We start from the raw sequence: 85413 nt of genomic DNA, 5'->3' as shown, positions 1-85413 counted from the left end.
CGGGCTGCAGCTGCAGCCGGTGGGCGTCGGCGGGGCCGAGAAGCTGGCGGGCGAGGACCGCCCGGCGCAGCTGGAGGTGGGCGTCGTGCTCCCAGGTGAAGCCGATGCCGCCGAGGATTTGGATGGCGTCCTTGGCGCAGGTGTACGCGGCCTCCGGGGCGGTGGCGGCGGCGAGCGCGGCGGCGAGCGCACGCGCCTCGGCCCCGGCCGCCTCGCCCGCGGTCCCCTCGTCCGCGGCGCGGGCCGCGTCCCAGGTGAGGGCGCGGGCCTGTTCGAGGCGGATGAGCATGTCGGCGCAGAGGTGTTTGACCGCCTGGAACGCCCCGACGGGCCGCCCGAACTGTTCCCGTACGGCGGCGTGGGCGACGGCGGTGTCCAGGCTCCGGGCCGCGGTGCCGCAGGCGTCGGCGGCGAGGAGGACGGCGGCCAGGTCCCGGGCGAGCCCCGGGTCGGCGACCGGCACGGCCCGGTGCGCCGGCACGGAGACGGCGTCGGCCCGCACCTCGGCTGTCGGCCGGGTCGGATCGACGCTGCGGTGCGGGCGCACGGTGAGCCCCTCGGCCCCGGCGTCCACGAGGAACCAGCGCTCGCCGTCGGGTGTGACGGCGGGCAGCAGGAGCAGGTCGGCCGCACCGGCGCCGAGGACGGGCGGGGCGGTGCCGTCGAGGCGGTGGCCGGTCGCGGCGGGGGTGACGGTGAGGGTGCCGGGGCCGAGGGCGAGGGCGGCGGTGCGGTCCCCCGCGGCCAGCTCCCGCAGCGGCCCGCACAGGGCCTCGACCCCGACCGGCGCCCCGGCGGCCACCCCCTGGTGCAGCACGGCGGAGGTGAGCGTCGTCGCAAGGTACGGGCCGGGGAGCGAGGCGTACGCGGCTTCCTCCAGGACGACGGCGAGGTCGAGGAGCCCCCCGCCGCCACCTCCGTACCCCTCGGGGAGATGGATACCGGTGAGCCCCTGAGCGACGAGCGCCTTCCAGTGCGCGGGGCGCACACCGGGGGCGGCCGGGCTCCCCGCGTCGAGGAGTTCCCGCACCTCACCCGGGGGCGCGGCGCGGGCCAGCCACCCCCGTACGGAGTGCGCCAGAGCGCGGTGCTCCTCGGTGATCCCGATGCCGGTACCGATCGCCCTGCCCCTGACCGTGCTCCTGCCCATGCGCGTCTCCACCGGTCGCAGCCACTGGAACGGCGCAAGAGTAGAACACGTTCCAATCTGACGGAAGGTCAGGAGACTGCCGGATCCGGGCCGGAATAGAAGCGCCGTCCGGAAGCGTTCACCCTGCACGCACTTGGGGGGAGCCCGGGTGACCGAAGGCTGCCCGGGAGGCCCCACGCATGCGACGGACGCGACGGACACGGCACATACAGGAGCTTCCCGAGCCGCCGAAAGCGCGGCGTTCCGGCGGCATCGTGCCCGTCCTCGCCTTCGCGGGGATCACCGTCGCGGTCATGCAGACCCTGCTCGTCCCGGTCATCAAGGATCTGCCGGTCCTGCTGGACACCGCCCCGGCCAACGCCACGTGGGTGATGACCGCCACCCTGCTCGCGGGCGCCGTCTCGACCCCGATCATGGGCCGCCTCGGCGATCTCCACGGCAAGCGGCGGATGCTGCTCGCCTCGCTGGCCGTGATGGTGATCGGCTCGCTGATCTGCGCCTCCACCGACGACCTGATCGTGATGATCACCGGCCGCGCGCTCCAGGGCTTCGCCATGGGCGCCATCCCGCTCGGCATCGGCATCATGCGCGACGAGCTGCCGCGCGAGAAGCTCGGCTCGGCGATGGCGCTGATGAGTTCCTCCATCGGCGTCGGCGGCGGACTCGCGCTGCCCGTCGCCGCGCTGGTCGCCCAGCACGCGGACTGGCACGCCCTGTTCCTCGGGTCTGCCGGGCTCGGCCTGCTCGCGATGGCGCTCACGTACGCGCTCGTCCCCGAACCCCCGCTGCGCGCGCCCGGCTCCTTCGACCTTCTCGGCGCCCTCGGACTCTCGCTCGGCCTGGTCCTTCTTCTCCTGCCGGTCACCAAGGGCAGCGACTGGGGCTGGAGCTCCGCGCCGACCCTCGGACTGCTCGCCGCGTCCGTGGCCACGCTGGTGCTGTGGGGGCTGTTCGAACTGCGCACCCCGGCGCCACTGGTCGATCTGCGCACCACCGCCCGCCGCGAGGTACTGCTCACCAACCTCGCCTCGATCATGGTCGGGGTCGCCTTCTACGCGGTCTCCCTGGTCCTGCCGCAACTGCTCCAGCTGCCCACGTCGACCGGTTACGGCCTCGGCCAGTCCATGGTCGTCGCCGGGCTCTGCGTGGCCCCGCTGGGCGTGACGATGATGTTCGTCGCCCCGCTGTACGCCCGGATCTCGGCCCGCCGCGGCCCCAAGACCACGCTGATGCTCGGCATGCTGGTCATCGCGATCGGTTACGGGGCCGGGCTCGGCCTGCTCTCCGCCGCCTGGCAGACCGTGCTGATCGCGGTGGTGCTCGGCGCGGGCATCGGCCTCGCCTACTCCTCGCTGCCCGCCCTGATCATCGGCGCCGTCGACCCGTCGGAGACCGGCGCGGCCAACGGCCTCAACACCCTGATGCGGTCCATCGGCACCTCGGTGTCGAGCGCCGTCATCGGCATGGTGCTGGCCAACACCTCCGTGACCATGGGCTCGGTCGAGGTGCCGTCCATGGAGGGGTTCCGGATCTCGTTCCTGATCGCCACGGGCGCGGTGCTGATCGGCCTCGTACTGGCGGCGTTCCTGCCCTCGCAGCGGCCCTCCGCGCACCCGGTGCTCCTGGCGAGCAGCGCGGACGCCGAACCCGCTCCGGTCGCCTCGGTGCTGGCGGCCCCCGCTGCGGCGGCCGTCCGGACCGTACGGCACGATAGGGCGCCGTCGTCAGCAGAACCGCCCCCACCTGGAGGAACCCCGTGACCGCCGCCACCCCCTCCCCGTCCCCGGACGTGCTCGCCGCGTTCGAGGCCGCCAAGGGCTTCATGCCGGTCCACGAGGGCCTCGCCCTGTACGCCGCCGCCACCGAGGCCGGTGCGCTCGGGCTGCCGCTGCTGGAGGTGGGCACGTACTGCGGGCGCTCCGCGATCCTGCTGGCGGACGCGGCGCGGGGCGCCGGGGTGACCGCGCTCACCGTGGACCACCACCGGGGCAGCGAGGAGCAGCAGCCGGGCTGGGAGTACCACGACCCGAGCGTGGTGGACCCGGAGGTCGGGCTGATGGACACGCTGCCGACCTTCCGACGCACCCTGCGCCGGGCCGGCCTGGAGGACCACGTGGTGGCGCTCGTCGGGCGTTCCCCGCAGGTCGCCGCCGTGTGGAGCGGACCGCTGGGGCTCGTCTTCATCGACGGCGGGCACACCGACGAGCACGCGAACGCCGACTACGAGGGCTGGTCCCCGCATGTCGTGGAGGGCGGGCTGCTGGTGATCCACGACGTGTTCCCGGACCCGGCCGACGGCGGGCAGGCCCCGTACCGGATCTACCGGCGGGCGCTGGCCTCCGGGGCGTTCATGGAGGTGTCCGCGACGGACTCGCTGCGCGTGCTGCGCCGCACGGACGCCGGGATCTGAGCAGCCCGGGACGGCCGGATGGGTAGCATCGCCGCGTGCCGTACGACGACAGCCCTCCCCCCACCCGCCGCGCCCGGCCCCTGTCCGTGGCCGCCGCGCTGGCCGCCGTATGTCTGACCGCCGCCGGATGCGGCGGCGGTCAGGAAACCGGCGACGCCGGTGCGGCCCCGCCCCGGCCCGGCGCGGACGCCGCCACCTCGGCGGCCCCGGCTCCGACCGGGACGCAGCCGCCGAAGGGCCCGCTGACCGGCCGGACCGTGGTGATCGACCCCGGCCACCATCCGGGTAACCGCGATCACACCCGGGAGATCGACAAACAGGTCGACATCGGCACCGGCCGCAAGGAGTGCGATACGACCGGAACGGCCACCAACGACGGTTACGCGGAGGCCCGGTTCACCCTCGACGTCTCCCACCGGCTGCGCGCGCTGCTGGAGGCCGAGGGCGCCCGGGTCCGGCTGACGCACGACGCGGACCGGCCGTTCGGGCCGTGCATCGACGAGCGGGCCCGGATCGGGAACGAGGCGAAGGCCGACGCGGTGGTTTCGGTGCACGCCGACGGATCCGCGGTGGGCAACCGCGGCTTCCATGTGATCCTGCCCGCCGGGGTCAAAGGCGGCGGGGCCGACACCTCGAAGATCGTGAAGAGTTCCGCCGATCTCGGCGCGAGGATCGCGGGACACTTCGCCCGCACGACCGGAAGCGCGCCTTCCAATTACATCGGCGGAAATACCGGCCTCGACACCCGCGATGATCTCGGTGGACTGAATCTGTCGACCGTGCCCAAAGTCTTCGTCGAATGCGGCAATATGCGTGATCCGAAGGACGCCGCGCTGCTCACCGCCGCGAGTTGGCGGCAGAAGGCGGCCCAAGGACTGGCCGACGGCATTGCCGGCTACCTGAAGAGGTAGTTCTGCGGTGATATTGGGGGGATAACCGCTCATGATCCGGGCTCGGGGGCAACCCGCCCGGGCAGACGATAGATTCATCCGTACGATGGGGAGCCGCTCCCGAGCTTCGAGCCGCACCGGCGGCAGCGACGACCGCCCCGACGAGACGACCGACTAAGGACCTTCACGTGAATATCCGATCCCTCACACGAGGCGACGGCGTGGTGATCGGAGCAGCGGTCGTGCTGTTCATCGCCTCTTTCCTCGACTTCTCCAGCTACGACTGCCCGCAGGGCGTCGACTGCTCCCGGTTCGACAGCCCTAACGCCTGGGACGCGCTCGGCATCCTGATGAGCGTCTACCTCGCCGGCGTCATCGCGGCGGCGCTGGTGATCATCGGCCGCGCGATGCCGGGCCGCAAGGTCGTCGGGCTGGACCTCGGCCAGTTCGGCGTGGCGCTCACCGTCTTCGCCCTGTGGACCGCCTTCTGGACGATCCTCGACATCAGCAACGCCGGGGCCGGCCTGATCCTCGGCCTGCTCGCCACCATCGTGCTCGCCGGTGGCGCGGTCGCCGGACCGTTGGTGCCCTTCCTCAAGGCCCCGCTCCTCAGCCCGGCCGGCCCGGCGCAGGGCCTGCAGGGCGGCCAGCAGCCGTACGGTGCGCAGCCCGGCCAGGGCTACGGCTACCCGGGCGGCCAGCAGCAGGCGCCGTACGGCGCGCAGCCGAGCCAGGGTTACGGCTACCCGGGCGCGCCCCAGCAGGGCCAGCCCGCCCCGGCCGACCAGGCGCCGCAGGCCCAGGCCCAGGCCCAGCAGCCCCCGCAGGGCGGCGGGGCCCCGGCGGGTGACTTCACCCCGTTCTGGTTCGCCGTTCCGGTGGCGCGTCCGCTGTACGGCGAGGACGGTTCGCCGAACCCGATCGCCGAGCTGGCGCCGGGCACCTGGTACCTCGCGGTGGAGCAGCGCGGCCAGAGCCTGATCGCCCAGACGCAGGACGGCCGTCGTGGCGTCCTCCAGGACACCACGGGCATCCAGCGCGGCTGACCCCGAGGCGTGCACCGCGGCCCCTCGCCCTTCCGGGCGGGGGGCCGTTGTCGTACAGTCCACCCCGCACCCAACGCTTCTGACGCATCGTCAGTAAAGGCTGGAGGGAACGGTATGCGGCTCGGACTCGCGCTCGGCTACTGGGGCCGCGGCCCGGACCCCGGCCAACTCGGCCTGGTCCAGGAGGCGGAGCGGCTCGGCTACGACTCGGTGTGGACGGCGGAGGCCTGGGGCTCGGACGCCTTCACACCGCTGACCTGGATCGCCGCCCGCACCTCGCGGATCCGACTGGGGACCGGCATCGTCCAGATGGCGGCCCGCACCCCCACCGCGACGGCCATGCACGCGCTGACCCTGGACCATCTCTCCGGCGGCCGGATGCTGCTGGGCCTGGGCTTGTCGGGGCCGCAGGTGGTCGAGGGGTGGTACGGGCGGCCGTTCCCGAAGAGCCCGCTGACGGCGACCCGGGAGTACGTCGAGGTGATCCGGCAGGTGCTGGCCCGGCAGGGGCCGGTCGAGCTGGCGGGCCGTTTCCACTCCCATCCGTACGCCGGTCCGGACGCCACCGGGCTCGGCAAGCCGCTGAAGCCGATCACGCATCCGCTGCGGGCCTCGCTTCCGGTCCTGCTGGGGGCGGAGGGCCCGAAGAACATCGCGCAGACGGTGGAGATCGCGGACGGCTGGCTGCCGCTGTACTGGTCACCGCTGCGCACCGACGTCTACGAGACCTCCCTGGCCGGGCTCCGGGGCGGTTTCATGGTGGCGCCGATGGCCCGCGCGCACGTCTGCGACGACGTGGCCGAGGGGCTGTGGCCGGTGAAGGCGATGCTCGGCTTCTACATCGGCGGGATGGGGCACGCGGCCCGCAACTTCCACGCCGATCTGATGGCCCGCATGGGGTTCGAGGAGGAGGCCCGGCGGATCCAGGAGCTGTTCCTCCTGGGCCGGAAGGAGGAGGCGGTGCGGGCGGTGCCGGACGCGTTCGCCGATGAGATCTCGCTGATCGGGCCGCGTGCCCGCATCGCGGAGCGGCTGGAGTTGTGGCGCACGGGCCCGGTGACGGATCTGCTGGTCACCGCGCCGGACCCGCACACGCTGCGGGTCCTGGCGGAACTCAACTCCTAGGCGGGACAGCTGAGCAGGGTGCTCAGCCGAACGAGGACCGGTCCAGCCAGAAGTCCAGCAGCGCCGCGTCGCCGAGCACCTCGACCCGTGAACTGGCGGGCTCCAGGCGGCGGTTGAAGACGAGCATCAGATCGGTGAGCGTGCCGCGCAGGGCGACCGTGGCCTTGTCGTGCGCGCGCCGCCAGGTGAAACGGTCGTCGCCGAACTCGATCAGCCACTCCGCGCCGGGCACGTCGGTGGCGTGCAGATGCAACGAGCGCCCTCCGCCGCGCAGTTCCGCCGCCTCCGGGTCGCCTTTCTCCTGGGCCAGGGCGACGATGCCGAGCCACTCCTCGATGGTGTCGGCGGCCACCTCTGCGTCGACCTCGTACGGGGCGCGGGCGGCGAGCGCCGCGTCCGCCCGGTGCACGGCCGTCTCGTGCGTCATGCGGCGCGCCCAGAAGGCCGTACGCTGCTCGGTCACCCACGTCCACACCTCGGCGTCCGGCCCGGCTTCCCGCAGCGCGGCGACGGTGGCGGCCGCGCCTTCGGCGAGCCAGGCGTCCAGTGCGGCCGGGTCCTCGCCGTCCGGCCCCTCGAAGCCGGGCACCTTGTCCTCCGGGAACTCCTCGGAGGCCCGGGTACGGACGATCTCGCCGACCCACCGGTGCGCGCCGCCGACGTGCACCGCGAGCTCGCGGAGGGTCCAGTCGGGGCAGCTGGGAACGGTCACGGTGAGATCGGCACCGGTCAGCACCGCACGCAGGGCGTCGGTCTGGGCCAGGATCTCGTGGCAGTAGCGGTCGTGGGAGAGAGACGTCATGCGGCACCTTAACCGGCGGGACCCGGCATGATCATCCTGATATCCGCCGGTCGCCCCGCCCGCCGACGGGACAATGACACCACCATCTCGAAGAAGGGGTACGTGACCCACTGATGCGCTTCTCTCCCGACGACGTCGTCTGCCGCGTCGCCTGCAATCTGGAGCGGGTGCACACCGCCGAGGCGGCGATGCGTGCCTGGCTGCCGCTGGTCTCCGAGCTCCAGCCGGTCGCGGCGGCGTTCGAGGCGGCCCCTCCGGACGGCCTGCGCCGTGGCTTCCTGGCCGATCTCCTCGTGGTGCTCCCCCTCCCGAAGGACGGAACCACGGGGGCCGGGAACACCCGGAGCCGGCTTCTGACCGCGGTGGGTGCGCTCGCCGCACGGCTCGGCCTGGACCCGGCGGACTGCGCGATCGACGAGGACGGCACCGGCGGGGCACTGAACGCGAAGGGCGGAACCGACGGCTCGCCCTACGGGGCCCATCTGATCCTCGCTCTGACGGCCCTGTCCTCCCGAAGCTGCCGCGAAGTGACAAGTAGCGCTCTGTGATCAGAGTGCCGCTCGGTCAGGGGTAGCGGGGCGAGGCTCAGAGACCGTCGCGGTCCGGCTGGCGGCGAAGTCGGCGTGGGCCTGCTCGACGGCTTCGGGGTACGCCTCGCGCTTAGCGTGCTCGGCGAGGGCCCGGTAGACGCTGGCCACCGAAGGGTTGTGGCCCTTGCGCTTGCCGGTGGGGATGAACAGGTCGGGCTGGATCTGCTCGACGGACTCGCCGCCCGCGCGGCGCCGGAGGACAGTGTGGAGCATGTCGTCGGTGATGACCGGGGGCCGGCCGCCGTGCTTGCCCCTGCGGGCGGCGGTGTCGAGCCCTTCCAGGGTGGACTCGCGGATGTTCTCCCGCTCGGTCTCCGCCATCGCAGCGAAGAACGCGAACAGCAGCTTGCCCGGCCCAGTGGGGTCGTAGAGGCCGGGCAAGGTTCCGGCGAGCATCTCCAGGATGAGGCCGTGGGCGGTGAGGTGGTCGGCGAGCGCGGTGAGTTCGGCGGCGTCGCGGCCGAGCCGCTTCATCTCGTACACGGTGAAGATGACCCGGCAGTGCGGGGCGTGCGCCTTGACCTCCCGCGCGGTCCGCAGCGCCTCCTCGAACCGGGGGCGGACCCGGACGCGGGTGCTGATCTTCTCACTGAAGATCTTGTCCCGGGGGATGCCGTGTCCGGCGAGCGCGTCGAGCTGGGAGTCGAGTTCCTGGCCCAGGGTCGAGCATCGGGCGTAGCCGATGCGGATGTCCGCGCCCGGCAGGTCCGGATCGACCGGGGCCGGGGGCGGAGTGCCCGGACGCCACGGCCGGCCGGGTCCGCGGTCGGCCGGGGTGGCCACGCGCAGCGCCTTCTTCAGCCGGGGCACGAGGGTGAAGCGGCGGGTGTGGTAGGCGGAGGCGACCGCGCCGCCGCGCGAGCGGCAGGGTGATCCGGGCTGGGCATCGCACTTCGGACAGGCGTGCGCTTCGACGTCGTCCGCGTCCGACCGGCCGGTCTGCGGGGGCTGCTGAGGGTCCGTCATGAGCCCGAATCTTCGCACAATGCAAGTCTCAGAAGGGGGTCCGTGTCACTTTCGAGTGAGAACGGGTTCTGAGAACGGAACCGGGTCCGGCGGCAGTCCGGCAGCCCGTTTCCGATCTTGCTCGGGCAAAGGACCGTTTGTGAGAGCGGGGTTCGTGCGTGCAGCGCATGGCCTTTAGCTCGCATGTGAGCCGCCAGCGATCTGCGTCACGGTCCGGAACCGCTCAAGATCAGGCTCGTTCTGCCGGGGCTTCGCTATCGACGGGCTTGCGAGCCGCCTGGGCGGGGTGCGTCACGGGTGCTGCGGCAAGTCGTCGTCCGCGAGCAGTCGACGCGTCGCTCCCGCCGCGAAGTCGGACACGGTCGTCAGATCGTCGCCCTGGTCGATTCTGCGGATGCACGCATCGACAACTGCCTGGACCACCGCCACGGTCAGCTCGGGCTGTGGCTGTCCCAGTTCGCGCACGACCCGGGCGAGCGCCTCATGTAGCGAGATGTGCAGATTCCTCACCCGCTCCCGCGCCGACGGCGAGAGCGAGCCGCGCGAGAGCGCGGCCCGCCAGCCGTGGGTGCCGCGAGCCGCCTGTTCGAGGTTGGCCCTGACGTAGGCGGCGGCCTGGGCGGCGGGCGTGGTCTCGCTCGCGATCGCCTGCTCCACCGCGTCGATCCAGGCGGGGAATTCGCGGGTGACGACGAGTTCGAGCAGGTCGTCGATGGAGTTGAAGTAGCGGTAGATGCTGTTGCGGGCGATCCCGGCTCGCGCGGCAACCGCTCCGGCTGTGAGAGCTTCGGCGCCGCCCTCTTCCAGGAGCTCCTCGGCCGCATCGATCAGCCGCGCGAGCCGCTGGGCCCGGTGCTCCCGGACGCTGTCGGCTTCAATCTTGGGCATTTTCTCCGCTTCACCTCGGGCACTGTGCCGTCTCCCGCCAACCTACCCCCACGGCCGGGAGGCCGAGAGAGCGTGTTAGCTTGACACAACTTAGAGACACCCTGTCGCTAAGTTTTGTCCGTGCTTCCTGTCGAAGGCTGCCCGATGCAACCGATGAACTCCCCCGCTCTGCTCCGATGTCTCCTGGGATCGAAGAAACGCGCCGCCGTGGTGGTGGCCTTCTGGGTTCTGATCGCGGGCCTCCTCGCCGGGGTCGCCCCGGCCCTGGAATCCGTCGAGGACAACGCGTCCGCCAACCTGCCGCCCGCCGCCTCGGACTCGATGAAGGCCCGTGATCTCGTCCGCGCCCAGCTTCCGGGCCAGGACGCGACGCCAGCGATCATCGTGGTCCGCGGCAAGGGCACCGACGCCGCGGCGAGCGCCACACAGGCGGTCGCCGCCATCACCTCGGCCCTTTCCGGAACCAGCCGACCCGACCATGTCGTGAGCGTGGTCTCCACGGTGACCGCTCCCGACGCCGCGGCCGAGCTGATCTCGCAGGACCGCGGTGCCCAGCTGGTCATCGTGCCCATGAAGGGAAGCCCCTCGGACGAGTCCTTCCAGAACGCGGTCGACAAGGTGCGTGACCTCGCGTCCGACCGGGCCGGGCCCGCTGACGTCGCGGTGACTGGCCCCGCCGGGATCGCCACCGACACTGTGAAGGTCTTCAGCGGCGGTGACAAAATCCTGCTACTGGCTACCATCGTGCTCGTCCTGATCATCCTGCTGGCGATCTACCGCTCGCCCCTGATGGCGCTCGTACCGCTTCTTGCCGTGGGCGTGGCTATGCGCGTGGCGGAGACGCTCGGCGCGATTCTCGCGGACGCCGGAGTCATCACGGTCAGCTCCCAGACCGCCTCGATCATGACCGTGCTGCTGTTCGGGGTGGGCACGGACTACGCGCTGATCATCACCGCCCGCTACCGCGAGACCCTGCTCGACGAGCCAGACCGCGCCCGCGCGATGCAGACCGCCGTGCGCCGCACCGCCGAGTCCGTCCTCGCCAGCGCCTCAACCATCGTGCTCGCCATGTTCGCCCTGCTCGTGGCCGTCTCCCCGGCGCTTCATGGCTTCGGACCGTACCTCGCCCTGGGCGTGGCCGTCATGGCGCTGGTGGCGTTCACCTTCATCCCCGCCCTGGTCCTCCTTCTGGGCAGGGGCGTGTTCTGGCCCGGGGGCGTGGACAAGGCCGCCGAACGCAGTCGCGGCGCAGGCATCTGGCACCGCATCGCCGCCCTGGTCGCACGGGCCCCCGTCAAGGTGGCCTCGGCCGTGATCGCACTCCTCGTGGTGCTGAGCGCGGGACTGCTCGGCTACCAGGAGAGCTTCAACACCCTCAGCGGCTTCCGCACCGCAACCGAGTCGGAGCACGGGCAGCACCTCATCCAGGAGGAATTCGGGCCCGGCGAGATCGCCCCTAGTACCGTCGTCGTCCATTCCCGGGACAACCTGCGCTCCAGCCCCGCACCCGCCGACATCGCCACCGCGCTCACCGACGCCGATCACGTCAGCCGTGTCGCAGACCCCCGCATGGGCAAGGACGGCAAGACCGTCTTCTACGACGTCGTCCTCGACCTCGACCCCTACAGCTCCAAGGCACTCGACGCGATCGGTCCCCTCAAGCAGGCCACACAATCCGCGGCCCAGGCCGCCGGAGTCCAGGACGCCACGGTGCTCATCGGCGGCGAGACCGCACAGAACGCCGACATCCGCTCCGCCCTCGACCGCGACACGACCTTCATCGTGCTCCTGGTCCTGGCCATCGTCACCGCGGTCCTCGTCCTGCTGCTCCGCTCGCTCCTTGCCCCGCTCTACCTGGTCGCGACCCTGATCCTGTCGTTCCTGGCCACCCTGGGCGCCACCACCTTCTTCACCGTGACCGTCCTCGGTGACGACGGCATCGGCAACCGCGTCACCGCGTACATCTTCGTCTTCCTCGTCGCGCTCGGCGTCGACTACAACATCTTCATCATGAGCCGGTTCAAGCAAGAACTGCGCACCCAGCCCCCAGCGAAGGCGATCACCGCCGCCCTGACACGAACCGGCGGCGTCGTCTCCTCCGCAGGCCTCATCCTCGCGGCGACCTTCGCCGTCCTGATGACCCAGCCGATCCGCGAACTGTTCCAGTTCGGCTTCGCCATGGCCTTCGGTATCCTGCTGGACACCTTCCTCATCCGCCCGCTCCTGGTCCCCGCCATCGTCCGCCTGCTCGGCGACCGCGCCCTGTGGCCCGCACGCCCCGGCACCCCGCAGACGCCTTCCACGCCCACCTCCGAACCGCCTTCCGCCGACGTGCCGGCCGCACGGGCCACCGAAACCGGCTCCAGCCGTCTGCTGCGCGCGTTCACCTGGATCGCGGTCATCGAAGCGTGCACGTGGGCAGGCCTGCTGGTCGGGATGTACCTCAAGTACATCCCCGAAACCACCGAACTCGGCGTACGGATCTTCGGCACCCTCCACGGCGCCGCCTTCATCGTCTACGTGGCCCTGACCATCCTGGTCGCGATCCGGCTGAAGTGGCGACTGGGCCGGACCACGATCTTCGCCCTCCTGGCCGCCGTACCCCCGTTCATGACTGTCGCGTTCGAAATCTGGGCCCGCCGCACAGGCAGGCTCCCTCAGCCGGCCGCGGCCCCGAGCCCAACTCCAGCCCTCTAACCGCACCACGCAGAGGGACTCGATCGGACACGCGGTGCACATCATCGCCATCGCCGTGCGGGCCTCGGCCGGGCGGGACAGCCACCGACATCACGCCAACAACCGAAAGAAAATGATCACTGCCGTCACCGAGTTCAGCGTCGCCGCGCACGCCGACCCCACCCACTCGCTCGCCGACGACAACCGCGTCACGGTCTTCGATGCGGTCACACAGGTCTGACATTTCTGGTCCCGCGGGTGCCGGAATAGCTCGCGCGGCCGAGCCGCGCGGGATGACGCAGACCGGTGCCTCCTGACCGCACCGCGGCAGCTGTGACCGCCGAGTAGAGCGAGGGCGGTCCCGCAAGAAACTGCTGGCCCCGGACCCGGCGCCTCACCCTAAAGAACGATTTAATCGCTCCCTGGACAACGCCGGGCGTACGGGCCGTCAGGATGCCGACCCGGCTGCACCCTGCGCCGCCAGTCCGGGAACCCGCGTATCGGACACGGCACGGGGCCCGGGGACCATAGACGTCGCGGCGGTGAGGTCAAGGTGGGAATTCATGTCCAGCTCGAACCGGCCGTAGGGGTTCACATGAGTCCAGAACAGCGGTGACAAGGCCCGCCGGTCGGCGTCGGTGAGCCGCTTCTGCCACTTCTCCTCGCCCAGGATGTCCTGGAGGAGCAGGGTGTTGACGTGCACCAACGCGGACTGGAGCAGGTGCAGGGCGAGCATGGACACCTCCTGGGACTCCTTGTCCGAGCCGGTCAGGTCGCCGTCCTTGCCGTAGAAAAGGTCGTGGTTGGCGGAGTTCCAGTTCTCCACGACCTGGAGCCCGTCGTTGATCTCGCGCCGCAGGTCCACGTCGGCAAGATAGTCGCAGATGAACGCCGTGCGCACCGCCCGCCCGAGTTCCTCAATCGCGCGGTAGGTGGGGTGCTTGGGCCCGCCGCGGGTGAAGCGTCGCAGGACCTGCTCGGCCTCGGCGGTGCCCAGGCGCAGGGCGGTGGTGTACTTCACGATCTGGTCGTACTGCTGGCGGATCAGGTCCCAGTCGATCGTCTTGGTCGACAGCACCGGCGCCAGGTGCGGCCACTTCTCGTCCTCCCCGGCCGCCGGCCGGTACAGCCGCGCCGAGCCGACGTTCTTCAACCTGGGGAGCAGGTTGAAGCCGAGCATGTGGGCGAAGGCGAACCCGACGATCGAGGCGCCGTGGGTGTCGGTGTACTGGCGGTCGATCTCCACGTCCGTGCAGTGCCGCAGCACGCCCTCGATCATCGCCGCGACCTCGGACGCGGAGCAGGACTTGAGCTGGGAGTAGACGCACAGCGACTTCTTCTCGACGTGCCAGTAGATCATCACGCCGGGGCCGCGGTAGCGCTGGTGCCACTCGGTCATGAAGTTGCTGGACCAGGACCCGAACTTCTTCGAGTCCGACGCGCAGGCAGTGCCCTCGCCCCACCACGCCTGATCGCGGGCGGCGAAGGTGGCGTTGACGAGGCGGACCAGGGCGGCGCGCAGGTTGGTGCGGTTGACGAACAGGTGCCGCACCCGGCGCAGGACGGCCTCGCTCTCGCCGTGCTTGCCAGTGACCGCGACCCGCTTGATGCCCATGTTCGTGCCCAGCGCGAACAGCACCAGCAGCAGCCGGCGCCGCAGCACCGCCTTCGGGACCGCCTCCCTGGTGGCGACCGAGGCGAACTCCGAGGTGAACCCGGTGGCGAACTCGGCTTCTTTGAGGATGTCGATCAGGTCGATGGTGCCCCACCGGCGTTCGATCTCCGCCTTCAGCGCCACCAGGTTCTCCGGCTCCACCTGCTTGCCCAGCGGCGAGACCTTGATCCACGGCTCGCCGTGCTTGCGGACGATGTCCACGCCGCCCGTCGTGCCCAGCTCCAGCGCGGTGTCGAACCGGGTCAGGGCTTCCCGCAGCCGCTTCTGCAACGCCCCGATGAACTCCCCCGGGTCCTGTGGCTGGCGGATCGCGTCGTAGTGCACGTCGCGGTTGTCCTCGAAGTCCGGCGGCAGGTCGTCCTCCGGGTTCTGCCACCGGCCCGCGCCCGGCACCCAGATCTCCCGGCGCCGCAGCGCGTCCCGCAGCGACACCAGCACGCACAGCTCGTACGGGATGCGCTCGACGCGGCCGCGCTCGTCCACCACCGCCTTGCGCCACTCCTCGCGAACCACCCCGGCCAGCGGGATCCGCTCCGACTCGTCGAAGAACGCGCCCTCCTTAGCGATGGGCTGGTCCAGGTACCGCTTCAGCAGATCGATGGCGTCCATCACCGGCCGGTAGGCGGTGTTGTTGCACTTCAGCTCCAATGCCCCGAGCAGTGGGGAAAGCATCCGCCGCCAGTGCCCCGAGTACGACGACCGCAGCACTGTACGCACCCGGGCCCGGTAGCGTGCCTCGTTCGCCGCGGCCTCCGCGGCCAGGGCCTTCAGCGTGGACTCCCCGGCCACCGGGAAGATCACCCGGCGCACCGTGCCGCCCGGCTCCGCGACCGCGGCCTCCGCCAACCTGAGCAGGATGCCCTCCTTGCCGCGGACCCGCTTAAGGTCCTTGGTGAACTCGCCCTCGACCTTCTTCTCCGCCCGCGTGTTGATCCGCTGCACCAGCTGGATGAACAGCTCCACCAGCGAGTCGGTGATCTCCGTCTGCCGCACGTGACACAGCGCGGCCAGCAGCGTGTACCGCACCGGCGGCGCCGCCGCCCGCAGGTCCGAGGGGTACTCCTTCGACGCCCGCGCCCGCCACGCCGCCACCAACTTCTCCGACACGTCCCCGAATAGCTCCGGAGCCAGCTCCAGCGCACGCACCCGCTGGAGCTTGTTCACCTCCGCCAGCAGACTGTCCAGGCCCAGCGCGCCCGGGTCCGCCTTCAGCTCGGAGAAGAACGACACACCGCCGCCCGCCGACTCCTCACCGCCGGCGTCCTCGGCCACCAGGTCGTCCAGCCGGGACCGGGTCGCCGCCAACAGTCGGCCCACCGTGGCCGTACAGAACCGTTCCTCGAAGGTGCTGACCGCCGACCCGACCAGGCGGGCGATACGTCCCGGCGTCGGCGGCTCCATCCGGTCGCCCCGGCAGCGCACCACCACGGCCTCCGCCAGCCGGTCCCGGTTCAGCTCCACCCCGCACAGCTCCGCCGCCAGCCACTCGGCGAGCTGGGCCTGGTACTCCGCGGTGCACTCCCGGAACCCGAACGCGCCCCGGATCTCCACCCGGTGCCGCTTGATCGCCCGCCCCGACCAGTCGTACGCGGCCCACTCCCCGGCCGGCACCTTCACCTGCTGGGCCACGTACGACACCGCGGGCACCGGGATCTCCCCGGGATCCTCCGGGAACCGGGCCTCCACCTCGAAGAACTTCAGCAACAACGCGAAACCCAGACGGTTCGCCCCCGACTTGTTCCGCAGCCGCTCCTGGTCCTCCTCCAACAGCGTCCAAACCTCGATCAAGTCCTCCGGCTCCCAGTCCTGCCGCACCCCGCGCTCCCTCCGGTCGTCGTGACCAGACCAACCTCGCGGAACCGCTCGCTCGGCGACCCCAGAAGATCGAAAACCCGGACAAGCGCACCCCCGCCTTGCTACAGAGAGCTACTTGTCACTTCGCGGCAGCTTCGGGAGGACAGGGCCCTGACCGGTGCGGACCCGCTGGACCCCGACGGCGGGGAGAGGGCCTACGAAGACACGGGTGACGACCTGTTCTGAACCTCTCGTGTCGCTATCCGGTCAGCTGGGAGGTGGAGGGAACCTTGTCCTTCACCTCGGCGCCCGCGTCCTTGCCCGCGTTCTTGATGCTCTCGATGACGCTCTCGAACGCCCCCACGTCACCCTCCCCCGCCTCGCCCTTGCGGAGCTTGGTCCCCAGCCCCTTGAGCGACTCGATCCCGGCGGTGAGCGGGGCGACGGCCTTCGACAGCAGCGGGTCCCCCTTGGCGTTCTTGGCCGCGGCCTGGAGCCGGTTGTAGGCGAACCCGCCCGCCAGGCCCGCCTTCACGAGGGCGAGCCTCCGGCCCTCGGCCCCCTTCCTGAACGTCCCGGCGCGGTACGGCTTCACGATCCACTGGTACGTCGCCCCCGCCGCCAGCCCCGCGTTGGCGACGAACCGGGTCTTGGCGAGCCGCTGCTTCTCGGCCGAGGCGGAGACGGAGACGGAGACGGAAGGGCTGGCTACGGCAGAGGCGCTCGCGGTGTTGCCGCCCGAGGTGTCACCCGAGTCGCCGCACGCGGTGCCGCCCGCCACCAGGGCGCAGGACAGCAGCAGGGCGGCCAGGGTGCGGCGGAGCGGTAGGGAACGGGGCACGGCGGGGCCTCCTGACCGAGAGTGACGCATCTCGACACGCCCGCCCAGACTCACCCGTTCCTCAGGGGGCGGCCACCCGGCATGGGCCGTCCGGGTTTCACCCTGCGTAAAGCGGCAACCAGAGTTCCATGTCTCCCAGAACCCGTTCAGGAAGCAGCTCAGCGGCACGCGTCATCGCCGTCGTGGCCGACATCTTGGCCTTCATCATCATCCTCTGGATCCTGATGTACCTGCTGGACGCCAACCGCGGCAACGACTTCGTGCAGTGGGTGCACGACTCGGCCCGCTGGCTGGCCGGCTGGTCGTACGACCTGTTCACGTTCGACCGGACATGGGCGAACGTCATCGCCGGTTACGGTCTCGCGGCGGCGGTCTACCTCTTCATCGGGCACGCCGTGGCGGGCCGGCTCCGTCGCTGAACCGGCGCCGCCCGAAGCGGTGTTCAGCGGCAGCAGTCCGGCTCCAGGCCGACCGGCAGCCGCTCGCCGCCGAAGACCGCGGTGGTCGCCTCGTCCCCCCCGAGCGCGGCCACCGCGAGCAGCAGGGAGCCCGCCGTCCAGGTGGTCAGCTCCTCGGGCCACACGGCCTTGTTGCCCTCGAAGACGTACCCCGTCCAGTACAGCCCGCCCTCGGCGCGCAGGTGCTGGATCGACTGGAGGATCTCCAGGGCCCGGTCCGACTCCCCCGTCACCCAGAGGGCCAGGGCGAGTTCACAGCTCTCGCCGCCGGTCACCCAGGGGTTGGGCAGCACGCAGCGCACCCCGAGGCCGGGGACGACGAAGCGGTCCCAGCCCTCCTGGATGCGGGCGGTGGCCTCGGCCCCGGTGACCGCGCCGCCGAGGACCGGGTAGTACCAGTCCATCGAGTAGCGGTGCTTGTCGAGGAACCGCTCGGGGTGGCTGCGGATCGCGTGGGCCAGCGCCCCGGTGGCCAACTCCCAGTCGGGCTGCGGCTCCTCGCGACGTTCGGCGATGGCCAGCGCGCAGCGCAGCGCCTGGTGGATCGAGGAGGACCCGGTCAGCAGCGCGTCGTTCACCGGGGTGCCGTCGGGCTCCCGCTTCCAGCCGATCTGGCCGCCGGGCTGCTGGAGCCGGAGCACGAACTCGACCGCCGCGTAGACCGTGGGCCACATCCGGTCGACGAACGCGTCGTCGCCGGTGGCGAGGTAGTGGTGCCAGACGCCGACGGCCACGTACGCGCAGAAGTTGCTCTCCAGGCTCCGGTCCGTCGGCCGGAGCGGATCGCCGTCGTGGTAGGCGGCGTACCAGGAGCCGTCGCCGTTCTGGTTCCGGGCGAGCCACTCGTAGGCGCCGGCGGCCGCCTCGTGCTCGCCGGCCGCGTCCAGGGCCATCGCGGCCTCGGTGTGGTCCCACGGGTCGAGGTGGTGCCCCCGGAACCAGGGCAGCGCCCCGTCCTCCCGCTGCACGGCGGCGATCGCGGCGACCGTCTCGGCGGCCTGGGACGCCGTCAGGACACCGGGCAGAACGAGGTGTTCGGTCTGTTCGGGGGTGCTCACGCCTCGGCCTTCGGAAGGTGCGGCTTGGTGGCGTACGCGACGAAGCTCTTGCCGACGACCGGGTTGAGGAGCTGCTCGGCGACCCGGGTCGCGAGCGGCTTCTTCATGATGTCCCAGACCAGCAGCTTGTGGTACGCCCGCACCGGCAGGGCCTTGTCGTTGTCGACGCCGAAGGCGCACTTGAGCCACCAGTACGGCGAGTGCAGGGCGTGCGCGTGGTGGGTGCCGTACGGCTTGAGCCCGGCCTCGCGGATCCGGGCGAGGAGCTGGTCGGCCTTGTAGATGCGGATGTGGCCGCCCTCGACCTCGTGGTACGCGTCGGAGAGCGTCCAGCAGATCTTCTCGGGGCCGTAGCGCGGGACGGTGATCGCTATCCGGCCGCCCGGCTTGAGCACCCGGACCATCTCGGCGAGGACGCCCTTGTCGTCCGGGATGTGCTCCATGACCTCGGAGATGATCACGACGTCGAAGGAGTCGTCGGGGAACGGCAGGTTGAGGGCGTCGCCCTCCATCGCGGTGGCGGTGGCGCCCTCGGGGGCCTCACCGGCCTCCTTCATCGCGGCGAACCACTTGGCGACCTCGCGGATCTCCTCGCCGTTCTGGTCGAGGGCGACGACCCGCGCTCCGCGCCGGTAACACTCGAAGGCATGCCGGCCGGCACCGCAGCCCAGGTCGAGCACTCGGTCGCCGGCGGCGAGCGGGAAGCGGGTGAAGTCGACGGTCAGCACGAGGGCCTGCCTTCGAGGTCGGAGGTACGGGTGGTGACGAGCGGGTCCACGGTCGCCCGGGGGCGCGCGGCCACCCGGGAGTCCGCGGTCACCTGCGGACTCCGCGGGCGGTGATCGCCTGACGGTACAGCTCGGCCGTTCCGGCGGCCGCCCGGGCCCAGGTGAAGTTGGCCAGCACCCGTTCGCGGCCCGCCGCGCCGAGCCGGGCGCGCAGCTCCGGGTCGGCCAGCAGCCGGGCCAGCGCACCGGCCAGCGCGTCCGCGTCGCCGGGCTCCACCGCGAGGCAGGTCTCCCCGTCGCGGCCGGAGACCTCGGGGATCGCGCCGCCGGTGGTGGCGACGAGCGGGGTGCCGGTGGCCATGGCCTCGGCGGCGGGCAGTGAGAAACCCTCGTACAGCGAGGGCACACAGGAGACCTGGGCGCTGCGCACCAGGTCGACCAGCTCGGCGTCGCTGATGCCCTTGACGAACTCGACGGCGTCCGCGAGCCCGTGCCGCTCGATCGCGCGGGCGACCGGCCCGTCCTCGGCGCGCTTGCCGACGACGATGAGGTGGGCGGCGGGGTTCTCGGTGCGGAGCTTGGCGAGCGCGTCGACGAGGTGGACGAGGCCCTTGAGGGGGACGTCGGCGCTGGAGGTGGTGACGATGCGGCCCGAGACCTCGGGGACGGAGGGGTCGGGCGACCACAGGTCGGTGTCGGCGCCGATGTGGACGACGCTGATCCGGTCCTTGCGTACGCCGAGGTCCTCGACGATCTCGTCGCGGGAGGAGCCGGAGACGGTGAGGACGGTGTCCAGCTTGCGGGCGACCCGCTTCTGCATGCGGGTGAAGGCGTACCAGCGGCGTACGGAGGCGCGTCGGCGGCGGCTGGTCGCGGCGGCCAGGTCGAGCCTGCGGTCCACGGTGATGGGGTGGTGGATCGTCGTCACCAGCGGGGCCCCGAGGTCGCCGAGGAGTCCGTAACCGAGGGTCTGGTTGTCGTGGACGACGTCGAACTCGCCGCGCCGGGAGAGCAGATGGCGGCGGGCGCGCAGGCTGAAGGTGAGCGGCTCGGGGAAGCCGCCGGTCCACATGGTGGCGACCTCGGCGAGGTCGATCCAGTCGCGGTACTCGCCGCGCTTCGGGGTGCGGAAGGGGTCGGGCTGCCGGTAGAGGTCGAGGCTGGGCAGCTCGGTCAGCGGGACGCCCTCGTCGAGCACCGGGTAGGGCTGGGCGCCGATCACCTCGACGCTGTGGCCGAGGCGGGCCAGCTCGCGCCCGAGGTGGCGGACGTAGACGCCCTGGCCACCGCAGAACGGATTGCCCTTGTAGGTGAGGAGTGCGATGCGCAACGGCCGGTCGCCGGTGCCGGCGATGCTGCCGTCGCCCGTGCGGGGGCCTGTCTCCACGGCCTCAGCGGTCACACTCGGCCCCCTTCTGACTGCGTGTTCGCCGGAGCGTAACCGGTCGCGCTAATCTAGAACAAGTTTCAGACTTGGCTGAACAAGTTTCATACTTGATCGCTCGACGTGCATCGAATCTACCGGCAGGTAGCGTCGGTGGAACGGCCGGATCAGGTGATTCGCGCCACCACGGACGCCCCTGGCATGCTGTGCGCGCCCGGACGGCCCGCTTCGCCCGTTCGGGTGGATCAAGCCATGGATCGTGGATCGTGGAACGGGGACAGCATGACCGCGGACGCCAGACCGGCAGCGCCTGCGCTGACCGAGCGCCAGGAGGCCCGTCGCCGCCGCATCCTGCACGCCAGCGCCCAGCTGGCCAGCCGCGGCGGGTTCGAGGCGGTGCAGATGCGGGAGGTGGCCGAGGCCGCCGGAGTCGCCCTGGGCACGCTCTACCGCTACTTCCCGTCCAAGATCCATCTGCTGGTCGCGACCATGCAGGACCAGCTCCAGCACCTGCACACCACGCTCCGCAAGCGCCCGCCGGCCGGCGAGGACGCGGCCCAGCGGGTGGCCGAGACGCTGATGCGCGCCTTTCGCGCCCTCCAGCGCGAACCGCACCTCGCGGACGCCATGGTCCGCGCCCTCACCTTCGCCGACCGCAGTGTGAGCCCCGAGGTGGACACCGTCTCCCGGCTCACCACGGCGATCATCCTGGACGCGATGGGCCTGGAGCACCCGACCCCGGAACAGCTCTCGGCGGTCCGGGTGATCGAGCACACCTGGCACTCGGCGCTGATCACCTGGCTGTCGGGGCGGGCGTCGATCGCCCAGGTGAAGATCGACATCGAGACGGTCTGCCGCCTCATCGACCTGACGGCGGAGCCTGACCGAGGCTGAGCGACGGCACGGGGGCCCCGGCGACTCCGTCCGCTCCGGCGAGGGCCACCACGGCCGCGCGGAACCGGTCCGTCCACACGGTCAGCGGGACGTCGTCCCGCCCGGCCTTGAACAGCGCCTCCCGCCGGACCCACAACCGCAGCAGCGCCGGACCGGGATCCGGCTCGGCGCAGGCGGCGTCCACCTCGTCGTGCGGCAGCAGCCGCCTCAGTACGGAGGCGGGCCCCGGCCGACGCGTCAGGGGCTCCACATCGATACCGACCGGGCCCGGCCCGACCACCGCCGCGGCCAGACCGTCGGCATGGCTGAAACTGGCGCCGAGCCCGGGACGGTCCGAAAGGTACGGACGGCCGTGCCCGTCCCGCCCGCACCCGGGGCAGCGCTGGGCCGGAGTGACGTCCCGGGGCGGCAGCCCGGTGACCCGGGAGGCGCACAGCCGCAGCAGCAGCCGGGCCGCCACCACGTCGTCGCGCCGGGCGGGGACCCGGATGCCTGCGAGCCGGCGCCGCTCCCACGGGGCGAGCAGGCGCTCGTCCAGCTCCGGGTGGGCCAGCACCTCGGCGGTGGTGGCAACGCACGCGACGGCGGCCGCGCCCACCCCGCCGGGATCTGAACTCACCCGGCCGGGACCTCCGCGTGGTCGGCGGGGTCGAGGAAGCGCTCCTTGACGCGGGCCAGGGTGCGGAAGTCGTCGATGGTGACCTCTTGCAGATCGATGCTGCTGCCCGAGATCTCCTCCAGGAGATCGATGAACTCCAGGAAGTCCATCGAGTCGATGAGGCGGGCTTCGATGAGGTCCTCGTCCACGCCGATCGGGCCGTCGAGGCCGGGGTTCTTCTCGTGGAGCCACGCTGAGACCTGGTCCATGGGGGAAACGCTCCTCTTGCTGTTCTGGTGACCGAACCGTTCCGGCGGCCGGGGGGACGTCAGGATCCGGTCACGTTCCGGAGCCGCTCCAACGCCTGCTCGGCCGTGCCGTGGGCGAGGATCATCGCGTGCACCCAGCGCTCGACGCCGAAGGCGACGCAGGAGCTGTATGCCGGCCCGTGCGAGCCGGCCCGGATGCCGAGCCGCTCACCGAAGAAGTTGCGGTGCCGGTTGACGGAGGCGATGGCCGTGCCGTCGGGGGCGCTGTACTCGTACTTGACCGGATCCAGTGCCATCAGGCGGGCCCGGGACCCCCCGTTGTCGTAGAACGGGTCGTCGGCCGCCGCCCGAGTCAGGGTCAGCCCGAGCCGTCCGGCCACCTCCTGGACGAACTCACCGCCACACGCCTGGTGTTCGGTGGCCCCTTCCTTGGTGCCGAGGTAGAGCACCTCACGCATATGGAACCCCCACAGGCGGCGCAGGCCGTCGTAGTGGGTCTCGTTGCGGAAGCAGCGGCCGACCGCCGAGAGCCGCAGCCCGTTCTCGCGGACGTCCTCGCCCTCCAGGGAGAGCAGCAGGCCGTAGCAGGTCGCGGACGGCAGCACATGGCCGGTCGGATGGAGCGGGAGATCCTGGGGCGAGCCGCCGGAGGCCAGCCCGTCGAGCGCGTCCGGGCCGAACCGGCCTGCGGATACGCCGAGATGAGGGAAGTTGCGGAAGAAGTCCAGCCGCGCCAGCCCGTCGGCGGAGAGCAGGGGCGGCCCGACGACCTCGGGGGCGGAGAGCTGCGCGGCCAGACCGGTCAGCAGGTCGTCCAGGCCCCGCAGCAGGGCGGTGCGGACCGGGTCCAGCGTGATCAGCCCGGCGCCGGGGCTCTTCAGCTCGATGTCCGGCAGGGCGGTGATGCTGGGTGTGTTCATGGAACCGCGTCTTTCTGGAAAAGCGGGTTGACAGGTCGTCACGAACCCGACCACACCCTTGGACACTAGGCCCGCCGCTCGCCTGTTGTCTAGACCAAAGATACCGAACGGCAGGTATCGGTTCCATGGCCAACGGGCATAGGTCGGCATGCCATATCCCCATATGTACGCGGCACTTGACAGTCCGGGCGGTCTGGACCAATCCTGCTGATCGACGTGGTCACGGCTCCTCGCACCACGGCACTGCCATCCGTCCCGCCGACCGTGGCGACCCCGCTCCCCCGGGGTCGCCACGCGGCCGGCCGAGGAGAAGAACCTGCCATGAACCTCATGACGACCCCCACCCCCCGCCGCCGGCCCCGCCTGCACCGCGCGGCCTCGGACATCCCGTACTTCAGCGCGGACGGCGAGGCCTACCTCGCACAGACAGCCCTGCGGGAACTCGAAAAGTCGCGTCCGCTCCGGGTGCTGTCCGAGGAGGACTTCGCCCACTGGCAGACGTACGGCTACGTCATCGTCCGCGAGGCGATACCGGCGGCGACGGCCCGCCGACTGCTCGACTTCACCTGGGAGTTCCAGGGCCTGGACCCGGATCGTCCGGAGAGCTGGTACGAGGACCGGCCGCTGCGCTCCGAGCTGGACCAGCAACTGCACATCTACGGCTTCGTGGAGGCGTACCACCACCAACTCCTCTGGGACAACCGGCAGTCGCAGCGGGTGTACGACGCCTTCGTCGACGTGTGGGACTGCGAGGAGCTGTGGGTCACCCTGGACCGGCTCAACCTCAACCCGCCCAACCGGGGCAACCGCGACCGCGCGCTGATCGAGGCGACGGACCGGGGCTTCGACATCGAGCTGCACTGGGACATCGACACCACGCTCGCGGTGCCGCCGCAGCGGGTGCAGGGCATCATCGCGCTCAACGACACCCGGCCGGAGACGGGTGGTTTCCAGTGCTGCCCGGAGCTGTTCCGGCAGTTCGACGCCTGGAAGGTCGCCCAGCCCGCGGACCGGGATCCGTTGCGCCCGGCCATCGACCGGGACGAACTCCCTGTCGTACGACCGGATCTGCGCCCCGGTGACCTGCTGATCTGGAACGGTCTGCTGGCCCACGGGGTGGCCCGCAACCTCTCCGAGAACGGGGTGCGGGCCGTGCAGTACCTGTCGATGATGCCCGCCCTGGAGGAGCACGAGCGGCTGCGCACGTCCCGGGTGGAGTCCTGGCGCCATCTGCGCACCCCGCGCTGGAACCGCACCCTGGTCGGAGACCCGGTGCTGCACGAGTCCAAGCGCTACCCGACGGCCGAGCTGAACCCGCTGGGCAGCCGGCTGCTGGGGCTGGCCTCCTGGCAGGACCCGGTCGAGGATGCCGGGAGCACCGCACCCGCCGTGCGGAGCGGGGAGCCCTCGTGCGCCGCGTCTGCCTGACCCTGCCCACGCACCGGGCGTGCACCGGCACGATTGCGGCGATCGGCGAGGAAGCAACGTACGGGGCAAGGGAGTTCGGCGTCGAGGTTCACCTCCTGATCCTCGACTCCTCCCCCGCGCAGGTGCTCGCCGAGCACCGGCAGGCGGTGGCCGCGCTACCGGCGTCGCCCGGGGTGACCGTCCACCACCTCGACGAGGACGAGCAGCGGGCTTTCCTGCGCGAGGTGACGGTCCGGTCCGGCGCGGCCCGACCGGACCGACTGCTGGATCTGATGCTGCCGTCCTCCGTTTCCTACGGGGCCTGCACCAACCGGGCGTTCCTCATCGCCCAGGCCCTGGGCTGCACGTCCGTCCACCGCCGGGACTCCGACAGCCGCTACCAGCACGTCGACGGCGAGCCGGTCTTCCCCCTCCACCAGGAACTCACCTACCTGGGCCAACGGGCGGACGAAGTGAGGGAGTCGGCGACGAGGAGCAAGCTGCCACCGGGCTCGGGCGACCGCCGGGTGGCGGTCGCGGGCGGCTCGTTCGTGGGCGAGATGTCGGTGGACGTCGCGGAGATCCGCGACCTCGACCCGGACACGTACGGCGAACTGGTCGGCCTGTCGCTGCCCGAGGGCTCCCCGGAGATCTGGCGCAACCACCTGATCGACGCGTCGTTCCGGGGCGCGGGGAACGGGACGTTCGACGGCGACCACGCCACGCTCGCCCCGATCAGCCCGATGCGCGTGGACATGTGCAACGTGGCGCTGGACCGCGAGGTCTACCGCCGGGTGCCGATGCCGCCCGCCACGGACACCATCGGCACCGACTACTTCCTGCTCCACCTCACCCACGACGCCCGGTTGCCCGGCCTCCAGCACAACCGGCACATCGTGAACTTCCATACGGAGGAGCGGCGTACGGACGCCGGGTTCCTGGCGTACCAGGTCCGGTTCGCGAAGTTCCTTCTGGCGAAGGCGCATCTGAACACGGTGTACGCGAGGACGACGGCGGCCGGTGACGCGCTGCTCGACGCGGAGGGCCGCATCCGGGCGTCCGTGGTGGCCGGCTTCGTCAAAGACAGCGTGGACCTCGACCGTACGGACGTGACCCGCCGCCTGGACGTCATCAACCAGGCGTACGGCCGGCTCGGCGGCCGCTACACGACGGTCGCGGACACGCTCACGGACGGCCGCTCCCGCCTCCTGGACGAGGCCCGTGACGACATGGCCGACTTCGCCCACCTGATGGACCACTGGGAGGCCCTGACCGGTGCGAGCGCCGAAGCGGGCCTGGCCGTGACCCGATGACCCCCGCCGTCGGCAAGGACACCATGCACCGGAATCCCCAGCCCCTCACCACGACCACGGTCACCGTCGCCTACGCCGGCGGTGACGAGCGCCGGGGCCCTCTCACCATGGGCCAGGCCAACATGATCCGCTGCATCCTGCGGGACGACCCCACCCACATCAACATCCACGATGTGTGGCCGGTCCCCGAAGGCACCACCTCGGAGGCCGTCACCGACGCCCTGCGCGCCCTGGCCGTGCGGCACGAGGGGCTGCGCACCACCTTCCCGCACCCGCCGGGGGCCGCACCGGCCGACCAGGTCGTGGCGGCGGAGGGCACGTTCGCGGTGACCGTCCTCGACCATGCCGAACTCCCCGCTGATCCGGCGGGGTACGCGGAGTCGGTGGCGCGGGCGGCCCGGGCCGGGCGCTTCGCCCTGGAGCGGGAGTTCCCGCTGCGGATCACCCTGCTCACCGTGGCCGGACAACCGGCCTACGTGGCACTGGCGTTCAGCCACGCGGTGGCGGACGCCAGCGCGATGGCCATCCTGCGCGAGGAGTTCGCCGAACTGCTGGCGGGCAAGGAGCTGCCGGGGCTCACGTCCCTGCCCCCGGTCGACCTGGCCGCCGTGGAGGCGTCCCCGGCCGGGCTGCGGAAGTCGGAGGCTTCCCTGCGGTACTGGGAGCGGATCCTCCGCACCGGGCCGCAGGAGATGTTCGCGGAGCCGCGCGGCAGGAGGCCGGGCATCGAGGAGGAGGCCCGGCAGCTGACGCTCCGCTCGCGCCGGGGCGCCGGGGCGCTCGCCGGGGCGGCCCGCCGCACCGGGCACCCCGAGGCCACCGTGCTGATGGCCGCCTGGTGCGCCCTGGTGGCCCACCGGGCGGGCCAGGACAGCTGTGTCACCGCCGTCCCGAGCGCCAACCGGTTCCACGCCCGGGTCGCCCGTTCGGTGACCACCACGTCCCAGGACGCGCTGCTCCACCTCGACGTCCGGGTGCCGACGTTCGACGCCCTGGTCGCCCGGACGTGGGGCGCGGTGCTCGACGCCTACCGGCACAGCCGGTTCGACTCCGTACGGCTGTGGGAGATGATCGACCGGGTCACCGCCGAGCGCGGCAGCCACTTCGGCCGGGACGTGGTGTTCAACGACGTGAGCGCCCTGCCCGCCCCGCTCCTGGGCACCGACGCGCAGGACGGCGCCGACGCCGGGCCGGAGCTGACCTGGGGGCCGCCCCAGACGCTGCCGACCCGGCTGCTCGCCTTCACGTACCGGACGGCACCTCAGCTCCACATCTCCCTGTGGGCCGCCCCTTCGGTGTTCACCCCCGAGGAGGCGGAGGGGTTCCTCTCCGGGCTGGTCCTGCTCCTGGAAGCGGCCGCCGCCGGGGACGTGCCGATGGAGGCGCTGGCCGAGGTGACGGGAGTACGTCCCGCCGAACGCGGACCCGACTGGCACCGGGTCGACGGCTGCTGGGTCTCGCCCGACGCGGTGCGCGACACCCTCGGCCGGGCGGTGGGCGGACTGCCGGTGCGGGTGCAGGTGACCGAGGCGGCCGGCGCGGACCCGCGCCTGACGGCGTACATCGCCCTCGGCGACACCTCGTTGACACCCACCGAGGCCCACCGGGCGCTGACCGCCCTCATCCCGGCGGCCGGTTCAGGGGTCCTGGCACCCCACCGCTACGTACTCGTCGAGAACCCGCCCGCCGAGCCGGACCGGAGCGACGCGTGGCGTCGACTGAACACCATCGATGAAGGGACCGGCAGAAGCCGGCAGGTGTGACATGAGCGTTGACGACACGACCCTCCCGCAGCAGCCGTCCACGCTGCCGAGCCCTTGGCGGTCGCACCGGTTCCGGCTGTTCTTCACGGCCCGCAGCGCGTCGTTGCTGGCCGACGGCATGCTGATGGTCTCGCTGACCACGGCGGTGCTGGGGGCGGGCCACGGTGCGAGCGGCGTCGGGTACGCGCTGGCGGCGTGGATGACCCCGATCGTTCTGCTGGTGCTGTTCGGCGGAGTGCTGGCCGACCGGTTCACGCCGCAGCTGATGATGATCTGCGCGGACGTGGCGCGCATGCTGGCCATGCTCACGCTGGCCGCTCTGCTCTTCTCCTCCGACAGCGTCCCGCTGTGGCAGATCATGGGGCTGATGGCGCTGAGCGGGGCCGCGACGGCGATGTTCCAGCCCGGAATGGCGAGCATGGTGCCCCGGGTCGCGGAGGACATCCAGAAGGCCAACGCGCTGCTGCGGATCTCCGAGGCGCTGAGCACCCTGCTGGGCCCGGGCCTGGCGGGCATCCTCGTCGCGTACTGGCAGGTGTCGGGCTCGTACATCGTCATCGCGGCGGCGTACGCGCTCAGCGCCTTCGTCCTCCTCCCCCTGCGCAAGCTGCACACGGAACGCGACGAGGGCGACGCCCCGATGTGGCGCAGGCTGGCGACGGGCTGGCAGGAGTTCCGGTCCCGCCAGTGGCTGTGGGGCGTGATCGCGGTCTGGTCCGTGTACGGCCTGTTCGTGTTCGGCCCGGCGCTGCCGCTGGGCGCGGCGCTGATGATCGAGCAGCACGGGGCGAGCGGGTACGGCTGGATCGCCTCGGCGGACGGCGCTGGCACGATCATCGGCGGCCTGATCGGCATGCGCGTCCGCCCTCGCCGCCCTCTGGTGGCGGGCGCCCTGGCGATGCTCTGCTTCGCGCTCAACCCGTTGGCCCCGGCCCTGGAATGGTCTTTCGCGGCCACGGCGATCGCCCACGTGATCGCGGGCTACGGCTTCGCGTTCTGGGGCGTGATGTGGGCGACGAGCGTCCAGTCGCACATCCCCCTTACGGTCCTGAGCCGCGTCTCGGCGTACGACGTCGCGGGCTCCATCATGGTCATCCCCCTGGGCCGCGCCCTGGCGGGCCCGGCGGCGGACGCGTTCGGCGCGAACGAGGTGCTGATCTTCTCGTCGGTGATGTCGTGCGCGCTGCTGGCGGTGATGCTGAGCGTCCCGGCGATCCGGGCACTGCGGCGGGCGCCGGGGGGCGTGCTCCGGCCGAAGGCGGAGGGCGAACCGGCGGTCTGACCTCGTGCTGACCCTCGTGCGATCAGACCCGCACAACCGTCACGTCGTACTGCGGGATCCAGGCGTTGCGCGTGACGAGAGCCAGCCGATGGGCCTGCGCCTGAGCGACGAGCAGCCGGTCGAAGGGGTCCTCGTGAACCATCGGCAGCCGCCCGGCGCCCTCAGCTACGCCCGCGACGCGGCCGGTCGGCTCACCACCCGCACGAATGCCCTTGGCCAGACCATCCGCTACGAGCTGGACCGTATCGTCCGCAAGGACGCATCGGGCGCCGTCACCACCTTCGCCTACGATCTCACTGGCCAACTCGCGGAAGCGGTCAACGCGGACGCGACTGTCACCTGGCTCCGCGACCAGTACGGCCGCCTCAAGTCGGAGACGGTCAACGGCAGAACCCTGTCGTACATCTACGACGAACTGGGCCGCCGAACCGGCCGTACAACACCCAGTGGAGCCGTCAGCACCTGGACCTACGATGCGGCAGGACGCCGGACCTCTCTGACGACGTCAGGCCGCACTCTCACCTTCGAGCACGACGCAGCAGGCCAGGAAGTCACCCGCCGCCTGGGCGAACACATCACCATCGCCTCACAGTTCGACGCCAGGGGACGCCTCACCACCCAACAGATCGCGGGGGCAGGCAGAAGCATTCAGCGTCGGGACTACACCTACCGCGCCGATGGCCACCTCGTCGGCCTCACCGACCAGCTCTCCGGAACGAAGACATTCGACGTCGACATGGCGGGCCGCGTAACTGCTGTCCACGCCGCGAACTGGACAGAGCGGTACGCGTACGACGCGGCGGGCAACCAGACGGACGCTTCCTGGCCCAATTCCCACCCCGGCCAGGAAGCCGTCGGACCCCGCTCCTACACCGGCACGACCATCACCCGCGCTGGCAACGTCCGCTACGAACACGACGCACTGGGTCGGATCACCCTGCGCCAGAAAACCCGCCTCTCGCGTAAGCCGGATACCTGGCGATACGAGTGGGACGCCGAGGACCAGGTGCGCTCGGTCACCACACCGGACGGGGCTGTGTGGCTCTACCGGTATGACGCATTGGGACGTCGTGTTTCGAAGCAATGTTCTGACAGAATCAGCAAACCTGCCTCAGAATCAACATTTTTCACTTGGGATGGACTTGCACTCTGCGAACAGTCCAGCAATTCGACGGAGCTGAGCAACCCTGTCTCCTTGACCTGGGACTATCAGGGCAGATTCCCAGTTACTCAAACAGAGCGTGTAACAGCGGGTGACCCATCCGGGCCCCAGATCGCTCAGCGCTTCTTCAGCATTGTCACCGACCTGATCGGCGCCCCTGCAGAACTTATCGACGAAGAGGGCAATGTCGCCTGGCGCACCCGCACTACCCTGTGGGGTGCCACCACGTGGAATTCGGATGCCGGAACGTATACCCCACTACGCTTCCCAGGGCAGTACCGTGACCCAGAATCAGGATTTCACTACAACGTACACCGATACTACGACCCTGAAGCCGCCCGATATTCCTCGACAGATCCACTGGGCCTGCAAGCATCCCCCAATGCGGTAGCCTACGTCGAAAACCCCATCACACAGTATGACCCTCTGAGCCTCTCACCGTACGACTTGCAAGATATGGGTGGCGGTTGGTTCAGGAGTCAAGGGGGGTTGGACTACGGCCCCGGCCACAACGGCGAGCATCGAATCACCCATGTAATGCAGCACGCGAGAGAGGACTTGAGCAAACCAAATCACGGGATTTTCGACACTGGAAGTAAAGGAATTCTGGAAACCGTCGACGAAGCTTGGAATCGGAAAGACTTGGCCGTCAAAATAAACGATCAAGGTGCACGACAAACCTACATAATTCCCATGGGTCGCCAGGTTGGCTTCAATCCGGGAGAGAATTTCATATCTATCACAGTTGAGCATGGAAACGAAGTAATTACCGCATTTCCCAGGAGCTTCAATTGAACAAAAAAATCCTCTGCAGTCATTGCGAGCAGGACTGGCTCGAACTCTTCATGACCCGAATCTCCAAGGAACCCTTTCATATGTGTCCAGAGTGTGAATCAATCTGGCTGGAAGGTCAGGACGTCCACGACGACACGGAGATGTATCTAGGTGAATTTCTCGAGTCCAGAGGGATCTCCTGGGACGGGATCACAAAGTGCACCACCTGATTGGTCTCAATTTACTCACCCCCCTGCCCCATCTTCGCACCTAGGGAGAGTCACCCGATTTCCAGGCACGCACTGCGCCCATATATTGCACCACCCGAGGAGGGGTCCGAGTGGTGGAGTGGGGGGCGCATGCCCCCCACTCCACCAAGCCGCCTGCAAATTATCCCAACTCCGGCTCTTCCTGCCAAGCGCATGCGGAAGCACAGCAGGACTGAAAGCTCCTCGAGGTCGCGATGGTGGAATTCCCTCTGATGGCCCCACATTGGATCTACCTGGTAAGAAACTCAGACGTCCTCGGCACTCTGTACTCCGATGTTCCACCGCTGGAGTCGGTGCGCCTGAGGTCCTTCCATCTCGACTGGCGGGGCCCCGCTCTGACGCTGCGGGTCGACCTCCCCACTTACCCGGACCCGGACCGCGTACCGCTCGAGTGGTCTGAGCGTGGCCACGACAATCTGCAGCTACAGGTGCAGTTCGTGGCCGTGGAAGATCTGACCGTGCGCGGATGGATTCCGACCGTCCCGGTCGATATCAGCCTTGCTGCGCTGCCCTGTCGAAGGATCCTCGTTCGCATCGCCGAAGTCGGCTTCGAGTTCTCCTTCACCGCCAGTGATTCCCTCACCATCGGCCACATCAGTTCATACCGTATGACCGAAACCAGGTCGGACGAGGTTCCTCATAGCTTCGTGAGCCGCCTCGATACGCGCCTGTTCACCTCACCCCCCGGAACACATGAGAGCACCTTCTATCAATGAGCGGGTCTGATTGGGCTCGTCTTCTCGACGACCCGCTATCCATCCAGAGCTTGTACGACGAAGAGCCGGACCTCAACCAGTGCGACCTGTTCCATGTGCTGGCGGACGAGCGAGGAGACAGCATCACGCTGGGATTCAAGACCGCGCACACCCCCGTGCGCAGCAGGCCCGAGTGGGAAGGGAAGGTGTACAACTCCTTCACCTTCTACCTCGTCTTTTCCCGGGTTGAACAACTCAGCGTCCAGGGATGGGCGGCTCCGGCATGCAAGACGGTGTCCATCCGGCGTGACCCCGACGAGAAGCTGTCGGTCGCCATCACGTCGGAGGAGGCGTCCCTCCTCTTTCGCGCCCGTTCCGTCGTCCTGTCCGCAGCGCGCGTGGGGTTGGTGTCGTCATCCGTATAACCGGTGTGGGACAAGGCCCCTCGCGATGGGACTGGCAGGCCTGTGGTTTGGAGGTGGCGGAAGGCGCCGAGGTGCCCACCGCGGCGCCTTCCGCCACCAAGGCTATTCACATGGTCGCCGGTATCGACGTGGAACCGGCCCTGATGATCGATGCAGCGATGCCCGGTGCCCTGGAGCAGCTCGATCTCCAGTGGCACGAAAAGGCGTGGCCCGTGCTCGCCGGCCCGGGGTCCGGGACGTTCCTCATTCTGCCGCCAGGGGGCGGTGGCGCTGCCGTCGGATGGGCCCCCGTAGAGGACATCGCGGCCCCGGGCTTGCCGTCTCGCATTGCTGCGGCGACCGGGACTCCCGAGTTTGTGGCGTTGTCCGCCGATGGGACGCACCTGTGCGCGGCAACGGAGGAAGAGTACGAGTACTGGATCATCGTGCGTTCGCTCGGCTGAGCCGGGCGGTCACGCTCCCCCTCACTCCTCCGGCGGAAAAACCACCTCCCCCGACCCCGCCAGCGTCAGCGTGATCGCCTCCACCGGGCAGCCCTCCGCCGCCGCCAGGACGTGTTCGCCCGCGTCGCGGTCCTCCGTCGTCGGGTGGGACTGGCGGGCAGAGTCCAGGTGGAAGGCGTCGCCCGCGTGGTTGACGCACATGCCGGAGCCGATGCAGACCGAGCGGTCGACCTCCACGTGCCAGCGGTCGCCCATCACGCCTCCCGGTAGCCGGCGGGCAGGTGGATCATCTTGTGCTCGAAGAACTCGCCGTAGCCCTCGGGGCCGAACTCGCGGCCCAGGCCGGAGTTCTTGTAGCCGCCGAACGGGCCGAGCATGTCGAGGCTGAAGGTGTTCACGCTGTACGTGCCCGTGCGGATGCGGCGGGCGATGTCGATGCCGCGTTCCGTGTCCGCCGTCCAGACGCTGCCGCTGAGGCCGTACGGGGAGTCGTCGGCGATGCGGACCGCCTCGGCCTCGTCTCCGTACGGGATCAGGCAGATCACGGGGCCGAAGATCTCCTCGCGGGCGACGCGCATGGAGTTGTCGACCGAGCCGAAGAGGGTGGGTTCGACGTACCAGCCGCGTTCCTGGGAGGCCGGCACGTTGCCTCCTGTGAGGATCTTGGCGCCTTCCTCCTGGCCCAACCTGATGTAGTCCAGGGAGCGTTGCTGCTGGCGTCGGGCCACCAGCGGGCCCAGTTCCGTTGTCGGGTCCAGGGGGTCGCCCACTCGCAGTGCTCCCGCCGCTGCCGCGAACGCCTCCGCTATTTCCTCGTACCGGGAGCGCGGAGCCAGGATGCGGGTCTGCGCCACGCACGCCTGGCCGTTGATCATCCAGGCGAACGGGACGATGCCCGCCACCGCCGCCTCCAGGTCCGCGTCCGGCAGGATCACCGCCGCCGACTTGCCGCCCAACTCCAGGGTGACGCGGGTCAGGTTGCGCGAGGCCACCTCCATCACCCGGCGGCCGGCCGCCACCGAGCCGGTGAAGGAGACCTTGTCCACGTCCGGGTGGCCCACCAGGTACTCGCTGACCTCCCGGTCGGCCGGGAGGATGGAGAGGACTCCGGGCGGCAGGCCCGCCTCCTCGACTATCTCCGCCAACACATAAGCGTCCAGCGGGGTTTCCGGGGAGACCTTCAACACCGCCGTGCAACCCGCCAGCAGCGCCGGGGCCAGCTTCGCCGCCGCCGTGAACTGCGGGACGTTCCAGGGGACGACCGCCGCCACCACGCCCACCGGTTCGCGGCGGAGCAGCAGCGGGCCGAGGACGCCGTCGCGCCGTTCCTCGTAAGGGAACGTCCGCGCCACCGTGATCGCCGAGTCCCAGACCATCATCGCGGCCAGCGCCTGCACCATGACGCTCGCGCTGTACGGGGTGCCGTTCTGCGCACTGATCAGGCGCGCGAACTCCTCGTGGCGTACGGCGAAGGCATCCTTGATCCGCGTGATCACCGCGATCCGGTCATCCAGCGGCATGCGTGGCCAGGGGCCCTCGTCGAAGGCCTGGCGGGCCGCCGCGACCGCCCGGTCCACGTCGGCCTTCGAAGCGTGCGGCACCCGGCCGATGACCTGTTCGGTGTGCGGGGAGATCACCTCGATGACCTCGGTGGAGAGCGGATCGGTGAACTCCCCGCCGATGAAGAGGCGTCCGTGCTCCACCAGCTCCGTACGTTCCGTCATGGCCTTCGCCTCCCGTGAACCCGTACGCCAGTACATCCTCAGCTGACTGTTCGTCAGAACTGATACCAGTTCTTGTTTCAGTAGTCCACGGGGGACGCGGCGTCAATGACCCCCGCCCTCCTCCGACTTGGTAGGCCCGGGCTACCACTGGAACGAGTTCTCGTTACAGTGGAGGCCGAAGCGGAGAAGGGGAGCCCATGGCGCAGGTGACTCACGGGACCGGGACGCAGGTGGCCGATCACGGCGGGGGTGTCCACAGCATCAGGGTGCCCATCCCGGACAATCCCCTCGGGCACACCCTGGTCCACCTCGTCGACACCGACCGGGGGCCCGTCCTCATCGATACCGGCTGGGACGACCCCGCCTCCTGGGACGCCCTGGTCGCCGGGCTCTCCGCCCTCGGCACCGCCGTCACCGACATCCACGGCGTCGTCATCACCCACCACCACCCCGACCACCACGGCCTCTCCGGCCAGGTCCGCGAGGCGTCCGGGGCATGGATCGCGATGCACGAGGCCGACACCGCGATCGTCCGGCGTACCCGGGACGCCGAGCCCGGCACCTGGATCGACTACCTCACCCGCAAGCTCGCCGCCGTCGGCGCGCCAGACGACCACCTCGCCCCGCTGCGCGCCGCCCGCAGCGGAGGGCGGCTGCGGACCCTGCCCGGGCTGCGCGCCGCCCTGCCGGACAGGGAGATCGCCCCCGGTGAGCTGCTCGACCTCGCCGGGCGGCGGCTCCGTGCCGTCTGGACCCCCGGGCACACCCCGGGCCACGTCTGCCTCCACCTGGAGGAGCGGCATCCCGCCGGGCTGGCCGGGAACGGGCGGCTGTTCTCCGGCGATCACCTGCTGCCGGGGATCAGTCCGCACATCGGGCTGTACGAGGACCCGGACGACACCGCCGTCACCGATCCGCTGGGCGACTACCTCGCCTCGCTGGAGCGGATCGACCGGCTCGGGGTGGCGGAGGTGCTGCCCGCGCACCAGCACGCCTTCACCGATGCGGGCGGGCGCGTGCGGGAGCTGCTGGACCACCACGAGGAGCGGCTGACCGGGCTCCTCGCCCTGCTCGCCACGCCCCTCACCCCGTGGCAGCTCGCCGAGCGGATGGAGTGGAACCGGCCCTGGGAGCAGATCCCGCACGGTTCGCGGTCCATCGCCGTGTCGGAGGCCGAGTCCCACCTGCGGCGGCTCGTGAAGCTCGGCCGCGCGGAGGCCGTCCCTGGCGGGACCCCGGTGACGTACATCGCCGTGTGACGTCCCGCCCCGGCGTGGCCCGCGCCCCGGTGACGTACGTCGCCGTCCGAGCCCCGCCGTGCCCAGGCCTCGGTGACGTACATCGCCACGTGCGGCCCCCGGCCCCTCCCCTACGGACCGGTAGAGTGGGCAGGTCGTCATCATGCCCGTACAGGGGGACGCCGGAGACCGTCCGGCGCAGCGCCCCAGCCGTGACCCGTCCGTCCGACGGCAGCCGGACCGCCCTCCGCGGAGCGTGACCGGCTCGGGCCACCGGAACCCCGGTGGCCGGCACCGTCGAGGCATACGGGGCCGGAGCCCGGTGCCCTCGTGCGCCCGGGGAGTCCGGCCCTCGCAGGAGAGGCCCAGCCAGCCATGACCGTACGCCGCAGCGCAGCCGCGCTCGCGACCACCGCCGTGCTCCTGGGCGTCGCCGCCCCCGTGGCGGTCGCCCCTGTGGCGGTAGCCGCACCGAGTCCCTCTCCGTCGGCGGATCTGCCGGCCGGGCTCTACGGCACCACGGACCCCACCTACGACGGGGTGTGGCGGCAGTCGCTCGCCTTCCTCGCGCAGAAGATCGAGTACGTCACGCCGTCGACGCAGGCGGTCGACTGGCTGGTGGGCCAGCAGTGCGACAGCGGGGCGTTCACCTCGTACCGGGACGCCTCCAAGCCCTGCGACGCGTCGACGGTGATGGACACCAACGCCACCGCCGTCGCCGTCCAGGCCCTCGTCGAGATCAACCAGCACCGCGAGGACGCCAACAACGGCGCCGACTGGCTGAAGTCCGTGCAGAACGAGGACGGCGGCTGGGGCTACAACCCGGGCAGCCCGTCCGACGCGAACTCCACCTCCATCGTCATCGGCGCACTCGCCCGCACCGGTGTTCCGGTCAACGAGCTCACCACCAAGAACGGCAGCACCCCCTACACCGCGCTCCAGTCCCTGGCGATCGCCTGCGGCGAGAAGGACGGCGGCGCGTTCGCCTACCAGCCGGGCAAGAAGGGCGAGCTGACCGCCAACATGGACGCCACCGCGGCCTCCGTGCTCGGCCTGATGGGCAAGGGCATCGCCTCCGGCACGTCCAACGCGGTCAAGGACCCCTCCTGCACGAAGGGCGACGACCTCAGCCCGGAGCAGACCGCCCAGAACGGCGCCTCCTTCCTCGCGGACACGCTGAAGAAGCAGCCGTATCTGGAGCAGGCCCCGATGCCGGGCGCCGAGGAATCCGCCCCGCAGCCCGACTTCGGCAACACCGCGGACGCCGTCGTCGCGCTCGCCGCCTCCGGGCACGCGGACAAGGCCAAGGCATCGGTGGCCTGGCTGCAGAAGAACGCCACGGGCTGGGCGAAGCAGGGCGGTCCGGCCGCCACCGGACAGCTGATCCTCGCCGCGCACGCCACCGGCGCCGACGCGCGCAGCTTCGGCGGCGTCGACCTCGTCAAGCAGCTCAACTCGATGGGGCCCTCCCCGGCCGCCACCGCCCTCCCCTCGCCGACGCCGACCGGTCCGCAGCCCTCCAGCGGCACCGACAGCGACGACGGCGGGCTGAGCCTGGGATGGCTGATCGGCATCGGGCTGCTCGCCGGCACCGGCATCGGCTTCCTGCTCAGCATGCGCCGGAAGAAGCAGCAGCCGTGAGCCCTGCACAGGCCACCGCCCGGCTGCGCGTTCCCCTCGTCGCCCTGCTGGCCGCCCTCGTCGCCGTCTCCGCCGTGCTCCTCGGCGCGGGAAGCGCCCAGGCCGCCGGCTACCGCTACTGGTCCTTCTGGGAGGGCAACGGCAAGAACTGGGAGTACGCCACCCAGGGGCCGTCCCTCCTGCGCCCCGACGACGGTACGGTCCAGGGCTTCCGGTTCGCCGTCAGCGAGGACTCGGGCGACGCCGACCAGCCGCGCCGCGCCCCCGACTTCGGGGCGATCTGCGCGGACACCCCGGCACAGGACGGGAAGAAGCGGGTGGCGCTGGTGATCGACTCGGGGACGACCACGGACGCTCCGGACGGGGAGAAGCCGCCCGCCCTGCGTACGGTCTGCGCCCAGGTCGCGCCGGACGCCAGCAGCGCGGAGGCGCTCGCGGCGGTGGCGAAGCCGCTGCGGTACGACGACAGCGCCATGCTCTGCGCGATCTCCGGCTATCCGAAGACGGGCTGCGGCGAGCAGGTGTCCGGCGACAGCGGCAGCGCGAAGCCGTCCGAGCCCGCGAAGACCACCGACGACCAGGACAAGGGCGAGGAAAGTGACGGCGGCGGTCCGTCCGTCGGGCTTCTCGTCGGCATCGGCGCCGTCCTGCTGCTCGGCATCGCCGCCGTCGCCCAGGCCCGCCGCCGCCGGTGACCGCCGCCCCGGCCCGGCTGCTGCGCCGCGCCCTGCACGCCCCCGAGGCGGACCGCGCCAACGCGCTGCCCGCCGGGGCGTGGTGGCTGTGGGCTCTGGGGCTCGCCACCGCCGCGTCCCGGACCACCAACCCGCTGCTGCTCGGGCTGCTGGTCGCTGTGGCCGGGTACGTGGTGGCGGCCCGGCGTACGGACGCGCCGTGGGCCCGTTCGTACGGGGCGTTCATCAAGCTCGGGCTCTTCGTCGTGGCGCTGCGCCTGGTCTTCTCCGTCTTCCTCGGCTCGCAGATCCCCGGCACGCACACCGTGTTCACTCTCCCCGAACTGCCGCTGCCCGACTGGGCACAGGGCGTGCGGATCGGCGGCCGGGTCACCGCCGAGCAGCTCGTCTTCTCGCTCTACGACGGGATGAAGCTGGCCACCCTGCTGATCTGCGTCGGCGCCGCGAACGCGCTGGCCAACCCGGCGCGGCTGCTGAAGTCGCTGCCCGGTGCGCTGTACGAGGCCGGGGTCGCCGTCGTGGTCGCGATGACGTTCGCGCCGAACATGGTGGCCGACGTGATCCGGCTGCGCACCGCGCGCCGGCTGCGCGGGCGGCCGACCGGCGGGGTGCGGGCGGTGGCGCAGATCGGGCTGCCGGTGCTGGAGGGCGCGCTGGAGCGGTCGGTGGCGGTGGCCGCGTCGATGGACGCGCGGGGGTACGGGCGTACCGCCCAGGTCCCGGCGGCCGTCCGGCACACCACGAACGTCTTCACCCTGGGCGGCCTGCTCGGGGTGTGCGCCGGTACGTACGGGCTGCTGGCCGCGCAGGGGGCGGTGTACGGGCTGCCGTTGCTGCTGGCCGGACTGGTCACCGCGATGGCCGGGCTGCGGCTCGGCGGGCGGCGCTCGGTGCGCACCCGCTATCGCCCGGACCGGTGGGGTGTGCGGGCCTGGCTGGTGGCGTGCTCGGGTGCGGCGGTCGCGGCGGCGATGATCTGGGCGGGCGCGGTGGATCCGGAGGCGCTGCGCCCCGGTGTCGTACCGCTGACCGCGCCGGTGCTGCCGCTGTGGCCCGCGGCGGCGGTGCTGATCGGGCTGCTGCCCGCGCTGGTCGCCCCCGTACCGCCGTCGAACCGGGCAGCCGACAGACCAGCGCGACGCGGCAAGGAGCAGGCGTGATCAGGTTCGAGCGGGTCTCCGTGCGGTACGAGGGCGCGGAGCGTCCCACGCTGTCCGGGGTCGACCTCACGGTCCCCGAGGGCGAACTCGTGCTGCTCGTCGGCCCCTCCGGTGTCGGTAAGTCGACTTTGCTGGGTACGGTCTCGGGGCTCGTCCCGCACTTCACGGGCGGTCTGCTGTCGGGCCGCGTCACGGTGGACGGCCGCGACACCCGTACGCACAAGCCGCGTGAGCTGGCCGATCTGGTCGGGACGGTGGGCCAGGACCCCCTGGCGCACTTCGTCACGGACACCGTCGAGGACGAACTCGCGTACGGCATGGAGTCGCTGGGTCTCGCCCCGGACGTGATGCGCCGCCGGGTCGAGGAGACCCTCGATCTGCTGGGCCTGGCCGAGCTGCGCGACCGGCCGATCGCGACCCTGTCGGGCGGCCAGCAGCAGCGGGTGGCGATCGGTTCGGTGCTCACGCCGCACCCGAAGGTGCTGGTGCTGGACGAGCCGACCTCGGCGCTGGACCCGGCGGCGGCCGAGGAGGTCCTCGCGGTGCTCCAGCGGCTGGTGCACGACCTGGGCACGACCGTGCTGATGGCCGAACACCGGCTGGAGCGGGTCGTGCAGTACGCGGACCAGGTCGTCCTGCTGCCCGCCCCGGGGGCGTCCCCGGTGATGGGGCCGCCCGCCGAGATCATGAAGGTGTCGCCGGTCCGGCCGCCGGTGGCCGAGCTGGGCCTGCTGGCGGGCTGGGACCCGCTGCCCCTGTCGGTACGGGACGCCCGGCGCGGCGCGGGCGGGCTGCGGGAGCGGCTGGCGGGGGCCGCGGTGCCCGTGCGGGCGGACGTTGCCCCGACGTCGGGGCCGGTGCCCGCACCGGTGCCGGTGGTCGCCGCGGAGCGCTCGCTCCCCGGCCGCCTCGCCCGGCTGCTGGGACGAGGCCCCGCCGCCCCGGTCACCCCGGCCGCCGCCGATCCGGTCACCCGCGTCGATGGGCTCGGCGTGCGGCGCGGCCGGGTCGAGGCGCTGCGGCGGGTGACGCTCACCGTGGCCCCGGGCGAGACGGTGGCCCTGATGGGGCGCAACGGGGCCGGCAAGTCCACCCTGCTGGGCGCGCTCGTCGGCATGATCGAGCCCACGGCGGGCTCCGTGCGCGTCGGCGGCCTGGCCCCGGCCCGGACGGACCCGCGGGCGATGGTGCGCCGGGTCGGCCTCGTACCGCAGGAGCCGCGCGATCTGCTGTACGCGGACACGGTGGCCGCCGAGTGCGCCGCCGCCGACCGGGACGCGGGCGCGGCGGAGGGCACCTGCCGGGCGCTGGTGTCGGAGCTGCTGCCGGGGGTCGGGGACGACACCCACCCCCGGGATCTGTCCGAGGGGCAGCGCCTCGCGCTCGCCCTGGCGCTGGTGCTGACGGGCCGCCCGCCGTTGTTGCTGCTGGACGAGCCGACGCGCGGCCTGGACTACGCGGCGAAGGCCCGGCTCGTCGGCGTACTGCGCGGGCTCGCGGCCGAGGGGCACGCGATCGTCCTGGCGACCCACGACGTGGAACTGGCGGCGGAGCTGGCGCACCGGGTGGTGATCCTCGCGGACGGGGAGGTCGTCGCGGACGGCCCGACCGGTCAGGTGGTGGTCTCCTCCCCCGCGTTCGCCCCGCAGACGGCGAAGATCCTCGCCCCGCAGGAGTGGCTGACCGTGTCCCAGGTGCGCGGGGCGCTGGAGGCGGGAGCGTGAAGGCGATGACGGACGTCACCGAACGGGCTCCCCGGCCCGTGCGGCTCGGACCGAAGTCGGTGGCCGTGCTGCTGCTGACCGGGGCCGTCGGTGTGGTCGCCTTCGGGTGGCCGCTGCTGGCGGACGCCGAGTCCGGGCTCGCGCACGCGAAGGACGCGCCCTGGCTGTTCGCGGTGCTCCTGCCGCTGCTCGTCGCGGTGGTGGTGGCGACGATCTCCGAGTCCGGGATGGACGCGAAGGCCGTCGCGATGCTCGGCGTGCTGGCGGCGGTCGGGGCGGCCTTGCGCCCGCTCGGTGCCGGGACGGCGGGGCTGGAGCCGATGTTCTTCCTGATGGTGCTGAGCGGCCGGGTGCTCGGACCCGGGTTCGGCTTCGTGCTCGGCTCGGTGACCATGTTCGCCTCGGCGCTGCTGACGGGCGGGGTCGGGCCGTGGATGCCGTTCCAGATGCTGTCGATGGGCTGGTTCACGATGGGCGCGGGCCTGCTGCCGGGGCCCGACCGGCTGCGCGGGCGGGCGGAGCTGGCGATGCTCGCGGTGTACGGGTGCGTGGCGGCGTTCGCGTACGGCACGGTGATGAATCTGCAGGGGTGGGTGATCCTCACCGAGCTGGGTTCGGGGATCTCGTTCGTCCCGGGCGACCCGCTGCACGAGAACCTGGTGCGGTTCCTCGCCTACTGCGCGGCGACCTCGCTGGGCTGGGACCTGGGGCGGGCGGTGCTGACGGTGGTCCTGACCCTCGCGCTCGGCCCGACGCTGCTGAAGGCGCTGCGCCGGGCCACCCGCCGCGCCGCGTTCGACGCGCGGGCAGCGTTCGGGGAGCCGGAGAAGCAGCCCGAGGGGACGGCCCCGGGCTCATCGTGAAGGGCCGTGAGGGGTCACAGCCGCTGGATGATCGTCCCCGTCGCCAGCGCTCCTCCCGCGCACATCGTGATCAGCGCGAACTCCTTGTCGCGCCGTTCCAGTTCGTGCAGGGCCGTGGTGATCAGCCGGGCGCCCGTCGCGCCGACCGGGTGTCCCAGAGCGATCGCGCCGCCGTTGACGTTGACCTTCTCCAGGCCGTCGAGATCCGCCTCGAACTGCTGCGCCCAGCTGAGGACCACGGACGCGAACGCCTCGTTGATCTCGACGAGGTCGATGTCCCGCAGCGACATCCCGGCCTTGCCGAGCACCGCCCGGGTCGCGTCGATCGGACCGTCGAGGTGGAAGTGCGGGTCCGAGCCGACGAGGGCCTGGGCCACGATCCGGGCCCGGGGCCTGAGCTTCAGGGCTCGCGCCATGCGCTTGGAGGACCACAGGATGGCCGCGGCGCCGTCGGATATCTGCGAGGAGTTGCCCGCCGTGTGGATCGCGCTCGGCATCACGGCCTTCAGCCCGGCGAGCGCCTCCATCGAGGTGTCGCGCAGCCCCTCGTCCCGGTCGACGAGCCGCCACATGCCTTGCCCGGCCGCCTGCTCCTCCTCGGTGGTCGGGACCTGGACGGCGTACGTCTCGCGTTTGAAGCGCTCCTCGGCCCAGGCGGCCGCCGCCCGCTGCTGGGAGAGCAGGCCGAGGGCGTCGACCCGCTCCCGGGTCAGACCGCGTTTGCGGGCGATGCGCTCGGCGGCCTCGAACTGGTTGGGCAGGTCGACGTTCCACTCGTCGGGCCAGGGCTTTCCCGGGCCGTGCTTGGAGCCGCTGCCCAGCGGCACCCGGGACATCGCCTCGACGCCGCAGCTGATGCCGACGTCGATGACCCCGGCGGCCACCATGTTGGCGACCATGTGGGAGGCCTGCTGCGAGGAGCCGCACTGGCAGTCCACGGTGGTGGCGGCGGTCTCGTAGGGCAGGCCGACGGTCAGCCAGGCGGTGCGGGCCGGGTTCATCGACTGCTCGCCGGCGTGGGTGACGGTGCCGCCGACGATCTGTTCGACGCAGTCGGCCTGGATGCCGGTGCGGCCGAGAAGTTCACGGTAGGTCTCGCCCAGCAGATAGGCGGGGTGCAGATTGGCGAGTGCGCCTCCGCGCTTGCCGATGGGGGTGCGTACGGCTTCGACGATGACGGGTTCCGCGGCCATGAGCTCGTCCTCTCCTCGCGCTTCCGCAGGGGGCGTCCCGGCGCCCGCGGAAGGAACTAGTACGCGTTCTAGTTCTGCCCAGCAGTCTCGTGACGGCGGCCCGGCTGCGCAAGGGGCGTGCATGCGCCGCCCGTCGCACGCCCCCAACGGATCCGGCCACGGCTCTTGCCACTTGCAGAACTCGTCACTACCTTGCGGGCAACTCCTGATGGGTCGTCAGAACCAGAGTGGCGCGCCCATCGGACTCGGACGGTTCGCGATCAGATCCGGAGTGGAGAGGTGCCCATGCGCTGCCCCCATCTACCCGACGGGTTCGACTTCACCGATCCCGATCTCCTCCAAGACCGCGTACCGCACCCGGAGTTCGCCCTGATGCGGGAGACCGCACCGGTCTGGTGGTGCACCCAGCCGCCCAACATCTCCGGGTTCGGCGACGAGGGCTACTGGGTCGTCACCCGGCACGCGGACGTCAAGTACGTCTCCACGCACCCGGAGTTGTTCTCCTCGAACACCAACACCGCCGTCATCCGCTTCAACGAGACGATCAGCCGCGACCAGATCGACGTCCAGAAACTGATCATGCTGAACATGGACCCGCCGGAGCACACCCGGGTCCGCCAGATCGTCCAGCGCGGCTTCACCCCGCGCGCGGTGCGCTCGCTGGAGGCGGCCCTGCGCTCCCGGGCCCGTTCCATCGTCGAGACGGCCCTCGCGTCGGCGGACGCGGAAGGCTCCTTCGACTTCGTGACGAACATCGCGGTGGAGCTGCCGCTCCAGGCCATCGCCGAACTCATCGGCGTACCGCAGGACGACCGGTCCAAGATCTTCGACTGGTCCAACAAGATGGCCGCGTACGACGATCCGGAGTACGCGATCACCGAGGAGGTCGGCGCCGAGGCGGCGATGGAGATCGTGGCGTACTCGATGAACCTGGCGGCGGCCCGCAAGGAGTGCCCGGCCCAGGACATCGTCACGCAGCTGGTCGCGGCGGAGGGCGAAGGGAACCTGTCCTCCGACGAGTTCGGGTTCTTCGTGATCCTGCTCGCGGTGGCCGGCAACGAGACGACCCGTAACGCGATCAGCCACGGCATGCACGCCTTCCTCACCCATCCCGAGCAGTGGGAGCTGTACAAGCGGGAGCGCCCGAAGACCACGGCCGAGGAGATCGTGCGCTGGGCGACGCCGGTCGTCTCCTTCCAGCGGACCGCCACCCAGGATGTGGAGCTGGGCGGTCAGCTGATCAGGAAGGGCGATCGGGTGGGTCTCTTCTACTCCTCGGCCAACAACGACCCGGAGGTGTTCGAGGCCCCGGAGACCTTCGACATCACCCGCGACCCCAACCCGCACCTCGGGTTCGGGGGCGGCGGCCCGCACTTCTGCCTGGGCAAGTCGCTGGCCGTGATGGAGATCGACCTGATCTTCAGCGCCGTCGCCGATGTGCTGCCGGACCTGCGGCTGCTGGAGGAGCCGCGGCGGCTGCGGTCGGCCTGGCTCAACGGGATCAAGCAGCTCCAGGTGACCACGGCGGCGGAAGCCTGACACCGGTCCCGAGTGGCGGGGCGGGCACGACGGGCGGACCATGTAAGGACGCGGCGATCCACGCCGAAGGGGTGCCGGGACGGCGAACGTCGTCCCGGCACCCCTTCGGCCTGCTCACCCGCTGTGTGCCGCCTCCTGCTTCCTGGCCGGTACGGGCTCCGCCTGCTCGGCCGCCGGTTCCGCGGGCGGCGGCTCGACGGGTTCCACCGCCGCACCCCGCTCCTCGTCGACCAGCTTCCGCGGCCCCGACAGCACGTACGTCAGCCCGAAGCCCGCCGCCACGACGAGCGCGCCGCCGACCGCGTCGAGCACCCAGTGGTTGGCGGTGGCCACGATCGCGGCGATGGTGAAGAGCGGGTGCAGCAGGCCGAGCGCCTTCATCCACAGCTTCGGGGCCAGCATCACGATGACCACACCGCACCACAGTGACCAGCCGAAGTGCAGCGACGGCATCGCCGCGTACTGGTTGGTGACGGTGGTCAGCGTCCCGTAGTCGGGCTTCGCGAAGTCCTGCACCCCGTGGACGGTGTCGATGAAGCCGAGGCCGGGCATGAGCCGGGGCGGGGCCAGGGGGTAGAGCCAGAAGCCGACGAGCGCGAGGAGCGTGGCGAAGCCGATGGAGGAGCGGACCCAGCGGTAGTCGGCGGGGCGGCGGACGTACAGCACGCCGAGGATCGTCAGCGGGACGATGAAGTGGAACGTGGAGTAGTAGTAGTCGAAGAACTCCCGCAGCCAGTCGATCTTGACGACGGCGTGGTTGACCCAGTGCTCGATGTCGATGTGCAGCCACTGCTCGATGGCGTGGATCTGCCGGCCGTGCTCCTCGGCGAGCGGGCGGCCCGCCCGGGCGGCGAGGCGCACCTGGGCGTAGGCGTCGTAGACGACCCGGATGAGCAGGAGTTCCAGCAGCAGGTTGGGGCGGGTGAAGACCCGGCGCCAGAACGGCAGGAGCGGCACGCGTCTCCAGCGCGCCGCGACCGGTTTCGCGTAGTCGGTGGGGACCGGGTGCTGCCAGTACGGCGAGGTGCGGGGCAGGAACGGGGCGAGGCAGGCCGCGCCGAGCGCCGTGAGGAGCAGGATGTTGTCGCGCACGGGGAAGAGCGGCTCGATGTTCGGCAGGAGCATCGTGCCCGGCAGGGTGACGGCGAGCACCACCACGGACGGCCAGACCAGCCGGTCGGAGGCCCTCTTGCCGACCTTGCCGACGACCGCGAGGAGCACCCAGAGCAGCTGGTGCTGCCAGGCGGTCGGTGAGACGGCGACGACGACGCAGCCGGTAACGGCCACCGCGAGGAGCAGTTGGCCGTCCTCGGCGTACCGCACCGCGCGCCGCAGCCCCAGCACCACGACGGCGGCGGAGAGCACCAGGAACAGGGCGATCTCCGCGGGGCCTTCGAGGCCGAGCCGGAGCAGCGCCCCGTGCAGGGACTGGTTGGCGAGGCTGTCCGGCCGCTCCCCCAGTCCGGCGCCCGCGAGATGGTGCACCCAGTACGTCCACGAGTCCCTCGGTGCCGCGGCCCAGGCGACGGCCGTGGCGAGGGCGAAGGTCGCGCCCGCGCTCACCGACGCCTGTCGCCTGCCGGTCAGCCAGAGCAGGGCGGCGAAGAGGACCAGCACCGGCTGGAAGGCGGCGGCGATGCCGACGAGGACGCCCGCCGCCCGGTTCTCCCGGACGACGAACCAGGCCAGGAGCACCAGCAGGACGGGCAGGATGCTCGTCTGGCCCAGGTGCAGGGCGTTGCGGACCGGCAGCGACAGCATGAACAGGCTGATCGCGACGGGGGCCGCGAGCAGGGCCGTCCGGCGGCCCACCGGCCCGGGGAGCGCCTTGGCCGCGACGAGGCCGAGGGCGACGACGAGCAGCAGGGACCCGAACGTCCAGGCCACGCCCAGGGTCTGCTGGGCCGTGGCGGTGAGCGGTTTCAGGACGAGCCCGGCGAAGGGCGTCCCGGTGAACCGGCCGCTGTCGTACAGCGAGCCCGTCATGTGCAGGACGCCGTTCTCCCCGATCCAGGTCTCCAGATCGAGGAGCCGTTCCCCCGGTGGCTGCCGGAGCACCACCGCCACCTGCCGTACCGCGAGCACGGCCACGACCAGCCAGAGCAGGGCCCTGGTCAGCCCCGCCCCCGCTCCCGTGTCCGCCGCCGCGTCACCGCGCACACTGTGATCCGCATTCACCACGCTGCGCCGACCCTCCCACCCGTTCCGTGCATCGCCCTTGGAAGTGGGGGCCATGCAGGATGAAGCCTCGCATTGCCCTACGAGGTAGACCCAATCAACCCCCTCTTTGCCTGGCTGTCATCCTGCTTTGGTCCGGAAGATTTCCTCCGTGGGGATGACGGGGGCGCCGGAATGCCTCGGGCGGGCGCGGGGAGGCCTCAGGCGTCCGGGCCGGCGGGGGCGTCCGCCTGCCAGGCGGTGAACAGGGGTACGTCGTCGGCTCCGGCCAGCACGACCATGCCGAAGGGCCGGTCGAAGGCGATGTGGTGCACCCGCTGCGGCCGGGGCGCGGCGCCCGCCGGCGCCATGGCGACCACCGTCACGGCGGCGGCCTCCACGCCCTCTTCGGCGATCTTCAGGACGGCCTCCTGGATCACGTCGGAGACGAGGAGGCGTTCGGGCGAGAGGCCGGAGAAGTCGGCGTCGTCGGAGGTGGCGAGCCGTACGCCGAGGGCGGGCAGCTGCTCGGTGACGGCCACCCGGGTCCGCAGGGCGAGCCGCGGCAGCCCGACGGTCACCCGGTCGGCGTCCAGCGGGGTGCCCGCGGTCCGGGGCGCCCAGGCCACGGGCAGCACACGTTCCGGGCCGGCCCCCGGCTCGCCCAGGACGAGACGGACCCGGGCCCCGGGGGCGCCGTCGGGCTCCCGCGCGCAGCGCAGTTCGACGACGTAGGCCCCGCCGGCCGTCCAGGCGTCGGCCATCGGCACGTCCTTGGACATGGTCGGCACCGGGCGGACCGTCCCCGCCGCGTCGGTGAACGGCAGGTCCCGGGTGCGCCACCCCTCGAACGGCTTCTCCCAGCGGGCCTTCAGCGCCAGGACGTTGACCAGGGCGAGCAGGGTGTCGTCGGTGAGCTCCAGCGGCAGCCGCTCGATCAGCCCGCCGGTGGCCTCGCGCACCCAGGCGTCGACGGCCGCCGGGTCCATCGGGTCGAAGCGGACGTCCGGCAGCGCCTCCCGGTACGCGCGCAGCACGGGCACCCGGCTCCAGACCCGGGTGGCCACGCCCAGCGCCCCGGTCGCCGCCAGCTCCCGGGCCACCTCCGTGGCGACCGGGGCGGCCTCCCGGTCGGCGGTGCCTAGGAGGGCCCGCAGCTCGGCCGCGGTCCCGCCGCGGGCGCCCGCGGCGACGGCGGCCAGGGCGAGCCACAGCCCGGCGGGCGAACAGACGAAGCCGGCGGCCGGCACGGCAGGGTCCCGGCGCCACCACCGCCCTCGGCCCTGGCCGGCTGATCCGGCTGTTGTGCCGGCGGCCATGCCGTCCTGTATCCAGCGTTCGGCGAGATGCTGGATCGCCCGGGTGGTGGATATCTGCGATGTCGCGGACACGTCGGTCACTGCTGCCCCCTGCACAGGTAATTGCGTCGTCGTCAGGCCGTACGGCAGCAAGAATGCCTGACATGACCTGGACCGTGGCCGCCGAACGATTCGACTCCCCCGACGCGAGCGCGTTGCGCCGTGACTACTACGACGAGGTCGCGAGCCGCTACTGGAACCGGCCCGCGACCGCCGAGGAGATCGCCGACGGGCTCGACGACGACGGGGCCGACCTGCTCGTACCGCCGACCGGTCAGTTCGTCGTCGGCCGGTACGGCAGCGAGGCGGCGAGCTGTGCCGGGCTGGTGCTCACGGAAGAGGCCGGGCCGGGTACGGCGGAGCTGACGCGGGTGTACGTGCGCCCGGCGTTCCGGGGCACGGGCGGCGGCGGGCTGCTGCTGGCCGCGGTGGAGAAGGAGGCGAGGGCGTCCGGCGTACGGCTGCTGCGGCTGGACACCCGCAACGATCTGGTCGAGGCGCGCGGTCTGTACACGAAGCACGGGTACCGGGAGGTGCCGGCGTTCCACCGCCGCAACCCGTACGCGGAGCACTGGTTCGCCAAGGAGCTGTGACCCGGCTCCGCGCGCGTGAACCGTTCGGGCTCAGGCGGGCGGGTGCGGGTGGCCGTGGTCGTCCCGGTCGTCGAGGGCCCGGTCGTGGGCCTCGCGCTCGTCGCGGCGCAGGTGGGCCTCGTGGTCGCGGGGAGGCGTCGGTGAGTGGGGCCGTTCCCTGGTCGAGCCGCTGACCTCGGCGGTCAGTTCATGGACGAGTTTGACCAGGTCGGTGGGGCGCTCGGGCCCCCACCAGTCGCCGAGGAGTTCGGCGAGCGAGTCCTCGCGGGCCTGCGAGAGCCGGACGACGGCCTCGGCCCCGGAGTCGGTGAGGATCATCTGCAGGCCCTCCCGGCGGGCCAGTCCGCGTTCCTCGATCTGGCGGGCAGCGTCGGTGATCACGTGCAGCGGTACGGGAGCCGTCTCGGCGAGCCGGGCGGGTTCGACCATGCCGTGCCGCTTGATCCGCAGGAGCAGCCAGCCGGCCGCGGGCAGCAGGTCGTACCCCGCCCGCGCGGTGATCTTCTCGTAGATCTCGCGGCGGCCCTCCCGGGTGGCGAGCACGGACAGGGCGCGGGCGCACTCGTCGTACGAGGAGCGCTCGACGGGGTTGGAGGCGAGGGTCTGGCTCGTGTCCGGGGCGGTCACCGAGCCCCGGAGCTTGTCCTCGCGGAGGAACCAGGCGAGGACGAAGGCCAGGAGGACGACCGGGGCGGCGTACAGGAAGACGTCCGTGATGGAGGTCGAGTACGCGCCGAGGACCGAGGGCCGCAGGTCGGCGGGGAGCTGCCCGATGGCCCGGGGGTCGGCGGAGAGGCTCCCCGCGTCGATGCCCGGGGGCAGCGGCTGCCCGGCGAGGGCGTCCGTCAGCTGGCCGGTCAGCCGGTTGGTGAAGATGGTCCCGAAGACGGCCACGCCGAACGCCGCGCCGATGGACCGGAAGAACGTCGCGCCGGAGGTGGCGACCCCGAGGTCCTGGTAGGAGACGGAGTTCTGGGCGACCAGGACGAGGACCTGCATCACCAGGCCGAGACCGGCGCCGAAGACGAAGAAGTAGGCGCTCATCAGCCAGGTGGAGCTGGACTCGTCGAGGCGGTGGAGCAGCAGGAGGCCGACGGTGGTGAGGGCCGTGCCGAGGACCGGGAAGACCTTCCAGCGGCCGGTGCGGCTGACGATCTGGCCGGAGGCGGTCGAGGTGATCAGCAGGCCGAACACCATCGGCAGCATGTGCACGCCGGACATCGTCGGGGTGATGTCGTGGACCACCTGGAGGAACGTCGGCAGGTAGGTCATCGCGCCGAACATGGCGAAGCCGATGACGAAGCTGATCACGGCGACGAGGGTGAAGGTGCGGATCCGGAACAGCTTCAGCGGCAGCACGGGCTCGACGGCACGCCGTTCGGCGGCGATGAAGGCCACGAGCAGGACGACGGCGAGCACCGCGAGCGCGATGATCTGCGGGGAGCTCCAGGCCCAGGTCGTCCCGCCGAGGGAGGCGATGAGCACCAGGCTGGTCGCGACGGCCGCGATGAGGAAGGTGCCGAGGTAGTCGATGGTGTGCTTCTCGCGGCGGACCGGGATGTGCAGGACGGCCGCGATGACGCCCAGCGCGACGACGCCGATCGGCAGGTTGATGTAGAAGACCCAGCGCCAGCTGAGGTGTTCGGTGAAGAAGCCGCCGAGGAGCGGTCCGAGGACGCTCGTCACGCCGAAGACGGCACCGAAGAGCCCTTGGTACTTGCCGCGTTCGCGCGGGGTGACGAGGTCGCCGACGATCGCCATGGACAGCACCATGAGCCCACCGCCGCCGAGTCCCTGGAGAGCCCGGAATCCGATCAGCTGGGGCATGTTCTGGGCGACTCCGCAGAGCGCTGAGCCGATCAGGAAGATCACGATCGCGGTCTGGAAGAGCTTCTTGCGGCCGTACTGGTCGCCGAGTTTGCCCCACAGCGGGGTCGCCGCGGTGGCCGCCAGCAGATAGGCGGTCACCACCCAGGAGAGATGGTCGAGCCCGCCGAGTTCGCTGACGATCGTCGGGAGCGCCGTGGAGACGATGGTCTGGTCGAGTGCCGCGAGCAGCATGCCGAGGAGCAGCGCTCCGATCGCCACCAGGACGCTCCGGTGGGAGTGTCCCTCACCGGGGACCGCGGCCGGGGGCTGCGGGCTCAGCTGCTGGGACATGGGCGTCTCCTCTGCTGGGCCATGGCGTCTCCTCGATCCGCTGCGTCCGCTGATCCACTACACCCCCATCCTGGACGTTTCGCCCCGTTATGGCCTGCCGAAGGCGGGCGGAGCCCCCTGCGGGCCGTTGGGCTTCCCCGGAGCGGGCTGCATAATCGCAGGCAGTTCAAGGGGAGGGGACCCACGATGACCGGACACGCATGCCCGGAGTGCGGTAGACGGACGGCCGGGGAGCCCGGCACGGAGCACCGGGTGCCGTGCCGGTGCGGCGCGGGCGCGGCCCCGCTCACGGAGGACGAGCAGCGTGCCGCCCGTACGGCGGAGATCGCCGCGGCCGAGGACTTCGACCCGCTGCGCATCCGGCCGTACGTGACGCTGACCGACCGGGCGGGTGCGCCCTCCGGTATGTCTGAGGGCACGCGGACCGGCACGCGGGCCGACGTTCCGGGGGCGGCGGCCACCACGATGCCGCTGTTCCTGGGCGGCGACGGCCCGGACGTCGGTACGGGTACGGGGACGGGTGCAGGCCCGGGCGCGGGCGCCGCGACCGGCGCGTACGCCGCACCCGCCGGCAGCGGAGACCGCCGCCGCAGGCGTACTGCTTCCGCAAGCCCCGCCTTCGCCCCCGACCCCGTGCAGCCGCGCCGCAGGCGGCCCTTCGGCGCGCTCGCCGTGGGGGCGGCCGTGGCCGCGGTGGTCGGCACGGCGGCCTTCGCCGGTGGACTCTTCGGCGGCGACGGCAGCGGGGACGAGGCGCTGCCGGAGGCGACCACGAGCGTCCCGGACACGGAGGACGAACCGGCCGCGTCGGTGGCCCCGTCCCCCTCCGCGTCGGCAGCTCCGTCCCGTACGCCGTCCCGCTCGGCCACGCCGTCGGCCTCGCCGTCCGCGTCGGCATCGCCGACGAAGAGCCGGGAGCCGTCGCCGACCGCCAGCGCGTCCGCGTCACCGACGGCGAGCGCGTCGCCCACCCCGGAGGACGGCGGCGCGCCCACGGCCTCGCCGTCCGCCGCCCCGCCCGCGGGGTTCGCCGCCCCCTCGCTGCGGCCGGGGGACCGCGGCCCGGAGGTCGGGGTGCTGCAGAACCGGCTCCGGGAGGTGTGGCTCTACTCGGGGCCGTCCGACCAGAACTACAACGAGCGGGTGGAGAACGGGGTGGCGATCTACCAGTCGTACATGAACATCCAGGGCGATCCGATGGGCGTGTACGGGCCGAACACCCGGCGTGCGCTGGAGGCGGAGACGACCGGACGCGGACACCGCTGAGCCCCGGCGGCGGGAGCAGGCGTGCGGCGAGCGAGGTGATTGGCGTTCCGGCTCCGGTTTTTGTATCGTGATGGAACAAAGTAGCTCCCGCCCGCACTCCCTGACCGGCGGGCGGGGGTTGCTCTGGTACCGCCCTGCGGCACGCACGCCCGGGCCGTTCGTACACCTCCCCGCGTTTCTGGAGCAGCCGATGCCGGCCACCGTCCTCACCGCTCACGCCCTCCTGCTCGACATGGACGGCACCCTCGTGAACTCCGACGCGGTGGTGGAGCGCTGCTGGCGGCGCTGGGCGATCGAGCACGGGCTGGACCCCGAGGCCGCGCTCAAGGTGGTGCACGGCCGTCAGGGGTACGCCACGATGGCCGTCCTGCTCCCGGACCGCCCGATGGAGGAGAACTACGCGGACAACCGGGTGATGCTCGCCGAGGAGACCGCCGACGTCGAGGGCGTCGTGCCGATCGGCGGGGCGCCCGCGTTCATGGCCGCGATCGCCGAGCTGCCGCACGCACTGGTGACCTCCGCCGACAGCGCGCTCGCGACGGCCCGGATGGGTGCGGCCGCGCTGCCGATGCCCGCCGTCCGCGTCACCGCCGAGCAGGTCGGCGCCAGCAAGCCGGACCCCGAGGGCTTCCTCAAGGGCGCGGCGGAGCTGGGCTTCGACGCGGCGGACTGCATCGTGTTCGAGGACTCCGAGGCGGGTGTCGCGGCGGGCCGGGCGGCGGGCATGCGCGTCGTGGGCGTCGGCCCGCGCGCCGCGGCCCTGGCGCCGGACGCCCATGTGGCGGACCTGACGCAGGTGCGGGTGGAGGCGGCCGAGGACGGCTCGATCCGCCTGCACATCGACGAGGCCTGAGCCCCCGACCGGCGACTCAGTCGCGGTACAGCAGCCCGCGCGCGACCAGCTCCAGGACCGTAGCGACGGCCACCACCTGGACCGCCCTCAGCGCCACCAGGACGAACAGCTGCACGGCGCCCGCCTCCACGGGTGAGGCGCCGCCCAGCAGCATGCCCACCAACGCCCCCGGCAGGGTGACGAGCCCGACCGTCCGGGCCTGATCGAGCCCGGGGAGCAACGCGTCCGGCGCCGCCGGCCGGACGATCTCCAGCCGGGCGTCCCGGTCGATCAGCCCGAGGGCGTGTCCGCCTCCACCTCCCCGTGCCGGGCGGCGAGTTCGTCCAGGGCCCGCCGCCCGCCGAGTACGGTCGCGGCGAGCGCCCCGCCGATGAGGATGCCCGCCACCGGGACGAGCGCCAAGCGCCGGACCGGCACGAGCCCCGTGAGCAGCAGCGCCCCGACGACGGGCAGCACACCCGCTCCGATCGGCACGGCCGCCCAGCGCCAGGTGCGGTCGCCGGTGATGCGACGGGCGGCGGGAGGCGGTCCGTACGGCCACGGCGAACATCAGCGCCACGAACCCGAGAAGCGGTGCCACCGAGCTGACGACCCAGCCGATGAGCAGGGAGAAGGCGGCGAGTCGGGCCACCGCCCGCACCCCGGCGACGAGGATCTCGCGTGACCGGCCCAGGGAGGCCCACGCGGCGACGGCGGCCGCGAAGACCAGCAGGACGGCCAGGACGACGCCGAGGGTGACGGAGACCGGAAGCAGCACGCGGCAACGATGGAGCCGTCCCCGGTTTCACCGAACTCCCCGATACCCCGGGCCGCCCGGCGGAGCGCGCCGCACGGTCCGCATCCGGTGGGGGCGCGACCGGAACCCCGAGCGCCCCCACCCCTCCGGCAGGGCGCCCAACACCACCCGTACAGCCCCTCCGTGACGGACCGACGCGCCCCCGCGATCCGTCACTCCCCTTGCACACCCCTTGATGTGACGTGCACATGTCGCCACTCTGTTACCTGACGCCCACCCCACAGAAACCTGGCGTCGCCACGATGGCCGGGATCCGCCTGAAGCCCGATCGTCGCCCACCCACGCACCCCCCACATCAAGGGAGTTCGCATGTCCGGTGTCTACGCGCGTCGCCTCTCCGTCGTCGCCGCAACCGCAGCACTCGCCGCCACGTCCGCCCTGTTCACCGCCCCCAGCGCCCAGGCCGCCATGCCCACCCCGGTCAGCGCGGCGACCGCGCGGACCTACCTCGGCCAGTTCACCGTCGGCGCGGAGGGCTCGTCCAGCGGCTACAGCCGTGACAAGTTCCCGCACTGGATCACCCAGTCGGGAGCCTGCAACACCCGCGAGGTCGTCCTCAAGCGCGACGGCACGAACGTCCAGCAGGACTCCTCCTGCGCCGCGGTCAGCGGCAGTTGGTACTCGCCCTACGACGGCGCCACCTGGAGTGCCGCCTCCGACGTGGACATCGACCACATGGTCCCGCTGGCCGAGGCCTGGCGCTCCGGCGCGAGCGGCTGGACCACCGCCCAGCGCCAGTCGTTCGCCAACGACCTGACCCGCCCCCAGCTCATCGCGGTCACCGACAACGTGAACCAGTCCAAGGGCGACAAGGACCCGGCCGAGTGGATGCCGCCGCGCTCCTCGTACAAGTGCATCTACGTCCGCGCCTGGGTCCACGTCAAGAAGCAGTACAACCTGAGCGTCGACTCCGCCGAGAAGAGCGCCCTGCAGTCGGCCCTGAACGGCTGCTGATCCCGGTGCGGGTCCCCTGACGCTCCCGCCGGGGCCCGTGCGCAGCCCCTCGGCGTTCTGTACGTTACGGAGCCGATCCGTTCCGGCGTCGCGAGGAGGCACCACATGGCCGGGCTGCGCCTGGGACCACTGCTGCGGTACGTCGACTGGGAGACCGGGTCCACCGCGACCGTCTGGGTCGAGGCGAGCCGTCCGTGCACCGTGGAAGTCCGGTGCGCGGACGGCGCTTCGGGGGCGTCGCCCACCTTCTCGGTGGCCGGGCACCACTACGCCCTGGTCGTGGTCGAGGGGCTGACGCCCGGCTCCACGACGGCGTACGAGGTGCTGATCGGCTCCCGGCGCGTCTGGCCGCCGGACGGCGCCCGTCTCCCGCCGAGCACCATCACCACTCCGTCGGTGGCGACGCCGTCAGGACCGGGGAAGGGCGCGGCGGAGGGCGCCGGGGCGACCTCGGACGGCGTGCGGATCTCGTTCGGGTCGTGCCGCTGGGCGGCCGCCCCGGACGGCGGGCACGATCCCGTGGGGCCGGACGCCCTGGTCACCCTGGCCACCCACCTCGCAGCGGATCCGGCGGCCGCTCGGCCCGACGTCCTGCTGCTCCTGGGCGACCAGGTGTACGCGGACGAGACCTCCGCCCCGACCCGGCGCAGGCTCGCCGCCCGCCGGGACCTGACGGAGCCGCCCGGCGCGGAGATCGCGGACTACGAGGAGTACACCTACCTCTACGACGAATCGTGGCGCGACCCGGAGGTCCGCTGGCTGCTCTCCACGGTTCCCAGCTGCATGATCTTCGACGACCACGACGTCATCGACGACTGGAACACCAGCGCCGCCTGGCAGCGGGACATACGCGCCACGCCCTGGTGGCACGAACGGATCGTCAGCGGGCTGATGTCGTACTGGGTCCACCAGCACCTGGGCAACCTCTCCCCCGCCGAGCTGGCCGCCGACCCCGTGTACGCGGCGGTCAGGGCCTCCCCCGACGGCACGGAGGCGCTGCGCCGCTTCGCCGCCGAGTCCGACGCGGACCCGGCCCGGACCCGGTGGAGCTATCGGCGCGTTTTCGGCCGAGTACGGCTGGTGATGGTCGACACCCGCGCGGCCCGCGTCCTGGCCGAGGATCAGCGGGCGATGCTCGACCCCGAGGAGGCCGACTGGCTGCGGGGAGCGGTCCTGGACGACCCCGCTTCGTATGACCATCTGCTCATCGGCAGCTCCCTGCCGTGGCTGCTGCCTCCGCTCGTCCACGACGCGGAGCGCTGGAACGCCTCCCTGTGCGCCGGCGTACGCGGGGCCCGCTGGGCCCGCTGGGGCGAGAAGGTGCGCCGCGCCGGTGACCTGGAGCATTGGGCCGCCTTCCCGGAATCCTTCGACCGGTTCACGGAGTTGCTGCGGGTGGCCGGGAGCGGTCCGGACGCCCCGGCGACGGTTTGTGTCCTCTCGGGCGATGTGCACCACGCCTACGTCACCGAGCCCCGATGGCCGGACGCCCCGCCCGGGAACGGACGCGCTTCCGGTACCGCCTCCGGCCCCGACCCCGGAAGCGCCCCGGTGTCCCGCGTCCTCCAGCTGACCTGCTCCCCCGTGCACAACTCGGTCCCCCGGTGGATTCAGGCGGGATTCCGCTTCGGCTGGAGCCGGACGGGCCGATGGATCGGCCGGCTCCTGACGCGGCACGGGCGCGCCGGAGCGTCGCCGGTCACCTGGGACAGGGCGGGTGGCCCCTGGTTCGGTAACCAACTCATGACGCTCACATTGCTTGGCCGGAAGTCTGCGCTGACATTGGTACAGGCCACAGCCGGCAAACAGGGAGACCAGCTCGAAGCGGTTCTTGAGCGTTCACTCACCCCTGAGGATTAGGTGATTTTCAGCCATCCGACAGAATGTTGAAGTTGCAAGCACTGGTGAGGTTTCCCTAACCTGATGCGCCCAGTCGGTTCACGTCCCCACCCCGACCGAAGGAGCCCACCCCCCATGCTCATCCGCTTGAACCAGGCGCAGCCGTATGTGCTCAGCCTCTTCCGCTTCGTCGTCGGCCTGCTCTTCGCCCTCCACGGCGCCGCCACCCTCTTCGGGGTGCTCGGCGGCAACCAGGCGGAGACCGGCGCCTGGCCCGGCTGGTACGCCGCTCTGATCCAGCTGGTCTGCGGGGCTCTCGTCGCCCTCGGTCTCGGCACCCGTGGCGCGGCGTTCCTCGCCTCTGGCTCGATGGCCTACGCGTACTTCAAGGTGCACCAGCCGGAAGCGTTCCTGCCGCTCCAGAACGGCGGCGAGCCGTCGGCGATGTTCTGCTGGGCGTTCCTGCTGCTGGTCTTCACCGGTCCGGGAGCCGTCGCCCTGGACCGCTTCTTCGGTTCGCGGAACACGGCGGCCACCGCCGAGGACGCGACGCGGCGGGACAAGGCCCCGGCCGTCCCGGTCTGACCGGCCGCCCCTGCGACCGGCTCTCCCCGCCTCCGCGTTCCGGCGCCGACCCGGCGCGCGGCGGGACCGGAAACGCACGGCGGCGCCCCGCTCCCCCGAGTTCGCGGAGGGAGCGGGGCGCCGCGGCGTACGCCGTGCTACTCGGTCAGGCCCGTACGTCGGGCCCGAACGGCACCGTGAAGCAGGCCGCCCGTTCCCCCGCACCTCCCTGCCGGTCGTGGATGATCACCGACCGGGCCCCGCCTTCCCGGAAGTTCCAGTCGTGCAGGGCCTCCGCGCGCCCGTCGCCCTCCTCGTCCGTCCGGAAGTCCAGCCACACCTCGTTGACCGGATCCGCGGTCGCCGACGAGCGGTGCTGGTAGTGCGGCCCCGCGGCGGCCGGGTCGGCGCCGCAGGGCAAGGTGTGCACGTGCATCCCGTACGCGCGGCCGGGCACGAGCCCGTGCAGGCGCGCCCCGACCCGGGTGCCGGACGGGTCCGTGAACTGGGTGATCTCGATCCGGGCACCGGCCGGCACCAGCCGGGTGTCGTACGTCAACGCGTCGGACGGCACGAAGGAACCGGGCGGGGAGAACACTCCCGCGGCCCGCATCCACGAGCTGCCGCCCGTGGCGGCGACGTCATCCGTGCGGCTCGGGTCTGCCGCGGATGCGCCGGGTGCGCCGTGGTCTCCTGAGGCGTCATGCGCACCGGAGCCGTCGGGGGCGCCGTGGCCGCCAGGGTCGTCGTGGGCGCCCTGCGCACTCTGCGTTCCGTGCCCGCTGCGGTCGGACTCCTGGGCGACGCCGATGCCCGCTCCGTACGCCAGCGTCAGCAGCGCCGCCGCTCCCGCCAGCGCGCCCGGGACCCGCGAGATCCCCCGGCCCCGCGACCCCGTGCCGCCCTCGGGTCCCGCCGTCGGCCGCCCTCCCGAAATCGGGTGCGCCGGACCGTGCCCCGTCCGTACCATCCATGCCGTCATGCGCTGCTCCTCGCTCGTGCCGGTCGTTCTCCCCGCCTAACGGGCGCATGGCCGTCAGGTGTACGTGACCTGCACAACATCACCCGCCCTGGGCGATCTCGGGAGAGGCCCCACGCGTACGCTGTACAGCTGAACCTGCCGCCCCTGCCGCTCCCCTGCGACCGTCGCGGCGTCGACACGATCGGGGAGTCGTAGACGGTGTTGGAGAGTGTGGCTGCGCTGACCAGCAGCCCATGGATCTACGTGGTGGTCGCCGCCTCCGTCCTCCTGGACGTCTTCCTGCCCCTCCTGCCCAGCGGCGTTCTCGTCATCACGGCCGCCACGGCGGCGGCGGCGGGCTCCACCACCGTGAACGGCGCCGGTGAGGGCACCGGCGGAGAGGTCCCCTCGCTCGTCGTCCTGATCCTGTGCGCGGCCACCGCCTCGGTGCTCGGCGACCTCGTCGCGTACCGGCTCGCCTGGCGCGGGGGCGACCGGCTGGACCGGGCCATCGCCCGCTCCCGGCGCCTGACCAGCGCGCAGGAACGTCTCGGCGCGGCCCTGAGCCGGGGCGGCGGCGCGCTGGTGATCATCGCCCGGTTCGCCCCCGCCGGCCGCTCCGTGGTCTCCCTCGGCGCGGGCGCCGCCCACCGCAGGAAGCGGGACTTCCTCCCCTGGTCCGCGCTGGCGGGCCTGGCCTGGGCCGGTTACAGCGTGGGGCTCGGCTACTTCGGCGGCCGATGGCTGGGCTCGACCTGGTTCGGCACGGCCGTCTCGGTGCTGGCCCTGTTCGTGGCGGGCGCCCTGGCCGCGTTCCTGGTCAGGCGCCCCGCGACGCGCCCCGTATCTCCAGCCCGGCGAGCAGCTTCATCGTCGCTGCGGTGATCTCGTCGACGGCACGGTCGAACACCTCCCGGTTGTGCGCGGCGGGCGCGCGGAACCCGGAGACCTTGCGTACGTACTGAAGGGCGGCGGCCCGCATGTCCTCCTCGGTGGCCTCTTCGGGGAGGGCGGGCGGGCGGAGCGTCTTGATGCTGCGGCACATGACTCCAGTGTGGACCGCCCCACTGACAACGGACACCCGGCCGCCCCGCGGCCGGGTGTCGCTCTGCCTGCGCTCGGTGCCCGCGCCGGTCGCTCAGCCGCTCCGCGCCCAGTCGTCCTCGCTCGACCGGTCGGTGCACAGGGCCCAGATGACGAAGACGTCGATCGCGATGGTGACGATGGCCCAGACCGGGGTGTACGGGAGCCACATGAAGTTGGCGATGAGGTTCAGCGAGGCGAGGGCGACGCCCGCGCCGCGGGCCCAGGCCGCGCCCTTGAGGATGCCCCAGCCCACGAGGATGAGGACCACGCCGAGGATGAGGTGGATCCAGCCCCACGAGGTGACGCTGAACTTGAAGACGTAGTCGTTGATCCGGGTGTAGACGTCGTTCGAGGCGATCCCGGCGACGCCCTTCAGCACTCCGAGGACACCGTCCACGAAGAGCAGGACACCGGCGAACACCGTTCCCCCGGCCGCCCACGGGCTGCCCGGACGGGGTTCGGCGGGGCGCGAGGCGCCGGGCGGGGGTGTGCTGGACTGCGACATGAGGACTCCTTAGCCGGAACAGGCACCGGTTCGGCCGGAACGGATGCCGGGCGCCTGCTGTCCTGACCTGCCCCGGTGGTGCGGGCCGATCAGCTCCGACGTTCCTCGCGGCGTCCGGGCGCAGCCAGCGGGACGCACCCGTTCGGGTGAAGGGTCACGGTGCGCCGACCGTGACGATGCGCCCCTGGGCGTCGACGGTGAGTGCCTCCCGCTCGACACGGTTGACCAGGGCGAGACCGGCCCACACGACGCCCCACACCAGGCACGAGAAAACGGTGAGGAAGGCGTGCAGCACATGATTCACCGGCTGCCCGCGCACCAGCACCACCTGGCTCCCCGAGCGGGACTCGACGCGCCAGCCGCCCGCGATGCGCCGGCTCACGACCCAGTCCAGGATCAGCGCCCGCTGCGTTGCGTCGGGAGGCTCGCGCCCGGCGTCCCCGGCGACGTAATAGCCGGGCGGTGGTTCGATCGACGCGCTCTCCCGTACCGTTCGACGACGCTTCACGGGATCACCCCCAGGTGTCGAGGTCGCCGCCGCGCCATTCGATCAGCCCGGGCCGGTCCAGCTCGACGATCTTGTCGGGCCCGGGGGCGAACCCCGCGGCCCGCAGCAGTGCGGCCACCTCGCCCCGCCCGTGCGCCATGCCCACGATCTGGCCGTGCACGGTGACCCGCCGTCCTCCGGTCGCGGAAGGCGGATAGACGATCACGGGCGGGTGCTCGGCCATGCCTCCACGGTGCCCCGAGCCCTGCCCCCGCGCATCCCGGGCGGCCCCGCCCCGCTCCACGGAACCGCCAGGGCCCGGCCCGGCGTCCCCGGAGACGTCTCTACGATCATGAATCGCGACGGAGGACCCGCCCATGACGGCAACGGCTGCCCGCTATCTGTACGTGACCCGGCACGGTCAGGCCTCCGAGGACGAGACCACGCTGACGGAGGCCGGCCGCCGTCAGGCCGCCCTGCTCGGGGAGCGGCTGCGCGGGGCCCCGATCACGGCGATCCACCACGGCCTGCTCCCCCGCGCCGAGCAGACGGCCCGGCTGGTGGGCGAGCAGCTGCCGGGGGTTCCCCTGGTGCGGTCCGAACCGGCCGGTGACTACATCCCGTACCTGCCGTCGCGGGAGGAGCTGCCGGCGGAGTCGGCCGAGCAGACGCTCGCCCGACTGGCCGAATTCCCGGCGGCGGAGCGGGAGCTGGGCCCCGGTCTCGCACAGGAAGCGCTCGCGCGGTTCACGGGAACGGTCGAGGGTGACGAGCCCCGCCATGAACTCCTCGTCACCCACAACTTCCTGGTCGGCTGGCTCGTCCGGGCCGCGCTGGACGCCCCGAAGTGGCGCTGGCTGGGCCTCAACCACGCCAACGCCGGGCTGACCGTGATCCGTTACGCGCCCGGCCGGCCCCCGGCGCTCCTCCTGTACAACGACACCGGCCATCTGCCCGCCGAACTCCGCTGGACCGGCTTCCCGCCCGAACTGCACATCTGAGGGGTTCAGCCGGCCCGCCCGCGACCGCCGATCATCGACATGAGCAGCTCGTGCGTCCCCGCGTCCGCGGCCGCGACGAGCCCGCTGCCGCCCGATCCGCCCGGTCCGACCGGGCCGCCGTCGATTCCGGTGACGACGCAGCCGGCGGCCCGGCACAGGGCGATCCCGGCGGCGAAGTGCACGCTCCCGCTCAGGTCGCCGCCGTCCGTGACGTAGGCGGCCCGCCTGCCCGCCGCGACCCAGGCCAGCGCCAGCGTCGTGGAGACGACGCGCGGGCGGAAGCTCTCGACGAACCCGGGGTGGGCGAGCAGGTCGACGGCCCGGAAGCCGGGCGCGCTCGGGAAGGGCGGATCGAGGTTCACGTCCACCAGCCGGGTGTCCGCCGTGGGCGCCAACGGACGCTCGCCGCCCCCCGCTCCGGACCGGACCCGGGCAATCTCCCCGTCGGTGAGGAAGACCTCGCCGCTGAACGGATCGGCCACGGCGGCCGGGCCGTTGCGCAACACCACGTTGACGGCGACGAGTTGGGCACCGGAGGCGTAGTTGAGCGTCCCGCACAGGGGGTCAACCAGCCACTCCCGCTCCGCGTCGGCCGCCCCCTGCCGGCCGCCCTCCTCACCGTGCACCGCGTCCCCGGGCCGGGCAGCACGGATGACGTCGAGGATCGCTTCCTCGGCAGCCAGGTCGGCGTCGGTGGCGAAGTCCCCGGAGCCCTTGTCGACACGGGAGTGGAGCCGCCCGTAACGGGCCCGCACGACCTCCGCCCCGGCCAGCGCGGCGGCTGCCGCGACCTCGGTGTCCGTCGGGTTCGCGGATGAGCCGATCACGCCGCCTCCTGACGGCCGAGGAGCAGCGCCTCCGAGCCGACCGGCCGGAATCCGGCGGCCTGGAACGCCCGGATGCTGCGCGCGTTGCCCGCGGCCTGCTGCGACCAGAGCGGTTCGCCCGGGGGCACGAGATGCCGTGCGGCGGTGGCGAGGGCGCGCCCGAGCCCCCGGTGCCGGGCGTTCTCGTCCAGCTCGACGGCCACCTCCCAACGACCGGCCACGCCGCGCCCGAGCACCAGCACTCCCCCGTCGACCTCCCACATCCGCACCCCGTCCCGGCGCCGACGGGCACTCACGACCCGCGGGTGCACGGGATCGGTGACCTCCCGCAGTTCCAGGCCGGGTTCACCGGGCAGCGAGGACGCCACGGTCAGGAGGTCGATCGTGTCGGTGGTCCGCCCGGTGCGCTCCAGGAAGGCCGACAGGAAGCGCGGATGCATGGTCGCGGCCAGCGCATCGCAGTCCAGGGCGGCCAGCGTCGCGTGGACCCACTCGGGATCCTCATCGGTGAACACGACCGAGTGCGCGGTGAAGGCGATCACCCCCGTGTCGCGCCCGCTCGGCGCGGCGACCACGGTCGTCCTCCCGTCGGTCTCCGGAAACCGCCCGCACGCGGCCCCGTGCAGGATCTCCGCCAGCGTCTGGCCCATCAACTGCCCCCTCGTCCTTCGCCGTTCGCCGCCCGCGCTCAGGAGAAACACGGATCGGCCTCCAACGGTCAACGGCAGAAGGGACGATAACCCCATGACCGATGAAGATCTGTTCGAGCCCGACCACCGCGACCGAAGCGAGACCGACGGGGATCACGTCTGATGTGGGAAAGCGCGATCGCCGTCATAGGCACCCTCGCCGGCGGACTCATGGTCACGGTCACCCAGCAGCTGGCCGACCGGCGCCGACAGCGCGAGCAGCACCGTGAGCGCGTCGCGGACCTCACCGGCCAGCTCCTGAGCGCCGCGCTCCGCTACCGCCAGCTGTACTGGCTCCGGGTGGACGCCCGCCGGGCGGGCGAGCCGGACCCCGTCGTCCGGGCGGATTTCTACCAGGCCCGCAGTGATGTGACCGAGGCCCGGGACCGGCTGGCCCTCGCCGTCACCGACGAGACCTTGCTCCGGGCGGCCGGACGCGCGGCCTGGAGCGCCCTGGACCTGAGCGACATCGACCCCGGCGTCCCGGAGGGCGGCCGCTACACGCCGGAGATCGAGGCCCGGCTGGAGGCGGCGCGGCAGCGTACCCACACCGCCCACACCGAGCTGCGGCAGGCCGCCGCCGGCTACGGCACCGCGTCGGCCCCCGGACGTGTCGTCGACACACGGTCGCAGTCCACCTGACGACCATGTGGCATCTTCGTGGACTTCCGACATGAGAAGGCCCCCCAATCGATCACGACCGGGGGGCCGAAACAGGCTCTCACCTGCTAGTTACCGCTGTGGGCGCGGACGGTTTCGAACCGCCGACATCTGCTTTGTAAGAGCAGCGCTCTACCCCTGAGCTACGCACCCGTGGATGAGGCAACAGCGTACATGGACCGGGGCCCTGCTCATAAACCGTTCGGGACCGGGGGATAACCCCACCCCCGAGACGGTAGCCGGCCGGATCCCGCCGGGGCCCGTCGCTGCATACGGTTTGAGTGCACCGGCAACGACGCCCGGTGGCACGCACCGCACGCACTGGGGGACCGATCACCGTGGACATCGTTACGAGCGCACCGACCCGCACCCGTTCCGGGGGCACCGGGCGGGCCCTCGCACTCGGGGGCGGGGTGGCGTTGCTGGCGCTGGCTCTCACCGGGTGCGGGAGCACGGACGTGGACGGCGCCCCCGTCGAGCGCAAGTCGTTCGCCATGGAAGGGAAGACGCTGACCGTCGACGCCGAGAACGGTCTCGTGGACCTCGTGCCGGCCGATGTGGAGCAGGTCGAGGTGGAGCGGCAGTTCGACGGGTGGGCGATGTTCGGCAGCGGGCCCGACGCCGTGTGGAAGATGGAGGGCGACACCCTCACGCTCCGGGTGACGTGCGGGGGCATCGCCAGCTGCGACTCCCGGCACCGGGTGAAGGTGCCGCGCGGGGTCGCGGTGACCGCCGCCTCGGACAACGGGACGGTCAGCGCCACCGGTTTCACCAGCGCACTGAATCTGTCGTCCGACAACGGCGAGATCAAGGTCCGGGACGCGAGCGGCACGCTGAAGCTGAGAAGCGACAACGGGGAGGTGCGGGCCGAGCGGATATCCGGTCCCTCCGTGATCGCCCGCGCCGACAACGGGGAGATCCGGCTGGGCTTCGCCTCCGTGCCCGACCTCGTGGACACCGTGAGTGACAACGGGAGCATCACCATCGATCTGCCGTCGGGCGGGCAGAAGTACAAGGTCGACGCCTCCGCGGACAACGGGGACGTCTCCGTGGACGTGCCGCGCGGCGACGACAGCGCCCATGTGGTGAAGGCCTACAGCGACAACGGGGAAGTCACCGTGCGAAGCGCGAACTAACCGACCCGTGTGTTCGTCCTTACCTGGTGGGAGAATGTACCGGGCAGGGCGAATCGGCACGGGAGAGGGATGTGACGGCGACCAACGCGCGGCCGGAGGCAGGAGCGGGTGCGAGTTCCGCCGTTCGAAGTGGCCGGGACCTTCTGGCGCTGATGTTGCTGCCCGTGCCCCTCGTGCTGGCCGCGCTGCCCGCCGCCTTCGCCGGAGGCGGTACACGCCGGTGGTTCGGCGGACGCGGTGGGGAGAGTCAGCGGGCCGAGGCGCAGGCCGCGAAGGACGCCGCCGCCGAGGCCTTCTACGACCTGGACACCGCCCAGCGCGATCTGCGGATCTCCATCGAGACCATCAACGCCGTGGACAGCTCATCGCGCGGTCGCAAGGCATCCGAGGACTTCGCCGCGCTCGGCCGGCGCATCGACGAGGTCAGCCACGCCTACATCACCGCCGTCGACAGCCATGACCTGGACCGGGACGATCTGGAGCCCGCCGTCGCCTCCCGGGCCCGCACCGAGCTGACCCGGGCCAAGGACGACCTCGTGCGGGTCAAGGGCGAGCTGGACCGCTTCGCCCAGGGGCTCGGGCCGCTGCTGGGCAGTGCGGAGACCCAGCTCGCCCGGCTCGCCCCCGCCGTCGAGCGGGCCCGGCAGGCGCTCCTCGCGGCGAGCAACGCCCTCGACACGGTGCGGGCCGCGGGGCTGCGGGCCGACGAGCTCGCCGCCCGGCTCGCCGCGCTCGCCCCCGAGCTGACCAAGCTGAACCAGGGCGCGGGCCAGCACGGTGTCCCGGAGACCCTCCAGCGCGCCGATGTGGTCCTCCGTGACGCCGAGGCCGTGCGCACCGAGGCGGAGCGGCTGCCCGAGCGGGCCGCCGAGATCGACCGGCGGCTGGTGTCCCTGCGGACCCGGGCGCAGGCGCTGACGACCCGGGCGGGCTCGGTGGAGCCGGTGCTCAGCGAGTTGCGGCGGCGTTTCTCGGCCGCCTGCTGGCAGGATCTGCAGCCCGTCCCGGAGCAGGCCGCCGTCAACGTGACGCAGGCGGAGGACAAGCTCGCCGAGGCGGCGAAGGCGCGGGAGGAGCAGCGCTGGGCGGACGCCACGTCCCGGCTGTCCACGGTCCGCGCCCTGCTCAACACGGTGGACGAGGCGGTCTCCGCGGCCGGGGACCGGTTGCAGCAGCTGAACGCGGTGGCGAAGGACCCGCAGCAGGAGATCGAGCGGACCCGGTTCGCGGTGCGGGACGCCCAGCGCCTCGCCATGGCCGGCCGGCACACGCCCGATCCCCGGCACGCACGGCCGCTCGACGACTCCGTCGCCCGGCTGGAGCGGGCCATCGCCGGGCTCGAAGGGCGCCACCCCGACTACTGGCACTTCCTGACCGAGACCGAGGCCGTGCGGCAGACCGCCGCCCGGGTCGTCTCCGACATCCGCGAGGAACGCGGCGGCGGCGCTTGAGACGTGTGCTCTAGCCTGAGCCCATGCCCCGTTACGAATTCCGCTGCCGCACCTGCGGAGACACCTTCGAAGTCAGCCGTCCCATGGCGCAGTCCTCGGACCCCGCCTCCTGCCCCGCGGGCCACGACGACACCGTCAAGCTGTTGTCCGCCGTGGCCGTGGGCGGCGCTGCCGGGTCCGCTCCCGCGCCCTCCGGTGGAGGCGGTGGCTGCTGCGGGGGCGGGTGCTGCGGCTGAGCCTCCGGAACCCGCCCCCGCAGCGGCCCGCCACTACCTCTTGCGGGACAGCGTCAGGCCGTCCGCGACCGTCAGCAGCACGCTGTCCATCCGGGCGTCCGCGCTCACATGGTCGTTGAACTCCTTGATCGCCGCCGTCGGGCCCGTCGCCTCCGGGTCCGTCACCCCGCCGTGGAAGAGCACGTTGTCCGTGGCGATGACCCCGCCCTGCCGCATCCTGGGCACCAGCTCCTCCCAGTACGCGATGTAGCCGCCCTTGTCCGCGTCCAGGTAGGCGAAGTCGATGTGCGGCTCGGCGGGCATCGAGCGCAGGGTGTCCAGGGCCGGGGCGATCCGCAGGTCGATCCGGTCCGCGACGCCCGCCTTCTCCCAGGCGTCCCTGCCGTACGCCGTCCACTCCTCCGAGATGTCACAGGCGATCAGCGTGCCGTCGGCGGGCAGCGCCTGGGCCATCGCCAGGGCGCTGAAGCCGGTGAACGTGCCGACCTCCACCACATGCCGGGCCTCCACCAGCCGGACGAGGAAGGCCAGCAGCGGGGCCTGCTCCTCGGCCGACACCATGCCCGCGTGGTCGGGGAACTGTGCGTACGTGGTGTCCACCAGCTCCCGCTGGACCGGGTCCAGCGGCGGGTTGTGGGCCAGCATGTACCGGTAGAGCTCGTCGGTGATCGTGGTGTCGTTGCCCTTGGTCATGCCCCCAGCCTCGCGCAACGCGCGCCCGCGCGCAGGAGAAACTCACACAGCGGCGGCCGCCAGGAAGCGGCGCAGGATCTCCTCCCCCGCCGCCCCGCCCCGCTCCTCCAGAGCCACCACGTGCGGGGCCCGCCAGCCCTCGTCGGCCAGTTCGCCGTGACCGGGGCGCCAGCCGAGGTCGGCGGCGAGCAGCAGGTCGGCATCCAGGAGGGAGTCCCCGGCGGCGAGCGTGCGCGTGGCTCCCGTGCGGCGGACGACCTCGTGCATCGCGGCGCTCTTGGTGAGCGGCGCCGGGACCGCGTAGATCTTGCGGCCCTGGAGGGAGACCGTCCAGCCGCGCGGGCGGGCCCAGGCCGCCAGCTCCTTGACCCACTCCTCGGGCAGCAGGGACCGTTCGACGACGAGGTAGGCGAAGAGGTCCTCGGCGACGCGTTCCTTCAGCAGCCAGGCCGGGTCGGCGGTGGTGGCGAGGTGGGCGCGGATCTCGGTGAGCGGCGCGCACTCGGCCGCGATCCGGGACTCCACCTGCTGCTGCCAGTCGCGGTCGGAGACGCCGTCGACCAGGATGTGGCCGCCGTTGGCGCAGATCGCGTACCGGGGGGCGGGGCCGGGGAGGTGGATGCGCCCGTACTGCTCGCGGGTGCGGGTGGTGGTCGGCACGAAGACGGTGGCGCCCGCCACCTCGGTGAGGAGCGCGGCGGCCGTCTCCGTCATGTACGAGAGGGGCTTGTGGCCGTACACCTCGACGCACAGGAGCCGGGGGGCCTCCGCGTCCGGCATGGACAGGTCGAGTGAGGCCGCCGAGTAGATCAGCGTACGGTCGAGGTCGCTCGCCACCAGGGTGGTGGAGCCGTTCACCGTGGTCGGGGTGCTCATGCGCCCTTCACCGCCTCGCCGTCGGCCGCCGGCGTGCTGCCGCCCGCCACCGCCTTGCCGTCCGCGCCCGTCGCGCCGCGCGTGTACCGGGGGTGGATCAGACCGACACAGCTGTACGGGAGGTCGTCGACCTCCTCGACCGGGACGCCGCGCTGCTCGGCCAGCAGCCGGATGTGGGTCAGGTCCGCGCCCGCGCCGCGCTTCGCGAGGATCTTCCAGGGGACGCGGCGGAGCAGCACCCGGGTGGTCTCACCGACGCCCGGCTTGACCAGGTTGACGTCGTGGATGCCGTACTCCTCGCTGATCCGCTCGACGGCCGCCCAGCCCTCCCAGGTCGGGGCGCGGTCGGCGGCGAGCAACTCCTTGGCCTCGTCCTCGACCTGGCCCGCCACCTCGTCGAAGCGGGCGGCGATCGTGTCGAGGAAGCGGACCGAGACATCGGAGCCGGCCAGCTCCCGGTAGAACTTTCCGCCGTGGAAGTCGTTCGGCCCGACCAGGTCGGCGCGGAGCACCGTACGGGAAATGAGGCCGGAGACCGTGGAGTTGAGGCAGGCCGAGGGGATGAGGAAGTCCTCGCGGGTGCCGTACGTCCGCACGCAACCGCCCGGGTCCGCGAGCACCGCGATCTCCGGGTCGAAGCCGGCGGGCCCGCCCGAGGCCTCGAACTCCTCTATCGCTGCCGCCAGTTCACGGGTGATCGCACCCTTCCCCGTCCAGCCGTCGACGAACACCACGTCGGCCGGGTCGTGATGGGCGGCCAGCCAGCGCAGGGCGGTGGCGTCGATGCCCCGGCCCCGGACGATGGAGATGGCGTAGTGCGGCAGGTCCAGGCCGTGCCGATGCCGGGCCCAGCGGCGCATCAGCACCCCGACCGGCGTTCCGGCCCGGGCGAGCGAGACGAGCACGGGGCGGGGGCCGCGTTCGGCGAGGACCGTCTCGGTGACGGTGCCGACCGCGCGGGCGATGCGCGCGGCGGAGGCGTCCAGCGCGGCGGAGAACAGCGCCTGGTATTCGGTGCTCGGCTGGTACTCCACGGGCAGCGACTCCGCGTAGTGCGCGCCGCCGCTCTGGATCGCCTCCTCGCGCTCCTCCGTGGGGGCCTCCAGTTCGGTGTCCGAGAGGTCCTGGAGCAGCCAGCCGACGTCCTCGGGCGCGTAGCTGGAGAAGTCGGGGCCTCGAAGGGGCTCGGGCAGCACGGCGGGCTCCTGGACAGGTGTGGGGGTGTACGAGGGGACGACCGCGAGGACTACCTGGCCGGCGTGTGCCGCCAGGCGGGCCAACAGCCCTTCGGGAGCGTGCAGTTCGGGGGTGTCGGCGGTGGAGTCGACGACGGCGACCACCGCGTCGAAGCCGGCGCCCGCCACGTTGTACGCGTACCGGTCGCCGGGGCCGTCCGCGGGGGCGTCGTGGGCCGGGAAGACGAGGCGGGTGCGTATCGCGTAGCCGGGGTCGTCGACGGCGAGGACGGGCGAGCGGGTGGTGGTGGAGTACCGGACCTCGGCGTCCGCGCCCAGCGCCTGCTCCAGCGCGGTGCCCAGGCGCAGCGGCGCGTACATCAGCTCCTCGAAGCCGAGCACGAGCACCCGGCCCCGGCGGGCACCGCCGCCCAGCGCGCCCGCGATCCGCTCCGCCATGCCCGGGAGCGCCGCTTCGAGCGCCGCCCGGTGGGCCGGGGTGAAGCCGTGCCGGCCGCCGTCGGGAACGCCCGCGGGCCAGGCGAGGTCGACGCGGGTGATGGGGACGGGAGCCGGCACGGAGGGCGGCGCGGAAGCGGAAGCCTCCCCCGCCTCCCGCGCCGCCTCCGCCTCCCGCGCCGCCTCCGCCTCCCGCGCCGCCTCCGCCTCCTGGGCCGCGACGAGGGCCTGGCCGCGTTCCAGTACGCCGTCCGGGAGCGTGACCGTGCCCGTGGAGCGGGTCACCAGGTCGACGCGGGCGCCGATCTCGGCGGCGAAGGCGGTCAGCCGGTCGCGATCCGCCGGGGAGCGCATATCGACCAGCGCGACAATGACGTACCGGTCGCGCGGGTGCAGTTCGTGCAGCGCGCGGATGGTGTTGAGCACCGTGTTGCCGGTGGAGAACTCGTCGTCGACCAGCACCAGGGTGGAGGCGTCCGCTCCCTGGGCCAGCAGCTCGGGGTCCTCCGGCAGCAGCAGGTGCGAGGTGGCGTGCGAGTGGGCCTCCTCGAAGCCGCCCGCCTGCCGGACGCCCGCCACCGGACGCCGGGTGGAGTGCAGGTACGGGGCGTCCCGCAGGCCGTCCGCGACGGCGTGGCCGAGGCCGGTGGCCGTCTCCGCATATCCGAGGACCACCGCGCGGCGGGCCTCCTCCTCGCCGAGCAGCTCCCGGACCCGCTCACCGAGCCCGTATCCCGCCCCGTACACGACGGAGGGCCGCTGGGGCACATGCTTGCCCAGCACGTTGGAGACGAGCAGGTGCGCCCGCTTGGGGTTGCGGCGCAGGGCCAGGCCCAGCAGCTCCCGCAGGTCTCCGTCGCCTTCGAGGGCGACTCCGAGCCGCTCGGCCACCCAGTCGCCCGACCACACCACGTCCACGTTCTCTTCTCTCGTCGCGCGCTCGCTCATCGACGCGCGCTCAGTTCGTCAGGCCGACGGCCAGCAGGTCCACGAAGCCGACGTCTTCCCTCGCCACCCCGAAGACCTCGGCCCGCTGGAGCGTGCGCTCGGCCCAGGCCCGGTGGGGCTTCACTTCGTTCATCTTGTTCGTGTACGCCGAACGCAGCACCCCGCCGCCCCCGCGCTCGGGGCTCAGGATGTCCTGAGCGTCGGTGAACTCCTCGTGGCTGACCACGGACAGCGCGTGGACGGGCGCCACGTGCGACGGGTGGATGCAGGTCTTGCCGAGCAGGCCGTTGGCCCGGTCGAGTTCGATCTCCCGGAGCAGTCCGTCCATGTCGTGCTCGATAAGGGCCGTGCGCAGCTCCTCGGCGCGGCCCTCCAGGAAGGGGCTGCGGCGCAGCTGGGGCTTGAACATGCGCTCCTGGCGACGGAAGTACTCCCAGACCGGTCCGGTGATCGTGAAGCCGGTGCCGTCGGCCCGGCCGAGCACGTTGACCACGTCGGCGATCACGGAGGCGACGATATGGACGTCGTACGCCGTCATGTCGGGCGCGCGGCGCAGTCCGTAGGCCGAGCAGAAGTCGGTGACGCCGAGCCGCAGGGCGAGGACCCGGTCCCGGTATTTGTCGACGCTGCGGGCGATGCCGCGGAGGATGTCGCCGCGCGTCTCCAGATGGAGCAGCTCGGGGGATTCGAGGACGGGCATGGCGAAGAGCCGTCGGCCGCATGCCGTCTCGGCCTCGGCAAGCGCCTCCAGGAAGTGCCTGCCACGCTCTTCGGTGAATTTGGGAAGTACGAAACCGGACAACATCCGGACCGAGTCGCCGAGGCGGCGCACCAGGTCGGTGATCTGGGCCGGTTCCCGTACGCGGATGAAGAGGAGCGGGACGTCCGCGCCGGCCGCGCCCTGGGCGTCGCCCGCGCTGCCCGCAGTGGGTCCGGACGCCGTGTCCCGGGCGGCCAGCGCGGCAAACTGCCTGATCAGGTTGGCTTCGGCGTCGGTCACCTCGGCGTCGTCGATCGAGTCCTCCAGACAGAGCACCATGGAGACGACACCCCGCGCGGCCTGCTTCAGCACGTCCTCGGCGAGCGACGGACGGGTGGCCGGGGAGTAGAGCGTGGCCCCCAGGGCGACGGAGAGCATCCTCGCCGGGGACTCCGCGGTGAAGGTGCTGGGCTCTCTGTGAAACAGGCCCTCGCGGGCAGCGGGCGATATGTGCCCGAAGTGACGCATGATTTTCCCCCGAACTGCCTGACCGGCCGAACAACGCATGGCCGGTAATAGTACGTACGGACGGGTGTCAACAGTTCCCCATGTACATGAATTTCCGGTTACTCGCCCCTTGTCCGGCCCCCTCTCGCGGTACGGTCCCGCTCGGCCCGCGCCACCGCCGGGCACGGCCGTGCCGCCCCCCGCGTTGTCCGCACGGGTCCCCAGCAGGCAGGATGACGGTCATGACGCACACGATGCTGAAGGGCTCGAACGTCCCTGTCGATGCCGCGGCCGTCCGGGCCGTGCTGCGCTGGACCCCGGGCGCCGGGGTTCCCGACGTGGACGCCTCCGCCCTGCTCCTCGGTGCGTCCGGGCGGGTGCGGTCGGACGAGGACTTCGTCTTCTACAACCAGCCCCGGCATCCCTCCGGCCTGGTCCGGCGGCTGCCGAAGCGCAGTGTCCCGGAAGGGCTGACGGACACGATCGAGGCGGACCTCGGAGCGCTCGACGTCTCGGTGGACCAGGTCGTCATCGCGGCCTCCTCCGACGGGGCCGCCTTCGAACAGGTCCCGGACCTGCGCATACTCCTGTTCGACGCCGCGTTCGCCGACGGCGAGCCGCTGGCGGTGTTCGATGTGCGGCCGGAGACCGGGGAAGAGACGGCGATCATCTGCGGCGAGCTGTACCGCCGCGGCGAGGGCTGGAAGTTCCGTGCGGTCGGCCAGGGCTATCCCACCGGGCTGATCGGCCTGGCCACCGCCTTCGGCATCTCGGTGGACGAGTCGGAGGCGGCGGACGAGGACCGGGCGTACGACGGGACGCGGGAGCCGGACGCCGCGGGCCCCCTCCCGGCCGCCGTGCCGCCTCCTCCGAGCGCGCCGCCGGGACCCGTCCCGGCCGCGGCCACCGGGGCCGGGCCCGACGCGCAGGCCACGGTGCAGCATCAGCAGCCCTCCTACGGCTATCCGCCCCCGGTCGCGCCTCCCGCTGCCGCCGCCGGGGCCCAGCAGCCGGCGTACGGCTATCCGCAGCCCGCCGCCGCTCCACCCGCCTACGGCTATCCGCAGCCCGCGGCAGCCGCCGCACACGCGCCCGACCCCCATTTCGCGCTGCCTCCACAAGGTCCGCAGTTCGTCCGGTCCTGAGCCGTGCTCCGGGAGCGGGCCCCGGATCAGGTCCGGGACTTGTAGCCGCGCCCCCATTGCATGCCGTAGCCGTACAGCCGGTCCAGCTCGGACTGGAATCCGTACACGAACTTCACCTCGCGGCGCACGATCAGCTCGTCCTTGATGTTCTCCACGGTGAACACCGCGCAGGAGCGGGCCTGCGGGGCGCGTTCGTCCAGCTCGATCTCGATGCGCGGGCCGTGGCCCGGGTAGAGCGTGATCTTGGCGTGCGTACGGTCGAACGCCGGCGTCCGGTCGTAGATGTAGACGAAGAACAGCAGCCGCTTGATCTTGTCGCGCTGGTCGAGGTTGACGTAGACCGTCTCGCCCGAGGGCGCGCCGAACCGGTCGTCGCCGCTGAGCCGGACGTAGGGCGGGCCGTTGAGGTCGCCGATCAGGCTGCCCAGGGGCTGTACGACCCCCTTGGTGCCGTCCATCAGCTCGTACATGCAGCCGAGGTCCAGGTCGACGTTGACGACGCCCTGGGTGTGCGCCTGGACCACCTCGGGTTTGAAGAGCTGGAGCGGGCGCCGCAGGCTGCCGCTCTGGCGTGAGCGGCCCTCGATGTCCGAGGTCCGCATCCGCCAGGAGAGGTTGACCCGGAGGTTGCCCGACAGGGCGCCCTGCTTGTTGAGCGAGATCGTGGCGTTCCGTTTGGACAGCACGACGGCGCTCGACGTCGCGTTGCCCGAGTCGAACTGCGCCGCGCGCCCCGGCCACAGGCCGTCGAAGAATCCCATCCCTACCCCCACCTGTTCGCGTCGCCTGTTCGCGCTACCTGTTCGCGCCCCGGACATCACTGCGGGGCGGCCACCGGGCCGGGTCCGGGAGTTCCCGGAGAGCCGTCGCCGTGTGGGCCGCCCCGCAGAGAGCGTTCCTCAATCCCTACCGGGTCACACCCCGGAGGACACTTCCGCCTTCGTGCCCGAGCCGTCGCCGCCGCCGGATTCCGCGGCGAGCGCGCGGTTGCGCTTGACCGAGGACCAGAAGGAGAGGGCGATCAGGATCACGCCGACCGAGCCGGTGATGAGCTCGTTGATCTCGTGCTGGATGGTGATCAGCAGGATGATCGAGAGCGCGCCGATCGCGTAGTGCGCGCCGTGCTCCAGGTAGACGTAGTCGTCGAGCGTGCCCTCGCGCACCAGGTAGACGGTGAGCGAACGGACGTACATGGCGCCGATACCGAGGCCGAGGGCCATCAGCACGATCTCGTTGGTGATGGCGAAGGCGCCGATGACGCCGTCGAAGGAGAACGAGGCGTCCAGCACTTCCAGGTAGAGGAAGAGGAAGAACGCGGCCTTTCCGGCGAGGGCGACCCCGGTGACGGGCTTGCCCTTCTTCTTGGCCTCCTCCTCGGCCTCGTGCTCACGCTCCTCCTCCTCTTCGAGCTTGCCCTCGAAGAAGCCGGAGAGCCCGCCGACGATCAGGTAGGTGATCAGACCGGCGATACCGGAGAGCATGACCGTCGCCGACTTGTCCACGTGCCCGCCGCCGTGCTGGTGGGCCTGGGTCGCGAAGGTCATGGCGGTGATCATCAGGATGATCAGGGCGACGCAGACCGACAGCATGTCGACCTTGCCGAGCTTGGCGAGCGGACGCTCGATCCAGCGCAGCCAGTGGATGTCCCGGTCCTCGTCGAAGATGAAGTCGAGGAAGATCATCAGCAGGAACATGCCACCGAAGGCGGCGATCGACGGATGGGCGTCCGTCACCAGTTCCTTGTACCTGTCCGGGTCGTTGAAGGACAGGTCGATGGCCTCGATCGGTCCGAGCTTGGCGCTCACGGCCACGATCACGACGGGGAACACCAGTCGCATACCGAAGACGGCGATGAGGATGCCGATGGTGAGGAAGATCTTCTGCCAGAAGGCATTCATCTTCTTCAGGATTCCGGCGTTGATCACCGCGTTGTCGAAGGACAGCGAGATCTCCAGGACGGACAGGATCGCGACGATGCCGAAAGCCTGCCACCCCCCGTAGAAAATCGCTGCGACCAGGCCGAGCGCGGTGACCGCGAACGACCAGCCGAAGGTTTTCAGTACCACTGGCTACCCCATCGTGTTGTTAAAAGGGTCTCCCCCGGTGTGTCGGGGCCCCCCGCGCCGTGCGCGGCGTTATGAAACGTTGACGCCGAAGTCTAGAGCGATGCCCCGCAGGCCAGACGCATACCCCTGGCCGACTGCACGGAATTTCCACTCGCCGTTGTACCGGTAGAGCTCGCCGAAGATCATCGCGGTCTCCGTCGAGGCGTCCTCGCTGAGGTCGTAGCGGGCCAGCTCCTGGCCGTCGGCCTGGTTGACCACGCGGATGAAGGCGTTGCTGACCTGGCCGAACGCCTGGCCTCGGTTGTCCGCGTCATGGATCGAGACCGGAAAGACGATCTTGTCGCAGTGGGCGGGGACCTGGTCGAGGCGGACGATGACGGACTCGTCGTCGCCGTCGCCCTCACCGGTGAGGTTGTCGCCGGTGTGCTCGACGGAGCCGTCGGGGCTCGTGAGGTTGTTGTAAAAGATGAACCACTCGTCACCGAGCACCCGACCCGACTGGCACAGCAGGGCGCTGGCGTCGAGGTCGAAAGCGGCGCCCGTGGTGGAGCGTGCGTCCCAGCCGAGCCCGACCAGCACCTGGGTGAGGTTGGGTGCGACCTTGGAGAGGGAGACATTGCCTCCCTTGGCGAGCGTGACGCCCATGTGTGTCCTCCCCGAGTCGTGAAAAAACGCTGCCGGGCGCTTTCGACGCCCGGGTCGGGCGTCGAAAGCGCCCGGTCGGGGGCGTCCGGCGGGTCAGGACCGGCCGGACGCCCCCTGGCGCCAGAACGTCAGACGTTGACGCCGAAGTCCTGGGCGATGCCGCGCAGGCCGGAGGCGTACCCCTGGCCGATGGCGCGGAACTTCCACTCGGCGCCGTTGCGGTAGAGCTCGCCGAAGACCATCGCGGTCTCCGTCGAGGCGTCCTCGCTCAGGTCGTAGCGGGCGAGCTCGGTGTTGTCGGCCTGGTTGACCACGCGGATGTACGCGTTGCGGACCTGGCCGAAGCTCTGCTGACGGCTCTCGGCCTCGTAGATCGAGACCGGGAAGACGATCTTGTCGACGTCGGCCGGGACACCGGCGAGGTTCACCTTGATGACCTCGTCGTCGCCCTCGCCCTCACCGGTGGTGTTGTCACCGGTGTGCTCGACGGAGCCGTCGGGGCTCTTCAGGTTGTTGAAGAAGACGAAATTGCCGTCGGCGGCGACCTTGCCCTCGGGGTTCGTCAGCAGGGCGCTGGCGTCGAGGTCGAAGTCACCCCCGGTGGTGGTGCGGGCGTCCCAGCCCAGACCGACGATGACCGCGGTCAGGTTGGGCGCGGCCTTGGTCAGCGAGACGTTGCCGCCCTTGCTGAGGCTGACTCCCACGAGTCCTCCAGTAGTTTTCTCAGGGGCCGGCAGACACCAGCGTCCCCGTCGTTCGTTGGCATCGGATCAACGATTGGATCCTAGTGACCGGTTCCCGGCCAAAACAGGCTTTTGACCGGGCGTCGCCAGGAGATCGTCTCAGAGCGCTTCGAGCGCCTTGACGTAGTCGTTCAGGTCGCGGGCGTCCGGGAGGCCGTTGACGACGCTCCAGCGGACGACGCCCTCCTTGTCGATGACGAAGGTGCCGCGCACCGCGCAGCCCTTGTCCTCGTCGAAGACGCCGTACGCCCGCGAGGTCTCCCCGTGCGGCCAGAAGTCGGACAGCAGCGGGTACTCGAGACCTTCCTGCTCGGCGAAGACGCGCAAGGTGTGGATGGAGTCGTTGGAGACGGCGAGGAGCTGGGTGCCCTCGTTCTCGAAGCGGGGCAGCTCGTCGCGGAGCGCGCAGAGCTCGCCGGTGCAGACGCCGGTGAAGGCGAACGGGTAGAACACCAGCACCACGTTCTTCTCACCGCGGAACTCCGACAGCCGCACGGTCCTGCCGTGGTTGTCCTTGAGCTGGAAGTCCGGGGCCTGGCTGCCGACCTCGATCGTCATGGAACGCGTATCCCTTCGCCGCTTCTCCGCTTCCCGGGCCGGGTCCGTCCGGGTGACTCCCACCCTACGCAGACCGGCTGCGGCCATACGAAGGCCCTCACGGGTGCGGATGCGCCCGTGAGGGCCTCGGGGTGGTGCGAAGAGCGGTTCAGCGCTTGGCCTTGGCCCCCTTGGGGGTGGCCAGACGGCTGCCCGTCCAGTCCTTGCCCGCGCTGATGCTCTTGGTCTGGGCGAGCCCGGCCGTCTGGGCGGCCTCATTGATGTCGCTCGGTTCGACGTAACCGTCACGGCCGGTCTTCGGCGTCATCAGCCAGACCATCCCGCCGTCCTCGATCAGACCGATGGCATCCACCAGCGCGTCCGTAAGGTCGCCGTCCTCGTCGCGGAACCAGAGCAGGACGACGTCTGCGACGTCGTCGTACTCCTCGTCGACGAGTTCCTGGCCGGTAGTGGCCTCAATGCCCTCACGGAGCTCCAGCTCGACGTCGTCGTCGTAGCCGATCTCCTGGACCACCTGTCCGGGCTCGAACCCCAGGCGTGCTGCCGGGTTGGTCCGCTCCTCCGCGTGGTCCGCGGTCGCGCTCACGGGATGCCTCCTGATCATGTCTTCGGAAATGCTGCAGCCACGCGCGTGCGCGGGGCGTAGGCCGTAGTCCACACGGGCCCGGCGAATCGCGCAAGTACCCAGCGTGCGAGACCGCCTATACGGTGACGTTCCCTGCCACGTCACCGCAAGTTCCGGCATGTCTCTCCGGCGGCTCCCCGGGGCCTGCCCCGGGTCGCTCCATCCGTTTACGTCCTTCCTCAGCTTATGCGGTTTCGCTCCGCCAATAGGAGTCGAACAGCCTTTGGGAACGCTTGGACGCCTTGGGCGTAAGGTTGCGGTTTGCCCGTACCCAGCCGCGTCCCGCCCACACGCCTGCCCCGCGGACGAGTTCTTCGAACCGTGGGGTTACCCCTCGGTAGAGATGACGTTCGGGCCCTCGCGGTAGCACGATGGAGTCGGCGCACACAGAGTTGGCAGAGCTGTCAGGGGGGCACGTTCCCCGCAACAGCCCCGTAGAGCACCACCGAACAGCGAAGGAACAGTGTGGCTTCCGGATCCGATCGCAACCCGATCATCATTGGCGGCCTTCCGAGCCAGGTCCCGGATTTCGATCCCGAGGAGACCAAGGAATGGCTCGACTCCCTCGACGCCGCCGTCGACGAGCGCGGCCGTGAGCGGGCCCGCTATCTGATGCTCCGGCTCATCGAGCGCGCGCGTGAGAAGCGCGTCGCCGTGCCGGAGATGCGCAGCACGGACTACGTGAACACGATCGCCACGAAGGACGAGCCGTTCTTCCCCGGCGACGAGGAGATCGAGCGCAAGGTCCTCAACGCGACCCGCTGGAACGCCGCCGTGATGGTCTCGCGGGCCCAGCGTCCCGGGATCGGCGTCGGCGGCCACATCGCCACCTTCGCCTCCTCCGCCTCGCTGTACGACGTGGGCTTCAACCACTTCTTCCGGGGCAAGGACCAGGGCGACGGCGGCGACCAGATCTTCTTCCAGGGGCACGCGTCCCCGGGGATCTACGCCCGCGCGTTCCTGCTGGACCGGCTGAGCGAGGCGCAGCTCGACGCGTTCCGCCAGGAGAAGTCGAAGGCCCCGAACGGTCTGTCCAGCTACCCGCACCCGCGGCTGATGCCGGACTTCTGGGAGTTCCCGACCGTCTCGATGGGCCTCGGCCCGCTCGGCGCGATCTACCAGGCGCGGATGAACCGCTACATGGAGGCGCGCGGGATCGCCGACACGTCCAAGTCGCACGTCTGGGCCTATCTGGGCGACGGCGAGATGGACGAGCCGGAGTCGCTGGGCCAGCTGTCCATCGCGGCCCGTGAGGGCCTGGACAACCTGACCTTCGTCGTCAACTGCAACCTCCAGCGGCTCGACGGTCCGGTGCGCGGCAACGGCAAGATCATCCAGGAGCTGGAGTCGCAGTTCCGGGGCGCCGGCTGGAACGTCATCAAGCTGGTCTGGGACCGTTCCTGGGACCCGCTGCTGGCGCAGGACCGCACGGGCATCCTGGTCAACAAGCTGAACACCACACCGGACGGCCAGTTCCAGACGTACGCGACCGAGACCGGCGCGTACATCCGCGAGCACTTCTTCGGCGACGACCCGCGGCTGCGGGACATGGTCAAGGACATGACCGACCAGCAGATCCTGCACCTGGGCCGCGGCGGTCACGACCACCGCAAGGTCTACGCGGCCTACGCGGCGGCCAAGGCGCACAAGGGCCAGCCGACGGTCATCCTGGCGCAGACGGTCAAGGGCTGGACGCTGGGGCCGAACTTCGAGGGCCGCAACGCGACCCACCAGATGAAGAAGCTCACGGTCGAGGACCTCAAGCGCTTCCGGGACCGTCTGCACATCCCGATCACGGACAAGCAGCTGGACGAGGGCTACCCGCCCTACTACCACCCGGGCCGCGACTCGGAGGAGATCCAGTACATGCACGACCGCCGCCAGGGTCTGGGCGGATACGTCCCGACCCGGGTGGTCCGTGCGAAGCCGCTGCCGCAGCCCGCCGACAAGACGTACGCGGCCGCGAAGAAGGGTTCGGGTTCGCAGTCGATCGCCACCACCATGGCGTTCGTCCGCATCCTGAAGGACCTCATGCGGGACAAGGAGATCGGCAAGCGGTTCGTGCTGATCGCCCCCGACGAGTACCGCACCTTCGGCATGGATGCGTTCTTCCCGAGTGCGAAGATCTACAACCCGCTGGGTCAGCAGTACGAGGCGGTCGACCGGGAGCTGCTGCTCGCGTACAAGGAGTCCCCCACGGGTCAGATGCTGCACGACGGCATCTCCGAGGCGGGCTGCACGGCCTCGCTGATCGCGGCCGGTTCGGCGTACGCCACGCACGGCGAGCCGCTGATCCCGGTGTACGTCTTCTACTCGATGTTCGGGTTCCAGCGGACCGGCGACCAGTTCTGGCAGATGGCCGACCAGCTCTCGCGCGGCTTCGTGCTGGGTGCGACCGCCGGCCGCACCACGCTGACCGGTGAGGGCCTCCAGCACGCGGACGGCCACTCGCAGCTGCTCGCCTCGACGAACCCGGGCTGTGTCGCGTACGACCCGGCCTTCGGGTTCGAGATCGCGCACATCATGCAGGACGGGCTCCGCCGGATGTACGGCGAGGCGAACGAGGACGTCTTCTACTACCTCACCGTCTACAACGAGCCGATCCAGCACCCGGCCGAGCCCGAGAACGTGGACGTCGAGGGCATCCTCAAGGGCATCCACCGCTTCTCCACCGGCGAGAAGGGCGAGATCCCGGCCCAGATCATGGCGTCCGGCGTGGCGGTCCCCTGGGCCCTGGAGGCGCAGAAGATCCTCGCGGACGAGTGGAACGTCAAGGCGGACGTCTGGTCGGCGACCTCCTGGAACGAGCTGCGCCGCGATGCGGTGGACGTGGAGCGCCACAACCTCCTGCACCCGGAGGAGGAGCAGCGCGTCCCGTACGTGACCAAGAAGCTCGAAGGGGCCCAGGGTCCGTTCGTGGCGGTCTCGGACTGGATGCGTTCGGTGCCGGACCAGATCGCGCGCTGGGTGCCGGGCGCGTACCAGTCGCTGGGTGCGGACGGCTTCGGCTTCGCCGACACCCGGGGCGCGGCCCGCCGGTTCTTCCACATCGACGCGCAGTCGATCGTGCTGGCGGTGCTGACCGAGCTGGCCAAGGAGGGCAAGGTCGACCGGTCGGCCCTGAAGAAGGCCGTCGACCGCTACGAGCTCCTGGACGTGGCCGCGGCCGATCCGGGCGCGGCGGGCGGCGACGCGTAAGCGGGAAACACTGCGGAGGGGCGGTGACGCGGGCGCGTCGCCGCCCCTTCGCGTGTTCGGGGCCGGTGGGCTCAGTTCTCCCAGATCTTGAAGGCGCGCACCTGGTACGGGGACCGGGGCGTCCAGGTGCCCCCGCCCGGGTACGTCTCGAACTCCCCGGTCTCCGCGCACTCGGCGGACTGGTAGGTGGTGACGGGCCGCCCGGTGCGGTTGGCGAGGGACTGGGCGTCGCCGCCCTTCGGCAGCGGGACGCAGCTCTCGATGTCGGTGTCGGAGAGCTCGAAGGTCTGGCGGGCCCCGGTGAAGTCGGGCTTCTTCCAGAGGCAGAGCCTGCCCGCCTCACAGGTGCCGAGGGCGACTCCCGCTCCCGGGGAACGCTCGGGGGCTGCGGCCGTCCGGTCGTGGGCCAGGGCCTGGGGAACGAGTGCGGAGACGGCCAGGGCGGCCGCGAGAACGGCCGTACGCGTGAGGTTCGTGCGCATGGTGGATCAACCCCCGTGGTTGGTCGGTGACGTGCTTCCGCCGCTCACTCTGAGTCACCGGACGGAGGTGCGGAAGAGGGGCCGGGGTGGTCCACCCTGATAGGCGACAGCCCCGCCGAAAGGATTCGGCGGGGCTGTGACCTGCGCTGTGTTGACGATCCATGCCGTCGTGCGGGGCGTGTCAGATGTGACCCACCCCAGCGCCCGCCTCGGCGTTCTCGCCGCGCTTGGTGAGGGTGGCGACGAGGGCGGCGACGACCGCGACGCTGCCCGCGACGGTGAAGGCCAGGCCCATGCCGGACATGAAGGTGTCGTGGATGACCCCGCCGATGCGGTCGACGATGTCCGGCGTCATACCGGGAGCCTTGGAGAGCGCCTCGGTCGGGACCATGCCGAACTCGGCGGCCTCCTCCAGCTTCGGGTCGGGTGCGCCGGGCAGGCCCGCGCCCGCCCAGTTGTCCGCGAAGTCGGCGCTGACCTTGGAGGACATGACCGCGCCGAGGACGGCGGTGCCGAGCGCGCCGCCGACCTGCATGGCGGCCTGCTGGAGACCGCCGGCCACACCGGACAGCTCCATGGGCGCGTTGCCGACGATGACCTCGGTGGCGCCGACCATGACCGGGGCGAGCCCGCAGCCGAGCAGGGCGAACCAGAGCGACATCGCGAAGGTGCCGGTGGACTCGGTGAGCGTGGTCATGCCGAACATCGCGGTGGCCGTGCAGACCATGCCGCCGACCAGCGGGACGCGCGGGCCGAATTTGGTGATCAGCAGACCGGCGACCGGCGAGGCGACGATCATCATCGCGGTCAGCGGCAGCAGGCGCAGACCGCTGTCGACCGGGCTGAGGCCGTGGACGCCCTGGAGGAAGAACGTCACGAAGAAGAGGCCGCCCATGAAGGCGAAGGCCATCAGCGTCATGAGCACGACGCCGGCCGTCAACGGGATGGAGCGGAACATCCCCAGCGGGACGAGCGGCTCGCGGACCCTGGTCTCCCAGAGGCCGAAGATGACGAAGAGCGCGACGGCGGAGGCCAGCCAGGCCCAGGTCCGCCCGTCGCCCCAGCCCCAGGACTCACCGGCCTTGATGATGCCCCAGATGAGGGCGAACATCGCGCCCGAGAGCAGCACGATGCCGGGGATGTCGAAGGAGCGCGGCGCGTTCGCGGCGCGGTGGTCCTTGAGGATCACCAGACCGAAGGCGAGCGCCACGATGCCGACCGGCACGTTGATGAAGAAGACCGACTGCCAGCTGACGTGCTCGACGAGCAGACCGCCGACGATCGGGCCGCCCGCGGTGGAGGCTCCGATCACCATGCCCCAGATGCCGATCGCCATGTTCAGCTTCTCGGCGGGGAAGGTGGCGCGCAGCAGGCCGAGCGCGGCCGGCATCAGCAGGGCGCCGAAGAGGCCCTGGAGCACGCGGAAGAGAACGACGAGGCCGATCTCCTTGGAGAAACCGATGGCGGCGGACGAGGCGGCGAAGCCCGCGATGCCGATGAGGAAGGTCTGCCGGTGGCCGAAGCGGTCACCCAGCTTGCCGGCGGTGATGAGAGCCACCGCGAGGGCGAGCAGATATCCGTTGGTGATCCACTGGACGTCGGCGAGCGTGGCGCCGAGGTCCTTCTGGATGGCGGGGTTCGCGATGGCGACGATGGTGCCGTCGAGGGCGACCATCATCACGCCGATGGCGACGGCGAAGAGGGTCAGCCAGGGGTGGCCGCGAAGCCCCTTGACCGGAGCGGGTCCTGCGTTGTCTTCGGGCTCCCGCGGCGCCTTCTCGACGGTGGTCTGACTAGTCATAACGGGGAGACTAGTGACAGCCTCTGACAGTTGACAAACCAATTCACAAGTCAGTAACTGTCACGTAGCTCACACGTCGCTCGCAGGTATGCTGAGCTGGACAAACACGGGAAAAGAGGGACCGGTACGTGACCGACGGGCAGACAGTCGAGCCCCGACCCGGACTGCGTGAACGCAAGAAACAGCGCACCCGCGACGCCTTGTTGCGCGCCGCCCTGGAACTGTTCACCACCCAGGGGTACGAACGCACCACCGTCGACGAGATCGTCGACGCCGTGGAGGTCTCCCAGCGCACCTTCTTCCGCTACTTCGCGAGCAAGGAGGACGCCACCTTCGCCGTGCAGGAGATGGTGGAGTCCCGCTTCATCGAGGAGCTGCGCCGGCGCCCCGCGCACGAAGCGCCCTTCGAGGCCATGCGCCGGGCGGTGCTGTGCGCGTGGAACAGCATCGGCGAGGCGATCGAGGAGGTCATCACCGTCGACCTCCATATGCGGACCTACCAGATGATCGAGTCGACCCCCTCCCTGCTCGCCGCCCACATGCGGCGCGGCATCGCCCTGGAGAACCAGATCGCCCGGCTGATCGCGGAGCGCGAGGGGCTGGACGTGGAGCGGGACCCCCGGCCGCGGGTGGCCGTCGCCGCGTTCTCCGGGGTGATGCGGGTGACCGGCCAGCTGTGGGGGCGGGGGGGCGATCCGAGCGTGGAGGCGCTGCGCGATCTGACCGAGGAGTATCTCGACCAGCTCGTCCCGGCCCTCGCCCGCGACTGGCACGCGAGGTAGCTCAGCCACGGGACCGCTGTGACCCTCCGTGAGAAATCCGGGGTGAACCCTTCGCGGACGGGTGATGTACCTCACCCGAATCACGGTCGTCGGCGCGCGTCTCCTAGGGTGTGGCGCAGTGACTTCCTTCGACACCTCCCCCACCTTGACCGTATGGCGCGCGCTGCTCGCCGTAGCGGTGGTGTTCGTGATGCTGGCGACGACGGGCTGGAGCGCCGTACGCGATCAGCAGGCCGGCGGCCCGCGTGAGCTGGCGCTCGCCGCCTGGGCGCGGGACCGGATAGCGGGTCATGCACTGCCGGAGGCCGACGCCCCCGCCTATCGGCTGGCCCACTTCTTCGCCACCCTCACCTCGGGGCAGCGGTTCGCGCTCGCGGGCAGGTACCCCTCCGTGGTGGGGAACCTGAACGGCGCGCCGGTCACCCTGCGCTACCACGCCAACCGGGTGGCGCTCGGACAGGCCGTGGCCGTGGAGAAGGTGCGGGCGCACGACGCGAGGCTGTCACCGGACGGGCGCGACGAGGCGCGGGCCCGCCTCGACCGGTTCCGTTCGTTGCTCAAGGGCGATCGGCAGATCCTGGCCTTCGACCCGTCCGGGAAGGGCCGGGCGGCCGAGGTCTTCGGCGATCTCGACCGGGCCGCCCGGGTCTCCGTCGTGGTCCCGGGCGTCGACACCCATCTGTTGACCCTGGAGCGCAGCAAGCGCAGGTACGCGGCCCCCGTCGGGATGGCCAAGTCCCTGTACGGGGCGGAGCGCTCGGCCTCCCCGGGCACCCGTACGGCGGTCATCGCGTGGGCCGACTACACCGCCCCGGCCGGACTCGGCATGGACGCGGCGCTGGGCGGGCTCGCGGCGGACGGCGCGGTGCGGCTGAACGCGATGGTCGGCGCGCTGCCCGGCACCTCGAAGGTCTCGCTGTTCTGCCACAGCTACGGCTCCGTGGTGTGCGGGGTGGCCGCGCACCGGGCCCCCGACCGGGTGGCCGACATCGCGGTCGCGGGCAGTCCCGGTATGCGGGCCGCCAACGCCGGGCAGCTGGAGACCGGCGCCCGGATCTGGGCGACGCGGGACGGGGACGACTGGATCGGGGACGTACCGCACATGGAGTTCGGCGGGATCGGTCACGGGGCCGATCCGGTCGACCCGGCGTTCGGTGCGCGGATCGTCTCGGCGGCCGGGGCCGCCGGGCACAGCGGCTACTTCGAACCGGGGACCGAGAGCCTCGACAACTTCGCCGCGATCGGCGTCGGAGCGTACGGATCGGTCAGCTGCGCGAGCGCCGACAGCGCATGCCACAGCGGTATTTCCGGCGAGCGGGACGGCTGACGCGCGTAGAGGACCGTACCGGGCCGAAAAATTGGGACGTACTTCGAGGGGGGACGTGCGGGACTGTGCCGCATACGATGAGGCACATGGGTGATGTGCTGGCCGGAATTCATGCCACCTGGGAGTTCGACACCGACTCCGTGCTCATCCGCTTCGAACGGGGCATCCGCACACCGAAGCTCTTCCAGAGCCTGCGGGAACGCCGCATCCCGTATGCGGCGCTGTCGTCGGTGACGCTGNCTTCGACGGGGAGCGGATCTCCTTCCGGTGGTCCTGGACCGGGGCCTCCAGCGCCAAGTGGAAGGCCGGCGACCAGACCTTCAAGGTGAGCGAGTTGGCCGGAATCGTATGGCGCTCGCCCGAGGCGCTCGACGGTTATCTGCGGCTGCTGCCCCGTGCTGCGGCCCCGGTCGACCACCGCACCGGCGGCAGTCTGGGCGATCTGCACGGCCCCGACGGCTCCGGAAGCGCCGACGGGGTGCCCGTGGCGGCTCCGGTCACCCGGGCCGCCGACCAGGATCCGGCCGCCGTGCTGTTCGGCCTGGGCTACGGGCCGGTGCACGAGTCGCTGCCCTTCGCCGCCGCCGTCCTGGAATCCGTACGCCGCACCCAGCCCGCGCCCGCCTCCGCCC

At 71.4% G+C, this 85413-nt stretch carries 75 protein-coding genes, 1 tRNA gene and 4 pseudogenes; 41 read left to right on the top strand and 39 right to left on the bottom strand.

Going from position 1 to position 85413, the window contains the following annotated elements; translation table 11 throughout:
- A partial coding sequence (locus tag D3105_RS01400) for an acyl-CoA dehydrogenase family protein (protein WP_133305671.1) occupies positions 1 to 1150 on the bottom strand: 1150 nt, incomplete at its 3' end.
- Positions 1151 to 1329: 179 nt separating this feature from the next.
- Between D3105_RS01400 and D3105_RS01395 the strand changes: the two genes are divergently transcribed.
- From D3105_RS01395 to D3105_RS01375, 5 genes are all read left to right on the top strand, one after another.
- Complete coding sequence (locus D3105_RS01395) at positions 1330 to 2910, top strand: MFS transporter (RefSeq protein WP_118899183.1); 1581 nt, start codon at positions 1330 to 1332, stop codon at positions 2908 to 2910.
- A complete protein-coding gene (locus D3105_RS01390; protein WP_118899182.1) occupies positions 2907 to 3560 on the top strand; it encodes a class I SAM-dependent methyltransferase in 654 nt (217 codons plus the stop codon). Before D3105_RS01395 ends, D3105_RS01390 begins: the two co-directional genes overlap by 4 nt.
- A 35-nt stretch (positions 3561 to 3595) precedes the next feature.
- Positions 3596 to 4471, top strand: coding sequence for an N-acetylmuramoyl-L-alanine amidase (locus D3105_RS01385; RefSeq protein ID WP_118899181.1), 876 nt, complete (start codon positions 3596 to 3598; stop codon positions 4469 to 4471).
- A 167-nt stretch (positions 4472 to 4638) separates the two neighbouring features.
- Complete coding sequence (locus D3105_RS01380; protein WP_118899180.1) at positions 4639 to 5496, top strand: hypothetical protein; 858 nt, start codon at positions 4639 to 4641, stop codon at positions 5494 to 5496.
- Between the two features lie 114 nt (positions 5497 to 5610).
- Positions 5611 to 6621: an LLM class F420-dependent oxidoreductase gene (locus D3105_RS01375; RefSeq protein WP_118899179.1), complete on the top strand. Its 1011-nt coding sequence runs from the start codon at positions 5611 to 5613 to the stop codon at positions 6619 to 6621.
- A gap of 22 nt (positions 6622 to 6643) precedes the next feature.
- Here the strand turns inward: D3105_RS01375 and D3105_RS01370 are convergent, their stop codons facing one another.
- On the bottom strand, positions 6644 to 7423 hold the full coding sequence (locus D3105_RS01370; protein ID WP_118899178.1) for a maleylpyruvate isomerase family mycothiol-dependent enzyme: 780 nt from the start codon (positions 7421 to 7423) through the stop codon (positions 6644 to 6646).
- Positions 7424 to 7536: 113 nt separating this feature from the next.
- On the opposite strand from D3105_RS01370, the gene D3105_RS01365 reads away from it, so the two are divergent.
- Positions 7537 to 7971: a hypothetical protein gene (locus D3105_RS01365; protein WP_118899177.1), complete on the top strand. Its 435-nt coding sequence runs from the start codon at positions 7537 to 7539 to the stop codon at positions 7969 to 7971.
- Here the strand turns inward: D3105_RS01365 and D3105_RS01360 are convergent, their stop codons facing one another.
- Both D3105_RS01360 and D3105_RS01355 read right to left on the bottom strand, forming a co-directional pair.
- Complete coding sequence (locus D3105_RS01360) at positions 7972 to 8979, bottom strand: recombinase family protein (RefSeq protein ID WP_118899176.1); 1008 nt, start codon at positions 8977 to 8979, stop codon at positions 7972 to 7974.
- Between the two features lie 291 nt (positions 8980 to 9270).
- The gene (locus D3105_RS01355; protein ID WP_118899175.1) at positions 9271 to 9867 is read right to left on the bottom strand and encodes a TetR/AcrR family transcriptional regulator; all 597 of its coding nucleotides are present in this window, start codon (positions 9865 to 9867) and stop codon (positions 9271 to 9273) included.
- Positions 9868 to 10020: 153 nt separating this feature from the next.
- On the opposite strand from D3105_RS01355, the gene D3105_RS01350 reads away from it, so the two are divergent.
- Entirely contained in the window at positions 10021 to 12564 is a 2544-nt protein-coding gene (locus D3105_RS01350) for an MMPL family transporter (protein WP_118899174.1), read from the top strand.
- Positions 12565 to 12991: 427 nt separating this feature from the next.
- On the opposite strand, the gene D3105_RS01340 is transcribed toward D3105_RS01350, so the two are convergent.
- Positions 12992 to 16033 (bottom strand): Tn3 family transposase, encoded by a 3042-nt coding sequence (locus tag D3105_RS01340; RefSeq protein WP_118899172.1) that lies wholly within the window; start codon positions 16031 to 16033, stop codon positions 12992 to 12994.
- A 238-nt stretch (positions 16034 to 16271) separates the two neighbouring features.
- The gene (locus tag D3105_RS01335; protein ID WP_118899171.1) at positions 16272 to 16853 is read right to left on the bottom strand and encodes a hypothetical protein; all 582 of its coding nucleotides are present in this window, start codon (positions 16851 to 16853) and stop codon (positions 16272 to 16274) included.
- Between the two features lie 128 nt (positions 16854 to 16981).
- Here D3105_RS01335 and D3105_RS01330 point away from each other — a divergent pair, with 128 nt between their 5' ends.
- The gene (locus D3105_RS01330; RefSeq protein WP_118899170.1) at positions 16982 to 17272 is read left to right on the top strand and encodes a hypothetical protein; all 291 of its coding nucleotides are present in this window, start codon (positions 16982 to 16984) and stop codon (positions 17270 to 17272) included.
- A 23-nt stretch (positions 17273 to 17295) separates the two neighbouring features.
- Here D3105_RS01330 and D3105_RS01325 read toward each other — a convergent pair whose 3' ends face one another.
- The 3 genes from D3105_RS01325 to D3105_RS01315 form a co-directional block, all read right to left on the bottom strand.
- Entirely contained in the window at positions 17296 to 18369 is a 1074-nt protein-coding gene (locus D3105_RS01325) for a prenyltransferase (protein WP_118899169.1), read from the bottom strand.
- Entirely contained in the window at positions 18366 to 19097 is a 732-nt protein-coding gene (locus D3105_RS01320; protein WP_065487338.1) for a class I SAM-dependent methyltransferase, read from the bottom strand. The genes D3105_RS01325 and D3105_RS01320 overlap by 4 nt, the downstream gene beginning before the upstream one ends.
- Positions 19098 to 19185: 88 nt before the next feature.
- Complete coding sequence (locus D3105_RS01315) at positions 19186 to 20499, bottom strand: glycosyltransferase family 4 protein (protein ID WP_118899168.1); 1314 nt, start codon at positions 20497 to 20499, stop codon at positions 19186 to 19188.
- A 264-nt stretch (positions 20500 to 20763) separates the two neighbouring features.
- On the opposite strand from D3105_RS01315, the gene D3105_RS01310 reads away from it, so the two are divergent.
- Entirely contained in the window at positions 20764 to 21375 is a 612-nt protein-coding gene (locus D3105_RS01310; RefSeq protein ID WP_118899167.1) for a TetR family transcriptional regulator, read from the top strand.
- On the opposite strand, the gene D3105_RS01305 is transcribed toward D3105_RS01310, so the two are convergent.
- The 3 genes from D3105_RS01305 to D3105_RS01295 are packed head-to-tail and all read right to left on the bottom strand — an operon-like array spanning position 21341 to position 23162.
- The gene (locus tag D3105_RS01305; RefSeq protein ID WP_118899166.1) at positions 21341 to 21994 is read right to left on the bottom strand and encodes a 4'-phosphopantetheinyl transferase family protein; all 654 of its coding nucleotides are present in this window, start codon (positions 21992 to 21994) and stop codon (positions 21341 to 21343) included. The two genes, D3105_RS01310 and D3105_RS01305, sit on opposite strands and share 35 nt — an antisense overlap.
- Positions 21991 to 22242 carry an acyl carrier protein gene (locus tag D3105_RS01300; RefSeq protein WP_118899165.1) on the bottom strand — a complete coding sequence of 84 codons (252 nt, stop codon included), beginning with the start codon at positions 22240 to 22242 and terminating at the stop codon, positions 21991 to 21993. The genes D3105_RS01305 and D3105_RS01300 overlap by 4 nt, the downstream gene beginning before the upstream one ends.
- Positions 22243 to 22301: 59 nt before the next feature.
- Positions 22302 to 23162: a hypothetical protein gene (locus tag D3105_RS01295; RefSeq protein ID WP_118899164.1), complete on the bottom strand. Its 861-nt coding sequence runs from the start codon at positions 23160 to 23162 to the stop codon at positions 22302 to 22304.
- 330 nt (positions 23163 to 23492) lie between these two features.
- On the opposite strand from D3105_RS01295, the gene D3105_RS01290 reads away from it, so the two are divergent.
- The 8 genes and pseudogenes from D3105_RS01290 (at position 23493) to D3105_RS01255 (ending at position 32695) form a co-directional block, all read left to right on the top strand.
- Positions 23493 to 24590: a phytanoyl-CoA dioxygenase family protein gene (locus D3105_RS01290; RefSeq protein WP_206272610.1), complete on the top strand. Its 1098-nt coding sequence runs from the start codon at positions 23493 to 23495 to the stop codon at positions 24588 to 24590.
- Complete coding sequence (locus D3105_RS01285) at positions 24572 to 25882, top strand: DUF6271 family protein (protein WP_118899162.1); 1311 nt, start codon at positions 24572 to 24574, stop codon at positions 25880 to 25882. Before D3105_RS01290 ends, D3105_RS01285 begins: the two co-directional genes overlap by 19 nt.
- Complete coding sequence (locus D3105_RS01280) at positions 25879 to 27645, top strand: condensation domain-containing protein (protein WP_118899161.1); 1767 nt, start codon at positions 25879 to 25881, stop codon at positions 27643 to 27645. The genes D3105_RS01285 and D3105_RS01280 overlap by 4 nt, the downstream gene beginning before the upstream one ends.
- A 1-nt stretch (position 27646) precedes the next feature.
- Positions 27647 to 28927, top strand: coding sequence for an MFS transporter (locus D3105_RS01275; RefSeq protein ID WP_118899160.1), 1281 nt, complete (start codon positions 27647 to 27649; stop codon positions 28925 to 28927).
- A 160-nt stretch (positions 28928 to 29087) separates the two neighbouring features.
- Positions 29088 to 30884, top strand: a pseudogene (locus D3105_RS01270) (RHS repeat-associated core domain-containing protein); the annotation flags it as partial.
- A 442-nt stretch (positions 30885 to 31326) separates the two neighbouring features.
- Positions 31327 to 31848: an Imm50 family immunity protein gene (locus tag D3105_RS01265; protein ID WP_118899158.1), complete on the top strand. Its 522-nt coding sequence runs from the start codon at positions 31327 to 31329 to the stop codon at positions 31846 to 31848.
- On the top strand, positions 31845 to 32252 hold the full coding sequence (locus tag D3105_RS01260) for an Imm50 family immunity protein (RefSeq protein WP_118899157.1): 408 nt from the start codon (positions 31845 to 31847) through the stop codon (positions 32250 to 32252). The genes D3105_RS01265 and D3105_RS01260 overlap by 4 nt, the downstream gene beginning before the upstream one ends.
- A 53-nt stretch (positions 32253 to 32305) precedes the next feature.
- Positions 32306 to 32695, top strand: a complete 390-nt coding sequence (locus tag D3105_RS01255; RefSeq protein WP_240646765.1) for a hypothetical protein — start codon at positions 32306 to 32308, stop codon at positions 32693 to 32695.
- 21 nt (positions 32696 to 32716) lie between these two features.
- Here the strand turns inward: D3105_RS01255 and D3105_RS01250 are convergent, their stop codons facing one another.
- Positions 32717 to 32950, bottom strand: coding sequence for a ferredoxin (locus D3105_RS01250; protein WP_073218482.1), 234 nt, complete (start codon positions 32948 to 32950; stop codon positions 32717 to 32719).
- The gene (locus D3105_RS01245; RefSeq protein WP_118899156.1) at positions 32950 to 34419 is read right to left on the bottom strand and encodes an aldehyde dehydrogenase; all 1470 of its coding nucleotides are present in this window, start codon (positions 34417 to 34419) and stop codon (positions 32950 to 32952) included. The genes D3105_RS01250 and D3105_RS01245 overlap by 1 nt, the downstream gene beginning before the upstream one ends.
- Before the next feature lie 197 nt (positions 34420 to 34616).
- Here D3105_RS01245 and D3105_RS01240 point away from each other — a divergent pair, with 197 nt between their 5' ends.
- The 6 genes from D3105_RS01240 (at position 34617) to D3105_RS01215 (ending at position 41740) form a co-directional block, all read left to right on the top strand.
- Positions 34617 to 35678, top strand: a complete 1062-nt coding sequence (locus D3105_RS01240) for an MBL fold metallo-hydrolase (protein WP_118899155.1) — start codon at positions 34617 to 34619, stop codon at positions 35676 to 35678.
- 354 nt (positions 35679 to 36032) lie between these two features.
- Complete coding sequence (locus D3105_RS01235; RefSeq protein ID WP_118899154.1) at positions 36033 to 37298, top strand: prenyltransferase/squalene oxidase repeat-containing protein; 1266 nt, start codon at positions 36033 to 36035, stop codon at positions 37296 to 37298.
- Positions 37217 to 37993: an SCO2322 family protein gene (locus D3105_RS01230; RefSeq protein ID WP_425315719.1), complete on the top strand. Its 777-nt coding sequence runs from the start codon at positions 37217 to 37219 to the stop codon at positions 37991 to 37993. Before D3105_RS01235 ends, D3105_RS01230 begins: the two co-directional genes overlap by 82 nt.
- Positions 37990 to 39153: an energy-coupling factor transporter transmembrane component T gene (locus D3105_RS01225; RefSeq protein ID WP_118899152.1), complete on the top strand. Its 1164-nt coding sequence runs from the start codon at positions 37990 to 37992 to the stop codon at positions 39151 to 39153. The genes D3105_RS01230 and D3105_RS01225 overlap by 4 nt, the downstream gene beginning before the upstream one ends.
- On the top strand, positions 39150 to 40877 hold the full coding sequence (locus D3105_RS01220; protein ID WP_118899151.1) for an ABC transporter ATP-binding protein: 1728 nt from the start codon (positions 39150 to 39152) through the stop codon (positions 40875 to 40877). Before D3105_RS01225 ends, D3105_RS01220 begins: the two co-directional genes overlap by 4 nt.
- Positions 40878 to 40882: 5 nt before the next feature.
- Positions 40883 to 41740 (top strand): ECF transporter S component, encoded by an 858-nt coding sequence (locus tag D3105_RS01215; protein WP_118899185.1) that lies wholly within the window; start codon positions 40883 to 40885, stop codon positions 41738 to 41740.
- Between the two features lie 14 nt (positions 41741 to 41754).
- Here the strand turns inward: D3105_RS01215 and D3105_RS01210 are convergent, their stop codons facing one another.
- On the bottom strand, positions 41755 to 42933 hold the full coding sequence (locus tag D3105_RS01210; RefSeq protein ID WP_118899150.1) for a steroid 3-ketoacyl-CoA thiolase: 1179 nt from the start codon (positions 42931 to 42933) through the stop codon (positions 41755 to 41757).
- Between the two features lie 285 nt (positions 42934 to 43218).
- Between D3105_RS01210 and D3105_RS01205 the strand changes: the two genes are divergently transcribed.
- Entirely contained in the window at positions 43219 to 44472 is a 1254-nt protein-coding gene (locus tag D3105_RS01205) for a cytochrome P450 (protein WP_118899149.1), read from the top strand.
- A 114-nt stretch (positions 44473 to 44586) separates the two neighbouring features.
- On the opposite strand, the gene D3105_RS01200 is transcribed toward D3105_RS01205, so the two are convergent.
- Together D3105_RS01200 and D3105_RS01195 are read right to left on the bottom strand one after the other, a co-directional pair.
- Positions 44587 to 46707, bottom strand: a complete 2121-nt coding sequence (locus tag D3105_RS01200) for a bifunctional glycosyltransferase 87/phosphatase PAP2 family protein (protein ID WP_118899148.1) — start codon at positions 46705 to 46707, stop codon at positions 44587 to 44589.
- A 143-nt stretch (positions 46708 to 46850) separates the two neighbouring features.
- Positions 46851 to 48029: a serpin family protein gene (locus D3105_RS01195; RefSeq protein WP_118899147.1), complete on the bottom strand. Its 1179-nt coding sequence runs from the start codon at positions 48027 to 48029 to the stop codon at positions 46851 to 46853.
- A 62-nt stretch (positions 48030 to 48091) separates the two neighbouring features.
- On the opposite strand from D3105_RS01195, the gene D3105_RS01190 reads away from it, so the two are divergent.
- Positions 48092 to 48580: a GNAT family N-acetyltransferase gene (locus D3105_RS01190; RefSeq protein ID WP_118899146.1), complete on the top strand. Its 489-nt coding sequence runs from the start codon at positions 48092 to 48094 to the stop codon at positions 48578 to 48580.
- Positions 48581 to 48610: 30 nt separating this feature from the next.
- Here D3105_RS01190 and D3105_RS01185 read toward each other — a convergent pair whose 3' ends face one another.
- Positions 48611 to 50740, bottom strand: a complete 2130-nt coding sequence (locus D3105_RS01185) for an MDR family MFS transporter (RefSeq protein WP_118899145.1) — start codon at positions 50738 to 50740, stop codon at positions 48611 to 48613.
- A gap of 186 nt (positions 50741 to 50926) precedes the next feature.
- Between D3105_RS01185 and D3105_RS01180 the strand changes: the two genes are divergently transcribed.
- On the top strand, positions 50927 to 52006 hold the full coding sequence (locus D3105_RS01180; protein WP_118899144.1) for a peptidoglycan-binding domain-containing protein: 1080 nt from the start codon (positions 50927 to 50929) through the stop codon (positions 52004 to 52006).
- 190 nt (positions 52007 to 52196) lie between these two features.
- Positions 52197 to 52859, top strand: a complete 663-nt coding sequence (locus D3105_RS01175) for an HAD-IA family hydrolase (protein WP_089115041.1) — start codon at positions 52197 to 52199, stop codon at positions 52857 to 52859.
- A gap of 16 nt (positions 52860 to 52875) precedes the next feature.
- On the opposite strand, the pseudogene D3105_RS01170 reads toward D3105_RS01175, so the two are convergent.
- Positions 52876 to 53616, bottom strand: a pseudogene (locus D3105_RS01170) (ABC transporter permease).
- A gap of 348 nt (positions 53617 to 53964) precedes the next feature.
- On the opposite strand from D3105_RS01170, the gene D3105_RS01165 reads away from it, so the two are divergent.
- The 3 genes from D3105_RS01165 to D3105_RS01155 all read left to right on the top strand — a co-directional run bounded on the left by D3105_RS01165 (position 53965) and on the right by D3105_RS01155 (position 57033).
- On the top strand, positions 53965 to 54609 hold the full coding sequence (locus D3105_RS01165) for an HNH endonuclease family protein (RefSeq protein ID WP_118899143.1): 645 nt from the start codon (positions 53965 to 53967) through the stop codon (positions 54607 to 54609).
- Positions 54610 to 54714: 105 nt separating this feature from the next.
- Positions 54715 to 56469, top strand: coding sequence for an alkaline phosphatase D family protein (locus D3105_RS01160; protein WP_118899142.1), 1755 nt, complete (start codon positions 54715 to 54717; stop codon positions 56467 to 56469).
- Between the two features lie 114 nt (positions 56470 to 56583).
- Entirely contained in the window at positions 56584 to 57033 is a 450-nt protein-coding gene (locus D3105_RS01155; protein WP_118899141.1) for a DoxX family protein, read from the top strand.
- Positions 57034 to 57178: 145 nt separating this feature from the next.
- Here D3105_RS01155 and D3105_RS01150 read toward each other — a convergent pair whose 3' ends face one another.
- Positions 57179 to 57994, bottom strand: coding sequence for a superoxide dismutase family protein (locus D3105_RS01150; RefSeq protein WP_165890943.1), 816 nt, complete (start codon positions 57992 to 57994; stop codon positions 57179 to 57181).
- Positions 57995 to 58192: 198 nt separating this feature from the next.
- Between D3105_RS01150 and D3105_RS01145 the strand changes: the two are divergent.
- Positions 58193 to 58837, top strand: a pseudogene (locus D3105_RS01145) (DedA family protein); the annotation flags it as partial.
- On the opposite strand, the gene D3105_RS01140 reads toward D3105_RS01145, so the two are convergent.
- The 4 genes from D3105_RS01140 to D3105_RS01125 all read right to left on the bottom strand — a co-directional run bounded on the left by D3105_RS01140 (position 58794) and on the right by D3105_RS01125 (position 60295).
- Positions 58794 to 59018 carry a DUF2277 domain-containing protein gene (locus tag D3105_RS01140; RefSeq protein ID WP_118899139.1) on the bottom strand — a complete coding sequence of 75 codons (225 nt, stop codon included), beginning with the start codon at positions 59016 to 59018 and terminating at the stop codon, positions 58794 to 58796. The pseudogene D3105_RS01145 and the gene D3105_RS01140 sit on opposite strands and share 44 nt — an antisense overlap.
- 93 nt (positions 59019 to 59111) lie before the next feature.
- Positions 59112 to 59564, bottom strand: a complete 453-nt coding sequence (locus tag D3105_RS01135) for a DUF7144 family membrane protein (protein WP_118899138.1) — start codon at positions 59562 to 59564, stop codon at positions 59112 to 59114.
- Positions 59565 to 59718: 154 nt separating this feature from the next.
- A complete protein-coding gene (locus D3105_RS01130; protein WP_118899137.1) occupies positions 59719 to 60072 on the bottom strand; it encodes a hypothetical protein in 354 nt (117 codons plus the stop codon).
- Between the two features lie 4 nt (positions 60073 to 60076).
- Positions 60077 to 60295 carry a hypothetical protein gene (locus D3105_RS01125; protein ID WP_118899136.1) on the bottom strand — a complete coding sequence of 73 codons (219 nt, stop codon included), beginning with the start codon at positions 60293 to 60295 and terminating at the stop codon, positions 60077 to 60079.
- Between the two features lie 133 nt (positions 60296 to 60428).
- Between D3105_RS01125 and D3105_RS01120 the strand changes: the two genes are divergently transcribed.
- Complete coding sequence (locus D3105_RS01120; protein WP_118899135.1) at positions 60429 to 61052, top strand: histidine phosphatase family protein; 624 nt, start codon at positions 60429 to 60431, stop codon at positions 61050 to 61052.
- A gap of 5 nt (positions 61053 to 61057) precedes the next feature.
- Here D3105_RS01120 and D3105_RS01115 read toward each other — a convergent pair whose 3' ends face one another.
- Both D3105_RS01115 and D3105_RS01110 read right to left on the bottom strand, forming a co-directional pair.
- Positions 61058 to 61879 (bottom strand): inositol monophosphatase family protein, encoded by an 822-nt coding sequence (locus D3105_RS01115; protein WP_118899134.1) that lies wholly within the window; start codon positions 61877 to 61879, stop codon positions 61058 to 61060.
- Positions 61876 to 62529, bottom strand: coding sequence for a GNAT family N-acetyltransferase (locus D3105_RS01110; RefSeq protein WP_118899133.1), 654 nt, complete (start codon positions 62527 to 62529; stop codon positions 61876 to 61878). The genes D3105_RS01115 and D3105_RS01110 overlap by 4 nt, the downstream gene beginning before the upstream one ends.
- 162 nt (positions 62530 to 62691) lie before the next feature.
- On the opposite strand from D3105_RS01110, the gene D3105_RS01105 reads away from it, so the two are divergent.
- Complete coding sequence (locus D3105_RS01105; protein WP_118899132.1) at positions 62692 to 63210, top strand: hypothetical protein; 519 nt, start codon at positions 62692 to 62694, stop codon at positions 63208 to 63210.
- A gap of 99 nt (positions 63211 to 63309) precedes the next feature.
- On the opposite strand, the gene D3105_RS01100 is transcribed toward D3105_RS01105, so the two are convergent.
- A tRNA-Val gene (locus tag D3105_RS01100) sits at positions 63310 to 63381 on the bottom strand.
- 185 nt (positions 63382 to 63566) lie between these two features.
- Between D3105_RS01100 and D3105_RS01095 the strand changes: the two genes are divergently transcribed.
- From D3105_RS01095 to D3105_RS01085, 3 genes are all read left to right on the top strand, one after another.
- Positions 63567 to 64364, top strand: a complete 798-nt coding sequence (locus D3105_RS01095) for a DUF4097 family beta strand repeat-containing protein (RefSeq protein ID WP_118899131.1) — start codon at positions 63567 to 63569, stop codon at positions 64362 to 64364.
- A 71-nt stretch (positions 64365 to 64435) separates the two neighbouring features.
- A complete protein-coding gene (locus D3105_RS01090; RefSeq protein WP_118899130.1) occupies positions 64436 to 65815 on the top strand; it encodes a hypothetical protein in 1380 nt (459 codons plus the stop codon).
- A gap of 23 nt (positions 65816 to 65838) precedes the next feature.
- Positions 65839 to 66051 carry an FmdB family zinc ribbon protein gene (locus D3105_RS01085; protein WP_006124175.1) on the top strand — a complete coding sequence of 71 codons (213 nt, stop codon included), beginning with the start codon at positions 65839 to 65841 and terminating at the stop codon, positions 66049 to 66051.
- A 33-nt stretch (positions 66052 to 66084) separates the two neighbouring features.
- On the opposite strand, the gene D3105_RS01080 is transcribed toward D3105_RS01085, so the two are convergent.
- The 4 genes from D3105_RS01080 to D3105_RS01065 are packed head-to-tail and all read right to left on the bottom strand — an operon-like array spanning position 66085 to position 71430.
- Positions 66085 to 66744 carry an O-methyltransferase gene (locus tag D3105_RS01080; RefSeq protein ID WP_118899129.1) on the bottom strand — a complete coding sequence of 220 codons (660 nt, stop codon included), beginning with the start codon at positions 66742 to 66744 and terminating at the stop codon, positions 66085 to 66087.
- Positions 66745 to 66786: 42 nt separating this feature from the next.
- The gene (locus D3105_RS01075) at positions 66787 to 67620 is read right to left on the bottom strand and encodes an HAD family hydrolase (protein ID WP_118899128.1); all 834 of its coding nucleotides are present in this window, start codon (positions 67618 to 67620) and stop codon (positions 66787 to 66789) included.
- Positions 67617 to 70202: a phosphoribosyltransferase gene (locus tag D3105_RS01070; protein ID WP_118899127.1), complete on the bottom strand. Its 2586-nt coding sequence runs from the start codon at positions 70200 to 70202 to the stop codon at positions 67617 to 67619. The genes D3105_RS01075 and D3105_RS01070 overlap by 4 nt, the downstream gene beginning before the upstream one ends.
- 10 nt (positions 70203 to 70212) lie before the next feature.
- A complete protein-coding gene (locus D3105_RS01065; RefSeq protein WP_118899126.1) occupies positions 70213 to 71430 on the bottom strand; it encodes an HpcH/HpaI aldolase/citrate lyase family protein in 1218 nt (405 codons plus the stop codon).
- A gap of 221 nt (positions 71431 to 71651) precedes the next feature.
- Between D3105_RS01065 and D3105_RS01060 the strand changes: the two genes are divergently transcribed.
- Positions 71652 to 72554, top strand: a complete 903-nt coding sequence (locus D3105_RS01060; protein ID WP_118899125.1) for a TerD family protein — start codon at positions 71652 to 71654, stop codon at positions 72552 to 72554.
- Between the two features lie 26 nt (positions 72555 to 72580).
- On the opposite strand, the gene D3105_RS01055 is transcribed toward D3105_RS01060, so the two are convergent.
- The 6 genes from D3105_RS01055 to D3105_RS01025 all read right to left on the bottom strand — a co-directional run bounded on the left by D3105_RS01055 (position 72581) and on the right by D3105_RS01025 (position 77152).
- The gene (locus D3105_RS01055; RefSeq protein WP_118899124.1) at positions 72581 to 73315 is read right to left on the bottom strand and encodes a TerD family protein; all 735 of its coding nucleotides are present in this window, start codon (positions 73313 to 73315) and stop codon (positions 72581 to 72583) included.
- Positions 73316 to 73468: 153 nt separating this feature from the next.
- Positions 73469 to 74620, bottom strand: coding sequence for a DUF475 domain-containing protein (locus tag D3105_RS01050; protein WP_032776073.1), 1152 nt, complete (start codon positions 74618 to 74620; stop codon positions 73469 to 73471).
- Positions 74621 to 74689: 69 nt separating this feature from the next.
- Positions 74690 to 75265 (bottom strand): TerD family protein, encoded by a 576-nt coding sequence (locus tag D3105_RS01045; protein WP_003969403.1) that lies wholly within the window; start codon positions 75263 to 75265, stop codon positions 74690 to 74692.
- Positions 75266 to 75393: 128 nt separating this feature from the next.
- Positions 75394 to 75969 carry a TerD family protein gene (locus tag D3105_RS01040; protein WP_030592959.1) on the bottom strand — a complete coding sequence of 192 codons (576 nt, stop codon included), beginning with the start codon at positions 75967 to 75969 and terminating at the stop codon, positions 75394 to 75396.
- A 138-nt stretch (positions 75970 to 76107) separates the two neighbouring features.
- The gene (locus D3105_RS01030) at positions 76108 to 76566 is read right to left on the bottom strand and encodes a peroxiredoxin (RefSeq protein ID WP_006124187.1); all 459 of its coding nucleotides are present in this window, start codon (positions 76564 to 76566) and stop codon (positions 76108 to 76110) included.
- A gap of 148 nt (positions 76567 to 76714) precedes the next feature.
- On the bottom strand, positions 76715 to 77152 hold the full coding sequence (locus tag D3105_RS01025) for a DUF3052 domain-containing protein (RefSeq protein ID WP_030592963.1): 438 nt from the start codon (positions 77150 to 77152) through the stop codon (positions 76715 to 76717).
- Positions 77153 to 77656: 504 nt separating this feature from the next.
- Between D3105_RS01025 and aceE the strand changes: the two genes are divergently transcribed.
- A complete protein-coding gene (gene aceE / locus D3105_RS01020) occupies positions 77657 to 80389 on the top strand; it encodes a pyruvate dehydrogenase (acetyl-transferring), homodimeric type (protein ID WP_010057494.1) in 2733 nt (910 codons plus the stop codon).
- 71 nt (positions 80390 to 80460) lie between these two features.
- Here aceE and D3105_RS01015 read toward each other — a convergent pair whose 3' ends face one another.
- Together D3105_RS01015 and D3105_RS01010 are read right to left on the bottom strand one after the other, a co-directional pair.
- A complete protein-coding gene (locus tag D3105_RS01015; RefSeq protein WP_118899123.1) occupies positions 80461 to 80871 on the bottom strand; it encodes a peptidase inhibitor family I36 protein in 411 nt (136 codons plus the stop codon).
- Positions 80872 to 81052: 181 nt separating this feature from the next.
- Positions 81053 to 82549, bottom strand: a complete 1497-nt coding sequence (locus tag D3105_RS01010) for an MFS transporter (RefSeq protein ID WP_412081011.1) — start codon at positions 82547 to 82549, stop codon at positions 81053 to 81055.
- Positions 82550 to 82800: 251 nt separating this feature from the next.
- Between D3105_RS01010 and D3105_RS01005 the strand changes: the two genes are divergently transcribed.
- The 3 genes and pseudogenes from D3105_RS01005 to D3105_RS00995 all read left to right on the top strand — a co-directional run.
- Entirely contained in the window at positions 82801 to 83454 is a 654-nt protein-coding gene (locus D3105_RS01005) for a TetR family transcriptional regulator (protein ID WP_118899121.1), read from the top strand.
- A 118-nt stretch (positions 83455 to 83572) separates the two neighbouring features.
- Positions 83573 to 84781, top strand: coding sequence for an alpha/beta hydrolase (locus D3105_RS01000; RefSeq protein WP_118899120.1), 1209 nt, complete (start codon positions 83573 to 83575; stop codon positions 84779 to 84781).
- Between the two features lie 86 nt (positions 84782 to 84867).
- Positions 84868 to 85413 (top strand): annotated as a pseudogene (locus D3105_RS00995) (DUF4429 domain-containing protein); the annotation flags it as partial.

Source organism: Streptomyces globisporus (genome assembly GCF_003501885.1).
Taxonomy (GTDB): domain Bacteria; phylum Actinomycetota; class Actinomycetes; order Streptomycetales; family Streptomycetaceae; genus Streptomyces; species Streptomyces globisporus_D.
Note: the sequence above shows the minus strand (reverse complement) of the source record. Positions and strands in the feature narration are given on the sequence as shown.

Coding starts and splice junctions, on each gene's coding strand:
- D3105_RS01055 (WP_118899124.1), bottom strand. CDS start 73,315: ATGGGATTCTTCGACGGCCTGTGGCCGGGGCGCGCGGCGCAGTTCGAC.
- D3105_RS01365 (WP_118899177.1), top strand. CDS start 7,537: ATGCGCTTCTCTCCCGACGACGTCGTCTGCCGCGTCGCCTGCAATCTG.
- D3105_RS01150 (WP_165890943.1), bottom strand. CDS start 57,994: ATGACGGCATGGATGGTACGGACGGGGCACGGTCCGGCGCACCCGATT.
- D3105_RS01140 (WP_118899139.1), bottom strand. CDS start 59,018: ATGTGCCGCAGCATCAAGACGCTCCGCCCGCCCGCCCTCCCCGAAGAG.
- D3105_RS01265 (WP_118899158.1), top strand. CDS start 31,327: ATGGTGGAATTCCCTCTGATGGCCCCACATTGGATCTACCTGGTAAGA.
- D3105_RS01245 (WP_118899156.1), bottom strand. CDS start 34,419: ATGACGGAACGTACGGAGCTGGTGGAGCACGGACGCCTCTTCATCGGC.
- D3105_RS01060 (WP_118899125.1), top strand. CDS start 71,652: ATGACGCACACGATGCTGAAGGGCTCGAACGTCCCTGTCGATGCCGCG.
- D3105_RS01165 (WP_118899143.1), top strand. CDS start 53,965: ATGTCCGGTGTCTACGCGCGTCGCCTCTCCGTCGTCGCCGCAACCGCA.
- D3105_RS01350 (WP_118899174.1), top strand. CDS start 10,021: ATGAACTCCCCCGCTCTGCTCCGATGTCTCCTGGGATCGAAGAAACGC.
- D3105_RS01310 (WP_118899167.1), top strand. CDS start 20,764: ATGACCGCGGACGCCAGACCGGCAGCGCCTGCGCTGACCGAGCGCCAG.
- D3105_RS01085 (WP_006124175.1), top strand. CDS start 65,839: ATGCCCCGTTACGAATTCCGCTGCCGCACCTGCGGAGACACCTTCGAA.
- D3105_RS01160 (WP_118899142.1), top strand. CDS start 54,715: ATGGCCGGGCTGCGCCTGGGACCACTGCTGCGGTACGTCGACTGGGAG.
- D3105_RS01080 (WP_118899129.1), bottom strand. CDS start 66,744: ATGACCAAGGGCAACGACACCACGATCACCGACGAGCTCTACCGGTAC.
- D3105_RS01185 (WP_118899145.1), bottom strand. CDS start 50,740: ATGTCCCAGCAGCTGAGCCCGCAGCCCCCGGCCGCGGTCCCCGGTGAG.
- D3105_RS01375 (WP_118899179.1), top strand. CDS start 5,611: ATGCGGCTCGGACTCGCGCTCGGCTACTGGGGCCGCGGCCCGGACCCC.
- D3105_RS01395 (WP_118899183.1), top strand. CDS start 1,330: ATGCGACGGACGCGACGGACACGGCACATACAGGAGCTTCCCGAGCCG.
- D3105_RS01215 (WP_118899185.1), top strand. CDS start 40,883: ATGACGGACGTCACCGAACGGGCTCCCCGGCCCGTGCGGCTCGGACCG.
- D3105_RS01190 (WP_118899146.1), top strand. CDS start 48,092: ATGACCTGGACCGTGGCCGCCGAACGATTCGACTCCCCCGACGCGAGC.
- D3105_RS01120 (WP_118899135.1), top strand. CDS start 60,429: ATGACGGCAACGGCTGCCCGCTATCTGTACGTGACCCGGCACGGTCAG.
- D3105_RS01275 (WP_118899160.1), top strand. CDS start 27,647: ATGAGCGTTGACGACACGACCCTCCCGCAGCAGCCGTCCACGCTGCCG.
- D3105_RS01250 (WP_073218482.1), bottom strand. CDS start 32,950: ATGGGCGACCGCTGGCACGTGGAGGTCGACCGCTCGGTCTGCATCGGC.
- D3105_RS01015 (WP_118899123.1), bottom strand. CDS start 80,871: ATGCGCACGAACCTCACGCGTACGGCCGTTCTCGCGGCCGCCCTGGCC.
- D3105_RS01110 (WP_118899133.1), bottom strand. CDS start 62,529: ATGGGCCAGACGCTGGCGGAGATCCTGCACGGGGCCGCGTGCGGGCGG.
- D3105_RS01300 (WP_118899165.1), bottom strand. CDS start 22,242: ATGGACCAGGTCTCAGCGTGGCTCCACGAGAAGAACCCCGGCCTCGAC.
- D3105_RS01240 (WP_118899155.1), top strand. CDS start 34,617: ATGGCGCAGGTGACTCACGGGACCGGGACGCAGGTGGCCGATCACGGC.
- D3105_RS01045 (WP_003969403.1), bottom strand. CDS start 75,265: ATGGGCGTCACGCTCGCCAAGGGAGGCAATGTCTCCCTCTCCAAGGTC.
- D3105_RS01065 (WP_118899126.1), bottom strand. CDS start 71,430: ATGCGTCACTTCGGGCACATATCGCCCGCTGCCCGCGAGGGCCTGTTT.
- D3105_RS01180 (WP_118899144.1), top strand. CDS start 50,927: ATGACCGGACACGCATGCCCGGAGTGCGGTAGACGGACGGCCGGGGAG.
- D3105_RS01230 (WP_425315719.1), top strand. CDS start 37,217: ATGGCTGATCGGCATCGGGCTGCTCGCCGGCACCGGCATCGGCTTCCT.
- D3105_RS01360 (WP_118899176.1), bottom strand. CDS start 8,979: ATGACGGACCCTCAGCAGCCCCCGCAGACCGGCCGGTCGGACGCGGAC.
- D3105_RS01290 (WP_206272610.1), top strand. CDS start 23,493: ATGACGACCCCCACCCCCCGCCGCCGGCCCCGCCTGCACCGCGCGGCC.
- D3105_RS01295 (WP_118899164.1), bottom strand. CDS start 23,162: ATGAACACACCCAGCATCACCGCCCTGCCGGACATCGAGCTGAAGAGC.
- D3105_RS01210 (WP_118899150.1), bottom strand. CDS start 42,933: ATGGCCGCGGAACCCGTCATCGTCGAAGCCGTACGCACCCCCATCGGC.
- D3105_RS01155 (WP_118899141.1), top strand. CDS start 56,584: ATGCTCATCCGCTTGAACCAGGCGCAGCCGTATGTGCTCAGCCTCTTC.
- D3105_RS01105 (WP_118899132.1), top strand. CDS start 62,692: ATGTGGGAAAGCGCGATCGCCGTCATAGGCACCCTCGCCGGCGGACTC.
- D3105_RS01235 (WP_118899154.1), top strand. CDS start 36,033: ATGACCGTACGCCGCAGCGCAGCCGCGCTCGCGACCACCGCCGTGCTC.
- D3105_RS01260 (WP_118899157.1), top strand. CDS start 31,845: ATGAGCGGGTCTGATTGGGCTCGTCTTCTCGACGACCCGCTATCCATC.
- D3105_RS01330 (WP_118899170.1), top strand. CDS start 16,982: ATGTCTCCCAGAACCCGTTCAGGAAGCAGCTCAGCGGCACGCGTCATC.
- D3105_RS01205 (WP_118899149.1), top strand. CDS start 43,219: ATGCGCTGCCCCCATCTACCCGACGGGTTCGACTTCACCGATCCCGAT.
- D3105_RS01070 (WP_118899127.1), bottom strand. CDS start 70,202: ATGAGCGAGCGCGCGACGAGAGAAGAGAACGTGGACGTGGTGTGGTCG.
- D3105_RS01280 (WP_118899161.1), top strand. CDS start 25,879: ATGACCCCCGCCGTCGGCAAGGACACCATGCACCGGAATCCCCAGCCC.
- D3105_RS01010 (WP_412081011.1), bottom strand. CDS start 82,549: ATGATGGTCGCCCTCGACGGCACCATCGTCGCCATCGCGAACCCCGCC.
- D3105_RS01125 (WP_118899136.1), bottom strand. CDS start 60,295: ATGGCCGAGCACCCGCCCGTGATCGTCTATCCGCCTTCCGCGACCGGA.
- D3105_RS01175 (WP_089115041.1), top strand. CDS start 52,197: ATGCCGGCCACCGTCCTCACCGCTCACGCCCTCCTGCTCGACATGGAC.
- D3105_RS01075 (WP_118899128.1), bottom strand. CDS start 67,620: ATGAGCACCCCGACCACGGTGAACGGCTCCACCACCCTGGTGGCGAGC.
- D3105_RS01370 (WP_118899178.1), bottom strand. CDS start 7,423: ATGACGTCTCTCTCCCACGACCGCTACTGCCACGAGATCCTGGCCCAG.
- D3105_RS01135 (WP_118899138.1), bottom strand. CDS start 59,564: ATGTCGCAGTCCAGCACACCCCCGCCCGGCGCCTCGCGCCCCGCCGAA.
- D3105_RS01355 (WP_118899175.1), bottom strand. CDS start 9,867: ATGCCCAAGATTGAAGCCGACAGCGTCCGGGAGCACCGGGCCCAGCGG.
- D3105_RS01030 (WP_006124187.1), bottom strand. CDS start 76,566: ATGACGATCGAGGTCGGCAGCCAGGCCCCGGACTTCCAGCTCAAGGAC.
- D3105_RS01200 (WP_118899148.1), bottom strand. CDS start 46,707: ATGGCCCCCACTTCCAAGGGCGATGCACGGAACGGGTGGGAGGGTCGG.